Genomic DNA, 112,703 nt, shown 5'->3' on the forward strand with positions numbered 1-112,703 from the left:
CCGTCACGGCGGTCCAGGCATTGATCTGCGGGTTAACGCGCGCAATTGCCTCCAGCGTCTGGCGGGCTATCTCCTGGGCACTCAGCTCGCCCGCGCCCAGCGCATGCTGGATCGCGCTGATACTCATCTCGTGTAGCCTCATGCTTTGTACACTCCTGCGATCTCCAGACGGTCGTCGAGCGGCAGCTCCATCAGAGGGGCGGCCATGCTTGCAATGCGGCTGAACTGCACCTGTAGCTCGGCGCGGCGGGCATCGTCCAGCGTCACGTCGAGCACGGACTCCATTTGCGCCAGATACGCCTGCCAGTCGGGTTGTTGTGTCGTCATTGTTTTCTCCTCAGAATCCGGCGGCCGCGCCGTTGCTGCGCGGGTCAAATGCCCCTTCGAACAGCCCGTTGGGGTGGCGGACAATCGCGCCCGCGTGGCCCATCGCTTCGCTGAAGTCAGGGAAGATTTCCACCTCGTGTCCGAGCGCCTGAAGCCGTGAGACCGTCTCAGCGGTAAAGCGTCCTTCCAGCTTTAACGTGTCCGAGGTTTGTCCCCAGGTGCGCCCCAGCAGCCAGCGCGGGCGGGTGATGCTCTCCTGCAGGGGGACGCCNGCCGCGCCGTTGCTGCGCGGGTCAAATGCCCCTTCGAACAGCCCGTTGGGGTGGCGGACAATCGCGCCCGCGTGGCCCATCGCTTCGCTGAAGTCAGGGAAGATTTCCACCTCGTGTCCGAGCGCCTGAAGCCGTGAGACCGTCTCAGCGGTAAAGCGTCCTTCCAGCTTTAACGTGTCCGAGGTTTGTCCCCAGGTGCGCCCCAGCAGCCAGCGCGGGCGGGTGATGCTCTCCTGCAGGGGGACGCCCTGGACAACGTAGCGGGTAAAGAGCGCGGCCTGGGTTTGCGGCTGTCCGTCGCCGCCCATCGATCCGTACACCATCACGCGACCGTCCTTCAGACGCGCCGCCGCCGGGTTCAGGGTGTGGAAAGGCTGTTTGCCCGGCGCGAGGGCCAGAAGATGGGTGGGATCGAGGCTGAAGGATGCGCCGCGGTTCTGCCAGACGATGCCGGTATCGGGCAGCACCACGCCGCTGCCGAACTCGTGATAGATACTCTGGATAAACGACACGGCAAGCCCGCTGCTGTCCATCACCCCCATCCACACCGTATCGCCGGGGCCTTTTCCGGTGCCCCACGGCGCGGCGCGGCCGTCGTCAACCCTGTCGGCAAGCGCCTGCAGGGCGGCGGGATCCAGCAGACCCTGAATATCGGTTTTCAGCTCGCGCGGGTCGGTGATGTGGGCATCGCGCAGGCCAAAGGCCAGCTTGGTGGCTTCAACGATGCGGTGAATGGTGTCGGCGTCGTCGGCCTCCGCCATATTCAGGCGGTCGGTGATGCCGAGTATCGCCAGCGAGACCAGCCCCTGCGTCGGCGGGGCGTGGTTAAAAATCTCCCCCTGCTGATGCTGCAGCCTCAGCGGCGCGGTGCGCCGGGCAGCGTGCGCGTTAAGATCGGCCAGCGTCACGGGCAGGCCCAGCGTCTCCATACCGTGCGCCAGCACGTCCGCCAGCGGGCCGCGGTAAAAGCTGTCCAGACCGTCTTCCACCAGGCGCGTCAACGTCGTGGCCATGGCGGGCTGGTAAAAACGGCTCCCGACCTGCGGCGGCTTACCGTCGACCAGCCAGGTTTCCGCGAAGCCGGGCACGTCCTTCAGCTCGTCGAATTTGCTGGCCGTAGCATTGGCCTGTGAGGCCGTGACCGGCGTGCCGTTTTGCGCATAGTCAATGGCGTCGGCCAGCAGGCGGGCCAGCGGCAGCGCCTTGCCGGTCAACTCGCGCGAGACCTTCAGCGCCTCGTCCCAGCCGCTCACCGTGCCGGCGACGGTCAGCGCCGCGCGGGGCCCGCGATGAGGGATATGCGCCAGACCGTCGTAGGCGGCGAGCGTCGCGCGCGATCCCGCCGCGCCGCTGGCATCAATGGCGACAGGTTCGCCTTCCGGCGGCACGATAAGCCAGAAGCCATCGCCGCCCAGCCCGTTCATGTGCGGATAAACCACGGCAATGGTGGCCGCGGCCGCGACCATCGCTTCTATCGCGCTGCCGCCTTCGCGCAGCACCGCCAGCGCGCTCTGGCTGGCAAGATGGTGGGGCGCAACGGCCATGCCGTGCGTGGAGACATTACTTTGCATGAAGAGTCCTCGTAACCCTGAAAGTCACAAGGTGCTGCAAAAGCTGTTCCAGTTCTGAAAGAAAAGTTTCAGTAAACTGGCACGTATAATGAATACCTAGAATAAAAGGTACAATGTGATGAAACAAAAGTTACAGAGGCGCTATGGAACAACTGGATGAACGTCTGAAAGCACAGTATCCGTCGCTGTCGCCGCAGGAGCAGCGGGTGGCGGACTTTATTTTCGATCATTTTGACGATCTCATTAGCTACAACAGCGCCGAGCTGGCGCAGCTGAGCGGAGTGTCGAAAGCCACGGTCAGCCGCCTGTTTAAGCGGCTGGGCTATGAGAAATATAAGGACATGCGCGACGAGCTGCGCACCCTGCGCCAGAGCGGGATGCCGCTCACCGATAACCGCGACGCGGTGCAGGGCAACACGCTGCTGGCGCGCCACTACAAGCAGGAGATGGCGAACCTGACCCAGTGGGTCAATGCCCTCGACGCGCAGCAATTTGCCGACGCCATGGCCTGCATGGTGAAGGCGCGGCGGATCGTGATTATCGGCATGCGTAACGCCTATCCGGCGGCGCTGCACCTGCGCCAGCAGCTGCTGCAGGCGCGCGGTCAGGTGCTGGTCCTGCCGCAGCCGGGGCAGAGCCTGAGCGAAGAGCTGGTGGATTTAACGCCGGACGATCTGGTGGTCATGATGGCCTTTCGCCGCCGTCCGCGCATCATCCGCCCGCTGATGGAGCAGCTTCAGAGCAGCGGTATTCCGGTACTGCTGATGTGCGAGCCGCAGGCGCACAGCCTGTTCCCGCTGGCAAGCTGGCAGCTCTGCGCCCCGCTGGACAGCGTCTCGGCCTATGACAGCTACTCCTCGGTCAACAGTCTGATCAACCTGCTGGCGAACGCTTTCCTGCATGAGATTCTCGATAAAGGCCGTCCGCGCATTCACGAGATTGCCTCCCTCTACCAGCAGCTGGACGAACTCGAACAACGATAATGGGGCATCAGGCTGGTGCTTTGCATTGAAATGGTGCATGTGGTGGGTCGGGAAAACGCTCTTTTTTTCGACCCGCCCCCGTTTTATCAGGCTTCACAAGAAAATCTCCCGCTTCGCCTTATCTGGCACATTAGTTGCAAAATCACATTCAAAGAATCTTTTGTTTCATGTTAACGTTACGGGGAAGCACCATGAAAAAATTGTTGATTGCACTGGCCGGGGCCGCATGTCTCTTCACACAGCTGCCGGCAAAGGCTGACCAGCTTCAGGATATCGAGAAGCGCGGCACCATTCGCATTGCCGTTCCGCAGGATTTCCCGCCGTTTGGCTCGGTGGGGACCGATCTGCAGCCGCAGGGCTATGACATCGACATGGCGCGCTATCTGGCCAAGCAGATGAAGCTCAAGCTGCAGCTGGTGCCGGTGACCAGCGCCAACCGCGTGCCGTACCTGCAAACCGATAAGGTGGATCTGGTCATTTCCAGCCTCGGTAAAAACCCGGAGCGCGAGAAGGTGATCGATTTTAGCCGCGCCTACGCGCCGTTCTTCCTCGGCGTGTTTGGCCCGAAAGGCGCTGAGCTGAAGGACGCCGCCGCGCTGAGCGGAAAAACCATCGGCGTGACGCGAGGGGCGGTGGAGGACATGGTGCTGACCAGCCTGGCGCCGAAAGACGCGGACGTGAAGCGCTACGAAGATAACAACACCACGCTCTCCGCCTATCTCTCCGGACAGGTGCAGTACGTGGCAACCGGCAACCTCGTGGTGGCGGCCATTTCGCGCCAGAACGCGGATAAAGCCCCGGTGCCGAGCTTTATGCTGAAAGATTCGCCGTGCTTTATTGGCCTGAAGAAAAACGAACCGGCCCTGAAGGCAAAAGTGGATGCGCTGATTGAGCAGGGCATCAAGGACGGCACGCTGAACGGCCTGTCTGAACAGTGGCTGAAGGCCCCGCTGCCGGCCAACCTTGGCGCCTGAGCCGATGACTGAGCAACTTGATTTCTCCGCGCTCTGGCCGTACTGGCCGGAGCTGCTGGCGGGGCTGTGGATCACCGTTCAGCTGACGGTGATGGCCACCGTCGGCGGGCTGGCGATAGGGATCTTCGGGGCGGCGATCCGCAGCGGACGCACCACCTGGTTCAGTCGGATCTGGGGCGGCTACGTGGAAATTATCCGCAACACGCCGTTTGTGGTGCAGCTGTTTTTCATCGTCTTCGGCCTGCCGAATCTTGGGCTGAAGATGACGGCGGGGGAAGCGGCGCTGCTGGCCATGGTGGTAAACCTGGGCGCATACAGCACCGAGATTATCCGCGCGGGCATTCAGGTCACGCCGAAAGGGCAGTGGGAGGCCGGACGCGTGCTGGGGCTGACCCGCCTGCAGACCTTTATCCGCGTGGTGCTGCCGCCCGCGCTGCAGCGCATTTACCCGGCGCTGGTGAGCCAGTGCATCATCGTGATGCTCGGTTCGTCGGTGGTGTCGCAGGTCTCCTATGAAGAGCTGACCTTCGCCGCCAACCTGATCCAGTCCAGAACGTTTTTGAGCTTTGAGGTGTATCTGGTGACAACCGGCATTTACTTAGCGCTGTCGATAACCCTGCGCCAGCTGATGATGGCGGCGGGACGCAAATGGCTGGGGGTGCAGGCATGATGACCACCTTTACCGACTGGGACATTATTCGCAACCTGCTGCTGGCCGGACGCTGGACGGTGCTGCTGTCGCTGGTGGCGTTTGTCGGCGGGGCGGTGGTGACGCTGCCGCTCCTGCTGCTGCGCCTGACGGGCGGGCGCACGGTGAAGCGCATCATCCGCGGCTACATTGAGCTGTTTCAGGGCACGCCGCTGCTGATGCAGCTGTTCCTCGCCTTTTTCGGCGTGGCGCTGTTCGGCATCGACGTTTCGCCGTGGACCGCCGCCTCGCTGGCCCTGACGTTTTACACCAGCGCGTTTCTGCTCGATATCTGGTTTGGCAGCATTCGCGCCCTGCCGAAAGGGCAGTGGGAAGCGTCGCGCTGTCTGGGGCTGACCTTCGGCCAGACCCTGTTTCGCGTTGTCGCCCCGCAGGCGCTGCGCATTGGCATTGCGCCGACGGTCGGCTTTGCCGTGCAGGTGATTAAAGGCACCGCGCTGGCGTCGATTATCGGCTTTATCGAGCTGACCAAGGCCGGGACCATGCTGACCAACGTGACGTATCAGCCGTTTAAGGTCTTTGCGCTGGTGGCGCTCGGCTACTTTATTCTGTGTTATCCGCTGTCGCGCTACAGCCGCTATCTGGAGACGAAATTCAATGCCTCTCATCACCATTAATCAGGTGCAGAAGTACTACGGCGATAACCACGTGCTCAAGGGCGTCGATCTGGATATCGACATGGGCCAGGTAATCTCCATTATCGGGCGCAGCGGATCGGGCAAAAGCACGCTGCTGCGCTGCATTAACGGCCTGGAAGGCTATCAGGACGGCAGCATCAAGCTGGGCGGCATGACCATTACCGACCGGGATTCCCAGGCGCGTGAAATCAGCCGCTCGGTGGGGATGGTGTTCCAGAGCTTCAACCTGTTCCCGCACATGACGGCGCTGGAGAACGTGATGCTCGCCCCGCGTCGGGTGCTGAAGAAAAGCGCCGCCGAATGCCGCGAGCTGGCGCAGCGTATGCTGGAGAAAGTGGGTCTCGGCGATCGTCTGGATTACTACCCGTCGAGCCTCTCCGGCGGCCAGCAGCAGCGCGTGGCGATCGCCCGCGCGCTGGCGATGTCGCCTAAGGTTTTACTCTGTGACGAGATCACTTCCGCGCTGGACCCGGAGCTGGTGGGCGAAGTGCTCAAGGTGCTGGAGCAACTGGCGGCCGAGGGGATGACCCTGATTCTCGTGACACATGAAATGAATTTTGCCCGCGAAGTGGGCGACCGCGTGGTGTTTATGCACCAGGGGAAAGTCTGGGAGCAGGGCGACAGCAAAACGCTGTTCGCCAACCCGCAGACCACGGAACTAAAGCAGTTCATCTCCTCCGTGCGCGGCCTCAACTGATAAGGACTTAACAATGGATATCGCACGCTTTCCGCAAATCAACCCGCCCCAGCGCCTGCTGATGGGGCCGGGCCCGATCAACGCCGACCCGCGCGTGCTGCGCGCCATGTCGAGCCAGCTGATCGGCCAGTACGATCCGGCCATGACCCACTACATGAACGAGGTGATGGCGCTCTATCGCGGGGTGTTCCGCACCGAAAACCGCTGGACGATGCTGGTGGACGGCACCTCCCGCGCGGGGATTGAAGCGATACTGGTCTCCGCCATCCGCCCGGGAGATAAGGTGCTGGTACCGGTGTTTGGCCGCTTTGGTCATCTGCTGTGCGAAATTGCCCGCCGCTGCCGCGCCGAGGTGCATACCATCGAGGTACCTTGGGGCGAGGTGTTTACCCCGGACCAGGTCGAGGATGCGATTAAACGTATTCGTCCGCGCCTGCTGCTGACCGTACAGGGCGACACCTCCACCACCATGCTGCAGCCGCTCGCGGAGCTGGGTGCTATCTGCCGTCGCTACGACGTGCTGTTTTACACCGACGCCACCGCGTCGCTCGGCGGCAACGCGCTGGAGACCGACGCCTGGGGGCTGGATGCCGTCTCGGCCGGGATGCAGAAGTGCCTCGGCGGCCCGTCGGGCACCTCGCCGATCACCCTGAGCGCGCGCATGGAGGAGGCGATCCGCCGCCGCAAGTGCGTGGAGGAGGGCATTCGCACCGACGCCCACCGCGACGGCGACGAGGAGATGATCTACTCCAACTACTTCGATCTCGGCATGGTGATGGACTACTGGGGGCCGGAACGCCTGAACCACCATACCGAAGCCACGACCGCGCTGTTTGGCGCCCGCGAGTGCGCGCGGCTGATCCTGCAGGAAGGGCTGGATAACGGCATCGCGCGTCATAAGCTGCACGGCGAGGCGCTGCTGAAGGGCATTCAGGCGATGGGGCTGGAGACCTTTGGCGACCTGAAGCACAAGATGAACAACGTGCTGGGCGTGGCGATCCCGCAGGGCGTCAACGGCGACCAGGTGCGTAAGCTGATGCTGGAGGATTTCGGGATTGAAATCGGCACGTCGTTTGGCCCGCTGCACGGCAAAGTGTGGCGTATCGGCACGATGGGCTACAACGCGCGCAAGGACTGCGTGATGACCACCCTGAGCGCGCTGGAGTCGGTGCTGAACTACCTCAAATTCACCACCACGCAGGGGGCCGCCATGCAGGCCGCGTGGGACCATTATCGCCGCGAGACGCCGCAATGAGCCCGGCGGCAGAACGGGTGATGGCCCGTGCCGACGCGCTGGCCACCATCAGCGAAACCCCGGATGCGCTGACGAGGGTTTATCTTTCCACCCAGCATCTGCAGGCCAACCAGCTGGTGGGGCAGTGGATGAGCCAGGCGGGAATGACCGTCTGGCAGGACAGCGTGGGCAACATCTGTGGACGCTATGAGGGCGCGCAGGAAGGGGCGCAGGCGGTGCTGCTCGGCTCGCATCTCGATACCGTGCGCAATGCCGGGCGCTACGACGGCATGCTTGGGGTGCTCACCGCCATTGAGGTGGTGGACAGCCTGCACCAGCAGGGTGTGCATCTGGCGCAGGCCATCGAGATTGTCGGCTTTTGTGACGAAGAGGGGACCCGCTTCGGCATTACGCTGTTAGGCAGCCGGGGTATCACCGGCACCTGGCCGCAGGGCTGGCTGGAGAAAGCCGACGCCAGCGGAACCAGCGTGGCGCAGGCGATGACCCTGGTGGGGCTCGATCCTGCCCGCGTGCTCCATGCCGCGCGCCGTCAGGAGGATTTCAGCGCCTATCTGGAACTGCATATTGAGCAGGGGCCATGCCTTGAGCAGGAGGCGCTCGCCCTTGGCGTGGTGGAAGCCATTAACGGCGCGCGCCGCCTGAACTGCCGCTTTACCGGCGAGGCCGGGCACGCGGGAACCGTGCCGATGCACCACCGCAGGGACGCGCTGGCCGCCGCCGCCGAGTGGATGGTCATCGTTGAAAACGCGACCCGACAGCAGGGCGGTAACCTGGTGGCGACGGTTGGCGAGCTGCGCTGCCTACCGGGGGCGGTGAACGTGATCCCCGGCGAGGTTCAGCTCTCGCTGGATATTCGCGGGCCGCAGGATGCGCCGCTGGATCGGTTGCTTAACGACCTGCTGGAACATGCGCAGGCGATCGCCTCGCGCCGCGCTCTGGACTTCAGCGCCGAGGAGTTTTACCGCATTGCCGCCACGCCGTGCGATTTCCACCTGCAAAACGTGCTGGGGGAGGCGGTCACATCGGTACAGGGGCGTTCGCTTTCGCTGCCCAGCGGTGCGGGCCACGACGCGATTGCGATCGCGGAACGCTGGCCGGTCGGCATGCTGTTTGTGCGCTGCAAAGGAGGCGTCAGCCACCATCCGGCGGAATCGGTGATGGCTGAGGATGTCGCCCTGGCGATTGAGGCGTTTTCGCGTGCGGTGATTCAGCTGGCGGAGAGCGTTACTCCAGCCCCAGCGTATATTGCGCGATCTTGAAGTAGATAATCAGCCCGGTGCCGTCGATAAGCGTCGCGATAAACGGCGCGGAGACGACCGCCGGGTCAATGCCGCAGCGCTTGAGCACCATCGGAATGACGGACGACACGATCGCACTCCAGAGCGTAATGCACACCAGCGTCAGGCTGACGATAAGCGTGATTTCCAGCCCAATCCCCATCATCCAGGCGCGAATGCACCCAGCAAGACCCAGCGTGGCGGCAATCATCAGCGAGGTGGTCATCTCTTTGCGCAGCACGCGGCCAACGTCGCGCAGACGGACTTCCCCCAGCGCCATGGCGCGCACCAGCGTGGAGGTGATCTGCGTCCCGCTGTTGCCGCCCGTGCCGATCAGCAGCGGAATAAAGAACGCCAGCGCGATGGCGGACTCCAGCGCCTCTTCGAAATGCTGGATCACCGAGCTGGTGTAGGCCTCCGCAACAAACAGCAGCAGCAGCCAGACGGAGCGTTTCTTCCACAGGCTATACGGGCTGGTGTCCAGATAGGGCTTCTCCAGCGGCAGCGTCGCCCCCTGAAGCTGGGCGTCTTCGGTGACGTCATCTTCCAGCAGATGGGCGATTTCGCGCTCGGTCAGGCAGCCGACGAGCTTGCCGTGGGTGACCACGGGCACCACATCCGCGCCGCCGTGCGCCAGCAGTCCGGCAACGTCGGCACGTTCATCCTCCGGTTTGACCTGCAAAAACTGCGAAATCATCAGCGATTTCACCGGCTGGACCGTGTCGGCGGTCTGCAGCAATTTGCGCACGGCAATCATGCCCGCCAGGCGGCCATTGTCTTCAATAAAAATATGCGACGGAATATCGTCGTCTTTTAATTTTTCGAAGAACTGCTCGCGCGCCAGCGCCACGCATAATGCAATATCGAGGACAATAAAGTCGGTATTCATATATTGCGCGATGGCGCTGTCATTGAATGCCGGGTTTTGGTTGTGAATAGCGTAAGACATAGTGAATTCCCTTTGAATAATAACATCTCTCAGGGGCGAGCAAGACAGGGCATGTCGAAGAGGAGATCCCCACGTCCTGGGTTCAGCACTGTACACCGTATCCCGCGAGGGAAGTTATACTGACAAAGCCTTGATTCGACAGTGCCTGTTTTACCCTGTGTCGGTTCTCTCGAACCCACCAGAGCGATAACGTGTATTTGTACAGGAGCCTCGCCATAACGAGATCGTTGTAAAATCAGAGGAATAATACGCTTATTTAAATTTACCGCGCAGGAAATTAAATAATGTTTAAGAACGGTTTAGAAGATTTTTATTAATAAAATGTTGAGGGTTTATTTAAGTTAATTCATTTCTAATGGAGGATTAAATAATTAACGGAGGAGAGGATAATGGCGTGGTTTGATAATCTGCTGAATCATTTTGCGCTGTATCCGGCACATCTTTTCGCGCTGTTATTTGTGATGGCGCTGAGTAAATCGACGGTGCTTATCTCCTCCGTGCTGCCGCCCGCCTCGGTGATGCTGCTGGCGGGCATTACCGTCAGCCAGACGAGCATGCATCCTGCGCTGGCCTGGCTGGCCGTGGTGTTGGGCGCTGCTGCGGGTTCGGTGCTGAACTACCATATCGGCCAGCTGATGGGGCACGCGCGATGGATGACCCGCTTCACGGCTAAACACGCCGGTAAAATGTTGCGGGTGCAGCATCAGCTCCAGAAAAACGGGGTGCTGGTGCTGTTTACCGCGCGTTTCCTGGCGGTGCTACGCTACATCGTGCCGCTGGCGGCGGGGATGCTCAGGCTGAATGCAGTCAAGGTCTACGCCGTCAGCCTGCTTTCCGCCTGCGTCTGGGCGGCGCTGTATGTCGGTGTAGTCACCGGCATCAGCGCATTTAATCTTATCATTTAGCGTAGCGCGGTGCCGGTATGCCGGTGCGCGCGCTGTTGAACAGCTCAAGACGCGCCGCTTCGTAGCGATCCCACAGGCCGATGTCATGCATCGGCGGGATGGTGATCGGTTCACCCTGATCCAGACCCGCCAGCGATGCATCCACCATATCGTCGGTGGTCATCACCGATCCTTCCGGCAGATCGTTCACCGTGACGCCCGAATGGCTCCAGATTTCTGTCGCCGTGGCGGCGGGCAGCACGGCCTGAATGCGCACGTTGCTGTCGGCAAATTCTTCCTGTAACCCACGGGTAAAGCTCAACACCCACGCCTTGGTGGCGCTGTAGAGCGCGCTGCCCGCCCGGACGTGCAGGGCCAGCACGGACGCGATATTGATCAGCGTGCCGCGATTGTTCTGCGCCAGGCGCGGCAGGATGGCGTAGGTCAGACGCATCAGCGCCGTGGTGTTCAGGGTGTTAATGGCCTGATGCTGCGCCACATCGCCCGCGAGGAACGGCGCCATCTGCGCGGTGCCCGCGTTGTTAACGAGCGTATCAATGGCGGTATTGCTGCGCAGCTCCTCTTCCACGGCGCGGATCCCGGCTTCATCGGTAAGATCGGCCACCAGAATATCGACGGCCACGCCGTAGCGCGCGCGAAGGTCGGCGGCAAGGGTTTTCAGGCGATCCTCGCGACGGGCGACCAGCACCAGGTTAGCGCCGCGCGCGGCAAGACGGTCGGCATAAACGGCACCAATCCCCGAAGAGGCACCCGTAATCAGGGCGGTGGTAATTTGCGTAGTCATCGTGTGTTACCTCAAGGCAAAGTGGGTTATTTGGTTTCAAGATGAAACTGAATTAACTCTCTGCTATTTGGTTTTATAATGCAACCATATTTGCGAGCATTTTGTGCTTTTGCCGCCGGGAACTATCAGGAGGGGAGTTTAGCCACGATCTCTTCAGGCGTCAGTTCGCGCCCATCGTCGGCGATAAGCGCCAGTTTGCGCAGGGGTTTGCGCTGTTCGGCATCGACCAGCACGGTGCCGCATTCGTTTTCAGCAAACAAAAATTCATTGCCCCACTGGGAGAGGGCAACCAGCACGGTTTGCAGGGCGCGCCCTTTCTCGGTCAGGACATACTCCTGCCAGGCGCTGCCGTCGGACGCGGGCTGAAGCCGGAGGATGCCTTCGTCGACCAGCAGTTTCAGCCGCGTGGTCAGCATGTTTTTCGCGATGCCGAGGCTTTTCTGGAACTCGCCGAAGCGTTTAATCCCGCGCAGCGCGTCGCGCACGATCAGCAGCGACCACCAGTCGCCGATGATATCCAGCGAACGGGCGACGGGGCAGGTGCTTTCTTCGAGGCGGGTACGTTTCACGGTCAATTCTCCGGTGGGGTGTGGTTTTATTATAAAACTTATTGGTGCATACAGTAAGCACGTTAATCATCAGTTTGAGAAATGCTTCCCGGAAAATTGTCACCAATCTGTCACACTGAAGGCGACATTTTAAAACGATTGAGGAATTAGGGATGAGAAAAGCACTACTCGCGCTGGCAGTCGCCGGTTCCATTTCAGCAACGTTTGGCGTGCAGGCGCAAGAGACGCCGGAAGGGTATCAGCTGGAGCAAGTTTTAATCATGAGTCGTCACAACCTGCGCGCGCCGCTCGCCAATAACGGCAGCGTGCTGGAGCAGTCCACGCCGAAGCAGTGGCCGGAGTGGGAGGTGCCGGGCGGTCAGCTCACCACCAAGGGCGGCGTGCTGGAAGTCTATATGGGCCATTACATGCGCGAGTGGCTGGCGCAGCAGGGGATGGTGAAGACGGGAGAATGCCCGGCGGCGGATAGCGTTTATGCTTACGCCAACAGCCTGCAGCGTACCGTCGCCACCGCGCAGTTCTTCATCACCGGCGCGTTCCCGGGCTGCGACGTTCCCGTGCATCATCAGGAAAAAATGGGCACCATGGATCCCACCTTTAATCCGGTGATTACCGATAACTCGCCGGAATTCCGTGAAAAAGCGCTCAAGGCGATGGAGACCGAGCGGCAGAAAATGCAGCTTACCGAAAGCTATAAGCTGCTGGAGCAGATGACGAACTACGCCGATTCTCCGTCCTGCAAAGAGAAAAAGGTCTGCTCGCTGGCGGACGCGAAAGATACCTTCAGCGCCGACTATGAAAAAGAGCCTGGCGTATCCGGGCCGCTGAAGGTGGGCAACTCGCTGGTGGATGCGTTCACGCTGCAGTATTACGAAGGCTTCCCGGCCGACCAGGTGGCCTGGGGCGAAATCAAAACCGACCAGCAGTGGCGCGTGCTGTCTAAGCTGAAGAACGGCTATCAGGATTCGCTGTTTACCTCCACCGAAGTGGCGCAAAACGTGGCGAAACCTCTGGTGAAGTACATTGATAAAACCCTGGTCACCGAGCAGGCGAAAGCGCCTAAGATCACCCTGCTGGTGGGGCATGACTCGAACATTGCTTCCCTGCTGACGGCCCTGGATTTCAAACCCTATCAGCTGCACGACCAGCAGGAGCGCACCCCGATTGGCGGCAAGATTGTCTTCCAGCGCTGGCATGACAAAAACGCCAATCAGGAGCTGATGAAAATTGAGTATGTCTACCAGAGTTCAGAGCAGCTGCGTAACGCCAGCGTGCTGTCGCTGCAGTCGCCCGCACAGCGCGTGACGCTGGAGCTGAAAGGCTGCCCGGTGGATGCAAACGGCTTCTGTCCTGTCGATAAATTCAATGCGGTGATGAATAACGCGGCGAAGTAAAGAAGAACCCCCCGCTGCGGCGGGGGGAAAACGCTTAGACGTTTTTACGTTCGATGGTTTGCTCGCCCCAGAAGAGCGAGTCTTTATCCGTTTTTTCGAAGGCGCGCACCAGCACCTCATCGTTACCTTCCTCCCAAATCTGCTCGGCCAGCTTTTCATCGTACTTCGCGACTTCAAAGATAGCTTCGGCAATCTCCGGAGAGGTGTTGCGTAAACTTGCCCATTCGCCCACGTGGTGAGCTTTGGATTCTTGAGTTGGCATGCTTGTCCTCCTGTTGGGTGTTAGCCGTTCAGTTTTTTGGCCAGACCCGCGACGTATTCACCCTGATAGCGGGCGATAGACAGTTCTTCATTGCTTGGCTGGCGTGAGCCATCCCCACCGGCAATGGTGGTTGCGCCGTACGGCGTACCGCCGCGCACCTGGGAAATGTCAAACAGCTCCTGGGCGCCGTAGGTAGTCCAGGTTGAGGTAATCGTCTGCTCCTGACCGCCGCCGGTGCCGGTAGAGCTGAATACGCTGGCGAGTTTGCCGTAGAGCGCCCCGGATGCCCAAAGTCCGCCGGTTTGATCGAGGAAGGTGCGCATCTGGCCTGACATATTGCCGAAGCGGGTCGGGGTGCCGAAGATAATGGCGTCATAATCCGCCAGCTCCTGCGGGGTGGCGACCGGGGCGTTTTGCGTTTTCCCCCCGGCTTTCAGGAAGGCTTCCGCCTGCATGGTTTCCGGTACGCGTTTCACCACAACCTCAACGCCATCAACTCTGTTCGCACCTTCTGCGACCGCGTGAGCCATGGTTTCAATGTGTCCATACATGGAATAATAGAGCACCAGAACTTTTGCCATTTTGCATCACTCCTCGTTTGTATTATCTGACAGCGGATCGCTGCGCTCATTTAAAGATATGCCATCACGGCCAGACTGCAAAAATGAACGGCATTTCTTTGATTTATAACAATATGGTTACAAAAAGGCTTTGTAGCAAAATGAAACAACTTTTTGGCAGCAGTTTTTTGAAATGATAAGAAAGGGCTTATGAATCGCCGTCGCGTCATCTCACCCGAAAGGCTGAGTTCATGTTGCAGAATATTACCTGCGGCTTGCCGGATAGCGGCATTCCACTAAGCTTAGTTTCACGCGGCACAGATAAAGGCACTGTCCTTGTGTTGCGAGGTGAAAGATTCCTCTTTTACTGAATGCAATATGATGTCTAATGTTTCACATTCTGGAGGTTAGAGATGGCAAACCATCGTGGTGGTTCAGGTAATTTCGCAGAAGACCGTGAAAGAGCATCAGAAGCAGGCCGTAAAGGTGGCCAGCATAGCGGGGGCAACTTCAAGAATGACCCGCAACGCGCATCTGAAGCTGGCAAGAAAGGGGGTAAAAACAGCCACGGCAGCAGTAAGTAACACGCCGGGTTGAACCCCTGCCGCCGGGATCTCCCGGCGGTTTTTTTTATTTCTGCAACATTGAACTGTAACCAAAGGCAACGCACACTACAGAATTGTTTTCTCTTTCTGGTGCCGCATGTCTGTCTCACGCTTCAAATTTTCCGTTAAACCGCAGGAAGCCATCCTCATTCTCATCACCATGTTCTGGGGTGGGACGTTTCTGGCCGTTCAGTACGCGGTGACCCTCAGCGATCCGTTCTTTTTTGTTGGCCTGCGCTTTGCGACGGCGGCGCTTGCCGTGGGGCTGATTTCGCTTAAAACGCTGAGGGGGCTGACGCTGAAAGAGCTTAAGGCCGGCGTGGCGATTGGGGTGGCGATAGCGATGGGCTACAGGCCTGCAGACGTGGGGATTGCAGACCATCTCCAGCAGCAAATCCGCGTTTATCACCGCCATGTATGTGCCCCTGGTGCCGCTACTGCAGTGGTTGTGCCTGGGGCGGCTGCCGGGGCTGATGTCCTGTATTGGCATCGTGCTGGCGTTTATCGGCCTGATATTACTGGCCGGGCCGGAAAACAACCTGCTGGCGCTGGGGCAGGGCGAAATCATCACCCTGATTGGGGCGATTGCCATTGCGGCGGAAATTATTCTGATTAGCGCCTGGGCAGGCAAGGTCGACGTCAAACGGGTGACGGTGGTGCAGCTTGCCACGGCGTCGCTGGTGGCGTTTGCGACTATGGTGCCGGCAGGGGAATCCGTACCGCCGATGTCCACCGGCCTGGTGGTGGTCGCACTGGGGCTGGGGATTTTCAGCGCCATTATTCAGGTCACCATGAACTGGGCGCAGCGCAGCGTATCGCCAACCCGCGCGACGGTGATTTATACCGGCGAACCGGTCTGGGCGGGAATTTTCGGACGCATTGCAGGTGAGCGTTTGCCGCTTCTGGCGCTGGTGGGCGCGGCATTTATTGTCGCCGGGGTGCTGGTGAGCGAGTTAAAGCTCAAACGGAAGAAAAACGCGCTGCCAGAAAATGACAGCGCGACGTTAAATCACGAATCCTGATGCACTACGGCGCCCTGCGGCGCGGCGGCCATCCGGCGGCTCAGCAGGGCGTTAAGCAGGATCGCGCCGAAGGTCGCCGTGCCAATCCCGCCAATCGTAAACCCGCCCAGCGTCAGGGCAAAATCGCCTGCGCCCAGCACCAGCGTAACGGCAACCATAATCAGGTTGCCATTCTGGCTGAGATCGACCCGATGCTGCACCCAGATGCGCGCGCCGGCTACGGCGATCAGCCCAAACACCACAATCGATGCCCCGCCGATGACCGGGGACGGAATGGTGTGGATCAGCGCGCCGAACTTCGGCGAAAAGCCGAGCAGCATCGCCATCACCGCCGCCGCAACAAAGACCAGCGTTGAGTAGACTTTGGTCACCGCCATTACGCCGATGTTCTCAGCATAGGTGGTGACGCCGCTGCCGCCCACGGAACCGGAGAGCATGGTCGCCAGACCGTCGCCGACGAACGCCCGGCCCATGTACGGGTCCATACTGCGCCCGGTCATTCCCGCCACGGCCTTCAGGTGGCCCAGGTTCTCTGCCACCAGAATCACCGCCACCGGTGCGATAAGCATCATCGCCTGGGTGTTAAAGGTGGGCGAGGTCACCTTCGGCAGGCCGAACCAGGCGGCCTGATGGAGCAGCGTAAAGTCAACCGGCTTGCCCAGACCGAAAACGTTGGCCAGCAGGGCGTAGACCAGACAGGCGACAATCAGCCCAACCAGGATCAGCAGACGCTGGATCATGCCGCGCGTGAACACCGCCACCAGGCCGATGCACAGCACCGTGATCACCGCCATCCAGCTTTCAAACGGCGAGGCGGAGACGCTCCTGACCGCAATTGGCGCGAGGTTGAGGCCAATCGCCATCACCACGGCGCCCGTCACGACGGGAGGCATCATTCGCTCGATCCAGCGCGTGCCGATTTTCATCACCACCAGACCAATCAGGGTGTACACCAGACCGCAGGCGATGATGCCGCCAAGGGCCACGCTCAGGTTGGGGTTGATCCCCTGGCCGTTAAACCCGGTGGTAGCGATGACCACCCCGACAAAGGCGGCGCTGGAGCCGAGATAGCTGGGCACGCGCCCGCCGGTGACGAAAAAGAACAGCAGCGTGCCGATTCCCGACATCAGAATAGACAGGTTGGGATCGAGTCCCATCAGCATCGGCATCAGCACCGTGGCGCCAAACATCGCGACCGCGTGCTGGACGCCCATCACCATCGTCTGCCCGAGCGGGAGACGTTCATCCGGCGCGACCACGCCTGTTTCTGTGGAGGTCGATTTCAACTGCCAGTGGGGAAATCCGAACATGGTCTGTCTCCTTAGGGCGGGTTAACAGGCGGGTCGCATAAGCGCGTGGTAGGCGCGGTCAAACCACACCAGCCCTTGCGGCGCGGGGTGGCGAATAATCGAAACAATGTCGCAAAACAGAATGTCGTGGGTGCCGACGCTCACCACCTGGCTGATGCGGCAGTCAAACGAGGCCAGCGCATCTTCCAGGCGCGGGCAGCCCGTGTCGCCCGTCTGCCAGCGTGCGGCGGCAAAGCGTTCCTCCATCGGCGTTTTCCCGCCAAACAGGTTAGATAAAGGCTCCTGTCCGGCGCTCAGGGTATTCACGCACAGCGTGCGGTTTTCGCTGAACGTCGGCCAGACGGACGCGCCGCGGTTCAGACACACCAGCAGGGTAGGCGGTGAATCCGTGACGCTGCACACCGCGCTGGCGGTGAAGCCTGCCAGCCCCGCCGGGCCGTCGGTGGTGATGATATTGACCGCCGCGCCAACGCAGGCCATGGCGTCGCGAAAGGTTTGTTTATCCGGTGTCGTCATGATGGCTCCTTACGCCAGCCCGCAGGCATCTTCGAAGGTCAGGCGCGGCAGACGCCCGTACAGTTTGCGAGGGTCGCCGTAGCCAATGTTGATCAGCAGATTGCTTTTAAGCGTCGTGCCGGTGAAAAAGGCCTCGTCGACCTTTTGGCGGTCAAAGCCCGACATCGGACCGGTGTCCAGCCCCAGCGCGCGACAGGCGAAGATCAGGTATGCAGCCTGCAGCGAGCTGTTGCGAAAGGCGGTCTCTTCCGCCAGCGCAGGGCTGGAGGTAAACCAGCTTCTGGCATCGCCATGCGGGAACAGTTCAGGCAGGCGCTCATAAAACTCGCTGTCCCAGGCCACAATCGCCGTGACCGGAGCCGTGAGCGTTTTCTCAAGGTTGCCGCTGGAGAGCGCCGGGCGCAGCTTCTCTTTTCCCTCCGCGCTTCGCACAAACACAATCCGCGCCGGGGAGCAGTTGGCGGACGTTGGGCCCCATTTCATCAGGTCGTAGATTTCGCGCAGCGTTTCGTCGCTGACGGACATATCCTGCCAGCCGTTATGGGTGCGGGCGCCGGTGAACAGCGTTTCCAGCGCGGCGGGGGTAATGGCTTCGCTCATTAAAGCTCCTTATAAAGCGGGTTCCGGGCTGTTCAGCAGGCTAGCAAGCCCGTTCAGCAGCAGGGTGTTAAAGGTATCCGGCTCGGTGACGTTGCAGGCGTGCCCGCCCTGGCGCATCACCACGCTGTGGCTGTGCGGAATTGCCGCCTGCAGTTCAGACGAACAAACAGCGGGCACCAGCATGTCATCGGCGGAACAGATGATCTGGACCGGGCAGCGAATGCGCGCCGCATGGCGGCTGAAGTCGGCCTTTTTCAGGGCGCTGAGCCTCTGCAGCAGGTTGGCTTTTCCCTGGAAATGGGCCAGCGCCAGCGCTTCTTCGGCCTCGAGACGGGGCGCGCGGGCGGCCATCCAGTCCGCCGGGTAGAGAAACAGCGGCTGCGCCTCGACCCACGCCTGTGCGCCACCGTAATGCAGCAGGCGCTCGCGGATCTGAAAGCAGCGGCGGGTGTGGGCGTTGAGGGTCAACCAGCCGTTGACGCACACCAGCGCTGTGAGGGCGTCGGGCCTGTCGAGGGCCAGCTGCAGGCCGACCAGCGCCCCCAGCGCGTGACCCACGACGCTGTAGCGGACAATCCCGGCTTCAGCCAGCGCCTGAGCCAGTTCGTTCGCCATCTCTGCAAGGCTATACCCTTCCGGCAGGGTAGCGTGGTTATTGCCCGTTCCCCGCTGGTCATAGCACACCACCTGATACTCCGGCTCCAGCGCGGCCAGCTGGGGCAGCCAGTAGCTGCCGCTGCCGCCGAGACCGGAAATAAAGACCACCACGGGCGCGCCTTCATACGGGGGCGGCGAGACGGAAAGTTTCATACCTGCCTCACTTCGCGATGTGCGCAACGGTGGCGATTTCAACCAGCGCCTCTGGCTTCACCAGCCCGCACTGAATGCAGAACCGCGCCGGCTTATCGCCGGGGAAGAACTCGGCGTAGATCTCGTTAATCGCGGCGTAGTTTTTCCAGTCGGTGATAAAGATGCTGTTGAAGGTCACATCCTCCATCGTGCCACCCGCCGTTTCGATCACGGTTTTGATCGTCTCCAGCACGTGGCGGGTTTGCGCCTTTGGGTCGTTGATAAACACCACGTTGTTGTCTTTATCAAACGGCAGCGTGCCGGAGACATACACCACTCCATCGGCGAGGGTGCCGGGAACGAACGGGGCAATCGGCGTGCTGGTACCGGGCGGGATGATTACGGATTTCGGCATCAGGTGTCTCCTCAGGCGATACGGGCGAGCGGGGGATTCAGGGCGTCGCAGAAATCATTGACGTTACTGACCCAGCCAAAAAAGGTTTCAATATTGAACAGGGCCGCCTTCTGGGCGAATTCCGGCCCGGCCTGGTGGGTCGCGTCTTCCAGCACCACGCCAAAATACTCGAGGAAAAAGCCGTCGCGCAGGGTCGACTCCACGCAGACGTTGGTGGCGATGCCGGTGAATACCAGATGGCGAATGCCCCGGCTGCGCAGCAGGCTGTCGAGCGGCGTGTTGAAAAAGCCGCTGTAGCGCGGTTTGGGCAGGACAATATCGCCCGCCTGCGGGACCAGCTCATCCACCAGCTGATAGTCCCAGCCGCCTTTCGCCAGCAGCTTGCCCTGCAGTTCGGGCCGTTTACGCATGGTTTTCAGGGCGTTCGACTTGTGGAAGTTGGGCGAGCCGGGGCCGCCTGCCTCAACATACTGGTCATCCCAGCCGTTCTGGAACCAGATGATGAGCATGCCCGCGGCGCGCGCGGCGGCGACGGCGGTTTTAATGTTATCGATCACCGGCCGGGTGGCGGAGACGTCGAACCCCGCCAGATCCAGATAACCGCCCTGGCTGGCGTAGGCGTTTTGCATGTCCACCACGATCAGCGCGCTCTGCTCCGGCGCGAAGGTGATGGCTTCCGGGCGTGCGTTAAGGGTCGTCATTACGCCACCTCCTTCGTGACGGCAGGGATGTGGGCGCGGCACTGCATCAGCGGCTGGATGCGCTCGCCGAAGGTCTCCACGCCGGTGAGGAAATCGTCGAAGGTCAGCAGGACGCCTTCCGCACCGGGAACGGCCGCCACTTCGTCAAGCATTCTGGCGACGCTGGCGTACGAGCCCACCAGCGTGCCCATGTTGATATTGACGGCGGAGGTCGGGTCGGCCATCTGGCGAACGTTGGTATCCGCCCCGGAGCGGGTATCTTTCTGGCTCTGCTCGGTCAGCCAGCTCAGGGCCTCCTCGTCGGCGCCGTCCTTATAGCGCTCCCATTTGGCGCGCGCGGCGTCGTCGGTTTCGTCGGCGATCACCATAAACAGCACGTAGGAGCCCACGTCGCGCCCGGTTTTGTCGGCGGCCTCTTTCATGCGCGCAGCGGTCGGGGCGAAGGCGGCAGGCGTGTTAACGCCTTTACCGAAGCAGAAGTTGAAGTCGGCGTATTTGGCGGAGAATTCCATTCCCGCGTCGCTCTGCCCGGCGCAAATCACCTTCATCGGCACCGACGGCTGCGGGCTGACGCGGCAGTCGTTCATGGTGAAGAAATCACCTTTGAAATCGCTTTTGCCGGTCCCCCACAGGTCTCGCAGAACCTGTACGTATTCGGTCAGGTAGTCGTAGCGACGCGAGAAGTAATCGTCACCCGGCCAGAGCCCCATCTGCTCGTACTCAGGTTTTTGCCAGCCGGTGACCAGGTTGACGCCAAAGCGCCCGCCGGAGATGGAGTCGATGGTGGAGGCCATGCGCGCCACGATCGCCGGGGGCAGGGTGAGGGTGGCAGCGGTGGCGTAGATCTGGATGCGCGAGGTGACCGCGGCCAGCCCGGCCATCAGGGTAAAGGACTCCAGGTTGTGGTCCCAGAATTCGGTTTTGCCGCCAAAGCCGCGCAGCTTGATCATCGAAAGCGCAAAGTCGAAATGGTAGTGCTCCGCTTTCTGCACGATGGCTTTATTGAGCTCAAAGGTCGGCTTGTATTGCGGTGCAGTGGTCGAGATAAGCCAGCCGTTGTTGCCGATGGGTACAAATACGCCAATTTTCATCACGAACCTCTCTTCATAACGTCGCAGGTGTAACGGTGTTTTTGCAAAGGCAGTGCCAGTTTTGAAAATGGCTGTGTTATTAATGTGTTAATCAGAAGTTGGTGGATTGATGCGGCTAAATGTGGACTAACTGGTCAAAAACATTGCACAGAAAACAGGCATTCATGCGCGATGGGAGTGCAGAATCTCGTGGCGAGTCGGGGGTTTTGCTATGCTGAGGGCAACGCAGAATAAGGAGAGCGGGAATGACACAAGGCGCAGTGAAAACACCAGGTAAACGTTCGCAGGCGGTGAGCGCCAAGAAGCAGGCGATCCTCAGCGCGGCGCTGGAGACTTTTTCGCAGTTTGGTATTCACGGCACGCGCCTGGAGCAGGTGGCGGAGCAGTCCGGAGTATCCAAAACCAATCTGCTTTACTACTACCCGTCGAAAGAGGCGCTCTATGTGGCGGTGATGCAGCAGATCCTCGATATCTGGCTGGCGCCCCTCAAAGCGTTCCGCGCAGAGCTGGCCCCGCTGGTGGCGATCAAAGAGTACATTCGCCTGAAGCTGGAGGTGTCGCGCGATTACCCGCAGGCATCAAGGCTGTTTTGTCTTGAGATGCTGCAGGGCGCGCCGCTGCTGCAGGCGGAATTAACCGGCGATCTTAAACAGCTGGTGGACGATAAGTCGGCAATTATTGCCGGATGGGTCGCCAGCGGAAAGCTGGCCCCGGTCGACCCGCATCATCTGATCTTTATGATTTGGGCCTCCACCCAGCATTACGCTGACTTTGCGGCCCAGGTTGAGGCGGTGACCGGTAAAACGCTCCAGGACGAGGCGTTTTTCCACAGCACTCTGGAAAACGTGCAGCGGATGATTATCGAAGGGATCCGCCTGCGCTAGTTTCCCGGCGGGAGAGGGCAGCTTAAGTCGCCCTCTTCACACTGCATCAGCGAGGCCAGAAACGCTTCGCGCTCCACGGTTTTTTCCGCCAGGCACTGGTTAACAATCATTGTCTGGACGCTCCCGCCTTCTGTCCCCGAACCGATAAACGCGCAGTCCGCATCGCGCAGGGTAATCCACGCCTGCTGCGCTTTTTTCAGCAGGTCGCGCTGGGGTGCCGCTGCGCGCTTAACGGCGGCCTGATACGTCTGATTAAGCTTTTTATCGGCAGCCTGGTACTGCTGCGCGCTACAGGTATTCAGTTCAAGCTGGGTGGTCGCGTTGTCGCACTCGTCGGCCAGCGCGCTGGCGCTCAGCAGCAGTGCCGCACTGGCGATAAGATATCGTTTCATATACTCCCCAATAAAATAAGGCTCCGTCTCCGGAGCCTTATTAGCACAGCGTTAGCCTATTGTCATCAGGCTGGCGTTACCGCCTGCCGCCGCGGTGTTGACGCTGAGCGAGCGCTCCACGTACAGACGCTCAAGCAGCAGGTTGGTTTCTCCGCGCGCAAAGCCCTGCACCGAAACAATCGCCCCGCTGCGGACCGCAACCTGCTCGCACAGTTCGCGCAGCTGATCGGAATCACCGTGGTAGATCACCGCATCAAACGGCTGGGTCAGCAGGCTATCGGCTTTCGCAAAGCGAATGCGGGCCGAGACCGCTTTCGGCAGCTGTTTGGCGAGATCGCGATGCAGGGCATCTTCCGGCCAGAGCACTTCACAGCCGGTTGCCATCGCGGCAGCCAGCTGCACCAGCGCGTCCTGCTCATTATCGGCCACGCACAGCACGCGCTCGCGCGGCATCAGCGTCCAGGTGTTGCGCTCGCCGGTTGGACCCGGCAGCAGACGCTGGGTACCGGCCTGCGCCAGCTCGCCGTACTGCTTCGCGACGGCACGCAGTTCAGGACGTTTTTCTGCCCATGTAATGAGTGCCTCCAGCGGCTGGGTCAGTACGGTTTTCAACTGCGCATCCACCGGATAGTCCGCATCCTGGCGTGCCAGGGTGACGCCCAGCGCGTTCTCCGGACGGTTCGCCAGCAGACGGTACAGGTAGAGCGGACCGCCCGCTTTCGGACCGGTGCCGGAAAGGCCTTCACCGCCGAACGGCTGTACGCCCACGACCGCGCCAACCATGTTGCGGTTAACGTACAGGTTGCCCACTTTGGCGCTGCCGGTCACCTGCGCGATGGTCTCGTCGATGCGGGTATGTACGCCGAGCGTCAGGCCATAGCCGGAGGCGTTGATCTGCTCAACCAGCTCGTTGAGGTTGTTACGGTTGTAGCGCACCACGTGCAGCACGGGGCCGAAGACCTCTTTTTTCAGCTCGTCGAAGCTTGCCAGCTCAATCAGCGTTGGCGGCACAAAGGTGCCGGTCCGCCATTCGCGGGTATCTTCGCTGTTCTCGCGCACCGCCTGGAACACCGGACGGCCTTTCGCGCGCATGGTCTGAATGTGGTTTTCGATGTTGGCTTTGGCTTCCGCGTCAATCACCGGCCCGATGTCGGTGGTGAGACGGCCCGGGTTGCCCATGCGGCATTCGGCCATCGCGCCGCGCAGCATCTTCAGCGTGTGGTCCGCCACGTCGTCCTGCAGGCACAGCACGCGCAGGGCGGAGCAGCGCTGACCGGCGCTGTCGAACGCAGAGGCCAGCACGTCAACCACCACCTGTTCGGTGAGCGCGGAGGAGTCGACGATCATGGCGTTCATGCCCCCGGTTTCAGCGATGAGCGGCGTAGGGCGACCCTGCGCATCCAGACGGGTGGCAATATTGCGCTGCAGCAGCGACGCCACTTCGGTCGAACCGGTAAACATCACGCCGCGCACGCGGTTATCGGAGGTCAGTTTGGCGCCCACGGTTTCACCGCGGCCCGGCAGCAGCTGAACCACGCCCGCCGGCACGCCGGCTTCCAGAAGAATGTTGATGCCCTGCGCGGCAATCAGTGGGGTCTGCTCTGCCGGTTTTGCCAGCACGCTGTTGCCTGCGGCCAGGGCGGCGGCAATCTGGCCGGTGAAGATCGCCAGCGGGAAGTTCCACGGGCTGATACAGACGACCGGACCCAGCGGACGGTGGGTTTCGTTATCGAAATCATCGCGCACCTGACCGGCGTAGTAGTGCAGGAAGTCGACGGCCTCGCGTACTTCGGCGATGGCGTTGCTGAAGGTTTTACCCGCCTCGCGCACCAGAATGCCGATGAGCGACTGCATCTGATCTTCCATCAGCACCGCGGCGCGTTCCAGAATGGCGGCACGCTCCTGCGGCGGCGTGGCGAACCAGATTGGCGCGTTGTTCACCGCGCTCTCCAGCGCCTGGTCCACTTCCGCTTCGGTCGCTTCACACGCGTAGCCGACGATATCCTTCGGCTCGGCCGGGTTGATCACCGGCTGCATTTCGCCGTCAGCAACTGGCTGCTCCAGCATCGGTTTCGCCTGCCACTTCTGCAGCGCGCTGTTGAGCAGGGCAGAGGAGAGGGACGCCAGACGGTGTTCGTTGGCGAGATCCAGACCCGCCGAGTTGACGCGACCTTTGCCGTACAGCTCGCGCGGCAGGGCAATCTTCGGATGAGGCAGGCCAACCTGGCCTTCCTGAGCCGCCATCTTCTCAACGGCCTGCACCGGGTCGGCCACCAGCTCGTCCAGCGGCAGCGTGGTGTCGGCGATGCGGTTAACGAAGGAGGTGTTCGCGCCGTTTTCCAGCAGACGACGCACCAGGTACGCCAGCAGGGTTTCGTGCGTTCCCACCGGAGCATAGATACGGCACGGGCGGTTCAGCTTGCCGTCCGCTACTTTTCCGGTCACCTGCTCGTACAGCGGTTCACCCATGCCGTGCAGGCACTGGAACTCGTACTGGCCCGGATAGTAGTTTTGCCCGGCCAGGCTGTAGATCGCCGCCAGGGTGTGGGCGTTGTGGGTAGCGAACTGCGGATAGATCAGATTCGGCACGCCGAGCAGCTTTTTCGCACAGGCGAGGTAAGAGACGTCGGTGTAAACCTTGCGGGTATAGACCGGATAGCCTTCCAGCCCTTCCATCTGGGCGCGTTTGATTTCGCTGTCCCAGTAGGCGCCTTTCACCAGACGGATCATCAGGCGACGGCGGCTGCGGCTTGCCAGGTCAATCAGGTAATCAATGACGAACGGGCAGCGCTTCTGGTAGGCCTGAATCACGAAGCCAATGCCGTTCCAGCCTGCCAGCTCCGGCTCGAAGCACAGTTTTTCCAGCAGATCGAGGGAGATCTCCAGACGGTCGGCCTCTTCGGCGTCAATGTTGATGCCGATGTCATACTGGCGCGCCAGCAGGGTTAGCGACTTCAGGCGCGGATAGAGTTCTTCCATCACGCGGTCGTACTGCGCGCGGCTGTAGCGCGGGTGCAGGGCAGAGAGCTTGATAGAGATGCCCGGGCCTTCATAAATACCGCGACCGTTGGACGCTTTACCGATGGCGTGGATCGCCTGCTGGTAAGAGACCATGTAGGCCTGCGCGTCGGCGGCGGTCAGGGCCGCTTCTCCAAGCATGTCGTACGAATAGCGGAAACCTTTATCTTCCAGCTTGCGGGCGTTCGCCAGCGCTTCGGCAATGGTTTCTCCGGTCACAAACTGTTCGCCCATCAGGCGCATCGCCATGTCCACGCCTTTGCGGATCAGCGGCTCGCCGCTCTTGCCGATGATGCGGTTCAGGGAGCGGGAGAGGTTGGCTTCGTTATGGGTCGAGACCAGCTTGCCGGTAAACAGCAGGCCCCAGGTGGCGGCGTTAACGAACAGCGACGGGCTGCGGCCAATGTGGGAATGCCAGTTGCCGTTGCTGATCTTGTCGCGGATCAGCGCGTCGCGGGTGGCTTTATCCGGAATACGCAGCAGCGCTTCCGCGAGGCACATCAGCGCCACGCCTTCCTGTGAAGAGAGGGAAAACTCCTGCAGCAGGCCCTGAACCATCCCGGCGCGGCCGGTGGCGGTTTTCTGGTTGCGCAGCTTGTCGGCTAACTGATACGCCAGACTGTGCGCCTGCGCGGCAATGGCTTCCGGCAGGCGGGCCTGCTCCAGCAGCATCGGCACGGCGTCGGTTTCGGCACGGCGCCAGGCGCCGGTAATGGCGGCACGGCTGACGGACTGCGGCAGGATCTGCTCGGCGAATTCAAGGAACGGCTGATGGTTCTCGTCGCCAGCGGCCGGGGCTTCTTCACTTTCGTTCGCCGCGCCGGCCAGCAGGGCAGGCAGCTCCGGCAGGCCCTCATCGCTCTCGAGTCTTTCGAGATAGTTAAAAATCGCCTGCTTAATTAACCAGTGCGGCGTGCGGTCAATGCGGGTTGCTGCGGTCTTAATCCGTTCGCGGGTTGCGTCATCCAGCTTAACCCCCATGGTGGTCATACCCATGCCAAAGCTCCTGTTGTTCTGTAATAGCGTTCTGTTGATAGCGTGAAATATCCCCCATGTTGCAACTTTGTGCAACCGTGTTAAATGTGAACTGGTTTGCAACCCGGAAAATGAATGGATTGTTAACGAATGGTTAGCTGGAAAAACGCGCTGGCTTTTGCGCGGGAAGCCTGGTTTTATGCGGTAGTTAACACTTTTCAAAGGTGCAACCCGTAAAAGCGTGAGCGAGTGCAACCTATAGGAAACTCGTATCAAACCGGGGATGAAATTGATGTAAATGCAGTGTTAAATCGTTTGTCAGCGGAAGGCGCATACGGCAGGATAGCGCGCCCAACCGAAACACAAGATACATTCACCTCGTTCCGGTGATCATATAACAAGGCAGCCCGGATGGTTGTCGCTCGACATTTTGGAGAATTTGAATGGCTATTAGCACACCGATGCTGGTGACATTTCTCGTTTATATTTTTGGCATGATCCTGATAGGGTTTTTGGCGTGGCGTTCTACAAAGAACTTTGACGACTACATTCTGGGCGGACGCAGTTTAGGCCCGATGGTGACCGCACTCTCTGCGGGCGCCTCCGACATGAGCGGCTGGCTGCTGATGGGGCTGCCCGGCGCGATTTTCATCTCCGGTATCTCTGAAAGCTGGATCGCCATCGGTCTGACCGTGGGCGCGTGGATCAACTGGAAGCTGGTGGCAGGCCGTCTGCGCGTGCATACCGAGGCCAACAACAACGCCCTGACGCTGCCGGATTACTTCACCGGACGCTTTGAAGATAACAGCCGCGTTCTGCGCATTATCTCTGCGGTGGTTATCCTGCTGTTCTTCACCATCTACTGCGCCTCCGGCATCGTGGCCGGCGCGCGTCTGTTCGAAAGCACCTTCGGCATGAGCTACGAAACCGCCCTGTGGGCCGGTGCGGCGGCGACCATCCTCTATACCTTCGTGGGCGGATTCCTGGCCGTGAGCTGGACCGACACCGTGCAGGCGAGCCTGATGATTTTCGCCCTGATCCTGACCCCGGTGATTGTGATTTTCACCGTTGGCGGCTTTGGCGAATCGCTGGAAGTGATCAAGCAGAAGAGCATCGAAAACGTCGACATGCTGAAAGGGCTGAACTTCGTGGCCATCGTCTCCCTGATGGGCTGGGGTCTGGGCTACTTCGGTCAGCCGCATATCCTGGCGCGCTTTATGGCGGCGGATTCCCACCACACCATCGTTCATGCCCGTCGCATCAGCATGACGTGGATGATCCTGTGTCTGGCGGGGGCGTGTGCGGTCGGCTTCTTCGGCATCGCGTACTTCAACAACAACCCGGCGCAGGCGGGCGCGGTGAACCAGAACGCCGAGCGCGTGTTCATCGAGCTGGCGCAAATTCTGTTTAACCCGTGGATTGCCGGTATTCTGCTCTCCGCAATCCTGGCGGCGGTGATGTCTACCCTGAGCTGCCAGCTGCTGGTTTGCTCCAGTGCGATCACCGAAGACCTCTACAAAGCCTTCCTGCGTAAAAACGCGAGCCAGAAAGAGCTGGTGTGGGTAGGGCGCTTTATGGTGCTGGTGGTGGCGCTGGTAGCCATTGCGCTGGCGGCCAACCCGGATAACCGCGTGCTGGGCCTCGTGAGCTACGCGTGGGCGGGCTTTGGTGCGGCGTTTGGTCCGGTAGTGCTGTTCTCCGTCATGTGGTCACGTATGACCCGTAACGGCGCGCTGGCGGGGATGATTATCGGTGCGGTGACCGTTATCGTCTGGAAACAGTTCGCATGGCTGGGCCTGTACGAAATCATTCCGGGCTTCATCTTCGGCAGCATCGGCATCGTGGTGTTCAGCCTGCTGGGTAAAGCCCCGTCTGCCTCCATGCAGAAACGCTTTGCTGAGGCCGACGCGCATTACCATACTGCGCCGCCGTCTAAGCTCCAGGCAGAATAATTATTCTCGCTGCACAACGCAGGCCGGGTGAGCGCAAGCGCACCCGGCTTTTTTCTTGCCAAAATCCGTAATTTCCTGTGATATCCATGTGCTTATAACAATGAGGATAGCGAAGCATGACAATCAAAACAGGGGTAATGGCAGCGGCATTCTTGATGCTCGCTGGCTGCACGGCGCCATCACAGCACGCGGCGGTGGAGACCTGCAAAGCGGATAACCAGATGCAGCAAACCACGCTCTATTTCGGCTTAAATCGTCCTGCCGGGGCGCAGATCACCAGCAACGAGTGGCAGCAGTTTGTCGATCAGGACGTGACGCCGCGTTTCCGCGATGGCTTAACGGTGTTTGACGCGCGCGGGCAGTGGCTGGGGAACGACGGGAAAGTGGCGCGAGAACCCAGCAAAGCGCTGATGCTGATCCACGGTAAAGATGCGCAGAGCGAGAAGAACATCGAAGCGTTACGCGGGATTTACAAGTCACGCTTCGCGCAGGAGTCGGTGATGCGGGTCGATCAGCCGGTGTGCGTGCAGTTCTGATAAAAACGGCGGGATAACCCGCCGTTCTCACTTACAGCACCAGACCCGCAAAGCTCGCCGACAGCAGGCTCACCAGCGTCGCGCCGTACACCAGACGCAAACCGAAACGCGATACCACGTTCCCCTGCTGTTCGTTCAGGCCCTTAATCGCCCCGGCCACGATGCCGATGGACGCGAAGTTCGCGAAGGATACCAGGAAAACGGATAAAATCCCCAGCCCGCGCGGGGACATCTGATGCGCGATTTTTTGCAGCTCAATCATCGCCACAAATTCATTCGCCACCAGCTTGGTTGCCATAATACTCCCCGCGTTTAAGGCATCGCTCAGCGGAATCCCCACCAGCCACGCCAGGGGATAAAATACGTAACCCAGGATCTGCTGGAAGCTCATGCCAAATACGCTGGAGAAGAGGGCGTTAACGGCGCTAATAAGCGCGATAAAGCCAATCAGCATCGCCAGAATAATCATCGCCACCTTAAAACCGGCCAGAATATACTCGCCGAGCATCTCGAAGAAGCTCTGCGATTCGTGCAGTTTTTCCAGCTTGATATCCGGCTCCGCTTCCGGGCGCGCCGGGTTGATGACGGAGAGAATAATAAAGGTGCTGAACATGTTCAGAATCAACGCCGCGACGACAAATTTGGCATCGAGCATGGTCATATAGGCGCCGACAATCGACAGTGAAACCGTCGACATGGCCGTGGCCGCCATGGTGAAGAGACGACGAGAGGAGAGATCCTCCAGCACGCCTTTGTAGGCAATGAAGTTTTCCGACTGGCCAAGGATCAGCGAACTCACCGCGTTAAAGGATTCCAGCTTGCCCATACCGTTCAGTTTCGACAGCAGCGTACCGATGACCCGAATAAAAATCGGCAGGATCCGCCAGTGCTGAAGAATACCAATCAGTGCGGAAATAAAAATAATCGGGCAAAGCACGCCGAGGAAAATGAACGCCAGACCTTTTTCTCCCATACCGCCAAAGACGAAATTGGTACCTTCGCCGGCAAATTTGAGCAGTGACTCAAAGAATCCGGAGACGTATTTAATCAGGAATAACCCACTTTCGGCGTGCAGGAAAAAGAACGCCAGCGCAATTTCAATAATAATCAGCTGTAAAACATAACGAATGCGAATTTTTCGGCGGTCGAAACTTACCAGCCAGGCAAGCGCGAGAATAATGACCAGCGCCAGCAGGAAATGGACAATTTTAAACATAATTAATTTTCACCAGGTTTTTGAGGCGGATATTTAGCCACAGCGCTGGTTAACCGTAAATGGGCAATTTTATTATAACTTATAAACTTAACGGTAACGTCGGCAACTATTAACAGGCTTTGCGTTTACAACTCGTCATCAAAACACCACACATTTCGCTTGTGTTTCTTTTCGCCGTAATGATAATCACTATCACAAGAATTTACCTTTCTTTGCATCAGTTGACCGCGATAAACATTTAAGGTGTCGGCATGTTTGTTCCATTTCTCATTATGTTACGTGAAGGGCTCGAAGCTGCCCTTATCGTGAGCCTCATCGCCAGTTATCTGAAGCGAACCCAGCGCGGACGCTGGATTGGCGTCATGTGGGTCGGGGTATTCCTTGCCGCGACGCTCTGTCTGGGCCTCGGTATCCTCATCAATGAAACCACCGGGGAGTTCCCGCAGAAAGAGCAGGAGCTGTTTGAGGGGATAGTCGCCGTAATTGCGGTGGTGATCCTCACCTGGATGGTGTTCTGGATGCGTAAAGTCTCCCGTAACGTGAAGGTGCAGCTGGAGCAGGCGGTGGATAACGCCCTGCAAAAGGGGAACAACCACGGCTGGGCGCTCATTATGATGGTCTTTTTCGCCGTCGCGCGTGAAGGCCTTGAGTCCGTTTTCTTCCTGCTGGCGGCGTTTCAGCAGGATGTGGGGATCTGGCCGCCGCTGGGGGCCATGCTTGGTCTCGCCACGGCCGTGGTGCTCGGTTTCCTGATCTACTGGGGCGGTATCCGCCTGAACCTGGGCGCGTTCTTCAAGTGGACCAGCCTGTTTATTCTGCTGGTGGCTGCGGGGCTGGCGGCGGGGGCGATACGCGCCTTCCACGAGGCGGGCCTGTGGAACCATTTCCAGGACGTGGCGTTTGACCTTAGCAACGTGCTCTCCACCCATTCACTGACCGGCACCCTGCTCGAAGGTATCTTCGGCTATCAGGAAACGCCGAGCGTCAGCGAAGTGGCGATGTACTTTATTTATCTGGTTCCGGCGCTGGTGCTGTTCGCTATGCCGCCGCGTACCGGCAAGCAGGCGTCGCGCGTGACGCCGTAATCTTTGATTTAGTTACAACATACTTATAAAGGGAAGAGTCATGGCAATTCAGTTCCGTCGTAGTGCGTTATGCGCAGGCATTGCCGCGCTGTTCGCTTCTGCATTCTCCGCCTGGGGCGCGGATGTTCCTCAGGTTAAAGTGACCGTCAACGACAAGCAGTGTGAGCCGATGACCCTCACGGTCAACAGCGGCAAAACCCAGTTTATCATCCAGAACCATAGCCAGAAGGCGCTGGAGTGGGAGATCCTCAAAGGCGTAATGGTGGTGGAAGAGCGCGAAAACATCGCCCCTGGCTTCAGCCAGAAGATGACCGCCAACCTGCAGCCGGGGGAGTATGAGATGACCTGCGGCCTGCTGACTAATCCGAAAGGCAAGCTGATCGTCAAGGGCAACGCCACGAAGGATGCCGCGAAGGGCGAAGCGCTGCTGAGCCTGGGCGAGGCCATCACCGCCTATAAAGCCTACGTCACTAAAGAGACTGCAGATCTGGTCGCGGGCACCAAAGCCTTTACCGATGCGGTGAAAGCGGGCGATATCGAAAAGGCGAAATCCCTGTATGCGCCAACCCGTCAGCACTACGAGCGTATTGAGCCAATTGCGGAGCTGTTCTCCGATCTTGATGGCAGCATTGATGCCCGCGAAGACGATTACGAGCAGAAAGCCGCCGATCCAAAATTCACCGGTTTCCACCGTCTGGAGAAAGCCCTGTTTGGCGACAACTCTACCAAAGGGATGGAGAAATACGCCGAGCAGCTGAACGGCGACGTGCTGGAGCTGCAAAAGCGCATCAGCGAGCTGGCTTTCCCGCCGTCAAAAGTGGTGGGTGGCGCGGCCGGTCTGATTGAAGAAGTGGCCGCGAGCAAAATCAGCGGCGAAGAAGATCGCTACAGCCATACCGATCTGTGGGACTTCCAGGCCAACGTAGACGGCGCGCAGAAAATTGTTAACCTTCTGCGCCCTCAGCTGCAGAAAGAGAACAGCGAACTGCTGGCCAAAGTGGATGCCAACTTCAAAAAAGTCGATACCATTCTGGCGAAGTACCGTACCAAAGACGGGTTTGAAACCTACGACAAGCTGACCGATGCCGACCGTAACGCGCTGAAAGGCCCGATTACCGCCCTGGCGGAAGATCTCTCTCTGCTGCGCGGCGTACTGGGTCTGGACTAAGCACGATGAACAAGCATGACGAATACGACGTGGCAGAACCTTCACGTCGTCGATTGTTAAAAGGGGTGGGGGCGCTGGGGGGCGCTCTTGCTCTGGCCGGTGGCTGTCCGGTAGCGCATGCGGCGAAACCGCAAAGCGCGCCAGGTACGCTGTCACCCAATGCCCGCATGGAAACGCAGCCGTTTTATGGCGAACATCAGTCGGGCATCCTGACGCCGCAGCAGGCCTCCATGATGCTGGTGGCCTTTGATTCACTGGCGAGCGATAAAGCCGATCTTGAGCGCCTGTTCCGCCTGCTGACGACGCGCATCGCGTTTCTCACTGCCGGCGGACCGGCGCCCGATACGCCGAACCCGCGTCTGCCGCCAATGGATTCCGGTATTCTGGGACCGTTTATCGCCCCGGATAACCTGACCATTACCGTTTCGCTCGGTGAAACGCTGTTTGATGCGCGCTACGGGCTGGCAAAACAGAAACCGAAATCGCTGCAGAAAATGACGCGTTTCCCGAATGACTCCCTGGACGCGGCGCTGTGTCATGGCGACCTGCTCCTGCAGATTTGTGCCAATACCCAGGACACGGTGATCCACGCCCTGCGCGATATTATCAAGCACACGCCGGATCTGCTGAGCGTGCGCTGGAAGCGGGAAGGGTTTATCTCTGACCACGCCGCCCGCAGCAAAGGCAAAGAGACGCCGGTTAACCTGCTGGGCTTCAAGGACGGCACGGCCAACCCGGACAGCAGCGATGCGGCGTTGATGAAAGACGTGGTATGGGTGACGGCAGATCAGGGCGAACCGGCGTGGGCGGTGGGCGGCAGCTATCAGGCGGTGCGCATTATCCAGTTCCACGTGGAGTTCTGGGACCGCACGCCGCTCAAGGAGCAGCAGACGATCTTTGGTCGCGATAAGCAAAGCGGCGCGCCGCTTGGCATGAAGAACGAGCATGATGTGCCTGACTACGCGAGCGATCCGAATGGCGACGTCATCGCGCTCGACAGCCATATCCGCCTTGCTAACCCGCGCACTAAAGAAACGCAATCCAGCCTGATGATGCGTCGTGGCTACAGCTATTCGCTCGGCGTGACTAACGCCGGCCAGCTCGATATGGGGCTGCTTTTCGTTTGCTATCAGCACGATCTGGAGAAAGGCTTCCTGACCGTGCAGAAGCGGCTCAACGGCGAAGCGCTGGAAGAGTACATTAAGCCCATCGGCGGCGGCTATTTCTTTGCTCTGCCGGGCGTGCGCGAAAGCAACGCGTATCTCGCTCAGGGTCTTATTGAAGCCTGATAATTGTCCCCGCAACCGTTCGCGGGGACATTATTTTTTCATTTGACTATCTTGTTGTTATATTTCTGTAATATTCATATATGAGACTGATTCCGCTGCAGGAGCAGTCTTAAAAGTTGCGCCCAGGTAAAATAAATGTTGCATTTATGATAACTCCTGATGTACTTAAGATAAGACAGCGGTAGTTCCCGGCAGTGATGCTGAATCACTATGGAGATCGCGAATGGTTGCGTCCTGTACTGGACAAGGTAAACATAAAAACCGCAGCACCCGGCGCGGAGGCTCAGACTCCGGCAGCGATTTCCTCACCACTAAATTTTCCCCACTCCCTCAAGAATCTGATTCGACCGACGTGCAGAACGGTGCGCGTAGCTGTTCCGTATCGTTATCCGATAAAGCAAGCAATGGCTTACAAGGAAGCCAACCCTCTGATGTTCGTGCGCATAATCGTGCCGAAGCTGGCGCGTGTGATGAATACCAACAACTCAAGGTGCTATCCATGGGAAGACAAAAAGCAGTGATCAAAGCTCGTCGCGAAGCAAAACGTGTGCTGAGACGGGATTCACGTAGCCATAAACAGCGTGAAGAAGAATCGGTCACCTCGCTTGTGCAGATGAGTGGCGTAGAAGCAATTGGCATGGCCCGTGACAGCCGTGATAATTCTCCAATTGTGGCGCGCAATGAGGCTCAGGCGCACTACCTGAATGCTATCGAGAGTAAACAGCTCATCTTTGCAACCGGTGAAGCCGGATGCGGGAAAACCTGGATCAGTGCGGCCAAAGCGGCGGAAGCGCTGATCCATAAGGACGTGGAGAGAATTATTGTTACCCGTCCTGTACTGCAGGCTGATGAAGATCTCGGCTTCCTGCCCGGGGATATTTCGGAGAAGTTTGCTCCGTACTTCAGGCCCGTCTATGACGTGCTGGTGAAGCGGCTGGGTGCATCCTTTATGCAGTACTGCCTGCGGCCAGAGATTGGCAAGGTGGAAATCGCGCCGTTCGCCTATATGCGCGGACGTACATTTGAAAATGCGGTCGTCATTCTTGACGAGGCTCAGAACGTGACCGCTGCGCAAATGAAGATGTTTTTAACGCGCCTCGGGGAGAACGTGACGGTTATCGTTAATGGCGATATTACCCAGTGTGACCTGCCATCCGGCGTTAAATCCGGGCTGAGCGACGCCATGTCACGTTTTGAGGAAGATGAGATGATTGGGGTGGTACGCTTCACTAAAGAGGACTGTGTGCGTTCAGCGCTCTGTCAGCGCACGCTGCAAGTCTATTCCGACTAAAGATAAAGCATTATCGTTTTGCCTCTTTCCTGTAATGTCTTCCCGGCGTAATGCCGGGAAGCGTCGTTTATACTCCGCAGAAATTCCCCTTATTTAAGCACTGTATTGCTGGAAGAATAATTTCGATTATTAAGTGGGTGGGCGTTTTTATTCTTTTTTGCAGAAGTGTGATATGAAGTGATAATACCCACAAAATACCTGTGAATATAATGAGTGCGCTAATTGTTAGTTAAAAATTAAACGTGAATGTTGTCACAGAACATGATTACGAAGTAAAAATTAAGTTGGTGTCTTCAGGTGAGTTATCTATGTTTCGTACTTGTTCGAACAAAATTCTAAGAAGAAACACAACAGGGGAGCCTTTTCCCTGAAACATCACGCTGAGGGTCATACATGAACGAACTGGTCGGTGCTATTAATGGTGTAATCTGGAGCCCTGCGTTAATATTCTTATGTCTGGGTGTCGGCCTCTATTTCTCGCTGCGTAGTCGCTTCCTGCAATTACGCCATATCAAACATATGATTACCCTGATGTTCCAGGGGCGTCCTACCGATGCAGGCGTATCGTCATTTCAGGCGCTGACGATGACGCTGGCAGGCCGCGTGGGGACAGGGAATATCGCCGGCGTGGCCACGGCAATTACCTTTGGCGGTCCGGGCGCGCTTTTCTGGATGTGGATAGTCGCTTTTTTAGGTGCCAGCTCCGCATTTGTCGAATCCACCCTGGGACAAGTTTATAAAGAAAAAATTAACGGCGAATATCGCGGTGGTCCTGCCTTTTATATTGAAAAAGGTTTAGGCGTGAAGTGGTACGCATGGTTATTTGCTATTGTGACAATTTTCGCCTGCGGATTATTACTTCCGGGCGTGCAGGCAAACTCGATTGGGGCGAGCCTGGATATTGCGTTTGGCCTGAGTCCGAACGTTACGGCGGCATTACTTGCGGTACTGTTAAGTTTTATTATATTCGGCGGTGTGAAAAGGATCGCCAGCTTTAGCAGTATGGTCGTTCCATTTATGGCGCTGGGGTATATTATTGTCGCCTGCGTGATTATCGCCATTAATATTAACCAGCTTCCTTCGGTTATTCTGCTGATCTGGAAAAGTGCGTTCGGCCTTGAAGCAGGTTTCGGTGCCATCCTGGGTCAGGCCATCATGTGGGGCGTTAAGCGCGGCGTCTATTCCAACGAGGCCGCGCAGGGGACAGGGCCGCATGCATCATCTGCGGCGGCAGTAAGCCATCCGGTGAAGCAGGGGCTGGTTCAGGCATTCTCGGTCTACATTGACACGCTGTTTGTCTGCTCCGCGACCGGGTTTATGCTGCTGATCACCGGGCTGTATAACGTCCAGGGCGTCGACGGCGCAGCGCTTTATACCGGGATTACAGGCGTTGCCGCGGGTCCTGGCTATGTGCAGACGGCGATGGAAAGTATGATGCCAGGCTTTGGTAATTACTTTGTTGCCATTGCGTTGTTCTTCTTTGCCTTCACAACGATTATTGCCTACTACTATATTGCCGAAACCAATATCGCCTTCATTAACCGTAAAATTCACCGTCCATGGCTGACATTTCTGCTCAAGCTATGTCTGATGGCCTCCACGGTATATGGCACGGTTCGCACCGCGGATCTGGCATGGGGACTGGGGGATATCGGGGTAGGGCTGATGGCGTGGCTCAACATTATTGCCATTGTTCTGTTGCATAAAAAAGCGTTTGCCAGCCTTAAGGATTATGAAATCCAGAATGCGCAGGGGCTGGATCCACAGTTTGACCCGGTTCGCCTGGGGATTAAAAATGCGGATTACTGGCTTGATGGGCGTAAGGATGAGGATGGTGCTCAGCCTGAGCAGGTTTCATCGCTTGAAAGAAAGCAGCCGTCAGCAAAGTTGAATAGCTGAGGAATCGAATAAAAAAGCCCGGGCATTAGTTCGGGCTTTTTATATAGCTGAGGCGGCTCAGTCCGCACCGGGGGGGATTGACTCGCTTCGCTCGCCCTACGGGCAGCCTGTTCGCTGCGCTCTCAGTCTGTCCAACTGGCTGCCGCCAGTTGTCGAACCCCGGTCGGGGGTTCTCATCCCCCCCTTTACGGAGAATATAAAAGAAAAAAGCCCGTACTTTCGTACGAGCTCTCATCTTAAATATGGCGGTGAGGGGGGGATTGACTCGCTTCGCTCGCCCTGCGGGCAGCCTGTTCGCTGCGCTCTCAGTCTGTCCAACTGGCTGTCGCCAGTTGTCGAACCCCGGTCGGGGGTTCTCATCCCCCCCTTTACAGAGAATATAAAAGAAAAAAGCCCGTACTTTCGTACGAGCTCTCATCTCGAATATGGCGGTGAGGGGGGGATTCGAACCCCCGATACGTTGCCGTATACACACTTTCCAGGCGTGCTCCTTCAGCCACTCGGACACCTCACCATATTGTTTTGCTGCCTGACCGCTTGGGGGGCAACGGGGCGCTACTATAGGGAGTTGCGCTAACACGGTCAAGCAGATTTTCAGCTTTAGTGCCTGTTCGGTTAAGCATTAATCAGCTCCACGGTTTTTACGTCGTGGCACAGGGGACTAACGCTGTGAATCGAGCACTTCGCTGTTTATAACCACTTCCTGGGCTTTGCCGTAGCTTTCGATCAGCAGCCGGTAAGCCGGGAAGATGTGGGTGTACACCTCAGCCCACTGAGCCGCGTCCTCACGGTTCCAGTTCTCTGGATCTCGGAGGCCACCGCCGCCGTATCCATGGGCTGGGGCCAACGCAGGCTTTGTTCAAAAAACGCTCCCGGCGTTTTTGTGCGGGCAGCCTGTTCGCTGCGCTCTCAGTCTGTCCAACTGGCTGTCGCCAGTTGTCGAACCCCGGTCGGGGGTTCTCATCCCCCGCAGGCGTGCAACATGCGAAAAAAAAGCCCGCATTTTTATGCGAGCTCTTCTTTAAATATGGCGGTGAGGGGGGGATTGACTCGCTTCGCTCGCCCTGCGGGCAGCCTGTTCGCTGCGCTCTCAGTCTGTCCAACTGGCTGTCGCCAGTTGTCGAACCCGGTCGGGGGTTCTCATCCCCCCCTTTACGGAGAATATAAAAGAAAAAAGCCCGTACTTTCGTACGAGCTCTCATCTCGAATATGGCGGTGAGGGGGGGATTCGAACCCCCGATACGTTGCCGTATACACACTTTCCAGGCGTGCTCCTTCAGCCACTCGGACACCTCACCATATTGTCATCCCATTGTTGCCGGGACGGGCGCTAATGTAAGGAAAAGCCGAACTGCCGTCAACTCACTTTTCCAGTAATTTAGCGCGTTTAGACAAACTTCAGGCAACATGATTCTTAAATGTGCTGAAAGCGTCTTTTTTATCAGCAACACAGTTGCGCTATAAATTTGTTATGCTGACCGTCCAGTGAAAAAACAAACTAAATCAGCGCAATAAAAGGCAGGAATGACTATGGATATACTTTTCTATCACCCCACTTTTGATACGGCATACTGGATCAAGGCGCTTTCGGCGGCGTTACCCGGCGCACGCGTTCGCGAGTGGAAGCGTGGCGATAATGAACATGCTGACTATGCGCTGGTCTGGCATCCTCCGGTAGAAATGCTCCAGGGCCGCAAGCTGAAGGCCGTTTTTGCCCTGGGAGCCGGCGTGGATTCCATTCTGAGCAAACTGAAGGCACACCCTGAAATGCTGCCGGAGGAGATCCCACTCTTCCGCCTGGAAGATACCGGAATGGGGCAGCAGATGCAGGAGTATGCCGTGAGCCAGGTACTGCACTGGTTCCGCCGCTTCGATGACTATCAGGCCTTTAAACAGCGAGCCCACTGGGAGCCGCTGCCGGAGTACCATCGCGAAGACTTTACCATCGGCATCCTCGGTGCGGGCGTGCTGGGCTCAAAAGTGGCCGAAGCGCTTGCCCCGTGGGGATTCCCGCTGCGCTGCTGGAGCCGCAGCCGCAAGAATTATCCGGGCGTAGAGAGCTTTGCCGGAACGGATGAGCTTCCGGCCTTTCTGAAAGGCACGCGTGTGCTCATAAACCTGCTGCCAAACACGGCGGAAACGGTGGGGATCATCAATGCAGCCCTGCTCAATCAGCTCCTCGACCAGAGCTACCTGATGAACCTCGCGCGTGGGGTACATGTCGTGGAAGGCGATCTGCTGAAGGCGCTGGACAGCGGAAAGCTCAAAGGCGCCATGCTGGATGTCTATAGCCGTGAGCCGCTGCCCGCGGAAAGCCCGCTGTGGGCGCATCCGCGCGTCGCGATGACGCCGCACGTGGCTGCCGTGACGCGTCCGGCAGAAGCGGTGGCGTATATATCCCATACCATCAGCGAAATTGAAAAGGGTAACGCGGTCACCGGACAGGTCGACAGACAGCGCGGTTACTAAGAGAAACCCGGCGTTCGCCGGGTTTTTGCTAATATTCGCCGCTGATAACTGCTATCCTTTGGAAAAACCGCAGAGGAGAGAGAGATGTATCCCGTTGACCTGCATATGCACACCGTCGCCAGTACCCACGCGTATAGCAACCTCCATGATTATATCGCCCAGGCGAAGCTTAAGAACATCAAGCTGTTCGCGATCACCGATCATGGCCCGGACATGGCGGATGCGCCGCACTACTGGCATTTTGTGAATATGCGGATCTGGCCACGTCTGGTGGACGGCATTGGGATACTGCGCGGCATTGAAGCGAATATTAAAAATACCGACGGTGAGATCGACTGCACCGGCCCGATGCTAACGTCTCTGGACCTTATCCTTGCCGGTTTCCATGAGCCGGTTTTCCCACCCCAGGATAAAGACACCAACACCGCGGCGATGATTGCTACCATTGCCAGCGGCAATGTGCATATCATCAGCCATCCCGGTAACCCAAAGTATCCAATTGATATTCAGGCTGTCGCGCAGGCGGCAGCGAAGCACCGCGTGGCGCTGGAGATTAATAACTCCTCCTTTGTGCACTCGCGTAAGGGCAGTGAAGCCAACTGTCGCGAAGTGGCTGCCGCCGTGCGTGACGCAGGTGGCATGGTGGCGCTGGGCTCAGATTCTCATACCGCGTTTACGCTGGGTGATTTCAGCGAGTGCCTGAAAGTGCTGAATGATGTTAACTTCCCGGAAGCGCAAATCCTGAACGTGACCCCACGCCGCATGCTCGATTTCCTCGAGTCGCGCGGCATGGAGCCGATTGCCGAATTTGACGATCTTTAATTGTGTAATGGAATCATAAAAATGAACGAGTTTTCCATCCTCTGCCGCGTGCTGGGTACGCTCTATTATCGCCAGCCGCAAGACCCGCTGTTGGTTCCGCTCTTTACGTTAATTCGTGAAGGCAAACTGGCGCAGAACTGGCCGCTGGAACAGGATGATTTACTGGAACGTCTGCAAAAAAGCTGCGACATGCAGCAGATTGCGACGGACTACAATGCGCTGTTCGTCGGCGATGAGTGCCGCGTTTCGCCATACCGTTCAGCCTGGCAGGAAGGGGCAACGGAAGCGGAAGTCCGCGCGTTCCTCTCCACGCGCGGTATGCCGCTGAGCGATACGCCCGCCGATCATATCGGTACGCTGCTGCTGGCGGCATCCTGGATCGAAGATAACGCTGGTGATGATGAGAACGAAGCCATCGAAACCCTGTTCGAAACGTACCTGCTGCCGTGGGTTGGGACATTCCTGGGTAAAGTCGAAGCGCATGCCACCTCGCCGTTCTGGAGAACGCTGGCGCCGCTGACCCGCGACGCTATCGCGGCAATGTGGGACGAGCTGGAAGAAGAGAATGAAGAGTGATTTAGTTCACATAAATTCTGCAACTCAACATTCTAACTTGCACGTAATGTGCTTCTGATCTCATTTCTATGATGCGCATCTGCTAAGATGCGCGCCATGAACATATTACTTTGTATCGCACTAACGACAGGTATTCTCTCCGGGCTCTGGGGATGGGTGGCCGTGTCTCTTGGTCTGCTCAGTTGGGCCGGGTTCCTCGGCTGCACCGCCTATTTCGCCTGTCCGCAGGGGGGCGTCAAAGGGCTCTTTATCTCTGGCTGCACGCTGATGAGCGGTGTTCTCTGGGCGCTGGTGATCGTTAAAGGCAGCGCGCTGGCGCCGCATCTGGAGCTGCTGGGATACGTCATGACGGGTGTCGTTGCCTTTTTAATGTGCATCCAGGCTAAGCATCTGCTGCTTTCATTTGTGCCGGGGACCTTTATGGGGGCGTGCGCGACCTTTGCTGGGCAGGGGGACTGGAAGCTGGTGGTTCCCTCCCTGGCGCTGGGGTTGCTGTTTGGCTATGCCATGAAAAACAGCGGTCTGTGGCTGGCGTCGCGGCGGGAAAAAGCGCAAAACATCACGGCGGTGAGCGAATAAAAAAAGGCGAGATAATCATCTCGCCTTTTTTATGCGCTTCCTGTCAGGATTCCGGAGGGACTGACATATCGCGGTATTTCACCAGGATCGGGTTCTGCACGTCTGCTTTGTTTTGCAGATCCCACAGCCCGCGGTCGATACCGTCGTTGATTAAGAAGATCACGCCGGTTTCAATGGCTGACATCAGGCACATCATGACCGGCTCGTTAGAGGTGTAGCCAATTTCACCCTCCAGCAAACGCTGGTAATCGATGAAGCGGAATACCCCAGCCTGAACTTCATAAGACAGAATGGTTTTGCTGGTGTTCACCGAAGAGAGCACTTCGCCTGTACTGACGTTAACCACACGCAGGTTAACGGCGATTTGGTCAAGCTGATACTGGGTATCGGCACCGATACCGAAGTAACGTGCTCCCGCACCACCCGATTTAACGTTACTTTCGTAGCCAATAATCGATCCTTCAATCATCACGTTCGCTGCCGCCAGAGATTGCAGAGGCATGCGGTTATTGTCCGCGACGGTGCCATTTTCCTGGGCGGCACGAATGATTTTTCGTTCATTCAACAGGTTCTGGAGCCCCTGGCGTTCCAGAGGAATAAACCAGTGCGAATCCTTGAGCGCGGTAACCAGCATGGCGGTGGCACTTTGCGGCACGGCCGTGGAGAAGTTACTTGCCGGGTAAGGTTTAAATTGCCCGGTTTCATCCTGAATGTTGTATACGGAGACAAATATTTTCCCCGTAGGTGAAGGTAAATGCGTTAAATCACGATAACTCTGGGCCCGAGGCATTAATGTAGGTTTTGCAGCTTCTTTAGGTGGAGCAGTTAAACAACCGCTCAATAAGCACACTGCAACAAATATCAGGAAGCGCTGCATGATCGTTGTCCTTATTTAGCTATTGTTTAAAAGTCAGTTGAATTACTTTGTAGACCGGAAACCTGAATGGTAGAGATTCTTCCGGTTTTACGATCGGTCACGTTCAACTGAAGCTGTCCGTCGGTATTGGCGATATCAACGATAAAGTCGTTGGTCACCATCCGGCCGGGTTTACCGGTATTAATGTTGGTCAGTAACCCACCTAAAATCTGCGACTGAATAGCCTGAGTGAAGTTGTCCAGTGCGGACGGGGTATCAACGCTAAAATCCTTTAAGCTGGGATCCTTATAGGAGTTTTGCGCCTGAGCTTCATTCAGCAGGAACGCGCCATTGTTAGGGTTACCGCCAAAGTTAGGGTTACGGAACTGAAACGTCATGTTTCCGGCCCAGCTTATGGGTGTTATCAGCATTATCGAAACAACTGCATATGCAATACGCATGACAGCCTCCGCATATCGGTTCGCTAGAACTCGTCTTTTGCTAAATCGCTGGTGCTTAATAGGGCTTTATCTATTTGCAGGCGATTAATAGCGTCTTCTGATTGTGCCAGTGCTAAGGCTACGTTTTTATCGAAGTCTATTTTTGTGGGGAATAAAAACGTTTGATAAATAACGTACTGATTAGCCGTTATTGTTATCCAACTTCCCCATCGTGCACTGGGCCGCTCGTTGATTGTTATATTTCCGGTATAAGTACTGTCCCATTTATCACTAAAGGCTCGGTAAAAACTGTGCCCGACCGATGAGACAGTGTGGTCTGTTAACAATCCGGGAACTTCGACCTCGACGGCCTTCAGATTCCCGGCAGCGAGCAGGAAACTCGCTGCGGCGATCCAACTCAACGTGCGCTTCATGTGATTAACGCCTGAGGTTATCGTTTGCCCACGAAACAGCCTGAGTTCGGTTTTTCACAGCTATCTTCTTGAAAAGATTATAAAGGTGCGTCTTTACCGTATTTTCGCTGATAAATAACGAACGGGCGATTTCAATATTTGAAGCACCAATACGTAACTTGTTCAGGATCTCTTTCTCACGGTGCGTGAGCAGTGCGGACTCTGAACTGTTATAGCGATAATTTCCGGAGTGCGTGATGAGATAGCTGGCAAGCTTTTGCGAAAAATAACACTCTCCGCGCAATATACCTTGCAGGCCCTCTACTACCCGGTCTTCTTCTTCCGTGACGTAGAATACGCCATTGATATGCGGCCAGCTTTCAATATCTCTGAAAGGATATTCATCAGGCGTATTCAACAATAGCACGCGGATATTATTGTTTTTCCTGCTTAAAATATCTTGCCAGTAATGGATAAGCTTTTTATCAGCTTCCATCATATCGAAAAGAATGATGCTGCCAGGTGCAATATCATCAAAAGAACGTTGAATATTATGCAATTTCCCGTTCAGTGATAAAGATTGCTTTAAATGTTGTAATAAAGCTGTCGCTTGCAAAGAAGGTTTTGTGATCAACAGTAATGTATGACCATGTAAACTATGGACTTCATTATACATGATGAAACCCCACTTTTTTTAGGCACCTGGCAGCTGTCCTCCTGTTTATAAGAGGACACCAGAAGTACTGACAGATGTTGCACTGCTGTGTGTAGAATCAGACCATAACCCCCACAGGGAGGAAAATATAAAACCAATTTCTTACATCTAATTTCAATCTAGCTTTTACGAAGTTTAAAGCAAGTGTTAAACGTGTAACAGAATGTAAAAATCAATATTAATTTGTGAAAAATGCTTATTGTTAATGGTAATAATTGATGAAAAAGTTGTACATATAAATAGACGTGCACAGATTTTAAAAATCATACAAATATTTTTATGTAATTGATTTTTAATCTTATTTGTTATTTTTACGTCGCACTAATTAAGTATGAGTTTCAGATTATTTCTAAGCCAGTGAATGGGCTGCTGCCTGGCTTAAGAAAACAGGCGTCGTGTCACGCACTGAGAAAAATGATCTCCAGCCGTTACGTTTAAACAACGCGGGATGACGCCTGGACAGCCTTCATCCCGTTGTACAACCCGATCGCAAGACCTGCTTAATAAAAAATATAAGCTGACCTAATTAAAGTGATTTTTGATGTAAATTACGACTTTGTGATGAGCCGATAAATAAAAATAAGTCGCGCGGGTGAGATATTTAAAATGTTTCAGCGGACATACTCTTCACCGTAACGACGCGTTAACACAATACGAGTCGTTTTAACAAGTAGCATTGGTAAAGGTTTATGGCGTGATTAAATAGCCAGGTCCAGGGTGACAACATGAAAAACACATCGTTAATTATGATGTTTACATTACTGGGTGCGCCTGGATTTGTGACCGCAGCGAATTCAGATTTGGCAAATGCTGAATATAACTTTGCGGTTAACGAATTAAGTCTTTCATCACTCAATCAGGCAGCCATTATTGGTCAGCGGGGCGTTTTCAATAACGCTGAGGTTAGCCAGGACGGTTCAAGACTCTTAGCCATTGTATCTCAGGATGGGGCGGGTAACAGAGCGAGAGTTGATCAATCAGGGAGTTACAATTTAGCCTGGGTCGATCAAAGCGGTAACGGGAATGATGCAGGTATTACGCAAGATGGATACGGTAATAGCGCGAAAATTATCCAGAAAGGGTCGGGTAATAGAGCAAATATTACGCAGTACGGTACGCAGAAAACCGCAGTTGTAGTGCAGAAACAGTCGCAAATGGCGATTAACGTTATTCAACATTAGCGCTTTCGCGACGACTTTAATCAATCCGATGGGGGTTTACCATGAAATTTATCAAAGTGGCAGCACTTGCAGCAATCGTAGTTTCTGGTAGTGCTATGGCGGGTTCTATCAATCAGGGTGGATGGGGTCATGGCCATGGTCACGGTGGATACAGTGGCCCAAATTCAACGCTGAATATTTACCAGAACGGTGGCGGTAACTCCGCGGTTGCACTGCAGACTGACGCCAGAAATTCCGTTCTGAATATTAGCCAGACCGGTGGCTTTAACGGTGCTGACGTAGGTCAGGGTTCCGATGACAGTAAAATCAACCTGACCCAGAAAGGTTTTGGCAACAGTGCAACACTTGATCAGTGGAACAGTAAAAAATCTGTTATGAACGTTAGTCAGTCCGGCGGCTTTAACGGTGCCCTCGTAGACCAGACTGCGTCTAACTCTACTGTCAACGTTACCCAAATCGGCTTTGGTAACCACGCGACAGCTCATCAGTACTGATACTGAAATCTGTGCTACAAAAAAACAGGGCTGATGCCCTGTTTTTTTTCGGGAGTTCATCATGAATACCTTAATTCTACTCGCCGCGCTTTCCAGCCAGATAACCTTCAAAACGTCGCAGCAGGAAAATATGACCACCATTATCCCGCAGGTCACTCTGGCGCAGCCGTGTGATTGTCAGGTTCAGATTGTTTCTCTGCGAGAAGGGCAAGGGGGACAAAGTTCGTCCAGGCAGCAAAACACACTTTTTATACCCGCTAATCAGACGATTGATTTGATGCGCCTGAGTTTAAATATAAGCGCGGGAGACACGGTAAAAATCGTTGTCACCGTTTCAGATGGAAAATCGCTTCATTTATCAAAACAGTGGTCGCCAGCGGGAAGTTCGATCTAAATATTCATGAAATCAATGTATTGCGAATATGACGGGTCTTCGCCGTTGAGCTATGCTGATATCACGGACCAGGTCGTTATGTTCCGTAACGTGAAACTTCGTTTGTCATAATAAATGAAGCGCGTTTACCCCTCATGGACGATTTTCATTGAGGAGTACCTATAATGAACAACTATTTTGCTCGACTCGTGGCAGGTCTGGGTCTGGTCGTTTCAGCTTTGAGTATCCCGGCTTATTCGGCCACGGTTGTTGACGGTGGCGTCATTCATTTTCGCGGTGCCATTGTTGCCGACCCCTGTGAAGTCGCCCCCCAGAAGCAACAGATTGCAATGTCATGTCCAAATAATAACCGTATGCAAACGCGTATGATCAGCTATAAAGAGGCGCTTAACGGGAAAGTGAGCGATTCAAACCTGGCAACGCTCAATATGAAATACCTTAATCCTGAAAAAACGCTCGCGGTTGTCGAAATCCAGTATCGCTAGTGCGCGTTCTCGCGCCCTGCGGTGAAAGAGGATTTTTTCTGATAGTTTTTTCTCCCGGTCTCCTCTGCGATACACTTAAGAAAATGGCGGGTTGCAGAGGGGCTTTATGAAACCGCAAATTGAAATTATTCATGGCGATATTACGACAGTGCACGTCGACGTCATCGTCAATGCGGCCAATCCATCCCTGATGGGGGGAGGCGGCGTGGATGGGGCTATCCATCGGGCTGCCGGACCGCAGCTGCTGGAAGCCTGTAAAACCGTGCGCCAACAGCAGGGCGAATGTCCTCCCGGTCACGCGGTGATTACGCTGGCGGGCAATCTGCCTGCGAGAGCGGTAATTCACGCCGTAGGGCCTGTATGGCATGGCGGGGATCAGCACGAAGCGAGTATTCTGGAAGAGGCTTACCGGAACTGTTTGCGACTGGCCGCCGACAACGGTTATAAAACGATGGCGTTTCCAGCCATCAGCACCGGCGTGTATGGTTACCCTAAGGCCGCTGCCGCAACGATCGCCGTAGAAACGGTTTACCGCTATTTGTCGTTAAAACCGCTGCCAGAGAAGGTGATTTTTGTCTGTTTCGACGACGACACCACGCATCTTTATCAGCGGCTTCTTACCCAGCGCAGACAAGAGCTGGAGAGCTGAAGTAAACGCGGCGCATCGGGTGCGCCGCGTGATTTATGAGGCTTTTGCCTGTGGTTTTCCTGAAAAGAGGAAGCGCAGGAGCGGGATCCGCAGATGGATTTCGTAGAGTACGATTGCCACCCCTACAACAAACACCAGCCCGGTAAAGAAGCCCAGCGTGTTGGAAGCGATGTGCGGTGTGATGTAAGCCCCGAAGAAAAGCGTCAACGGATGATGCACCAGATAGATAAACAGTGACGCATTAACGAAGTAGGTCACGCGGCTCGACTTAAAGTTCAGCAAGCGGTGGCCCAGCGCGAATACGACGTTCACCATCCACAGGCCCAGCAGCATAGTGATCACGCTTTCCGTTTCATACATCCAGGCGTCGCCGCTGCCGTAGCGCTGATTCAGCAGATAGGCCGCGAACGCGAGGCTTGCCCCCAGAGCGCACCACGGTGACGGGGTGACAAACAGCGATTTAAGCTTCGGATGAATAAAAGCCAGCGCGCCGATTAAAAAGAACGGAATGTAGAACAGGGACTGCATCACTACAAAATTAAATAACCCGTCGCTCAAAATCGGCGGATAGACGATGAGCAGCGTCCGTCGCACGGCGGCATAGGCAATCCCCAACAGCAAGAAGAGCACTGACAGTTTGCCCATCGTAACGTTGGCGAAGAAGGTGTCGGCTTTTGTACTCAGATGATGGCGCAGTCGGCTGAAAATCAACAGGCTCACCGTTGTGAGCACCACCAGGACCAGCAGGAACCACAGGTGAGACACCAGCTCCCAGACCAGCGTATTGTACTTTTCATACAGCGACAGATTCGGCCAGTTCTCCGCTTTGCCCTTCACGTACTGCAACATAATGAACTGAGGCAGCGTCAGCAGGGGAATGGCGGTCAGCATGGGGATCCCCACGCGCTCTACGCGCACTTTCCACCAGCGCTTGAGCGGATATCGCAGAAATAACATGTAAGAAAAATAGCCGGATATGACGAAGAACACCTGCATACGGAAGGCGTGAATAAAGTCATTAAACAGCGTCAGCCACCAGGAGGGCATCTGGCTATTCACATGCCAGGTGTGGCTGGAGTAAATCAATGAAATGTGAAAGGGGATCCCCAATAGCATCAGCCAGGCCCTGATCGAGTCGAGGAAATATTCACGTTCTGTTAGTGTTGTGCTCATATAACGTTGTGCATTCTCAGACTTTTCGTCTTATCCCTAAGACTCATAATGGTTACATTCGAAGCCAACCCTACACCAAGACCGACACCCTGTCTCCAGGATAAGCACGCAAAGTGAATAGCGGGTTCTTTCATTTGCTTATTCCATGAGCCAGCAGCTGAACAAAGCAGTGATAATGTTGTCGGATTGCCTGAGTTTCCATTAAAATGGATCGGATCGATATAAGCACACAAAGGGGGAAGTGCTTACTTATTATGAAACATAAACCACAGATGATGAAAATGCGTTGGTTGGGTGCTGCAGTGGTGTTATCACTGTATACCTCATCGGCACTGGCCTTTAACATCGACGATGTCGCAAAACAGGCAAAATCGATGGCAGGCAAGAGCTACGAAGCGCCGAAAAGTAACTTGCCCTCCGTTTTCCGCGATATGAAGTATGCGGACTATCAGCAGATCCAGTTCAATCACGACAAAGCGTACTGGAGCAATATTAAAACCCCGTTCAAGCTTGAATTTTATCATCAGGGTATGTATTTCGACACGCCTGTTGCCATCAATGAAGTGACGGCAACCGCGGTACGTAAGATCAAGTACAGCCCGGATTACTTCAATTTTGGCAATGTGCAACACGACAAAGATACGGTGAAAGACCTGGGCTTCGCAGGCTTTAAGGTGCTTTACCCGATCAACAGCAAAGATAAAAACGACGAAATCGTCAGCATGCTTGGAGCCAGCTATTTCCGCGTTATCGGCGCGGGGCAGGTGTACGGGCTTTCTGCGCGTGGTCTGGCAATTGATACCGCGCTGCCATCAGGTGAAGAGTTCCCACGTTTCCGTGAGTTCTGGATTGAACGTCCAAAACCAACGGATAAGCGTCTGACCATTTATGCGCTGCTGGATTCCCCGCGTGCAACCGGTGCCTATCGCTTTGTGATTATGCCGGGTCGTGACACGGTGGTTGACGTGCAGTCCAAGGTTTACCTGCGTGATAAAGTGGGCAAGCTGGGCGTTGCGCCGTTGACCAGTATGTTCCTGTTTGGGCCGAACCAGCCGTCACCGGCAACCAATTTCCGTCCGGAACTGCACGACTCCAACGGTCTGTCTATTCATGCCGGCAACGGTGAGTGGATCTGGCGTCCGCTGAATAACCCGAAACATCTGGCAGTAAGCAGCTTTGCAATGGAAAACCCGCAAGGCTTTGGCCTGCTGCAGCGTGGACGTCAGTTCTCCCGCTTTGAAGATTTGGACGATCGCTATGACCAGCGTCCAAGCGCCTGGGTCACGCCAAACGGTGACTGGGGTAAAGGCAAGGTCGAGCTGGTAGAAATTCCAACCAACGACGAAACCAACGATAACATAGTCGCTTACTGGACGCCGGATCAGCTGCCGGAAGCCGGTAAAGAGATGAACTTCAAGTACACCATTACCTTCAGCCGCGACGAAGATAAGCTGCATGCACCGGATAACGCGTATGTGATGCAGACTCGCCGCTCAACGGGTGATGTGAAGCAGTCTAATCTTATCCGTCAGCCTGACGGTACCGTGGCGTTTGTCGTGGACTTCACAGGCCAGGATATGAAGAAACTGTCGCCGGATACCGCCGTTGCCGCTCAGGCCAGCATCGGTGATAACGGTGAAATCGTTGAGAATACCGTGCGTTACAACCCGGTAACCAAAGGCTGGCGTCTGACCCTGCGCGTGAAAGTGAAAGATCCGAAACAGACCACTGAAATGCGTGCTGCGCTGGTCAGTAACGATCAGCCGCTGAGTGAAACCTGGAGCTATCAGCTACCTGCTAATGAATAATACATCTGAATATATTGATGCCATGCCGCTAACGGATATCGAAAAAGCGGCACTGCCAAAGAGCGACATCCGCGCGGTTCACACCGCGCTGGATGGTGAACATCATACGTTTTCCCGTGATGATGATACGCCGCTCGGGTCAGTCAAGGCACGTCTGGAGCAGGCCTGGCCGGACTCGCTGGCGGAAGGGCAGTTGATTAAAGACGATGAAGGACGCGCTCAGCTTCAGGCGATGCCGAAGGCTACGCGTTCCTCTATGTTCCCCGATCCATGGCGCACCAACCCGGTGGGCCGCTTCTGGGATCGCCTGCGCGGGCGTGATGTGACGCCGCGCTATCTGTCACGCCTGACGAAAGAAGAGCAGGCGTCCGAACAGAAATGGCGTACCGTGGGGACAATCCGTCGCTATATCCTGCTGCTTCTGACGCTGGCGCAGACCGTCGTCGCGACCTGGTACATGAAAACTATCCTGCCTTACCAGGGCTGGGCGTTTATCAATCCGACGGACATGATGGGTCAGGATCTCTGGGTCTCCTTCATGCAGCTGCTGCCGTATATCCTGCAGAGCGGCATTCTCCTGCTGTTCGCGGTCCTCTTCTGCTGGGTCTCGGCCGGTTTCTGGACTGCGCTGATGGGCTTCCTGCAATTGCTCATGGGGCGTGACAAATACAGCATTTCAGCGTCAACGGTCGGGGATGAACCCCTCAATCCTGAGCACCGTACCGCGCTGATTATGCCTATCTGTAACGAAGACGTTGACCGCGTATTTGCGGGCCTGCGTGCGACCTGGGAGTCCGTGAAGGCGACCGGCAACGCGGAGCATTTCGACGTTTACATCCTGAGCGACAGCTACAACCCGGATATCTGCGTGGCGGAACAAAAAGCGTGGATGGAGCTGATTGCAGAAGTGCAGGGCGAAGGCCAGATCTTCTACCGCCGCCGCCGTCGTCGCGTGAAGCGTAAAAGCGGTAACATCGATGACTTCTGCCGTCGCTGGGGTAACCAGTACAGCTACATGGTGGTGCTGGACGCTGACTCCGTCATGAGCGGCGACTGCCTGAGCGGTCTGGTGCGTCTGATGGAAGCCAACCCTAACGCGGGTATCATTCAGTCTTCGCCGAAAGCGTCCGGTATGGATACGCTGTATGCGCGCTGCCAGCAGTTCGCCACCCGTGTTTACGGGCCGCTGTTTACGGCGGGTCTGCACTTCTGGCAGCTGGGTGAGTCGCACTACTGGGGCCACAACGCCATTATTCGCGTGAAGCCGTTCATCGAACACTGTGCGCTGGCGCCGCTGCCGGGTGAGGGGTCGTTTGCCGGTTCTATCCTGTCGCATGACTTCGTGGAAGCGGCGCTGATGCGTCGTGCTGGCTGGGGCGTCTGGATTGCCTACGACCTGCCGGGATCGTACGAAGAGCTGCCGCCGAACCTGCTGGACGAGCTCAAGCGTGACCGCCGCTGGTGTCACGGTAACCTGATGAACTTCCGCCTGTTCCTTGTTAAAGGGATGCACCCGGTACACCGCGCGGTGTTCCTGACGGGCGTGATGTCTTATCTTTCCGCGCCGCTGTGGTTTATGTTCCTCGCGCTCTCCACTGCGCTGCAGGTCGTCCATGCCCTGACGGAGCCGCAATACTTCCTGCAACCGCGCCAGCTGTTCCCGGTGTGGCCGCAGTGGCGTCCGGAGCTGGCGATTGCGCTGTTTGCCTCCACCATGGTGCTGCTGTTCCTGCCTAAGCTGCTCAGCATCATCCTGATCTGGTGCAAAGGCTCGAAAGAGTACGGCGGTTTCTTCCGCGTGACCCTTTCACTGCTGCTGGAAGTGCTGTTCTCCGTCCTGCTGGCGCCGGTACGTATGCTGTTCCACACCGTGTTTGTGGTCAGTGCGTTCCTGGGCTGGGAAGTGGTCTGGAACTCACCGCAGCGTGATGACGACTCCACGCCGTGGGGTGAAGCCTTTATGCGCCACGGTTCTCAGCTGCTGCTGGGTCTGGTATGGGCGGCCGGGATGGCGTGGCTGGATCTGCGCTTCCTGTTCTGGCTGGCGCCGATTGTCTTCTCGCTGATCCTGTCGCCGTTTGTGTCCGTGATTTCCAGCCGTTCAACGGTGGGGCTGCGTACTAAACGCTGGAAACTGTTCCTGATCCCGGAAGAGTATTCCCCGCCGCAGGTGCTGGTGGATACCGATCGTTACCTGGAACAGAACCGCAGTCGCTCGCTGGATGACGGCTTCATGCACGCCGTGTTTAACCCGTCATTCAACGCCCTGGCGACGGCAATGGCGACCGCGCGTCACCGCGCCAGCCAGGTGCTGGAGATTGCCCGCGATCGTCACGTTGAGCAGGCGCTTAACGAGACACCAGAAAAACTCAACCGCGACCGTCGTCTGGTGCTGTTGAGCGACCCGGTGACAATGGCGCGTCTTCACTACCGCGTGTGGTCCGCTCCGGAGAAATACTCTTCGTGGGTGAACTACTATAAGGACGTGAAGCTGAATCCGCTTGCGCTGAAGTCGAAGTAAGCCTTCTCCGTAATAAACAAAATACCGGCTGTGAGGCCGGTATTTTTTTAGAGGTTAGAGATGAGAATCATCATCATCATCATGATGGCATGCCTGCTCAGCGGCTGCGGCAGTATCATCAGTCGCACCATTCCAGGGCAAGGCCACGGAAATCAGTATTACCCGGGCGTGAAATGGGATCTTCGTGATTCCGCGTGGCGCTACCTGACCGTGCTCGATCTGCCGTTTTCGCTGATTTTCGACACGCTGTTGCTGCCGATCGATGCCAGCCACGGCCCTTACGAATAGCGTAAATTAACGCTCGTCCCATTCGTCGGCTGCGGTTTGACCTTCTTCCGTATCCAGCGGCGGCTCGAGCTGAAACTCACCCTCATCCCACTCGTGCAGGGTGTTCTCTTCCAGCCATTCCTGCCGAAGTTCGATTTCGTCATAGTCGCCATCAAAGACGGCCTGCGCACCTTCACCACTTAATATCGGCAAACATTCCCCTTCTTCACCTTCATCGGCAAAGAATTCGGCCTGCCACATAATATCCCCATCCTGCAGAACGTATTTTTGGATATTAAGCTGTTGCACGTCAGCATCTTCTTCTTCAACGCCGGGGTTGTCGGCGAGGAACTCTTCACGAGCGGCATCAATAGCTTCTTCCAGCGTGGCGTACATGGTCATTGGTGTCTCCCTGTTTTCCAGAAGGTTTCAGGGAAAGAATAGCTGAATATAAGATTCTGCAAGTATGAATGCGAAAATAAGCTGTCAGGCGTTCGTCTTATTCCGTCACGGGCCGCAGCGCGCGGGATAAACTGAACCATGAATAAATGGCATTGAACAACACGACGCCCGCCGTCACGATAAAGACGGCGCGAAAACCGAAGCTGGCGGAGATCCCGGCCCCGAGCAGCGGTCCGGTGACGTTACCGATATCGCGGAATGACTGGTTATAGCTGAAAATACGCCCGGCAATCTGGTTCGTGGAGTTGTAGACCAGCAGAGTCTGTACGGCGGGCAGCAACGCGCCGTCGGCGGCACCCAGCAAAAAGCGAAGTAAGCCCAGCTGCCACGGAGACTGCACCATCGACATGGGGATAAGCAGCAGGACGGAGATTGCCAGCGCGCAGATCAGGATTTTCTCCGGACCAACGCGGTCCCCCAGTTTTCCCAGTCTCGGGGCGCTCAACAGCGCCGCCACGCCGGGTACGGAGGCAATCAGCCCGCTGATGAACGCAATACTGCTGACGTTACCTGCCAGGTCGCGAACGTACAGCGTCAGAATAGGGGCAATCGACCCGGTAGCCACCTGGATAATCATTGTCGTCACGAACAGGCTCAGCACCAGTCTGGGATTTTTGAGCGAGGTCAGCACCTCCCTGGCGTGGAGCATCTCTTTTTTGGCGACAGGCGTGAAGTTTTCCCGGATACAGACCAGGGTGACGATAAAGCACAGGAACAACACGCTGGCGGTGATAAAGAACACCGGGCGTAGGCCGTAGTTATCCGCCAGTAATCCCCCGGCCAGCGGTCCCAGCAGAGCACCGCTCACGCCGCCGGTAGAGAGCGTCCCGAGCGCCCAGCCGCTCTTATGGCGGGGAATTTGCGTGGCAATCAGCGCATTCGCGTTGGGAATGAATCCCCCCAGCAGGCCCAGCAGCGCGCGCAGGATCAGAAACTGCCAGACGTTCTGCGCCACGCCCATCAGCGCCATGATAATGGCCATCCCCAGCGCCGAACGCAGCAGCATGATTTTACGTCCCTTGCGGTCGGCAAGGCCGCCCCAGAAGGGCGAGGCCATCGCGGAAAAGAGAAACGTGATGCTGAATACCAGACCGGACCACATATTGAGCGCGCTGTGGCCCGTCACGCCAAGCTGTTCGACGTAGAGCGGTAGGAAGGGCATGACCAGGCTAAACGCAGCGCCGGTAAGAAAACAGCCAAGCCACGCAACCGTGAGGTTACGCTTCCAGTTTATGGGGGCGTCTGAGGGTGACATAACTATCCGCATAATGAGGTGCAGAGCACCTGAAGCATAAAGTAATAAGCCTGCTAATTATGCGCCTGGGTTATGATTGCCGCAATGACGAGGAGCTTTTAAAGCTAAAACGGCATGCGGCCCTGAGGACCGCATGAGGATTAATAGCGTGACGGCGTGCCTTGTGGCCGCGTTTTAAAACGGCGGTGCAGCCACATATACTGCTCGGGCGCCAGCATGATGCACTTCTCCACAACGCTGTTCATCCAGCGCGCGGTGGTTTCCGCATCGTCAAGCGGTGGCGCAAGCTCCGGTTCCAGCATCATTAGCTCGTAGCCTGAACCATCCTGCTTACGGCGAGGGACGAAAGGCACGATGGCGGCTTTAGACATCCGCGCCAGCATCCAGGTACCGGTCGTTGTGGCGGCCTCTTCAACGGCGAAGAAGGGAACAAATACGCTGGCCTGTGGGCCATAGTCGTGGTCGGGGGCGTACCAGACCACTTCACCGGATTTCAGCGCGCGGATCATCCCCTTCAGATCTTTACGGTCGATCATGCTTTTGTTGGAACGCATGCGGCCGTTGGTCTGGATTAAATCAATGACCGGGTTATCGTTAGGACGATAAACGCCAATGCCCGGCGCCTGCATGCCGAACATGCGTGCCCCGATTTCCAGCGTCAGGAAATGGACGCCGATCAGCAAAACGCCCGTCTGGTTGGCCTGAAGCGTATGCACAGGCTCCATGCCGGTTCCCGTTACCTCGCTCCAGCGGGCCATGCGTTTGTCCGGCCAGAACCACGCCATGCCGGTCTCCATGAGCCCCATCCCGACGGATTCGAAATTCTTCGCGACCATATCGTGACGCTCTGACTCGCTCATCTGCGGAAAACACAGCTCAAGATTGCGGTACGCGATTCTGGCGCGACGCTTCATAAACAGCTGTGCGAAACGGCCCAGAAATTTACCCAACCGAAAAATAACAGGGTAGGGAAGCTGTACCAGAAGCCATAAAAAGCCGATGCCAAGCCAGGTCAACCAATAGCGGGGATGCAAAAGGGCGGCAGTAAATTTTGGTAACTGGGTCATGTCTTTCCTGTGTTCAAACGTCCTGTTTTGCTAGTGTCTCATTTTTTGAGACATAGCCAAAATATCTGCTTTCGAAGCGTACACGAATACAGCAATTGTTAAGCCTGATTAATCAGGGTGTGTGAAATGTAGCGTAAATTGTGGGGATGTAAATTGGTTTTGTTTGCTATATGATGCCGACCGATTTTTCATTCTCTCTAACGATTCCAGGACTGTACACCATGCCAGTGTTACACAACCGCGTGTCGAATGAGATGTTGAAAGCGCGTATGTTGGCTGAAACCGAACCGCGCACAACCATCTCTTTCTATAAATACTTCACGATCGACGATCCGCAGGCGACCCGCGATGCGCTTTATCAGGCGTTCACGGCGCTGAACGTCTTCGGACGCGTCTACCTTGCCCGTGAAGGCATCAACGCGCAGATTAGCGTACCGGAAAGTAAAGTCAGCGCCTTCCGTGACGTACTTTATCAATTTGACCCTGCCCTTAACGGCTTGCGCCTGAACATTGCCCTGGATGATGACGGGAAATCCTTCTGGGTGCTGCGCATGAAGGTGCGTGAACGCATCGTGGCGGACGGTATCGACGATCCCGAGTTTAACGCGGCGGATGTCGGTGAATATCTCAAGGCTGCGGAAGTGAATGCGATGCTGGACGATCCGGATGCCGTGTTCATTGATATGCGTAACCACTATGAGTACGAAGTGGGGCATTTCGAGAATGCGATGGAAATCCCGGCCGACACCTTCCGCGAGCAGCTGCCCAAAGCGGTTGAGATGATGCAGGAACATAAAGATAAAAAGATCGTTATGTACTGCACCGGCGGTATCCGCTGTGAGAAAGCCAGCGCGTGGATGAAGCACAACGGCTTTAATAAGGTCTGGCATATTGAAGGCGGCATTATCGAGTACGCCCGCCGTGCCCGCGAGCAGGGTTTACCGGTGCGCTTTATCGGGAAAAACTTTGTTTTTGACGAGCGTATGGGTGAGCGTATCTCGGAAGACGTTATTGCCCAGTGCCACCAGTGCGGCGCACCGTGTGATACCCACACCAACTGCAAAAACGACGGGTGTCATCTGCTATTTATTCAGTGCCCGGCCTGTGCCGAGAAGTTTAACGGCTGCTGTAGCGAACTGTGCAGCGAAGAGAGCATCCTGCCGGAAGAAGAGCAGCGTCGCCGTCGCGCAGGACGTGAAAACGGCAACAAGATTTTTAATAAATCACGCGGCCGTCTGAACACCAAACTGGGTATCCCTGATCCGGAATGATAATAACGCCCGGCACGGCGAAAGCCTGCCGGGCGAATCTATTATGATTTCTGCTGTATACCTTCAACGGATATAATCAGCTCAACGTCCTGAGACGCCGGGCCTAAATCCGTTGTGATATTAAAATCTTTCAGGTGAATTTTACCCACCGCTTCAAAACCTGCGCGTTTACCGCCCCACGGATCGTCACCCTGACCCAGTAATTTAGCATCAAGCGTGACCGGTTTGGTTACGCCATTAAGCGTCAGATTGCCGGTAATATTTAGCTTATCACCGTCTTTCTTCACCTCAGTTGAAGTGAAGGTCGCCTGCGGGAATTTCGCGACGTTGAGGAACTCCCCACTGCGCAGGTGTTTATCGCGCTCTGCGTGGTTCGTTGTCGACGCTGTTCGTATTAATCGTCACATTGACTTTATCGGCCGCGGGATTTTTTTCGTCAAAGGTGAACGAGCCGTCAAAATCCTTAAAGGTGCCGTACAGCCAGCTGTATCCCAGGTGCTGAATACGGAAATTGACGAAAGCGTGCTGACCTTCTTTATCAATTTTATAATCAGCCGCCACGGCGGAACCGGCGGTGAATAACAGAGAACCCAGGGCGATACCCAGCAGGTGTTTTTTCATTTTATGCTCCAGAGTCAACTGACGAGCGGCCAAGCATGCGCTTTAGCGTATCGTCTTTATCAATAAAATGGTGTTTGAGGGCGGCAAGCCCGTGCAGCACGGACAGGATCACCACGCTCCAGGCAAGCCAGAGGTGAATGACCCCCGCCGTGTCGGCCTGCGCCCCGGCATCGCTAAATGTTGCCGGAACCTCGAACAGGCCAAAGACGTTAATCGGCTTACCGTCAGCCGTCGAAATGAGATAGCCGCTAATCAGGATGCCAAACAGCAGTGCATAGAGGGCAATATGCGCGGCGACTGCACTGACGCGGGTAAATTTGCTGTGGGTCTTTGGCGCGGCGGGCGGCGGGGAAACATGTCGCCAGATCACGCGGAAGACCAGCCCCAACATCAGGAGAACGCCAATGCTTTTATGTAACTCCGGTGCCTGGTGATACCAGCCGTCATAATAGCTGAGCGTGACCATCCAGAGGCCAAGGCCAAACATACCGTAGACGGCAAGAGCAAATATCCAGTGCAAACCTATGGATATTATTCCGTAGCGCCGGGAGGAGTTACGCAGTTGCATCAGAATGTCCATTTTCAAATTAACCGAAGGGTAAAAATGAACGGGAAGATGTGATATTGCAACTGAAAAAATTGTCTATTGATTTTTATTTTATTTATTTCAGCGCTTTTGAACAGGATTGATAAAGGTAATTCAATGTCTTCGTGCAAGATGGAATTGAGAGTTTCAGTAAAGCTAAATAAATGTCAATTATTGTCAATCGGGGCTTTCAGTAAAATACAATGTAAACAAAATCAATAATGGCCAGCAGCGCCCACAGTAAGATATAGAGCATAAAATGCTCGCGAATATTATTCATCAGAAAGCTAACGATCCTGCGCATAATGACCCGTAATGCAGTGTGAGTGAAATGGGCTCCGGTACCTCCGGAGCCCGTGGCGGATTATCCGTTAAAACGCGAGAGGGAGAAGGGCGTCAGATCAAACTGCGGCGTGATGCCCTGGGCAAACTGCGCGGCGATTTCACCTAGCACGGAAGCAAATTTAAAGCCGTGGCCGCTTAGCCCGGTGATCAGCAGAACGTTGTCATGCCCCGGCAGCGTATCAATGATAAAGTCTTCATCCGGCGTGTTGTCGTAGGTACAGGCCGCGCCATACAGCAAGCCGCCAACGCCTGGAAGAATATTGCGCAGAAACGAGAAGGCTTCTGAACCATCCTGTGGCCAGGCACCGAAGGGTTTACGCTCTTCAGGGGAGGAGATAACCTGGCCCCCGTTGTGTTTACCGATTTTCAGCGCGTCTTTCTCGGAAGGGAAACCGTAGAACTGATCGCCATTCGGCAATTCGCCGGTGAAGGCCGGGAATTTATTCTGCGCGCTGTAGCGCCCATCCGACTGGAACCAGGAGAAGACCTTACGTACCGGCTGGATTGGCAGTTCCGGCAGCAGGCGAGTAACCCAGGTTCCTGCGCTGACGAGCAGGCGGGACGCTGAATAGTCACCGTCAAGGGTCGTTACCGTGACGCCATTCACGTCATGGGTGACAGCCTCTACCGGGCAGTTAAACAGCTGCGCACAGCCAGCTTTCGCGGCAAGATCGATCCAGGTTTTGATCGCCGTTTCACAATGCAGCACGCCAGAGTGGGCTTCAAAGAGGCCGATGTAATCATCCGGGACGGTAATTTCAGGCCAGCGCGCGGTAATGCCCGTCGCGTCCAGCTTCTCGACATCAAGATTATAGGCTTTTGCGCTGCGCTCGACGCTGGCGAGAAAATCAGAATGGGCAGGGCCAAGGTTGATGACGCCGGTACGCTCAAAAATACGCTCTTCGGTCTGCTTCGCCAGCTCGTCCCACAGCGTCTGGGCGCGAAGCACCAGCGGTACATAGCGCTCGCCTTCTCCATACGCATGACGCATGAGGCGGGTATCGCCATGATGGCTACCCTCCGCATGAGGAGGGAGGTGGGCATCGATCATCAGGACCTTCAGACCTGCCTGCGTTGCGTAATAACCGGCAGCGGAACCCACGGAGCCGCTACCAATAATGATTAAGTCGTATCTCATATGCATCTCGTAAACTGATGTTTTGTTAGCAGAGTAATTAACAACGCGGGGTTAGACAAGGGAGAAATAAATAAGGCACCGCGAGGGTGCCTGTAGAGAGAAAAGTGGGCATAAGCTTAGTGCCGTTTATACTCATTTTCCTGATAGTCGCCAGATTCTATTTTTGCAATACCTGCCTCTAAAATAGAAATAAACTGACGGGCGACGTCTGTTGTTAGCCACAGCGTCTGTCCAACTTCCGCTTCTTCACGGTTGAGTTGATTCGGGGTCTGGTAGTGCAAACGCAGCATCAGCGCATCGTAGCTATCTACGGTACTGATATCCCAGCCAACCAGTGGATGGGTCTGGATCACTTCACTATTCTTTTCCATTATAACCCCCTTAATGCGTGTTAGAAGACAACGGCTTTGAGGTTCAATGCATGTTTTTCTGAAAGCAACTTCAGTATACCAAGTAATAAGGGTTCCAACGGGAAAAATAAACAGGTGGCAACACATTTTTCTGCTTTTTAGGATTGTTCGAACAATAAAACACCATCTCGTTCACGATTTTTAAAGAAGATGCCGAATTAATTTGAACTTGCAGGATTTTTAGACAAAAAAAAGCCGGGGCGACCCGGCAAAAAAACACAATGAGGGAGCAGTGTTAATCTGTGATAAACCAGTCGTCTGCGCTTTCCCACGTTTCCTGCAGGATTTCGCTGATGCGATCTTTATCTTCTTTCGCAGCACCAATGACGGAGAGGTTGTTCGCCGCGGCGTAACGCACCGTTACGGCACCCGCGTTGTCGGGAAAGGTGTTGTTAATACGGCGGGATAATTCGCCTGCCAGTGCATCAAGCGCGCCGGCAGGCAGAACGGTTGTTTTGGCTATGGTGACTTCAATACGCATAAATGCCCCCTGTGTAATATACTGTTTATTTATACAGGTATATTATCGGTTTGACAACAAGGGGCATTGATTTTTTAACGTTTTACCGTCCAGTTAACGGTTTCGCCCGCCAGGAACGGGATCAGCGTGTCATCCGTCAGCGCAATGGACTCCTTAACGTGGCTCGCTTTACGCTCCAGTTCGATGAAAGTGTCGTTGACCGGCAGGCCGTAGAAGCGCGGGCCGTTAAGGGAGCAGAAGGCTTCAAAATGTTCGAGCGCGTTCATCTCTTCAAAGACGGTCGCGTAGCTGGCCAGTGCCGTTGGGGCGTTGAAGCAGCCTGCACAGCCGCAGCTTGCCTCTTTGCGGTGGCGGGCGTGAGGTGCGGAATCGGTGCCAAGGAACGCGCGGGTGAATCCGCTGGCGACCAGCTCGCGCAGCGCCTGCTGGTGGATGTTGCGCTTGAGAATCGGCAGACAGTACAGGTGAGGACGCACCCCACCCACCAGCATGTGGTTACGGTTAAACATCAGGTGCTGTGGCGTAATGGTAGCGGCGATGAGATCGTTGCCGTCGCGCACGTACTCTGCCGCGTCTTTGGTGGTGATATGCTCAAAGACCACTTTAAGCGCGGGCAGGCGCTGGCGCAGAGGCTCCATTACGGTCTCGATAAAGCGGGCTTCACGGTCGAAGATGTCAATCTCGGCATGCGTGACTTCACCATGGACCAGCAGCGGCATGCCCAGTTTCTGCATGCGTTCCAGAACCGGCATGATGGCATCAATGCTGGTGACGCCGTGGCTGGAGTTGGTGGTGGCATTCGCCGGGTAGAGTTTCGCCGCCGTAAATACGCCTTCGTTAAACCCGCGCTCCACTTCGTTCGGGTCCAGCGAGTCGGTAAGATAGCAGGTCATCAACGGGGTAAAATCGTGTCCCGCAGGAACGGCATCCAGGATGCGCTGGCGATAGGCCTTCGCGGCATCGACGGTGGTGACTGGTGGAACCAGGTTAGGCATGACAATCGCGCGGCCATAAATTTCGCTGGTATAAGGCACGACGGTTTTCAGCATATCGCCATCGCGCAGATGGATATGCCAGTCGTCAGGGCGGCGGATTTTAAGAACCTGGGGTTGTGCAGTCATGGAAGCTCCGGCTTGTCAGGAATCAGTCATAAGGATGGCTGTTTTTGCCGGACACAAATCATAAGCGGAAACGTTTTCGTTTGCACACTTTTCCGTAAAAAAAAGGGCGCCGCAGCGCCCTTCAGGTTAATCGGTGAAAGGAATGATAATTTCTCCCGGTTTCACCTCTATGCCTTTTGCGTATTTTTTCGCCAGAGCTTCACCCTTGCTTTTGTCTTCGCTTAAGACGTACGCGGGCTGCTGGTTAAAGTAATTACGCAGCGACTGGTTGAGATAGGGCATCAGGGTTTGCAGAACCGGCGCCATCTTGTCCGGCGACACCTGCGCATCGACGACTTCCATCTCCTGCAGGAAAATTGCCCCTTTCTCTTTGTTGAAAACAGGGAGCGCCTTCAGCTTGAGCTTGATGTTGGCCTTCTGATTGCCAAAGAGGGATGACATATCGAGATCCGCATCACCGGCCAGGGTGACTTTGTTTGGCTCTTCACGTCCAATCTGGCTGGTCAGGTTTGTGAGCACGATATGGGCGTCCGCCAGCCCCGGTACGCCAATGTCTTTCGAGAAATTGTTATGTTTTTCCAGCGCCTGATTAATTTCCTGTTCACTGACGGTATATTGCGTGAGCTGGTTACAGCCAACCAGCAGACCGCTGACAACTAATGCCGCGGCTAAGACAATTTTCTTCATAGTGTTCCTCAACGAAAAATCGGCGCTTCTGTCCTGTTGCGCCAGTATGTCAGCGTGAATGGGCAGAAACCAGCAGAAAAAACTGAGAAGTGGGGCGGGAGGAGCTCCCGCCCGAGGGAAAGGCTACGCGCCTGGCTCGAGCATGCCGCTCGCGCTGCGTTTCGGGCTGAACTGCCACCACAGGGCAAGGAGCGTCATAAAGCCCACCGCGCCGAGCATCATCCACGGAAGTTCGGGCTGGTTAAACGCTTTGCCGGCATCAAACAACCAGCCGCCACCGGCGTAACCTAATGCGCCGCCAAGCGCCAGCCCCAGCCGGCTGAAACCCATATAGCTGCCGCGCGCACGCGCATCCGCAAGCGAGGCGCTCAGCGTTTCACGGGCAGGCTCGGCGATGATCGACCCTATATAGAACGTGCAAATCAGCGTAAACAGCTGCTGGAGAGAATTCACCAGGCCGATCGGCATCATGCTCAGCGTCATCAGGAACAGCCCGGCCATCAGGCGATGCTCCAGACGAAAACGCCGCTCGCTCCAGCGGGCAATCGGATAGAGCAGCGTTAACGACAGGCAGGCTTCGATGGCGTACATCCATTTAACGGCTGCAGGCGTGCCTGCAATGTCGTTAACCATGATCGGTAGCATCAGCATGACCTGCACGGCCAGCATGTAATATCCCGTCAGGGTCAATACATAGGTGACAAAACGTTTGTCGCGCAGGACGCGGCCAAGCCCTTCCCGGACCGGCGCTTTGACCGTCGACAGTTTCCAGGCGGGCAGGAACAGGCCATTAAACAGCGCGCACAGAATAAAGAGCACCGCACCGGCGGCGCAGACCAGACGGAAGTCATACTGCAGCAGCCAGCTTCCCAGCAGGGCGCCGACAACCGCCCCGGCACTGTCCTGCATCATCAGAATCGAGAAGAAACGGCCGCGGTGCTGAGGGCGAATAAGCTTCACCACCAGCGCGGTGCGCGGCGGATCGAACAGCGTGCCCCCGATACCGGAGAGGAAACAGGAGAACCAGAGCAGCCAGGGCTCCTGGGCGACCGCCATCGTGGCAAAGCCTGCCGCGCGCAGCAGCATGCCGGTAACGATCATTGGTTTAGCGCCAAAGCGGTCGGCAATGGCCCCGCCAAAGACGCCCAGCCCCTGCTGGACAAACTGGCGTAACCCCAGCGCAATACCGACCACTAATGCCGCCCAGCCCATTTGATCGACGAAGCGAATCGAGATGAGAGGGAACACGACAAAAAAGCCCAGCACGACCAGCATGTTATCGACGAGCAGGAAATATTTACCCAGGCTCCTGGCCTGTGATACGCGGGACATTTTCCCTCCAGGGAAAATAAGAAGGTGAGCACGCTAACATTCTGCGGTGTTGCCGCGTTTTTTCCCACCCCCGGAGGTGACAATATTTTTTTATCAAAAGGGTGCTTTGATAGAGAGTTCTCATCGAAAAATGTGAAAAGAGGTGAAAATGGTATGTCACTGTTTTCACAGACGGCAAAGGCGCAGGTATAGTAAAGCTAATGGGTAAGCAGAAGTGACGGGAAGGAGTGGTATCGATGTTTGGCTATCGCAGTAATGTGCCAAAAGTGCGTCTGACAACGGACCGGCTGGTCGTTCGTCTGGTGCATGAGCGTGATGCCTGGCGTCTGGCGGATTATTACGCCGAGAATCGCCAGTTTTTAAAACCCTGGGAACCCGTTCGGGATGAGAGCCATTGTTACCCTTCCGGCTGGCAGGCGCGCCTCAGCATGATTACGGAATTTCACAAGCAGGGCAGCGCGTTTTATTTCGCGCTGCTGGATCCTGAAGAGAAAGAGATTATCGGGATCGCCAATTTTTCAAACGTGGTGCGTGGGTCTTTTCACGCCTGCTACCTTGGCTACTCCATCGGCCAGAAATGGCAGGGGCAGGGGCTGATGTACGAGGCGTTAACGGTGGCGATCCGCTATATGCAACGCACGCAGCATATCCATCGCATCATGGCGAACTATATGCCGCACAATCAGCGCAGCGGCAATTTGCTGGCGCGCTTAGGGTTCGAGAAAGAGGGTTACGCCAAAGACTATCTGCTGATAGACGGAGAGTGGCGCGACCACGTTCTGACGGCGTTAACCACCCGGGACTGGACCGCAGGTCGTTAAGGAGAAAAGATGAAGTATCAGCTAAACGGTACCGAAGCGCGCGTAATTGGGTGCTTACTCGAAAAACAGGTCACCACGCCGGAGCAGTATCCGCTCTCCGTTAACGCCGTAACCATGGCCTGCAACCAGAAGACCAACCGCGAGCCGGTGATGAACCTCAGCGAGCATGAGGTTCAGGACGTGCTGGATGCGCTGGTAAAACGCCACTATCTGCGCACCGTCAGCGGCTTCGGCAACCGCGTGACCAAATACGAACAGCGCTTTTGTAACTCCGAATTTGGCGACCTGAAGCTGAGCAGTGCGGAAGTGGCGGTCATCACTACGCTGTTGCTGCGCGGAGCGCAGACGCCGGGAGAACTGCGCACGCGCGCTTCTCGCATGCATGAGTTCAGCGATATGCAGGAGGTCGAGCAGACCCTGGAAGGGCTGGCCTCACGCGAAGACGGCCCATACGTGGTGCGTCTGGCGCGCGAGCCGGGCAAGCGTGAAAGCCGCTATATGCACCTGTTCAGCGGCGACGTCGATGTCGCAACCGTGGAGAGCGACGCGGGATCCTCAGCAAGCAATGACACTCTTGCCGCGCGCGTAGAGGCGCTGGAAGAAGAGGTCGCCGGGCTAAAACAGCGTCTGGACGCATTGCTGGCACATCTGGGAGACTGACGGTGAAAAAATTACGCGTAGGCGTGGTGGGGCTCGGCGGCATCGCGCAAAAAGCCTGGCTACCTGTGTTAGGTGCGGCGACGGACTGGACCCTGCAAGGGGCATGGTCACCCACCCGAGAAAAGGCAGAACGTATCTGCGAAACCTGGCGCATTCCGTATGCCGCTTCACTGCAGGATCTGGCCCGCGAGTGTGATGCGGTTTTTGTGCATACCTCAACGGCAACCCACTATCAGGTGGTGAGCGAACTGCTCAATGCGGGGGTTCACGTCTGCGTGGATAAGCCGCTGGCGGAAAATGTTCAGGATGCCGAACGGCTGATTGAGCTGGCGGCGCGCAAAAAACTGACGCTGATGGTGGGCTTCAACCGCCGCTTCGCACCGCTTTACCAGCAGCTGAAGGCGCAGTCGGGGACGCTTGCCTCGCTGCGGATGGATAAGCACCGCACCGACAGCATTGGGCCAAACGATCTGCGCTTCACCCTTCTGGATGATTATCTGCACGTTGTGGATACGGCGCTGTGGCTGAGCAACGGCGAAGCGCTGCTGAAAAGCGGCACCCTGCTAACAAACGATCAGGGGCAGATGGTCTACGCGGAACACCACTTCGCCGTTGAGCATCTTCAGATTACCACCAGCATGCACCGTCGTGCGGGAAGTCAGCGTGAATCCGTGCAGGCGGTGACCGACGGCGCGCTGTACGACATTACGGACATGCGCGAGTGGCGGGAAGAGAAGGGCAACGGCGTGGTGACGCTCCCGGCGCCAGGCTGGCAGAGCACCCTCGAGCAGCGCGGTTTCGCAGGATGCGCCCGTCACTTTATCACCTGCGTGCAAAATCAGACGGTTCCTGAAACGTCCGGCGAGCAGGCCATTATGGCGCAGCGCATTGTGGAAAGGCTCTGGCGCGAGGCCATGAGCGAATAACTCGCTGTAACATCTGCGGATAGTAATTCGTTGAAATCCGGGTAGACTAAGCGCCGCTTGTAGGCTTTGCCGGGTGGCGCTTACGCTTGCCCGTCCTGGAAATCCGTATGGTTCTGGAAATTCACGTTAATGAACTTATTAAAATCGCTGGCGGCCGTCAGCTCGATGACCATGTTTTCCCGCGTGCTGGGTTTCGCGCGCGACGCCATTGTGGCAAGGGTATTTGGTGCAGGGATGGCCACGGACGCCTTTTTCGTCGCGTTCAAACTGCCGAACCTGCTGCGTCGTATTTTTGCTGAAGGGGCGTTTTCCCAGGCATTCGTGCCCATTCTGGCGGAATATAAAAGCAAGCAGGGTGAAGACGCGACGCGCGTCTTTGTTTCTTATGTCTCCGGGCTGCTGACGCTGGCTTTGGCGGTGGTGACCGTCCTCGGGATGCTTGCCGCGCCCTGGGTGATTATGGTGACCGCGCCCGGATTTGCCGATACGGCCGACAAGTTTGCCCTGACCTCGCAGCTGCTGCGCATTACTTTCCCCTATATTCTGCTGATCTCGCTGGCCTCGCTGGTGGGGGCGATCCTCAACACCTGGAACCGCTTCTCTGTACCGGCGTTTGCGCCGACGTTTCTTAACGTCAGCATGATCGGCTTTGCCCTGTTCGCCGCGCCGCACTTCAATCCGCCGGTGCTGGCGCTGGCCTGGGCGGTCACCGTCGGCGGCGTGCTGCAGCTGGCCTACCAGCTGCCGCACCTTAAAAAAATCGGCATGCTGGTGCTGCCGCGCATCAACCTCAAAGATGCCGGGGCGATGCGCGTGATCAGGCAGATGGGGCCCGCCATTCTCGGCGTCTCCGTCAGCCAGATCTCGCTTATCATCAACACCATTTTTGCCTCTTTCCTCGTCTCCGGCTCGGTTTCCTGGATGTACTACGCCGACCGTCTGATGGAGTTCCCGTCCGGGGTGCTGGGCGTGGCGCTGGGGACCATCCTGTTGCCGTCGCTGTCGAAAAGCTTTGCCAGCGGCAATCACGATGAGTATTGCCGCCTGATGGACTGGGGGTTACGTCTCTGCTTCCTGCTGGCCCTGCCAAGCGCGGTGGCGCTGGGTATTCTGGCTAAACCGCTGACGGTGTCGCTCTTCCAGTACGGGAAATTCACCGCCTTTGATGCCGCCATGACCCAGCGCGCGCTGATTGCCTACTCGGTCGGATTGATGGGGCTGATCGTCGTCAAGGTGCTGGCACCCGGGTTCTACTCGCGTCAGGACATCAAAACGCCGGTGAAAATCGCCATTGTGACGCTGATTATGACCCAGCTGATGAACCTGGCGTTTATTGGTCCGCTGAAGCATGCCGGCCTGTCATTATCGATTGGTCTGGCGGCCTGTCTGAATGCCGGGCTGTTGTACTGGCAGCTGCGCAAGCAGGATATCTTTACGCCGCAGCCGGGGTGGGGAAGTTTCCTGGTACGTCTGATCGTTGCGGTACTGGTGATGTCAGCCGCGCTGCTCGGCATGATGTACGTGATGCCGGAGTGGTCCCTCGGCACCATGCCTTATCGTCTGATGCGGCTGATGGCCGTGGTAGGCGTCGGAGTGGTGGCTTATTTTGCCACGCTGGCGGTGCTGGGGTTCAAAGTGAAAGAGTTTGCCCGCCGTACGGCATAAACGCCAAAAGGGGAGTCCACCTTATGGTGCTCCCCGCTGCATGATTTGTCGCCCAGGCGTCAAATCGAAATCTTTTTAACTCCCGCAATACGCGCAGTCGCTGTTTGACCATCCGCACCGTACAGTCCGGTTTCTTTATGCGGTTTCAATACCTCAAGCGCCTGCTGATTACGCTCAATCTGACCTTCCAGTAGCCAGCCGTTGTGCTGGTTAAGGTCGCGCAGGTGCTGGGTTTTTTCGGTAATGGTTTGCCAGCGCTCAATAATATCGTCATTGGCGCTACGCTTAGGATCCTGCTCAGCGCGGCGCTGCTGCTCCAGATAATCCAGCGTCGCCAGTAGCGAACTCTTATCTTCAGTAATACGCTGCAGCGCGCTGCCGTTGATGTGACCGGAAGAGAGATGCTGCTGTTCAGCGTCCATTACCGTTTTGAGGTCGTTAAGAACAACCGTCATTTGATCCAGTATTTCTGACAGTCGACTCATACGGTTAGTTACTCTGTAAGAAACTCTGTGCTTCCTGAATCAGGGCGTCAGCGATTTTGCTGGTGTCCATTTTCAGCTCACCGTTACGAATAGCCGTTTTCAGCGCTTCAACACGTTCCATATTGATATCGTTGCTGCCTGGCTGCATCAGTTTTGCCTGCGCGTCGCTCAGGGTCACGCTGGTGCTGTTGGACGTTGACGGTTTTTCCAGACGCGTTTTCTGCGCAGGAGCGTCATTCGTTTCGCGAGGTTGTACAGTGCTTACCGGCTTCAGGGCTGATGTACGATCAATGCTCATAGTGTTGTCCTCATCGAGGGTTCGCGGCGTTTGCGCCTGACATCATCATTAGTGAAATATTTATCGGCACGCGCCGCGAAATCTTTAAAAAGATTACAGGTTAATCAGAATATTCCCATCAGCATCGACGGTTCCGCTCACCACCTGGCCTGAGGACATTCTGACGCGGGCGTTTTGCGCCACCGCGGCATTGTTTAACGCTTTCCCTTCACTGTTGATGCTAAAGCCATCTCCGTTGGCCACCACCATCACCTGTTGGCCCGCTTTTACCCGCCACGACTGACGCAGCATTGAGAGCTGTATCGGCTGGCCGGGGGCGACATCACGCAGGCTGACGGCGTCCTGTGCCTGGTTTAATTCCAGCATGGTGCGTGGAGGCAGCTGATCCAGACGGCCGCGTTTTAACGTCACGCTGTTCGTCTGCAGCACGCTGCCGCGCGCAATGGGCACGGCGGCGACAACATAATTGCCCGTCGCCTGAACTGCAACCTGTAAATAGCGTTTTTCGTTGGCGCAGCGGGCCAGCACGTTCACGTTCCCCCACAGCCGGGTGGTTCCCGTCACGCTGAATGACGGTTGGTCACAGGTCGGGTACAGATTCGGTGGGGTGCGTACGGTAACGGTAACGTCATCGCTAAAGCCCACCAGCTTTTCAGCAAAAAAAGCCGTCAGCCGCTCCTGTAAGCCTTCAGCCTGCACCAGAGGGCTAAACAGCAAGAAAGTTGCCATCAGGGCACGTTTTAACGTTTGCATCGCAAGTTCCACCGTTTCCAGAGTTGAATGAATTCTACCTGCAGTGGTTTTGCATCAACGCAATAAATAGCGACGCATTTTGCGCTTATTCCGTCGATAGGGGAGACCGGGTGAGATTTAAGCTGTGAACTGAAATTTTGCCATCAGCGGAGGAGACATGCTCGATAAACTCGACGCCGCGTTACGTTTTCAGCAGGAAGCGCTCAATTTACGCGCCCAGCGGCAGGAGATTTTAGCCGCCAACATCGCTAACGCCGATACCCCAGGGTTTCAGGCGCGCGATATTGATTTTTCCAGTGAGCTCAAAAAGGTGATGGAGCGTGGACGTGCCGAAGGAACGGGTGTTGCACTTGCCATGACATCCTCTCGCCATATTCCTGCTCAGGCGATGACCGCGCCAGCGACCGATTTACTTTACCGTATTCCCGATCAGCCCTCACTCGACGGTAACACCGTGGATATGGACCGGGAGCGTACCCAGTTTGCCGATAACAGCCTGAAATACCAGACGGGCCTGACCGTACTCGGCGGACAAATCAAAGGCATGATGAACGTCCTGCAGGGGGGGAACTGATAGATGGCCTTGTTGAATATTTTTGATATTGCCGGTTCGGCGTTAACCGCGCAGTCCAAACGCCTGAACGTGGCTGCCAGTAACCTGGCGAACGCCGACAGCGTAACCGGACCCGACGGCCAGCCTTATCGTGCCAAACAGGTTGTCTTTCAGGTCGATGCTGCGCCGGGCGCGGCAACGGGCGGCGTGAAGGTGTCTGATGTGGTAGAGAGCCAGGCGCCGGACAGGCTGGTGTATGAGCCGGGTAACCCGCTCGCGGATGCCAGCGGATACGTGAAGATGCCAAACGTGGATGTGGTGGGTGAGATGGTGAACTCCATGTCGGCATCCCGTAGCTACCAGGCCAACGTTGAAGTGCTGAATACCGTGAAGAGCATGATGCTCAAAACGCTCACTCTCGGCCAGTAAAGGAGACATGCATGTCCATCGCCGTAAATGTGAATGATCCTACGAACTCGGGTGTTAATAACACGAAGAGTACAACGGGTTCTAACTCCCTCACCGGGAGCAATGCCGCCGATCTTCAGGGCAGCTTTCTGACGCTGCTGGTGGCGCAGCTTAAGAACCAGGATCCCACCAACCCAATGCAGAACAACGAACTGACCACGCAGCTTGCGCAGATCAGCACCGTGAGCGGCATTGAGAAACTTAACACCACCCTCGGCTCCGTCTCCGGGCAGATTAACAGCGCCCAGTCTCTGCAGGCGGCAAGCCTGATTGGCCACGGGGTGATGATCCCGGGAACCACGATTCTGGCAGGCTCCAGCACCACCGAAGGCAACACCACAACGACCACCACGCCGTTTGGCGTTGAACTCCAGCAGGCAGCGGAAAAAGTTACTGCCACGATCACGGATTCCACCGGCGCGGTAGTGCGCACCATTGATATCGGCGAGCTGAAGGCGGGCGTTCACACCTTTACGTGGGATGGCAGCCTGACCGACGGCACGAAAGCACCAAACGGTTCCTACAAAGTGGCGATCAGCGCCAGCAACGGGACGACCCAGCTGGTGGCGCAGCCGCTGCAGTTCGCGCTGGTCCAGGGCGTGATTAAAGGAAGCGACGGCAACAAACTGGATTTGGGAACCTCTGGTTCCACCACACTCGACGAAGTTCGGCAGATTATCTAAGCCTTAACACTTATCAGGAGTAAGTCATGGCCTTTTCTCAAGCGGTCAGCGGCCTGAATGCTGCGGCCACCAACCTGGACGTCATTGGCAACAACATCGCCAACTCCGCGACCTATGGTTTTAAATCCGGTTCTGCTTCCTTTGCAGACATGTTTGCCGGTTCCAAAGTCGGCCTGGGCGTGAAAGTTGCGGGCATCACGCAGGACTTTAGCGACGGCACCACCACCAACACCGGTCGTGGTCTGGACGTTGCCATCAGCCAGAACGGTTTCTTCCGTATGGTCGACTCCAACGGCTCTGTGTTCTACAGCCGTAACGGCCAGTTCAAGCTGGATGAAAACCGTACGCTGGTTAACATGCAGGGCATGCAGCTGACGGGCTACCCGGCAGCAGGAACGCCTCCAACCGTTCAGACCGGCGCGAACCCTCAGGCGATTACTATTCCGAATACACTGATGGCGGCGAAATCAACCACCACCGCGACGCAGCAGATCAACCTGAACTCAACCGATCCTGTTCAAACTGCCCCGTTCGATGCCACCAACCCGGATACCTATAACAAAAAAGGGACCGTAACCGTATTCGACAGTCAGGGGAACGCCCATAACATGTACGTCTACTACGTGAAGACGGCCAACAATAAATGGGATCTCTACACTCAGGACGGCAGCGCTGCGGGTTCTGTCGCCACGAAAGCGGCGCAGATGAACTTTGATGCGAACGGTAACCTGGCGGGTGTTTATAACTACGACGCTGCGGGTGTACTGAGCGGAACGGCAAACCCTACGCCGGCCATTAACATCACCACGGGGTCCGTCAGCGGTGCGACGGCGGCGACCTTCTCCCTGAGCTTCCTGAACTCCATGCAGCAGAACACAGGCGCGAACAGCGTTGTGGCAACCACTCAGAACGGCTACAAGCCTGGCGATCTGGTGAGCTACCAGATCAACGACGATGGCACCGTGGTGGGAAGCTACTCTAACGAACAGTCTCAGGTTCTGGGCCAGATTGTGCTGGCAAACTTCGCGAACAACGAAGGTCTGAAATCTGAAGGCGACAACGTCTGGTCTGCCACTCAGTCCTCCGGCGTGGCGCTGCTGGGTACCGCAGGCACCGGTAACTTCGGCAAGCTGACCAACGGCGCGCTGGAAGCCTCCAACGTGGATATGAGTAAAGAACTGGTGAACATGATCGTCGCGCAGCGTAACTATCAGTCGAACGCGCAGACCATCAAAACCCAGGATCAGATCCTCAACACGCTGGTTAACCTGCGTTAAGCGGCTAACAGGAAGGCGCAATGGATCACGCAATATATACCGCGATGGGCGCGGCAAGTCAGACGCTCAATCAGCAGGCCGTTACTGCCAGCAACCTGGCAAACGCCTCTACGCCGGGCTTTCGCGCTCAGCTTAATGCGCTGCGCGCGGTACCGGTAGAAGGGTTGTCCCTGCCGACCCGTACGCTGGTGACGGCATCAACCCCTGGCGCCGATATGACGCCTGGGCAGATGGACTACACCTCACGCCCGCTGGACGTTGCTCTGCAGCAGGACGGCTGGCTGGCGGTGCAAACGGCGGACGGCAGCGAAGGCTATACCCGTAACGGGAACATCCAGGTGAGCGCGACGGGCCAGCTGACGATTCAGGGGCATCCGGTGATGGGGGAAGCGGGTCCGCTGACCGTGCCGGAAGGCTCTGAGCTGACTATCGCCGCGGACGGCACCATTTCGGCGCTGAATCCGGGCGACCCGGCCAACACCGTTGCGCCCGTCGGACGTCTGAAGCTGGTTAAGGCGGAAGCCAAAGAGGTGCAGCGCGGCGACGACGGCATGTTCCGTCTGACCCAGGCGGCGCAGGCGACGCGTGGCGCCACGTTACAGGCCGATCCGAGCATCCGCGTAATGTCCGGCGTTCTGGAAGGCAGCAACGTCAAGCCGGTCGAAGCCATGACCGACATGATCGCCAGCGCCCGTCGTTTTGAAATGCAGATGAAGATCATCAGTAGCGTGGACGAAAACGCGGGCAAGGCTAACCAACTTCTGGCTATGAGTTAACAGGACTCCTTATGATCAGTTCTTTATGGATCGCGAAAACTGGCCTGGACGCCCAGCAAACCAATATGGACGTGATTGCCAACAACCTGGCAAACGTGAGCACCAATGGTTTCAAGCGTCAGCGTGCCGTTTTCGAAGATTTGCTTTATCAAACCATCCGCCAGCCGGGCGCGCAGTCTTCTGAACAGACAACGCTGCCATCGGGCCTGCAGATTGGTACCGGCGTTCGTCCGGTGGCCACCGAGCGTCTGCACAGCCAGGGCAACCTGTCTCAGACCAACAACAGCAAAGACGTGGCAATCAAAGGCCAGGGCTTCTTCCAGGTGCAGCTGCCTGACGGGACCTCGGCCTATACCCGCGACGGTTCGTTCCAGGTCGATCAGAACGGCCAGCTGGTGACGGCAGGCGGTTTCCAGGTTCAGCCTGCGATTACTATCCCGGCGAATGCCCTGAGCATTACCATCGGACGTGACGGTGTGGTCAGCGTGACCCAGCAGGGACAGGCCGCGCCGGTTCAGGTTGGGCAGCTCAACCTGACCACCTTCATGAACGATACCGGTCTGGAAAGCATTGGTGAGAACCTCTACACCGAAACGCAATCCTCCGGTACGCCGAATGAGAGCACTCCGGGCCTGAACGGTGCGGGTCTGCTGTACCAGGGTTATGTTGAAACGTCCAACGTGAACGTGGCGGAAGAGCTGGTGAATATGATCCAGGTCCAGCGCGCGTATGAAATTAACAGTAAAGCAGTGTCGACGACCGACCAGATGCTGCAGAAGCTGACGCAACTCTAAGGTGTAGCCCGGTGCGGTAAACGCCGCACCGGCTCCCTGTTTTCGAAGATGAAGGCAATGCAAAAAAACGCGGCGTTTCGTTATCCGATACTGACTGTTCTGGCTGTCACCCTCAGCGGGTGTGCTTTGATCCCGTCTAAACCATTGGTCCAGGGTGCGACGACTGCCCAACCCGTTCCAGGCCCCGCGCCAGTGGTAAACGGCTCCATTTTCCAGACCGCGCAGCCGATTAATTACGGCTATCAGCCGCTGTTTGAAGATCGCCGCCCGCGTAACGTCGGCGATACATTGACCATTGTGCTGCAGGAAAACGTCAGCGCGAGCAAGAGCTCGTCGGCGAACGCCAGCCGCGACGGCAAAACCAATTTTGGCTTCGATACCGTTCCGCGCTACCTGCAGGGACTGTTCGGCAATGCCCGTGCGGATGTTGAGGCGTCCGGCGGCAATACCTTTAACGGTAAAGGCGGCGCGAACGCCAGCAACACCTTCAGCGGTACGCTGACGGTCACGGTTGACCAGGTACTGGTTAACGGCAACTTGCACGTTGTGGGTGAAAAGCAGATCGCCATCAACCAGGGCACTGAATTCATTCGCTTCTCGGGCGTGGTTAACCCTCGCACCATCAGCGGCACCAACACCGTTCCGTCCACCCAGGTGGCGGATGCGCGCATTGAGTACGTCGGGAACGGCTATATCAATGAAGCGCAAAATATGGGTTGGCTGCAGCGCTTCTTCCTTAATTTATCGCCGATGTAAGCGAGGTGACCCATGTTTAAATCGATCTTCGCCGTGGCGCTCGCGCTGGTGGCAACGTTTGCCCAGGCTGACCGTATTCGCGACCTCACCAGCGTTCAGGGTGTGCGTGAAAACTCACTGATTGGCTACGGCCTGGTGGTTGGTCTGGATGGTACCGGTGACCAGACGACCCAGACGCCGTTCACCACCCAAAGCCTGAACAACATGCTTTCCCAGCTCGGCATTACCGTGCCGGCGGGAACCAACATGCAGCTGAAAAACGTGGCCGCGGTAATGGTCACCGCGTCCTACCCGGCGTTTGCGCGTCAGGGGCAGACCATTGATGTGGTGGTCTCCTCAATGGGTAACGCCAAAAGCCTGCGCGGCGGTACGCTGCTGATGACCCCGCTGAAAGGCGTTGACAGTCAGGTCTATGCGCTGGCGCAGGGAAACATTCTGGTTGGCGGTGCGGGCGCATCCGCAGGCGGAAGCAGCGTGCAGGTGAACCAGCTGAACGGTGGACGTATCACCAACGGTGCGATCATTGAGCGTGAACTGCCGACCCAGTTTGGTGCGGGCAACACCATCAACCTGCAGCTCAATAATGAAGATTTCACCATGGCGCAGCAAATTGCCGATACCATCAACCGCAGCCGCGGCTACGGTAACGCAACGGCACTCGACGCGCGCACCGTGCAGATCCGCACCTCCACCGGCAGCAGCAACCAGGTGCGCATGCTGGCGGATATCCAGAATATGGAAGTGAACGTTCCGATCCAGGATGCGAAAGTGATCATCAACTCCCGCACCGGCTCGGTGGTGATGAACCGGGAAGTGTCGCTCGACAGCTGTGCCGTGGCGCAGGGCAACCTCTCCGTGACGGTAAACCGCTCCGCGAACGTGAGCCAGCCGAATACGCCATTTGGTGGCGGTCAGACGGTGGTGACGCCGCAAACGCAGATTGATATGCGTCAGAGCGGCGGGTCGCTGCAGAGCGTTCGCTCCAGCGCCAACCTGAACAGCGTGGTGCGTGCCCTGAACGCCCTGGGGGCAACGCCGATGGATCTGATGTCCATCCTGCAATCGATGCAAAGCGCGGGCTGCCTGCGCGCCAAACTGGAAATCATCTAATGCTGACCGATAGCAAACTGTTGTCCAGTGCAGCCTGGGACGCCCAGTCGCTCAACGAACTGAAAACCAAAGCAGGCAAAGACCCGGCGGCGAACATCCGCCCGGTCGCCCGCCAGGTGGAAGGGATGTTTGTACAGATGATGCTGAAAAGCATGCGCGAAACCCTGCCGAAAGACGGGATGTTCAGCAGTGATTCAACGCGTCTCTACACCAGCATGTATGACCAGCAGATTGCGCAGCAGATGACCGCCGGAAAAGGCCTCGGTCTGGCTGACATGATTGTGAAACAGACCGAAGCCGCGCAGGGCATTCAGCCTCAGGATCAGACGCAGCAGGTGCCGATGAAGTTCGACCTGGAAACGGTGACCAGTTATCAGAATCAGGCTCTGACGCAAATGGTGCGTAAAGCGATGCCAAAAGCCACGGGCAGCGGCGATGAGCCGCTCTCCGGTGACAGTAAAGACTTCCTGGCGCAGCTTTCTCTGCCCGCGCGCCTTGCCAGCGAACAGAGCGGCGTGCCGCATCACCTGATTCTGGCGCAGGCCGCGCTGGAGTCGGGCTGGGGTCAGCGTCAGATCCGCAAGGAAAACGGCGATCCGAGCTTCAACATCTTCGGCGTGAAGGCCTCCTCCAGCTGGAAGGGGCCGACGACGGAGATCACGACCACCGAATACGAGAACGGTGCGGCGGTGAAGGTCAAAGCCAAATTCCGCGTCTACAGCTCGTATCTGGAAGCCTTGTCCGACTACGTTGGCCTGCTGAGCCGAAATCCGCGCTATACCGCCGTAACGCAGGCGGCGACGGCGGAGCAGGGCGCTCAGGCCTTGCAAAACGCGGGCTACGCTACTGACCCTAACTATGCGCGCAAGCTCACCAGCATGATCCAGCAGCTGAAATCCATGGGCGAGAAGGTCAGCAAAGCCTATAGCACAGATATTGAAAATCTGTTCTGAAAGTTCTCAAGTCCCGGTGGAGGTTGCCGATAACCTTCATCAGGACTCGTGTCTGAACGTATAAAAGGAACCCCCATGTCCAGTTTGATTAACAGCGCCATGAGTGGCCTCAGTGCCGCGCAGTCGGCACTCAATACCGTCAGTAATAATATTTCAAGCTATAACGTGGCAGGCTATACCCGCCAGACCACGGTGCTGGGCGCATCTAACAGCACGCTGACCGGCGGCGGCTGGGTGGGTAACGGGGTGTATGTCTCCGGTGTCCAGCGTGAGTATGATGCCTTCATCACCAACCAGCTGCGCGCCGCGCAGACGCAGAGCAGCGGTCTGACGACGCGCTATCAGCAGATGTCAAAAATTGACGATGTGCTCTCCGATACCACCAACTCGCTCTCCACCACCCTGCAGGACTTCTTTAAAAGCCTGCAAACCCTGGTGAGCAATGCGGAAGACCCGGCAGCACGTCAGACGGTGCTGGGTAAAGCCGGTGGCCTGGTGAATCAGTTTAAAACCAACGATCAGTATCTCCGCGATCAGGATACTCAGGTCAATACCGCAATTTCGACCAGCGTTGCGCAGATCAACAACTATGCCAAACAGATTGCCAATCTGAACGATCAGATTTCTCGTCTGACCGGCGTCGGTGCGGGTGCTTCGCCTAACGAACTGCTTGACCAGCGCGATCAGCTTGTCAGCGAGCTGAACAAAATCGTGGGTGTGGAAGTGTCTGTTCAGGATAGCGGTACGTTTAACATCTCTTTCGGCAACGGTTACAGCCTGGTCCAGGGTAGCAAAGCCAACCAGCTGGCTGCCGTTAAGTCCAGCGCCGATCCTACTCGTACTACCGTGGCCTATGTCGACGACGTGGCAGGTAATGTTGAGATCCCGGAAAAGATGATCACCACCGGTTCTTTGGGCGGTTTGCTGACCTTCCGCGCTGAAGATTTGGATAAAGCCCGTAACAGCCTGAATCAGATGGCGCTGGCCTTTGCCGATGCGATGAACACGCAGCATGAAGCCGGTTTTGACGCTAACGGTGACGCTGGCGGTAAGCTGTTTAACTTTGGTTCTCCGGCTGTCTTGTCCAACAGCAAGAACGGTGGTTCTGCCGTTGTCACGGCGTCTGTGGCGGACAGTAAACAGGTCCAGGCGACAGACTATAAGCTGCAGTTTAATGGTACCGACTGGACAATCACCCGTACGTCAGACAAAACCAGCTTCACGATGAGCCCGGACGCCAGCGGTAATCTGTCGTTTGATGGTCTTAACGTCAACGTGAGCGGCACGGCAAATACCAAAGACAGCTTTACCGTGAAGCCGGTTTCCAACGTCATCATGAACATGGATCTGGCGATCAGCGACGAGTCCAAACTGGCGATGGCGTCGGTGCAGACCGGCGGTGAGAGCGACAACCGCAATGGCCAGAAAATGCTCGAACTGCAAAACAGCAAAGTGGTAGGCGGGAACAAAAGCTTCAACGATGCGTATGCCTCGCTGGTAAGTACCGTGGGTAGCTCAACGGCTTCACTGAAGGTGAGCAGCCAGACGAAAGCCAACGTGGAAACCCAGTTAATCAAGCAGCAGCAGACCATCTCTGGGGTAAACCTCGACGAAGAGTATGGCAATTTGCAGCGTTATCAGCAGTATTACCTGGCGAACGCCCAGGTTCTCCAGACTGCCAGTACGCTCTTCGATGCAATTATCAACATTCGTTAAGGTTGAGGTGAACAATGCGTATTAGCACCCAGATGATGTACGAGCAGAACATGCGTGGGATCACCGACTCCCAGAGCAGATGGCTGAACTACGGTGAGCAGATGTCCACCGGCAAGCGCGTCAATCGTCCTTCGGACGATCCTATCGCCGCATCGCAGGCCATCGTTCTGTCACAGTCACAGTCGCAAAACAGCCAGTTTGCGCTCGCGCGTACCTTTGCAACGCAGAAGGTCTCGCTGGAAGATAACGTGTTAACCCAGGTGAACACCGCCATCTCAAGCGTGCGGGAGAAACTGGTCTACGCGTCAAACGGCACATTAAACGATGACGATCGTCTTGCTCTGGCGACCGATATTCAGGGGATCCGCGATCAGCTTATGAACCTGGCCAACACGACGGATGGTAATGGTCGCTTTATCTTTGCCGGATACAAAACCGAGAGCGCACCGTTTGATTCCGTAACCGGCGACTACAGGGGCGGCGCTGAAGCCATCACCCAGCAGGTAGATACGGCGCGAAATATGGCGATTAGTCATACCGGCAAGCAGATTTTCGAGAGCATTACCAGTAATGCGGAGCAATTGCCGGGTGGTGGCTATGGCGAGACAAACATGTTCAAAATCCTTGATTCTGCCGTCGCTGCGCTGAAGACGCCGATTGAGAACGATCCGGCTGCAGCTGCAGTCCAGAACCAGGTGATTGCCAATGCGCAGATCGGTATTCAGAACACTGAGAACAATATTCTGACGGTCGTCGCGGATGTGGGAACCAAGATGAACGAGCTGGAAAAACTCGATACGCTGGGCGATGACCGCGCGCTGGGTCAGACCAAGCAGATGAGTGATCTGGTGGATGTTGACTGGAACGAAGCGATTTCCTCTTACACCATGCAGCAGGCGGCCTTGCAGGCGTCTTATAAAGCGTTTAGCGATATGCAGGGCATGTCTCTGTTCCAGCTGAACAAATAACATCTTGACCTCTTGGAACATGTCTTGAAACTGGGCATGTTTTACTGCCCAATCCGTCTGGATTGGGCATTTTTTTATGCAATTTCCGCCAGTGCGGAGGCGACTCGTGCGCTTTCTATCAGACGGATTGCCAGCGCAATGACGCCACAGACTGTCGCCAGCGCGACCACGCCCGTCCAGCCGGCCAGCGAGTAGATATTGCTGCCTAACGCGGAACCCAGCGCCATCCCGATAAAGACCACCGTAAAGAGCAGGGCGTTGAGACGACCCCGAGCCTGTGGTTCAAGGCTGTACACCAGGTTCTGGTGAGCGACCAGGCTGGACTGCAGTCCCAGGTCGAACCCGACGGCGGAGATGGCGATCAGAATCAGCTGTCCATGAACGCCCAGCGCGGGCATCAGGAACATCAGGGCGAATGAGACGGTCACAAGAACGGCACCAAGCTGCGTCACTTTTCCAGCCCCCAGTTTGTCCGCCAGACCACCCGCCAGCGGGGCAGCTAAGGCACCGGCGGCACCTGCAATACCAAAACCACCCGCTACGGCACTCCCCAGGTGATAGCGTTCCAGCAGCATGACCGCAAGCGTAGACCAGAAGGCGCTAAAGGCAACCGACAGGAAACCCTGAGCCAGCGCCGCACGGCGCAGCGCCGGGTAACGACGCCACAGATGCTCCATTGAGCGCATCAGCGCGGGGTAGCTCAGCGTGGAGTGAATGGCAAAACGCGGAAGCACAAACCACATCATCACCCCGATGAACGCAATGCTCGCCGCCGCCAGCTGGTACATGACGCGCCAGCCAAACGCTTCGCCCACCACGCCGCTCACGGTTCGGGATAATAAGATACCCATCAGCAGCCCGGTCATTACCGTGCCCACAGTTTTCCCCTGTTTACCTTCCGGCGCAAGGATGGCCGCGGCAGGGACGATATCCTGTGCCATGGTGGCGGCCATGCCGATGAGCAGGCTTGCCAGCAGCAGAGAATGGATCTGCCCGGTCAGGCTACAGCCGAGAAGAAACAGCGCCAGCGCCGCGCTTTTGATCAAAATTAACGTCCTGCGGTCATGGCGATCGCCGAGCGGTAGCAGGAACAGGATCCCCAGGGCATATCCCGTCTGGGTGAGCGTCGGGACCAGGCCCATTCCTTCGATACTCAGGTGAAGGTCTGCGCCCATCAGCGGCAGCAGAGGCTGGGCATAATAGATAGATGCCACGCTGAAACCTGCACCGATCGCCAGCATTAAGATTACCCAGCGGCTCACGGCATGGGCGGCGGTTGTTGTGTTCATAAGATGTTCCTCATTCGTCGTGTGAGGCTATTTTTTATCAGTACGCCTTGCGACGGTAGCGGGCCCGGTGGTAAAACGCTTATACGTTGAACGTATAAGTGAAAATGCGGTGAAGAGAGCTGAGCGTATAGACAGGGTGGAGTTAATGCGGACGTTTGTTCGCATCGTGGAGGCGGGCTCCCTCTCAGCGGCGGCACGGCAACTGGCCACCACACAGGCCACGGTGAGCAGACGGTTACAGTCGCTGGAGACCATGCTGGGCGTGCGCCTGATATTGCGCACCACCCACACGACGCGGCTGACGGATGACGGCGAGCGCTGCTATCAGCACGCCCGTCGGGTGATCGACAGCTGGCTGGCGCTGGAAGATGAGGTGGGGCAGACGGAAGATGAGCCCGTAGGCGTGCTGCGGGTGCGAGCTCCCCACGCGTTTGGTCAGGACCAGCTTCTGAAACCCGTAACCGAATTTTTGCAACGCTATCCCCAGCTTTCGATTGAGTGGATGCTCAACGATCGGTCGGCAGATTTTCTCGGCGACAATCTTGACTGCGCTATTCGGGTGGGTGTGGAGGTCGATCCGGCGACCGTATCCGTGCTGCTGGCGGAAGTGCCTCGCTCGGTGGTGGCCGCGCCAGCGCTGCTGGCCCGCTTCCCGGCGGTGAATACGCCGGAGGATTTGCAGCAGTTTCCCTGGATAGCCATCAGCTCTTTCTACCAGCGCCACGTGGAGCTTTTTCACGATGCCTCGCCTGCTACCGCGCGGATTGCTATTACGCCACGCCTAAGCACCGACAGCCTGTATGTCGCACGCAATACGGCGCTCACCGGCCTTGGCGTGGCGGTGGTCTCCAGCTGGACGGTACAGGATGATATTCGGGAAGGGCGGCTGGTGCATTTGCTGCCGGAGTGGCAGCCAGCGGCGTTACCGGTGCATCTTGTTTACCCCTGGTCCCGTTATTATCCGGCACGCTTGCGGCGTTTTCTGGAGCTGATGCGGCAGGTCATGCCGGAAGTCACCGGAATGAGAAAGCCCGTGCAGCAGCCATAAAAAAAGCCGACCCGAAGGTCGGCTTTTTACTTTCAGCGTCGTTATTCGACAGACTGCGGACGCGTTGCCGGTGCAGTCGCCTGATGCGTTGCACTATGGCCGCCTGCAGCGCCTTTACCTTCGAAGTTGAATTCCGGGCGTACCCAGTCGCTGTGACGCGGGGCTTCAGGCACGTAATCCGGCGCCGGGGCGCGCGTCATTGGTGCTGTCGCCACGTGGGCTGCGGCTGGTGCAGAAACAACCGGCTCAGGTTTCACCTCAGGCGCTTTCGGTTCTTCAACAACCGGTTCAACCTCAATCTCAACGTCCTGAACGACTTCTTCAGTGGTGGTTTCAACCAGGGTTTCAGCGGTGTCTTCCACTGCGGCTACAGGTTCAGCCACTTCAGCGATTTCCTCAGCCACCACGGCATCTTCTTCAGCAATAAGCTGCGGTGCGGCATCAACCGGCGCGGCAATCACTTCCGGATGAGTGGTTTCGACTTCAACTGCCTGAGGTGCTTCCGTTTCAACAATCTGAGGTTCAACCACGGTTGCCGCTTCAGTCACAACGTCTTCTACCGCTGCCACAGGTGCAATCACCTCTTCGGTTACAGGCTGTTCTTCAACAACCTGCTCCGGGCGAGCAACCGGGTAGCGGATCCAGACTTTGCCGGACGCCATTTCTGGCGAAGCACAGGCAATGGTCAGCGGCATTGGCGACTGAGTCGGGTAACGCTCGTCACGATAGCGACGACGGCGCTGGCCGCTGACGCGCAGATGACGTGGAGAACGGCGTGAACGGCGCGGCATACCGGCGTTATCACGGTTTTCGCCGTTATCATCCTGCTCAACGTTGTTTTCAACGACCGCTGGCAGATCAACTTTCGCCAACTGCGTACCGGTTGTGCTCTCGCTGGTTTCAACTGCGACAACGGCTGACTCTTCTGTTACTTCTGAGGCGAAGCGAACTTTCTGAGAAAGCTGGCGCTGCTTACGACGCGGCATTACCTGAGTGCGCTCTTCCTGCTCGCCGTCCTGCTGTTCAACAGGCTCTTCGCGGTTCAGGTTTTTGACTTCCTGCTGTGCCTGACGCTTCTCGTCGTTACGGCGACGGCTGCGTTCACGGCGCGGCTGCTGGTCGTCACGCTGTTTGCTCTTCTCAGTCTCATCGCCCGCCTGCTGGCGAATTTCACGATCTTCAACATTCGACTGCTGTTTCTCGCGACGGTTGCGACGGTTGTCTTCGCGTTGCTCACGGCCTTCGCTATTCTCAGAGCGGTTGTCACGGTTGTCACGACGCTCGCTACGGTCATTACGGTCATTACGGTCGTTGCGGTCATTACGATCGCGGCGGTTGTTCTGACGCTTGCGGCGGTCTTGCTGCCGCTCTGGCTTGGCTGCTTTAGGCTCTTCTTTCGGCTGCTCTGGCTGAACTTCTTCTTCAGCAAACATCTTCTTCAGCGCGCCAAAGAAGCGGCTCAGCAGACCCGGCTGTGCCGGCTGGGCTTTCGCTACCGCGGCTTCTGGTTTCTGCGCTGCAGGTTTGGCCGCAGGTTTTTCCAGGGCTGCTTCCGGTGGTGCTTCAGGCATGATGAAGGTCGCTAACGCAGGCTGCTCTGGCAGTTTGCGCTCGGCTGGCTCTTCATCGGAAGGCAGGGACATCTCTTCTTCATGCAGCTTCGGCAGCAGGTAGCTGAGGGTGGTCGTCTCTTCGCCCTTACGCACGCGCAGTACGTGATAGTGCGGGGTCTGCATCTGGTCGTTTGGCACGATGATGCAGCGAACGCCGCCCTGACGCGCTTCAATTGCACTTACCGCTGCACGTTTTTCGTTAAGCAGGTAAGAGGCAACGGGAACCGGCACAATGGCGTGAACCTCTTTGGTGTTCTCTTTCAGCGCTTCTTCTTCAATCAGACGCAGAATGGAGAGAGACAGAGATTCGTTATCACGTACGGTACCGGTGCCGGAGCAGCGCGGACAAACGTGATGGCTGGACTCGCCGAGAGACGGGCTCAGACGCTGACGGGACATCTCCAGCAGGCCAAAGCGTGAGATATGGCTAATCTGGATACGCGCCCTGTCCTGACGCACCGCTTCGCGCAGACGGTTTTCAACCGCACGCTGGTGGCGAACAGGGGTCATGTCGATGAAGTCGATAACGATCAGACCACCCAGGTCGCGCAGGCGGAGCTGGCGGGCGATTTCATCAGCGGCTTCGAGGTTCGTGTTATAGGCGGTCTCTTCGATATCGCCACCGCGCGTTGCACGCGCGGAGTTGATGTCGATAGCGGTCAGCGCTTCAGTGGTATCGATAACGATAGAACCGCCGGATGGCAGACGCACTTCACGCTGGAAGGCGGACTCAATCTGGGATTCAATCTGATAGTGGCTGAACAGCGGGATTTCACCGGTGTACAGTTTAATTTTGCTGGTGAAATCCGGACGACCCAGCGCGGCGATGTGCTGGCGGGCCAGCTCAAGCACTTTCGGGTTATCGATCAGAATCTCACCGATGTCCTGACGCAGGTAGTCACGGAAGGCACGCACGATAACGTTGCTTTCCTGGTGGATCAGGAACGGAGCAGGGCGGCTTTCCGCTGCTTTCTGTATGGCTTCCCAGTGCTTCAGACGGAAGCTCAGGTCCCACTGCAGCGCTTCGGCTGATTTGCCCACACCTGCGGTACGCACGATAAGCCCCATGCCATCAGGCAGTTCGAGGCTTGCCAGCGCTTCTTTCAGCTCGGTACGGTCATCACCTTCGATACGGCGAGAGATGCCACCCGCACGCGGGTTGTTAGGCATCAGAACCAGATAGCTCCCTGCGAGGCTGATAAAGGTGGTCAGTGCGGCACCTTTGTTGCCGCGCTCTTCTTTATCAATCTGAACGATAACTTCCTGGCCTTCACGCAGAACATCTTTGATGTTTGGGCGGCCATGGGCGTTGTAGTTTGCGGGGAAATATTCGCGGGCGATTTCTTTCAGAGGGAGGAAACCATGACGCTCAGCACCGTAATCGACAAATGCAGCTTCAAGGCTTGGTTCAATGCGGGTGATTTTACCTTTGTAAATGTTCGCTTTTTTCTGTTCGTGTCCAGGACTTTCGATATCCAGATCGTACAGGCGCTGCCCATCCACAAGGGCGACACGCAACTCTTCTTGCTGAGTTGCGTTGATTAACATTCTTTTCATCGTAACTTACTCGTTATTCTTACATTGACGACAAAGCTGCGGGCAAGGTGACGCTTTCCGGGGTATGAACCGATGGCCTCGTGTCTGTTCACGTCGCCAACCTCACGGTTGTCGCTCGCTTAAGAGGCGCAGAGTGTCGGTTGCCTGTGTTTCATACGGAAACACAGCGCAATTATCAGGGGAATTGCCTGGGTAGAACTCTCCAGAGAACAATCCTTATACCGGGAAGTACTGCAACCCGCAGCCCGCTAACTGCCTGAAAGATCAATACGTCTTACGCCATTGCTGCGTGGATGATCGGTCAGACAAAATTGGTCATTCCGTCAACATCCTTACTTAACCAGGATTTAACACGGAAAACAGCCTCATTATTCCACTGCTCGCCGGGTTATAGCAAGATGACTTTTACCAATTATCACCCGGTTACTCACAGTTTCTTCACTTCTGAATGGCGATTGGTTTAATAACCACCAAATCGGTTGCGCGAAACGGGGGACAGGCCGGATAAAAGTAAATATAAGCATAGAAAAATGAGTGGCGCTAATGGCTGTCGATATTTAGAATCGCCAACCATGAAAACAGAGACTCCAGCCGTAAAAATGGTTGCCATCGCCGAAGATGACGCGGGGCAACGTATCGATAACTTTTTGCGTACCCAGCTCAAAGGGGTGCCAAAGAGCATGATTTACCGCATCCTGCGTAAGGGCGAGGTGCGGGTTAACAAAAAACGCGTGAAGCCTGAGTACAAACTCGAGGCGGGCGATGAAGTGCGTATTCCGCCGGTGCGCGTTGCAGAACGTGAAGAAGAGACCGTTTCACCGAAGCTACAGAAAGTGGCGGCCCTGAGCGATGTCATCCTTTATGAAGACGACCATATTCTGGTGCTGAATAAACCGTCAGGGACGGCTGTTCATGGCGGTAGCGGTCTGAGCTTCGGCGTGATTGAAGGGTTGCGAGCCCTGCGCCCGGAAGCGCGCTTCCTTGAACTCGTGCACCGTCTTGACCGCGATACCTCTGGCGTACTGCTGGTGGCGAAAAAGCGTTCTGCGCTGCGTTCTCTGCATGAGCAGCTGCGTGAAAAAGGGATGCAGAAAGACTATCTGGCGCTGGTTCGTGGTCAATGGCAGTCCCATGTAAAAGTAGTGCAGGCGCCGCTGCTGAAGAACATTCTGCAAAGCGGCGAACGTATTGTCCGCGTAAGCCAGGAAGGGAAACCGTCTGAAACGCGCTTTAAAGTTGAAGAGCGCTATGAGTTTGCGACGCTGGTGCGCTGCAGTCCTGTCACCGGTCGTACCCACCAGATCCGCGTGCATACGCAGTTTGCAGGGCATCCAATTGCCTTTGATGACCGCTATGGCGACCGCGAGTTTGATAAGCAGCTGGCTGGGACGGGGCTGTCGCGTCTGTTCCTGCATGCGGCAGCGCTGAAGTTTACCCATCCTAATACGGGTGAAGTCATCCGTATTGAAGCGCCGCTGGATGAGCAGCTGAAACGCTGTCTTAAGGTTCTGCGCGGCTGAGTTTGCTTTCCTCCCTCTCCCTGTGGGAGAGGGCCGGAGTGAGGGCATCAGGCCGCAACGTTTCAGTCACATGGTCAGCGGATTATACTCTTCTCGTCTTAACATCTGACACAAAGCAATCAGCGGTAACCCCACCAGCGTGTTGGGATCGCGACCATCCAGCTTGTCGAACAGCGCAATCCCCAATCCTTCACTCTTAAAGCTTCCCGCACAGTTCAGCGGACGTTCCCGCCGCACATAATCCACGATCTCTTGCTCGCTGAGATGACGGAAGTGTACGTCGAACGGCTCGCACTCCGTTTGCAGATGACCGGAGGCGGAGTTATAGAGCGCCAGGCCGGTATAAAAGGTCACGATCGTGCCTCGCGCACGCAGAAGCTGCTGGCAGGCGTTCTCCTCCGTATGGGGCTTGCCGGTTATTTCCCCGTCCAGCACGCAAACCTGATCGGAGCCTATAATCAAATGTGCGGGGTAACGTGCGGCCAGCGACTGCGCTTTCTCCTTAGCAAGACGCATCACCAGATGACGCGGTGATTCGCCCGGCTGTGGCGTCTCATCAACCTCTGGCGCGGCGCATTCAAATGGGATCCCGAGCTTTTCCAGCAGCATTCGGCGGTAGGGAGATGTGGAAGCAAGGACGAGATTTGGCATATTTTTATCACCAGATATAGCGTATCGATGCCAGCCATTTTAAACTACAGGCCGCAATGTGTGCGAATAATTGGCAAAAGGCAGCTCTGGTTGCCTTTTTCTTTGACTCTATGACGTTACAAAGTTAATATGCGCGCCCTATGCAAAAGGTAAAATTACCCCTGACTCTTGATCCGGTTCGTACGGCTCAAAAACGCCTCGATTACGAAGGTATCTATACTTCCGATCAGGCTGAGCGTATTGCCGAATCCGTAGTCAGTGTGGACAGTGATGTAGAATGCTCCATGTCGTTCGCTATCGACAACCAGCGTCTCGCCGTTTTAACCGGTGATGCAAAGGTGACGGTAACGCTCGAGTGTCAGCGTTGCGGGAAACCGTTTGTACAGCATGTTCACACAACGTATTGTTTCAGTCCGGTTCGTTCTGACGAACAGGCTGAAGCACTCCCGGAAGCGTATGAGCCGATTGAGGTTAACGAATTCGGTGAAATCGATCTTCTGGCTCTGGTTGAAGATGAAATCATCCTCACCTTGCCAGTAGTTCCGGTGCATGATTCTGAACACTGTGAAGTGTCCGAGGCGGACATGGTCTTTGGGGAACTGCCTGATGAAGCGCAAAAACCAAACCCATTTGCCGTATTAGCCAGCTTAAAGCGTAAGTAATTGAGGAGTAAGGTCCATGGCCGTACAACAGAATAAACCAACCCGTTCCAAACGTGGCATGCGTCGTTCCCATGACGCGCTGACTGCAGTTACCAGCCTGTCTGTAGACAAGACTTCTGGTGAGAAACACCTGCGTCACCACATCACCGCTGACGGTTTCTACCGCGGCCGCAAGGTTATCACTAAGTAATCACGCGCAAGCGTGATTAGGCTTAGTGAGGATTTCCCCGTGCAAACGGGGAATTTACCGAACCAGGCTGCGACGATACCTTGACACGTCTAACCCTGGCGTTAGATGTCATGGGGGGAGATTTTGGCCCTTCCGTGACAGTGCCTGCAGCATTGCAGGCACTGAATTCTAATTCGCAACTCACACTTCTTTTAGTCGGCAATCCCGACACAATCACGCCATTACTCGCAAAAGCTGACTTTGAACAACGTTCACGTCTGCAGATTATTCCTGCGCAGTCAGTTATTGCCAGTGATGCCCGACCCTCGCAGGCCATTCGCAATAGTCGTGGCAGCTCTATGCGGATAGCGCTGGAGCTGGTGAAAGAAGGGCGAGCTCAGGCTTGCGTCAGCGCGGGAAATACCGGCGCGCTGATGGGCCTGTCGAAATTGCTGCTCAGACCTATTGAAGGTATTGAGCGCCCGGCGCTGGTGACGGTATTACCGCATCAGCAGAAGGGCAAGACGGTAGTGCTCGATTTAGGCGCTAACGTCGACTGTGATAGTACTATGCTGGCTCAGTTTGCCGTGATGGGATCGGTGCTGGCAGAAGAAGTTGTCGGGATCAACACTCCCCGTGTTGCGTTACTGAACATTGGTGAAGAAGAGACCAAAGGCCTGGACAGCATTCGCGAAGCGGCTGAATTGCTCAAACAGGTTCCCTCCATCAACTATATTGGTTATCTCGAAGCCAATGAGTTGTTGACGGGTAAAACGGATGTTCTGGTGTGCGATGGCTTCACCGGAAACGTCACGTTGAAGACCATGGAAGGGGTCGTACGCATGTTTCTTTCTCTGCTGAAATCTCAGGGAGAAGGCAAAAAAAGCGCCTGGTGGCTGATTTTATTGAAGCGTTGGTTACAAAAGAGCCTGACGCGGCGATTCAGTCACCTCAACCCCGACCAGTATAATGGCGCCTGTCTGTTAGGATTGCGCGGCATCGTGATTAAGAGTCATGGCGCCGCCAATCAGCGAGCATTTGCTGTCGCGATTGAACAGGCAGTGCAGGCGGTGCAGCGACAAGTCCCTCAGCGGATTGCCGCTCGCCTGGAATCTGTATTAGCTAAAAGTGACTGAGCGTACATGTATACGAAGATTTTAGGTACCGGCAGCTACCTGCCAAAACAAGTGCGAACCAACGCCGATCTGGAAAAAATGGTAGATACGTCTGACGAGTGGATTGTCACGCGCACAGGTATCCGTGAACGTCGTATTGCCGCGCCAGACGAAACCGTATCGACCATGGGTTACGAAGCCGCACAGCGTGCTATCGAAATGGCGGGCATTGATAAAGAACAGATTGGTTTGATCGTGGTCGCCACGACGTCTGCCACGCATGCTTTCCCAAGCGCAGCGTGCCAGGTGCAAAACATGCTCGGCATTAAAGGCTGTCCGGCGTTTGACGTCGCTGCCGCGTGCGCAGGCTTCACCTATGCGCTGAGCGTCGCCGATCAATACGTGAAATCCGGTGCCGTTAAATATGCGCTGGTGATTGGTGCTGACGTGCTGGCGCGTACCTGCGATCCAACCGATCGTGGAACGATCATTATTTTTGGTGATGGTGCGGGCGCGGTGCTGCTGGGGCAGTCCGAAGAGCCGGGTATCATCTCCACGCATCTGCATGCTGATGGCAGCTACGGCGAACTGTTGACTCTGCCTAACGCCGATCGCGTTAATCCGGACAACTCGATTTACCTGACCATGGCAGGGAACGAGGTGTTCAAGGTGGCGGTAACCGAGCTTGCACACATCGTTGATGAAACGCTGGAAGCGAATAACCTTGAGCGTTCCGCCCTCGACTGGCTGGTGCCGCATCAGGCGAACCTGCGTATCATCAGCGCTACCGCGAAAAAGCTGGGCATGTCGATGGATAACGTTGTAGTGACGCTGGATCGTCATGGCAACACCTCTGCGGCGTCGGTACCGTGCGCATTTGATGAAGCGGTACGCGATGGACGAATCAAACGGGGCCAGTTGGTCTTGCTTGAAGCCTTCGGTGGCGGGTTCACCTGGGGTTCCGCGCTGGTTCGTTTCTAGTATAAGGAATAAAAAATGACGCAATTTGCTTTTGTGTTCCCGGGCCAGGGCTCTCAAACCGTTGGGATGTTGTCTGAAATGGCAGCAGCCTATCCGGTTATTGAAGAGACTTTCCGTGAAGCTTCTGATGCACTGGGTTATGATTTATGGGCGCTGACCCAGCAGGGTCCGGCTGAAGAACTGAACAAAACCTGGCAGACCCAGCCAGCGCTGCTGACCGCGTCCGTTGCGCTGTGGCGCGTCTGGCAGCAGCAGGGCGGTAAAGCTCCAGCGCTGCTCGCGGGTCATAGCCTGGGTGAATACTCTGCGCTGGTGTGTGCTGGCGTGATCGCGTTTGCTGACGCGGTACGTCTGGTTGAACTGCGCGGTAAATTCATGCAGGAAGCGGTGCCTGAAGGCACGGGCGGCATGTCTGCCATCATCGGTCTGGATGACGCTGCAATTGCAAAAGCGTGTGAAGAATCTGCTGAAGGCCAGGTTGTCTCTCCGGTAAACTTCAACTCGCCGGGCCAGGTAGTTATTGCCGGTCATAAAGAAGCGGTTGAACGCGCGGGTGCGGCCTGTAAAGCAGCGGGTGCTAAGCGTGCGCTGCCGCTGCCGGTCAGCGTGCCGTCTCACTGTGCGTTGATGAAGCCTGCTGCTGAGAAACTGGCGGTTGAGCTGGAAAAAATTACGTTTAACGCACCGACGATTTCCGTTGTGAATAACGTCGATGTGAAATGCGAAACCACGCCGGAAGCTATCCGTGACGCACTGGTTCGCCAGCTCTATAGCCCGGTGCAGTGGACCAAAACCGTTGAGTTTATGGCAGCGGAGGGCGTTGAGCATCTGTATGAAGTCGGCCCAGGTAAAGTCCTCACCGGTCTGACAAAACGTATTGTTGACACCCTGACAGCCTCGGCGATTAACGAGCCGGAAGCGATGTCAGCGGCACTCTCGCAATAAAAGAGGAATACCATGAGTTTTGAAGGAAAAATCGCCCTGGTCACTGGCGCAAGCCGCGGTATCGGGCGTGCAATTGCTGAAACACTGGTTGCGCGCGGCGCGAAGGTGATTGGTACAGCAACCAGCGAGAATGGCGCTCAGGCCATCAGCGAGTATCTGGGTGCAAACGGTAAAGGTCTGGTACTGAATGTGACCGAACCTGCATCTATCGAATCTGTTCTGGAAAATATTCGCGCAGAGTTTGGCGAAGTGGATATTCTGGTAAACAATGCCGGGATCACTCGCGATAACCTGTTAATGCGAATGAAAGACGACGAGTGGAACGATATCATCGAAACCAACCTGTCATCTGTATTCCGTCTGTCAAAAGCGGTAATGCGCGCTATGATGAAAAAGCGTCATGGACGTATTATCACTGTCGGTTCTGTGGTTGGTACCATGGGAAATGCTGGTCAGGCTAACTACGCTGCGGCGAAAGCAGGTCTGATTGGTTTCAGTAAGTCGCTGGCGCGTGAAGTCGCGTCCCGCGGTATTACGGTAAACGTTGTTGCTCCGGGCTTTATTGAAACGGACATGACGCGTGCGCTGACTGATGAGCAGCGTGCGGGTACGCTGGCGGCAGTTCCGGCGGGTCGTCTTGGCGACCCTAAAGAAATCGCCAGTGCGGTTGCATTTTTAGCCTCTGACGAAGCGGGTTACATCACTGGTGAGACCCTCCACGTCAACGGCGGGATGTATATGGTTTAACCACGATGAAAAATATTTGCGTTATTAGGGCGAATGGCCTCAAAATAACGTAAAATCGTGGTAAGAACTGCCGGGATTTAGTTGCAAATTTTTCAACATTTTATACACTACGAAAACCATCGCGAAAGCGAGTTTTGATAGGAAATTTAAGAGTATGAGCACTATCGAAGAACGCGTTAAGAAAATTATCGGCGAACAGCTGGGCGTTAAGCAGGAAGAAGTTGTGAACTCCGCTTCCTTCGTTGAAGACCTGGGCGCAGATTCTCTTGACACCGTTGAGCTGGTAATGGCTCTGGAAGAAGAGTTTGATACTGAGATTCCGGACGAAGAAGCTGAGAAGATCACCACCGTTCAGGCTGCCATTGATTACATCAACGGTCACCAGGCGTAAGTGAACATCTCCAGGCGGTCATTCGACCGCCTGAGTTTTATCTTTTTTAGTCCCACGAATCTCTTTTTTTATCCCTCCCTGGAGGACAAACGTGTCTAAGCGTCGTGTAGTTGTGACCGGACTTGGCATGTTGTCTCCTGTCGGCAATACCGTAGAGTCCACCTGGAAAGCTCTCCTTGCCGGTCAGAGCGGCATCAGCCTAATCGACCATTTCGATACTAGCGCCTATGCAACGAAATTTGCTGGCTTAGTAAAGGATTTTAACTGTGAAGAGATCATCTCGCGCAAAGAACAGCGCAAGATGGATGCCTTCATTCAATATGGAATTGTCGCTGGCGTTCAGGCCATGCAGGATTCTGGCCTTGAGATTACGGAAGAGAACGCAACCCGTATCGGCGCCGCTATCGGCTCCGGGATTGGCGGTCTTGGCCTGATCGAGGAAAACCATACATCTCTGATGAATGGCGGCCCGCGTAAAATCAGCCCGTTCTTCGTTCCGTCCACGATTGTTAACATGGTGGCGGGTCACCTGACCATCATGTTTGGCCTGCGTGGGCCAAGCATTTCAATCGCGACCGCCTGTACGTCTGGCGTACATAACATCGGCCAGGCCGCGCGCATTATTGCGTACGGCGATGCAGATGCTATGGTTGCGGGCGGTGCTGAAAAAGCCAGTACCCCGCTGGGTGTCGGCGGCTTTGGTGCGGCGCGTGCGCTGTCTACCCGCAATGATAACCCGCAGGCAGCGAGCCGTCCGTGGGATAAAGACCGTGACGGCTTCGTGCTGGGCGACGGGGCGGGCATGATCGTACTGGAAGAGTACGAACACGCGAAAAAACGCGGTGCGAAAATTTATGCTGAAATCGTTGGTTTCGGCATGAGCAGCGATGCTTACCACATGACGTCTCCTCCTGAGAACGGCGCGGGTGCTGCGCTGGCGATGGAAAACGCGATTCGTGATGCGGGTATTACCCCAGCACAAATTGGCTACGTGAACGCGCACGGTACTTCTACACCTGCAGGCGATAAAGCTGAAGCTCAGGCGGTTAAGTCTATCTTCGGCGAATCTGCCAGCCGCGTAATGGTGAGCTCCACCAAGTCCATGACCGGTCACCTGTTGGGTGCGGCGGGTGCGGTAGAGTCAATCTACTCCATCCTTGCGCTGCGCGATCAGGCTGTTCCGCCAACCATCAACCTGGATAACCCGGATGAAGGTTGCGATCTGGATTTCGTTCCTCACGAAGCGCGTCAGGTTAGCGGTATGGAGTACACCCTGTGTAACTCCTTCGGCTTCGGCGGCACCAACGGTTCTCTGATCTTCAAAAAGATCTGATCCTGACGTCCCGATAGCATTTAAAAAGGTCCGCTTGCCGGGCCTTTTTTATTAAGCCTAATCTTCTTGTCGGCTGCATGACATCCTGCCAGACTAAATGCCCACGCATAAGGAGCCACCATGTTTTTAATCAATGGCCTTGAGCAGGACACGCTGCCTGCCAGCGACAGGGCGATACAGTTCGGTGATGGTTGCTTTACGACAGCGCGTATTCTGGACGGCGATGTCTGCTTGCTGGAGGCGCACATTCGACGTCTGCAGCATGGCTGTGAAAAGCTCATGATCCCCTTTACGCACTGGGACACGTTGCGTCAGGAAATGTGCCAACTGGCTACGGGGAAGGACAGCGGCGTACTCAAAGTGATCATCAGCCGCGGCAGTGGTGGCCGGGGTTACAGCGCCGCATCGTGTATTAACCCTACGCGTATTCTCTCCGTTTCTGCTTATCCCGCGCATTACACTCGCTGGCGAGAAGACGGCGTCACGCTGACGCTGAGCCCGGTACGGCTGGGACGAAACCCGATGCTGGCCGGGCTTAAGCATCTCAACCGCCTTGAGCAGGTGCTCATTCGTACTCATCTTGAACAGACGGACGCCGATGAGGCGCTGGTTCTTGACAGCGAAGGGTTCATTACGGAATGCTGTGCGGCTAATTTACTCTGGCGGCAGGGGGAAGAGGTGTTCACTCCGTCGCTGGAACACGCTGGCGTAAATGGGTTAATGCGCCAGTTTTGTCTGGAACAGCTGGCACGCTCTGGCTTTCGCGTTGTCGAAGTTAGCGCAGGAGAAACCGCGCTACAGACCGCAGATGAAGTCATCATCTGCAATGCGCTGATGCCTGTTGTACCCGTCCGTGCGTATGGCCAACAACGCTGGTCTTCGCGCGAACTGTTTCAGTTTTTAGCCCCGATATGTGAGCAAACCAGATAGTCATGAAAAAAATGTTGCGCTTTGTCCTTATCCTCATCGTTGCGCTGGGCGTCGCTGGCGGAGCTGGCGTATGGAAAGTTCGCCAGCTGGCGAACAGCAAGATCCTGGTTAAAGACGAAACGATCTTTACCCTGAAAGCGGGAACCGGCCGTCAGGCGCTTGGGGAACAGCTCTATGGCGACAAGATTATTAATCGTCCAAGGGTATTCCAGTGGCTATTGCGCGTGGAGCCTGAGTTGTCACATTTTAAAGCCGGCACCTATCGCTTTACGCCGGGAATGACCGTCAGAGAGATGCTGCAGCTGTTGGAAAGCGGCAAAGAAGCCCAGTTCCCCCTGCGGTTTGTGGAAGGGATGCGCCTTAGCGATTACCTCAAACAGCTGCGTGACGCGCCGTATATCAAACATACCTTAAAAGACGATAGCTATCAGACGGTGGCTGAAGCGCTGAAGCTGGAACATCCGGAATGGGTGGAAGGCTGGTTCTGGCCAGACACCTGGATGTACACGGCAGGCACGACCGATGTGGCTATCCTGAAGCGGGCGCATAAAAAAATGGTCGCCGCCGTAGATGCCGCCTGGGAAGGGCGAATGGAAGGATTGCCTTACAGCGATCCGAACCAGTTCGTCACCATGGCCTCGATCGTTGAGAAAGAGACGGCCGTCGCTGCTGAGCGCGATCGGGTAGCGTCGGTATTTATCAACCGTCTGCGCATCGGCATGCGTCTGCAAACCGACCCTACGGTTATCTACGGCATGGGCGAGAGCTACAGTGGCAAGATCTCACGAAAAGATCTGGAGACGCCAACGGCGTATAATACCTACGTGATTAGCGGTTTACCGCCAGGCCCGATTGCCACGCCGAGCGAGGCGTCGCTCAAAGCCGCCGCGCATCCGGCTAAAACACCGTATCTCTATTTTGTGGCTGATGGAAAAGGGGGGCATACCTTTAACACCAACCTTGCCAGCCACAATCGCTCTGTTCAGGACTATCTGAAGGCACTTAAGGAAAAAAATGCGCAGTAAATACATTGTCATTGAGGGACTCGAAGGGGCGGGTAAAACCACTGCCCGCAACGTGGTGGTGGATACGCTCAAAACGCTTGGCGTGGCGGACATGGTATTTACCCGCGAGCCGGGCGGTACGCAGCTGGCTGAAAAGCTGCGCAGCCTGGTGCTGGATATTAAATCCGTCGGCGACGAAGTTATCACTGACAAAGCCGAAGTGCTGGTGTTCTACGCGGCACGCGTTCAGTTGGTTGAGACGGTGATCAAACCCGCCCTGGCCGAGGGCAAGTGGGTGATTGGCGACCGTCACGATCTGTCGACTCAGGCGTATCAGGGTGGAGGACGCGGCATCGACCAGACAATGCTCGCCACGCTGAGTAATGCTGTACTGGGGGATTTTCGCCCCGACCTGACGCTCTATCTGGATGTGACCCCGGAAGTGGGTCTCAAGCGTGCCCGCGCGCGCGGCGAGCTGGACCGCATTGAACAAGAGTCGTTTGATTTCTTTAACCGCACCCGTGCGCGCTATCTTGAACTGGCCGCACAGGACAGCTCAATTTGTACCATCGATGCGACGCAGTCCCTGGACGACGTCACGCGCGACATTCAGCACACCATTACGCAGTGGGTGCAGGAGCAGCAGGCATGAAATGGTATCCATGGTTGCGCCCACACTTTGAACAGCTGATCGGCAGCTATCAGGCGGGTCGGGGGCATCATGCGTTACTGATTCAGGCATTGCCAGGAATGGGTGATGATGCGTTGATTTATGCCATCACCCGTTTTCTGATGTGTCAGCAGCCGGAAGGGCACAAGAGCTGTGGTAAATGTCGTGGCTGCCAGCTGATGCAGGCGGGCACGCACCCTGACTACTACACCCTTGAGCCTGAGAAGGGCAAAAGCGCGCTCGGTATTGATGCCGTGCGTGAAGTCAGTGAAAAATTGTATGAACATGCGCGACTGGGCGGCGCAAAAGTGGTCTGGCTTAAAGACGCCACGCTGCTCACCGAAGCGGCGGCTAACGCCCTGCTAAAAACCCTGGAAGAGCCGCCGGTTAAAACGTGGTTTTTCCTCTCATGCCGTGACCCGGGACGATTACTGGCGACGTTGCGCAGCCGTTGTCGTCTTCATCACCTTGCAGTACCTCAGGAATCGTGGGCGCTGAGCTGGCTGGAACGAGAGGTGACAACGTCACCTGAAAGCGCGCTGTCCGCCTTGCGCCTTAGCAGCGGCGCGCCCGCGGCGGCGCTGGCATTACTGCAGCCTGACGTCTGGTCAGAGCGAGAAACGCTCTGCCGGGCCGTAGATGCGTCGCTGAACAGTCAGGACTGGCTAAGTTTACTGCCTGCGCTTAACAGCGATCGGGCCGTTGAGCGTCTGCACTGGCTGGCCTCCCTACTGCTGGATGCGCTCAAAATCCAGCAAGGGGCTACGCTTCTGACCAACCCGGACGCGTTGCCGCTGGTGAATACGCTGGCGAACCGCCTCTCAGGGAAGATTCTTCACGCGATGCTCCATGATATCTGCCAGAGCCGTGAACAGCTTTTAACCGTGACGGGTCTTAATCGCGAGCTTTTACTGACCGACCAGTTACTGCGTATCGAACATTACCTGCAACCCGGCGTCACACCGCCAGTTTCCCATCTCTGAGAGAGACATTATGTTTTTAGTCGACTCACACTGCCATCTTGATGGCCTGGATTATCAATCCCTGCATAAGAACGTGGATGACGTGCTGGCAAAAGCCGCTGCCCGCGATGTGAAATTCTGTCTTGCGGTGGCGACGACGCTGCCGGGCTATCGCTCCATGCGTGAGCTGGTGGGCGTTCGCGATAACGTGGTGTTCTCCTGCGGCGTACATCCGTTGAATCAGGACGAGGCCTACGACGTTGAGGATCTGCGCCGACTGGCAGCCGAAGAGGGCGTGGTGGCGATGGGCGAGACCGGGCTGGACTATTTTTACACGCCGGAAACCAAACCGCGCCAGCAGGAGTCCTTCCGCAACCATATTCGCATTGGCCGGGAACTGAACAAGCCGGTTATCGTCCACACCCGCGATGCGCGTGCGGATACCCTGGCTATTCTCCAGGAAGAAAACGTGACGGATTGCGGTGGCGTACTACACTGTTTCACAGAAGACAGAGAAACGGCGGGTAAGCTGCTTGATTTAGGGTTTTATATCTCGTTTTCGGGGATCGTGACGTTCCGTAACGCTGAGCAGCTGCGTGATGCTGCACGTTATGTTCCGCTCGATCGCATTCTGGTGGAGACGGATTCTCCGTACCTGGCACCGGTACCGCATCGCGGTAAAGAGAACCAGCCCGCTATGACGAGAGATGTGGCTGAGTACATGGCCGTACTGAAGGGCGTCAGCATCGACGAGCTGGCCCGCGTGACGACGGAAAACTTCTCCACGCTGTTCCATATCGACCCCGCCCGCCTGCAATATGTTTGATACACCTGTTTTTTTTAGGCTCGTAATTAATAAGTAAAGCGAGTAAAGTTCACCGCCTCATTTGGGGCGGTGAGGGTGTTTTTAGACACATCCGGACATGCTTTTTGTAAATAACTGAAAGTTTTTCGACCGCCTTAAGCTGAAACGTGATAGCCGTCAAACAAACTCAGAGGGAATTATTTTACTCTGTGTAATAAATAAAGGGCGCTTAGATGTCCTGTCCACGGCACGGTACTCCCCCCGGGCCAATGCGTGAAAGCGTAAAAAAAAGCACAAATACTCAGGAGCACTCTCAATTATGTTTAAGAATGCATTTGCTAACCTGCAAAAGGTCGGTAAATCGCTGATGCTGCCAGTATCCGTACTGCCTATCGCAGGTATCCTGCTGGGTGTCGGTTCTGCTAACTTCAGCTGGCTGCCAGCCGTAGTGTCCCACGTGATGGCCGAAGCAGGCGGTTCTGTCTTTGCTAACATGCCACTGATCTTCGCGATCGGTGTGGCTCTGGGCTTCACCAATAACGACGGCGTTTCTGCGCTGGCTGCAGTGGTTGCCTACGGCATCATGGTGAAAACCATGGCTGTGGTTGCGCCGCTGGTTCTGCATTTACCGGCAGAAGAGATCGCCGCGAAACACCTGGCGGACACCGGTGTTCTGGGCGGTATCATCTCCGGTGCGATTGCAGCGTATATGTTTAACCGCTTCTATCGCATCAAGCTGCCTGAGTACCTGGGCTTCTTCGCGGGCAAGCGTTTCGTTCCGATCATCTCTGGTCTGGCAGCGATTTTCACTGGCGTGATCCTGTCCTTCATCTGGCCACCAATCGGCTCTGCTATCCAGACCTTCTCTCAGTGGGCTGCTTACCAGAACCCGGTTGTGGCGTTTGGTATCTACGGCTTCATCGAGCGTTGCCTGGTGCCATTTGGTCTGCACCATATCTGGAACGTTCCATTCCAGATGCAGATTGGTGAATTCACCAACGCAGCAGGTCAGGTGTTCCACGGCGATATCCCACGTTACATGGCGGGCGACCCAACTGCAGGTAAACTGTCTGGTGGCTTCCTGTTCAAAATGTACGGTCTGCCAGCAGCGGCGATTGCTATCTGGCACTCTGCTAAGCCAGAGAACCGTGCAAAAGTGGGCGGTATCATGATCTCCGCAGCGCTGACCTCGTTCCTGACCGGTATCACCGAGCCGATCGAGTTCTCCTTCATGTTCGTTGCGCCGATCCTGTACATTATCCACGCGATTCTGGCGGGCCTGGCGTTCCCAATCTGTATCCTGCTGGGTATGCGTGACGGTACGTCCTTCTCTCACGGTCTGATCGACTTCATCGTTCTGTCCGGTAACAGCAGCAAACTGTGGCTGTTCCCAATCGTGGGCGCGTGCTATGCCGTTGTTTACTACACTATCTTCCGCGTGCTGATTAAAGCACTGGACCTGAAAACTCCGGGTCGTGAAGATGCGACAGAAGACAGCAAAGCTGGCGCTACCAGCGAAATGGCTCCGGCACTGGTCGCAGCGTTCGGCGGTAAAGAGAACATCACTAACCTGGACGCGTGCATCACTCGTCTGCGTGTGAGCGTTGCCGACGTGGCGAAAGTAGACCAGCCGGGTCTGAAAAAACTGGGCGCAGCGGGCGTAGTTGTTGCAGGTTCTGGTGTACAGGCAATTTTCGGTACCAAATCCGATAACCTGAAAACCGAAATGGATGAGTACATCCGCAGCAACTAAGTTGTGACCTGGGGAGACTAAGGCAGCCGAATGGCTGCCTTTTTTATTTGTGTGGTGTGTAGTGCCGATACTCAGAAATCGTAGCTCGCGCTTACCGAGACGTTCAGCGGTGCGCCATAAACCACATAAGAGCCGACATAATCGTAATACTCTTTGTCGAACAGGTTGTTGACGTTCGCCTGAACAGCAAAATCTTTGGTGACCTGATAACGGCTGAACAGGTTAACCAGCCCGTAGCTGCCTTGCTCCGCGCGGGAACGTCCTGCCGGGCCGCCTTCCACGTCCGTCCACACTTTGTTCTGCCAGTTTACGCCACCGCCCACGGTCAGTTCCGGCAGCTTTGGCAGTTGATAACGGGTGAACAGCTTCATGGTTGTGCGCGGCTGATCGGAGCTTACGGCGTTGCCATTCTTATCTTCAGCAATGTAGCGGGTCGCGCCGAAGGTCAGCTGCCAGTTATCGGTCAGGGCACCGTTGAGTTCGAACTCAATACCTTTGCTCACTACGCCGTCCAGCGATTGATAAATCGACTCACCGCTCGGCATGTAGGTATACGTATTGCTTGCTACGTTATCCTGCTCAATGCGGAAAATCGCCAGCGAGGTGGTAAGACGGGTATTGAACCAGTCTGCTTTCACACCGGCTTCGTAGCTTTTGCCCGTAGTGGGGTCGAGATAGCGTCCGCTGGCGTCCCGCTTGTCCTGGGGCTGGAAAATGGAGGTATAGCTGACGTAGGTCGACCAGTCTTCATTGATGTCGTAGACCAGGCCCGCGTAGGGCGTCACGTCATCTTTGGTGCTTTCCAGACGGGTGTCCGGGGAGCCCGCCGGGTTATAGCGAATGTTGTAGTTGGTATAACGCGCGCCGAGGATCAGATGCAGCGGATCGGCCAGCGAGAAGCGGGCGGAGGTATACGCTGAGGACTGGCGAATGTCGTCCTGGCTGTAGAGTTTCCACGGCGTCCACTGCGGGTCGGCAATGTTACCGTTCCAGTTCTTAAAGTTACCCACATCAACCATGCCGTAAACCGCGTCAGGCATTGAGTTGTCGTAATGGTTACGCTGGCGGCTGAAGCTGCCGCCGAACATCATTTCGTGCTGACGGCCTAAGAGATCGAAATCGCCGCGCAGGAAAGCGTCTACGGCATCCTGTTTACGTTCGCCACGGTTCCAGCCGCCGTAGCCTACCATGCCCGCACCAGTCTCTTTATCCGGATAGCCGGACATATACATCAGCTTAGAATCGAAGTTGGTTTCAGCATGCATGCCGTTAATATGCGCTTCCCAGCCATTATCGAAACGCTGCGTCAGGTTAGCGAAGATGCGGGTGCTGTCCTTGTCCGAGTAGGCCCAGTCAGGCGCGACGGTCTGGCTACGATTGTAATCGGTTTTGCTCCCGTCGCTGTACCAGGTCGGCAGCCCGCCCCAGGTTGGGTCGGCGGTGTTACTTTCCTGATACTCATACCCCACAGAGAGGGTAGTGCTGTCGGTGACGTCCGCATCCATCACGCCATAGAGGAATTTCTTCCGGTAGTGATAGTTATCCATGAAGCTGTCATTGTCCTGATAACCCGTGATCAGACGGCCCCGTACCTTGCCTGACTCCACCAGCGGCGCCTGAAGATCCAGCACGTAGCGCTGTTTATCCCAGCTGCCGTAGCTGGCCGAGACGTTACCTTTGAATTCATTGCTGTCCGCATGTTTGCGCACCATATTGACGTACGCCGCCGGGTTGCCCGTTCCGGACATCAGGCCGGTGGCACCGCGGACCACTTCGATGCGGTCATAAATCGCCGTATCGGCGGCGGTATCACCAAAGTTCCATACCTCGCTGATGGAGGTTGGCAGGTCGTCATAGGCATAGTTGCTGACGAAGAACCCGCGTGAGTAAAACACGGTACGGTCACTGTCTTGCACCTGCGCCGTTACGCCCGTGGTGTTGGTTAATACCTGACCGATGGACTGCAGGTTCTGATCGACCATGCGCTGCTGGCTAATCACGCTGACGGACTGTGGGATATCACGGGGAACCAGCAACAGCTTCGTACCGGTGGTGGTGGTTTTTACGCTGTAATCCCGTTCCTGACTTGCTGAAGGATCCTGCGTTTGCTCAAAACCGCCGTCAACAACGACGGTATCTTCGGCTGTTGATGCAGCGAATGCGGCGGCTGGCGTCAATGCCATAGTAATGCATACTGCCAGCAACGAAGGCGTTGCGACAGGCTGACGTTTCCCATCCCGGGTGTGATGAATGAAAGACATGATTAAACCCTTATGAATGATGAAGAGGGTATGCGTCAGTCCCGCGGACACGGGCTGGCGTCGTTTTCTATGTTAAAAATGCGCATGAAAATGCAAATGCGAAATATACGCATTGCTATTAATGCTGTAAACAGATGTGTCGACCGGCACTGAAATAATGTTTCAGCCCGTTAAAGCCTGCGAGCGGTCACTCTTCAGTCAGCTGATGAACATTCAGGAAAGAAATCGGGGGAGGAGGTTGAAAGGACAGGAGAAACTCGCTCATACTCTTGAATTGTGTCACACACCGATCCCGGGAGTGTGTTTACAGCGGACGCATTGCGCCAGATTAAATAAAAAAGGAAAAGGTCATGGCTGAAGAAACGATTTTCAGTAAAATTATCCGTCGCGAAATTCCGTCGGATATCGTCTATCAGGATGAACTGGTGACGGCTTTCCGGGACATTTCCCCTCAGGCCCCGACGCACATCCTTATCATTCCCAATATTCTGATTCCGACTGTAAACGACGTAAAAACCGAGCATGAAGTGGCGTTAGGTCGTATGCTGACGGTGGCTGCCAAAATCGCTGAACAGGAAGGGATTGCAGAAGACGGTTACCGTCTGATCATGAACTGCAACCGTCATGGTGGCCAGGAAGTTTATCATATTCACATGCATCTGCTGGGTGGACGTCCTCTGGGGCCGATGCTAGCACATAAAGGTCTTTGACATGCTTAAAGGGCGTATTGCAGCGCTGGTAATGGCGATGATGATTGTGGGGTGCAGCTCGCGTCCGGCGATCCCCGTGAACGATGAGCAGACGCTGGTCATGGAGTCCTCCGTGCTTGCCGCGGGGATCACGGCGCAACAGCCCGCGTTGACCATCAGTGAAATCAACTCATCTGCCTCCTCTACGCTCTTTAATGAAAGACATGAGCCAGTGACGGTCCACTACCGTTTTTTCTGGTATGACGTAAGAGGTCTTGAAATGCATCCGCTGGAGGCGCCGCGCAGCGTCACCATTCCGGCCAGGTCGTCGGTAACGCTCTATGGCAGCGCCAACTATCTGGGTGCACATAAGGTGAGACTTTATCTTTATCTCTGAGGGGTGAACCTTGATTAAAAATTTGAGCCGCTATGCGCTCGTGACAGCTTTCGCTCTGTTTCTTGCAGGGTGTGTGACCCGAACTGAACAGCCTGCACCTGTGGAAGAGGCTAAACCGGGTACTGAACAGCCGACACCGCCAACGCAGCAGCAGCCAACCGTGCCGTCTGTGCCGTCTATTCCGTCACAGCCGGGCCCGATTGAACATCCGGACCAGACGTCACAGCCCACGCCGCGCGTGCGCCATTACGACTGGAACGGGGCAATGCAGCCGATGGTCGGCAAAATGCTGCAGGCGCAGGGCGTGACGGCGGGCAGCGTGTTGCTGGTCGACAGCGTGAACAACCGCACCAACGGTTCGCTGAACGCGGGTGAAGCCACGGAAACCCTGCGCAATGCTCTGGCTAACAACGGCAAGTTTACGCTGGTCTCGGCTCAGCAGCTCGCCGTCGCCAAACAGCAGCTGGGCCTGTCGCCGCAGGATAGCCTCGGTACCCGCAGCAAGGCGATAGGCATTGCCCGTAACGTTGGCGCACAGTATGTGCTTTACTCTAACGCTACCGGTAACGTGAATACCCCAGCCCTGCAGATGCAGCTGATGCTGGTTCAGACAGGCGAAATTATCTGGTCAGGTAAAGGTGCGGTTACGCAACAATGACGGCACGCGTGAAGAGATTCTGACGCGCTATTTTCCTCAGTACCGCCTTATCGCGCCGCAGGCCCACTCCGGGCTTGGCGGCGCGAGTTGCATTATAGAGCAGGGCGAACGACGTCTGGTTTTGCGGCAAAATCACGACCCCGACGCGCCTGCCTCCCATTTCCGTCGTCAGTTTCGCGCTCTGAAACGTCTTCCGTCAGATCTCGTGCCTGCCCCTCGTTTTTTCAGACAGGGCTGGATGGCCGTCGACTATCTGGAAGGTGACGTTAAAAGCGCGCTGCCGGACACGCCTGTGCTTGCGGCGATGCTGTATCATCTGCACCGGCAGCCACGTCTGGGATGGCGAATTACGTTATTCCCGCTGCTTGAGCATTACTGGCAGCAAGCCCTGCCTGACAGGCGCACTCCAGTGTGGCTGGCACATCTCAAGCGGTTGCGTATAGCGGGTGAGCCGCAGCCGATTCGGCTTACGCCGTTGCATATGGATGTTCATGCCGGGAATATTGTTCATACGCCAGCGGGCATCAGGCTTATCGACTGGGAGTATGCGGGAGATGGCGATGTGGCGCTGGAGCTGGCGGCCGTCTGGACAGAGAGTGAAGCCGCGCGGCAGGCGCTTATCAGGGACTACGCCGAGTCGGCACACATTGACGTCGACGCGCTGAGGCGGCAGGTCAAACGCTGGCGACCCTGGGTCATCATGTTAATGGCTGGCTGGTTTGAAATGCGCTATCGGCAGTCCAGAGACAAACAATTTATTGCGCTGGCAGACGATGCCTGGCGTCAGTTACAAACTAAAGGATAAGAGAGGTGGATGTGGGTCCAGTCATGTTGGATGTAGAAGGGTTTGAGCTGGATGCGGAGGAGCGTGAAATTCTGGCGCATCCGCTGGTGGGTGGCCTGATCCTGTTTACCCGCAACTATCACGATCCGGCGCAGCTGCGTGAGCTGGTGCGTCAGATCCGCGCCGCGTCGCGCAATCATCTGGTGGTGGCCGTCGATCAGGAAGGCGGACGCGTGCAGCGTTTCCGCGACGGTTTTACCCGCCTGCCCGCAGCCCAGTCTTTTGCCGCGCTGCTCGGCACGGAAGAGGGTGGAAAACTGGCGCAGGAGGCCGGCTGGCTGATGGCCAGCGAAATGATTGCCATGGATATCGACATCAGCTTTGCCCCGGTGCTGGATGTAGGGCATATCAGCGCTGCCATTGGCGAGCGCTCATATCATGAAGACCCGCGTATTGCGCTGGCAATGGCGACCCGGTTCATCGACGGCATGCACGATGCAGGCATGAAAACCACCGGGAAACACTTCCCGGGGCACGGGGCGGTGACGGCGGATTCTCACAAAGAGACGCCGCGCGATCCGCGTCCGGAAGCGGAGATTCGCGCCAAAGATATGTCGGTTTTCCAGTCGCTTATCACCGATAACAAGCTGGATGCCATTATGCCCGCGCACGTGATTTACAGCGACGTCGACCCGCGTCCGGCCAGCGGATCTCCGCACTGGCTGAAAACCGTTCTGCGCCAGGAGCTGGGCTTCAACGGCGTGATTTTCTCTGACGATTTGTCGATGGAAGGGGCCGCGATCATGGGCAGCTACGCTGAACGCGGTCAGGCATCGCTGGATGCGGGTTGCGATATGATCCTGGTCTGCAATAATCGTAAAGGTGCCGTTAGCGTGCTGGATAACCTGTCGCCGATCAAAGCAGAGCGTGTTACACAATTGTATCATAAAGGTTCATTTAGCCGTCAGGAGCTGATGGATTCGGCGCGCTGGAAGACGGTCAACGCCCGGCTTGAAGACCTGAATGAGCGCTGGCAGGCACATAAAGCCAGCCTGTAAACCCTCCCGGAAGGCGTAGCGTGGTGAGAAGACGATGATCATCTATTTACACGGTTTTGACTCAAACAGTCCTGGTAATCATGAGAAGGTGCTGCAGCTGCAGTTTATCGATCCGGATGTACGGTTGATCAGCTACAGCACGCGCCATCCGAAGCATGATATGCAGCATCTGCTCAAAGAGGTGGACAAGATGTTGCAGCTCAACGTCGACGATCGCCCGTTGATTTGCGGCGTGGGGCTGGGCGGCTACTGGGCGGAGCGGATTGGCTTCCTGTGCGACATTCGCCAGGTGGTGTTCAATCCTAACCTGTTCCCGAACGAGAACATGGAAGGCAAAATTGACCGTCCGGAAGAGTATGTCGATATTGCGACCAAGTGCGTGAGCAATTTCCGTGAGAAAAACCGCGACCGCTGCCTGGCGATCCTTTCCCGTAATGATGAAGCGCTCAACAGCCATCGGGCAGCTGAATTGCTGCACCATTACTATGAGATCGTCTGGGACGAAGAACAGACCCACAAGTTCAAAAACATCTCCCCGCATCTGCAGCGAATCAAAGCGTTTAAAACGCTGGGTTAACCCTATTCCCGCAGGCATCAAAGCCCGGTCGCGAAAGCGTACCGGGCTTTCTTTTTGTCCAGAATTGTCTACTTTTAAGCCATCAAAACTTGATGCATATCAATTTTGGTATGACCAATGCGCCTGACGTGGTATTCTCAATGCACCTGAATGGTTTCAGTGCTGTAACCTGTTGTTAATTAAGGGTTATTTTATAACTTTTAATTAACAATTGGTTAATAATTTGAGGGGGTCACGTTGACTACGCCATTGAAAAAGATAGTGATTGTCGGCGGTGGTGCTGGCGGGCTGGAGCTGGCTACACAGCTGGGCAAGAAGCTGGGTCGCGGTAAAAAAGCCAAAATTACGCTGGTGGATCGTAACCACAGCCACCTGTGGAAACCGCTGCTGCACGAAGTGGCGACCGGTTCTCTGGATGAGGGCGTGGACGCGCTCAGCTATCTGGCGCACGCGCGCAACCATCATTTCCAGTTCCAACTGGGCTCGGTGGTCGACATCAACCGTGAAAGCAAAACCATCACCCTGGCAGAGCTGCGCGATGAAAAAGGGGAGCTGCTGGTTCCCGAGCGTAAACTGGCGTACGACACGCTGGTCATGGCGCTGGGCAGTACCTCCAACGACTTCAACACGCCGGGCGTGAAAGAGCACTGTATCTTCCTCGATAATCCGCACCAGGCGCGTCGTTTCCATCAGGAAATGCTGAACCTGTTCCTGAAGTACACCAATAACATGGGTGCGAACGGCAAGGTCAATATCGCGATTGTCGGCGGCGGCGCGACGGGCGTTGAGCTGTCTGCGGAGCTGCACAATGCGGTGAAGCAGCTGCACAGCTACGGTTACAAAGGGTTAACTAACGAAGCGCTGAACGTGACGCTGGTTGAAGCCGGTGAACGCATCCTGCCTGCGCTGCCTCCGCGTATTTCCGGTGCGGCGCACAATGAGCTCACCAAACTGGGCGTGCGGGTGCTGACGCAGACCATGGTGACCAGCGCCGACGAAGGCGGCCTGCACACCAAAGACGGCGAGTATATCAAAGCGGATCTGATGGTCTGGGCGGCTGGTATCAAAGCGCCTGACTTTATGAAAGAGATCGGCGGTCTGGAAACGAACCGCATTAACCAGCTGGTCACAGAGCCAACGCTGCAAACCACGCGTGACCCTGAAATCTTTGCTATCGGTGACTGTGCCTCCTGCGCGCGTCCTGAAGGTGGATTCGTGCCGCCGCGCGCGCAGGCCGCTCACCAGATGGCAAGCCTGGTGCTGCACAATATTCTGGCGCAGTACAAAGGCAAGCCAATGAAAGCCTATGTCTACAAAGACCATGGTTCACTGGTGTCACTTTCAAACTTCTCTACCGTCGGCAGCCTGATGGGCAACCTGATGCGCGGCTCAATGATGGTAGAGGGGCGTATTGCCCGCTTCGTGTATATCTCCCTGTACCGCATGCACCAGATTGCGCTGCACGGCTACTTCAAAACCGGACTGATGATGCTGGTGGGCAGAATCAACCGCGTGATCCGTCCGCGTCTGAAGCTGCACTAATCTTTCACTCCCTCCGGGCCCTCCGGAGGGATTTTTTAGCATATCATGCTGCGCATCACAGAATGAGTGCTTAAGAGTTCTCCTAAATACAATATATCTCCTCTCAACGCTCCTTTTTTGATCCTTTATCTGATTGGCGAAGTGCGGCCTCCATTGCAGAATTGTTACCAATAGCAACAAAGGAGGAAGTCCCGTGAATAAATCAATGTTGGCGGGTATAGGGATTGGCGTCGCGGCTGCGTTAGGTGTGGCTGCCGTTGCCAGTCTCAACGTATTAGATCGCGGCCCGCAGTATGCACAGGTGGTTTCTGCTACACCGATTAAAGAAACCGTGAAAACCCCTCGTCAGGAGTGCCGCAACGTCTCCGTGACGCACCGTCGTCCGGTGCAGGATGAAAACCGCATTGCCGGTTCTGTTCTGGGTGCGGTAGCGGGTGGCGTGATTGGTCACCAGTTTGGCGGCGGCCGGGGTAAAGACGTAGCGACCGTGGTCGGCGCGCTGGGTGGCGGCTATGCCGGTAACCAGGTGCAGGGCGCGATGCAGGATAATGATACCTACACCACGACTCAGCAACGCTGCAAAACCGTCTATGACAAGTCGGAAAAAATGCTGGGCTATGACGTGACGTACAAAATTGGCGATCAGCAGGGCAAAATCCGCATGGATAAAGACCCGGGCACGCAAATTCCACTGGATGGAAACGGCCAGCTGGTTCTGAATAACAAAGTGTAAAAAAGAAGTTCTCTGAATTTAGCTCCTCATGCGCTCAGGCTGAGGAGCTTTTTTTGCGTCAGATTTTCAGTAGCTCGGGCCACAGCCGCAGCGTGGTTTCGCTAATATTCTGCAGTTTTTCCAGCGTTGCCCCTTCACGGGCGCTGATTGACATCCCCTGCAAAATACAGCTCAGGTATTGCGCCAGAAGCTGAGGATTGCATTGCGCGGGGATTTCACCGCGCTGCTGGCGCTGAGCCAGAAATGCGCTGAGGGTCTCCTCCTGCATCGCATGCCGCGACTTCACCGTATTGGCAATCTCTTTGGAGGACGCCGCAAGGGTGGCAGAGGTGTTAATCATAAAGCAGCCCGCAGGCGTATCTTTACTGGTGAAGCAGGTCGCGACGGCGGTGAAATAGTCCCGAAGCGCCTGTTCAACGCTTTTCTCTTCGCAGAACAGCTGGGCTTCGTGTTTCGCCGCAAAGCGCGAAATGTATCTGTCCAGAACCGCCCTGAACAGCCCCTCTTTATTGGTAAATTCGGCATACAGCGTCGGCGCTTTGGCTCCGGTGGCTTCTACCAGATCGGAAAGCGAGGTTGCTTCATACCCATGTTGCCAGAAGAGAGTCATGGCCTTATCAAGCGCTGCATCCCTGTCAAACACTTTTGGTCGGCCACGGCTTTTCTTCGCACAACTCGTGACGTCGGTTGTCATTTGCCGTTGGTCCTCTGTTGGTTTGGTGAATGACCATTATAAAAATAAACGCAACCCACCACCAGTGCAGAATGCTTAAAAATAAATTAATCATATATGTATGAAAAATAACAATTTTAAAATTAAGTTAACGCTCGTTATAAAATTATGTTGACGTGTGACCTGTATCACATTTATGATTTACCTATCGATCGTTAACTAAATGATTAACGACCTCCAAATTCATCTGCTAAAGGTAAACATCATGAAAAACGTAAAAACTCTCATCGCTGCCGCTGTCCTGAGTTCACTCTCTTTCGCAAGCTTTGCTGCTGTACAGGTGCAATCCACCCCTGCTGACCAGCACAAAGTCGGGACAATCTCTGCCTCTGCCGGTACTAACCTGGGTTCCCTGGAAGATCAGCTGGCGCAAAAAGCGCAAGAGATGGGTGCAAAATCTTACCGCATCACCTCAGTGACCGGTCCTAACACCCTGCACGGCACTGCGGTCATCTACAAATAAGCCGCGCATAAACCCTCATTTATGCCACTGCAATAAAAAACGCCCTGCTGAGCAGGGCGTTTTTTATTTCTGATTTACATCGACTGCTGGACGACATCGTGATGCCGGGTGACATCGGTCGGCATACCTGACCGGACTTCCATCGCACGTTCCATCACCACGCTGTTGGTATTCGCATTCGTTTTGAAGCTTACCATCGAGGCATTTAGATTAATGGGCAGCGTCTGCGGATCGTCGCCAATGTTTTTCGATAACGGCTGATGAATCTCAACCAGCCGCACGCCGCCCGGCTCCTCAGAAACCTTAATCGGCGTATTGATAATATTCACTTTGGTACCCGGCGTAACGACGTTAAACAGCGTTTTGATATCGTCATCGCGCAGACGAATACAGCCGGAGCTGACGCGCATGCCGATGCCAAAGTCCGCATTCGTTCCGTGCAGCAGGTAGACGCCGCCATATGCTGCGAGGCGGATCGCGTGATGCCCCATCGGGTTATCCGGACCAGCCGGCACCACAGCAGGAAGATCGATCCCCTGAGCCTTATAGCGGGCGCGAATGTTGGCCGTCGGGGTCCACGTTGGATTCGCGCGTTTATCCGAGACGGTGGTGACCATCGTCGGCGTCAGGGTGTCGCCGCCCAGCTGACCAATACCGATAGGGTAGACGGTGACTTCATTTTTACCCGGCGGGTAATAGTACAGACGCAGTTCGGCCAGGTTTATCACCATCCCCTCGCGCGGGGCGTCCGGCAGGATGGTCTGTAACGGGATGGTCAGTACGCTCCCCGCGCGCGGGACATACGGATCGACGCCGGGGTTCGCCTGCAGCAGGGCCAGAAAACCGACGTTATATTTTTTGGCAATCGCTTCCAGTGAACCACCATTATTTTCAACGACATGAAAGCGGTTTTCACCCACCACCTTGCTGCCGGGAGGGGGAAGGGGCCAGGTATTTGCCCGGGCGGGAAGCGCAACCGCGACGGTGGCTGCCAGCGCAAACAGGGTCATCCAGCGAGTAAAACGCGAAGAGGTCATCATCACCATAATCCATATAAATGATAAGGTTATTGTTTTATAAGACGTTAAACATAATTATGGCGAATGGGTATGTCGGGAAGATCGGGTGAAGTGCAAAGAGTTTGTAAATTGTCCCCCCGTAGCGCTGGGCTAACGGGGGGAAGGGAGGTTATGCGATCGCGTTCTCTTCCAGCTGGCGCATAAAGTTACGCACCCAGTCCATACGGGTTTTGCGCTCCGTCAGCTCCTGGGTAAATTTCAGACGGGTTGGACCATCCAGACGGAAATGCTGCGGCTGTTTTTGCAGCAGGCCGATCAGCCACATCGGGTTGACGTGATTCTTCTCGGCGAATTCAATCACGCCGCCTTTTTCATTGCCTTCGAGCTTACGGATCCCCAGCTTTTGCGCCTGCTGGCGCAGCCTCGCGATATCCAGCAGATTTCGCGCCGCATCGGGCAGCAGGCCAAAGCGGTCGATCAGCTCCACCTTAATCTCTTCCAGCTCATTCTCCTTCTTCGCGCTGGCGATGCGCTTGTAGAACGACAGTCGGGTATTCACGTCCGGAATAAAATCGTCCGGCAGCAGGGAAGGCATACGCAGCTCAACCTCGGTCTGCTGGCTGGTGAGATCTTCCAGCGACGGCTCGCGTCCGGCCTTCAGGGCATCAACCGCGTTTTCCAGCAGCTCCATATAGAGCGAGAAGCCAATGGTCTCCATGGAGCCGCTCTGGTCTTCACCCAGCAGCTCGCCGGCACCGCGGATCTCGAGATCGTGCGTGGCCAGCGCAAAGCCTGCGCCGAGGTCTTCCAGCGAGGCGATGGCTTCCAGACGCTTTTGCGCGTCGGTGGTCATCGCTTTCGGATGCGGCGTCAGCAGCCAGGCGTATGCCTGATGGTGCGAACGCCCGACGCGGCCGCGCAGCTGGTGAAGCTGCGCCAGACCAAAGTGATCCGCACGCTCAATGATGATGGTGTTCGCCGTCGGAATGTCGATCCCGGTTTCAATGATGGTGGTACACACCAGCACGTTAAAGCGCTGGTGGTGGAAGTCGTTCATCACTCGTTCCAGCTCGCGCTCGCGCATCTGCCCGTGACCGATAGCAATGCGCGCTTCCGGCACCAGCTCCGCCAGCCTGTCCGCCGCCTTCTGGATGTTTTCCACGTCATTGTAGAGATAGTAGACCTGACCTCCGCGCAGCACTTCACGCAGAATAGCTTCCCGCACCACCAGATTATCGTACTCGCGGACGAAGGTTTTCACCGCCAGACGGCGCGCCGGCGGCGTGGCGATAATCGACAGATCGCGCATGCCGCTCATCGCCATGTTCAGGGTTCGCGGGATCGGCGTCGCGGTCAGGGTGAGGATATCGACGTCGGCGCGCATCGCTTTGATGCGCTCTTTATGACGCACCCCGAAGCGGTGCTCTTCGTCGACGATCAGCAGCCCCAGATCTTTCCACTTCACGTCGCTTTGCAGCAGCTTGTGGGTGCCGATCAGAATATCGATTTTGCCTTCGCTTGCCTGTTCGAGGATCTGCGTCTGTTCTTTGGTGCTGCGAAAACGCGACAGCATCTCGATGCGTACCGGCCAGTTGGCAAATCGGTCGCGGAAGTTGTCGAAGTGCTGCTGTGCGAGCAGGGTGGTCGGCACCAGCACCGCCACCTGCTTGTTGTTTTCCACCGCAAGGAAGGCGGCGCGCATCGCCACCTCGGTTTTGCCGAAGCCGACGTCCCCGCAGACTAAGCGGTCCATTGCCAGCGGCTGGCACATGTCGCTCAGCACGGCGTTGATGGCCTGAGCCTGATCCGGCGTGGTTTCAAACGGGAAGCTGTCGCAAAACAGCTGGTACTGTTCTTTATCGTGCTTAAAGGCGAAGCCCTGTTTGGCCGCGCGCTGGGCGTAGATATCCAGCAGCTCGGCCGCCACGTCGCGCACTTTTTCCGCAGCCTTCTGGCGCGCGCGCGCCCAGGCATCGCCGCCCAGCTTGTGCAGCGGCGCATTCTCTTCGGCACCGCCCGCGTAGCGGCTGATCAGATGCAGGGAGGACACCGGAACATACAGTTTGGCGTCGTTGGCGTAGGTCAGCATCAGGTATTCACCTTTAATGCCGCCCGCTTCCAGGGTGGTCATCCCCTGATAGCGCCCAACGCCGTGTTCCAGGTGAACAATCGGCTGGCCCGGATGCAGCTCGGCCAGGTTACGGATCAGCGTGTCCGGGTTGATGGTCCGACGGCTGTCCTGACGGCGACGCGCGACGCGCTCGCCCAGCAGGTCGCTTTCGCAAATCAGCGCCAGGTTGTTGAGCGTGTCGATGAACCCGTGCTCGGCGGCGCCAATCATCAGGTAACGACCGTTTCCGGTCGCTTCGCTCAGACGCAGGATGCGCTTCGGCGCCACCTTAATGCGTCCCAGCAGCTCACCTAAAGCTTCGCGGCGGCCTTCACTCTCAACGGAGAACACCACCGGGCCGGTGAAGGACTCCA

115 protein-coding genes, 2 tRNA genes, 2 other RNA genes, 4 pseudogenes and 1 riboswitch (1 of these 124 running past the window's edge) are annotated in these 112,703 nt (G+C 56.2%); of the genes and pseudogenes, 73 read left to right on the forward strand and 50 right to left on the reverse strand.

The window, feature by feature from the left end; translation table 11 throughout:
- The 3 genes and pseudogenes from LA04_RS24325 to LA04_RS05690 form a co-directional block, all read right to left on the reverse strand.
- Positions 1-142 (reverse strand): annotated as a pseudogene (locus LA04_RS24325) (AtzE family amidohydrolase); the annotation flags it as partial.
- Positions 139-327, reverse strand: a complete 189-nt coding sequence (hpxX, locus tag LA04_RS05685) for an oxalurate catabolism protein HpxX (RefSeq protein ID WP_047650813.1) — start codon at positions 325-327, stop codon at positions 139-141. The gene hpxX and the pseudogene LA04_RS24325, both read right to left, overlap by 4 nt.
- 10 nt (positions 328-337) lie before the next feature.
- Positions 338-2,170: a gamma-glutamyltransferase family protein gene (locus tag LA04_RS05690; RefSeq protein WP_072015508.1), complete on the reverse strand. Its 1,833-nt coding sequence runs from the start codon at positions 2,168-2,170 to the stop codon at positions 338-340.
- A 143-nt stretch (positions 2,171-2,313) separates the two neighbouring features.
- On the opposite strand from LA04_RS05690, the gene hpxU reads away from it, so the two are divergent.
- From hpxU to hpxK, 7 genes are all read left to right on the forward strand, one after another.
- On the forward strand, positions 2,314-3,153 hold the full coding sequence (gene hpxU / locus LA04_RS05695; RefSeq protein ID WP_047650814.1) for a MurR/RpiR family transcriptional regulator HpxU: 840 nt from the start codon (positions 2,314-2,316) through the stop codon (positions 3,151-3,153).
- 191 nt (positions 3,154-3,344) lie between these two features.
- Positions 3,345-4,127 (forward strand): transporter substrate-binding domain-containing protein, encoded by a 783-nt coding sequence (locus tag LA04_RS05700; RefSeq protein ID WP_047650815.1) that lies wholly within the window; start codon positions 3,345-3,347, stop codon positions 4,125-4,127.
- 4 nt (positions 4,128-4,131) lie between these two features.
- Positions 4,132-4,797 (forward strand): amino acid ABC transporter permease, encoded by a 666-nt coding sequence (locus LA04_RS05705; protein ID WP_047650816.1) that lies wholly within the window; start codon positions 4,132-4,134, stop codon positions 4,795-4,797.
- A complete protein-coding gene (locus LA04_RS05710) occupies positions 4,797-5,453 on the forward strand; it encodes an amino acid ABC transporter permease (RefSeq protein WP_049008460.1) in 657 nt (218 codons plus the stop codon). Before LA04_RS05705 ends, LA04_RS05710 begins: the two co-directional genes overlap by 1 nt.
- Entirely contained in the window at positions 5,434-6,171 is a 738-nt protein-coding gene (locus LA04_RS05715) for an amino acid ABC transporter ATP-binding protein (protein WP_008499843.1), read from the forward strand. The genes LA04_RS05710 and LA04_RS05715 overlap by 20 nt, the downstream gene beginning before the upstream one ends.
- 13 nt (positions 6,172-6,184) lie before the next feature.
- The gene (locus tag LA04_RS05720) at positions 6,185-7,426 is read left to right on the forward strand and encodes a pyridoxal-phosphate-dependent aminotransferase family protein (protein WP_047650817.1); all 1,242 of its coding nucleotides are present in this window, start codon (positions 6,185-6,187) and stop codon (positions 7,424-7,426) included.
- Complete coding sequence (gene hpxK / locus LA04_RS05725) at positions 7,423-8,685, forward strand: allantoate amidohydrolase (protein ID WP_052119530.1); 1,263 nt, start codon at positions 7,423-7,425, stop codon at positions 8,683-8,685. The genes LA04_RS05720 and hpxK overlap by 4 nt, the downstream gene beginning before the upstream one ends.
- Here the strand turns inward: hpxK and LA04_RS05730 are convergent.
- Positions 8,651-9,652 carry a magnesium transporter gene (locus LA04_RS05730; protein ID WP_047650818.1) on the reverse strand — a complete coding sequence of 334 codons (1,002 nt, stop codon included), beginning with the start codon at positions 9,650-9,652 and terminating at the stop codon, positions 8,651-8,653. The two genes, hpxK and LA04_RS05730, sit on opposite strands and share 35 nt — an antisense overlap.
- 60 nt (positions 9,653-9,712) lie before the next feature.
- Positions 9,713-9,882: riboswitch (M-box (ykoK) riboswitch) on the reverse strand.
- Positions 9,883-10,041: 159 nt separating this feature from the next.
- On the opposite strand from LA04_RS05730, the gene LA04_RS05735 reads away from it, so the two are divergent.
- Positions 10,042-10,557 carry a DedA family protein gene (locus LA04_RS05735; RefSeq protein ID WP_047650819.1) on the forward strand — a complete coding sequence of 172 codons (516 nt, stop codon included), beginning with the start codon at positions 10,042-10,044 and terminating at the stop codon, positions 10,555-10,557.
- On the opposite strand, the gene LA04_RS05740 is transcribed toward LA04_RS05735, so the two are convergent.
- Positions 10,550-11,341 carry an SDR family NAD(P)-dependent oxidoreductase gene (locus LA04_RS05740; protein WP_047650820.1) on the reverse strand — a complete coding sequence of 264 codons (792 nt, stop codon included), beginning with the start codon at positions 11,339-11,341 and terminating at the stop codon, positions 10,550-10,552. The genes LA04_RS05735 and LA04_RS05740 overlap by 8 nt on opposite strands.
- Before the next feature lie 125 nt (positions 11,342-11,466).
- Positions 11,467-11,910 carry a winged helix-turn-helix transcriptional regulator gene (locus LA04_RS05745; RefSeq protein ID WP_047650821.1) on the reverse strand — a complete coding sequence of 148 codons (444 nt, stop codon included), beginning with the start codon at positions 11,908-11,910 and terminating at the stop codon, positions 11,467-11,469.
- Between the two features lie 152 nt (positions 11,911-12,062).
- On the opposite strand from LA04_RS05745, the gene agp reads away from it, so the two are divergent.
- Positions 12,063-13,304, forward strand: a complete 1,242-nt coding sequence (agp, locus tag LA04_RS05750) for a bifunctional glucose-1-phosphatase/inositol phosphatase (RefSeq protein WP_039261681.1) — start codon at positions 12,063-12,065, stop codon at positions 13,302-13,304.
- Positions 13,305-13,338: 34 nt separating this feature from the next.
- Here the strand turns inward: agp and LA04_RS05755 are convergent, their stop codons facing one another.
- Complete coding sequence (locus LA04_RS05755) at positions 13,339-13,566, reverse strand: YccJ family protein (RefSeq protein ID WP_008499832.1); 228 nt, start codon at positions 13,564-13,566, stop codon at positions 13,339-13,341.
- Between the two features lie 20 nt (positions 13,567-13,586).
- Positions 13,587-14,147, reverse strand: a complete 561-nt coding sequence (wrbA, locus tag LA04_RS05760) for an NAD(P)H:quinone oxidoreductase (RefSeq protein WP_047650822.1) — start codon at positions 14,145-14,147, stop codon at positions 13,587-13,589.
- 392 nt (positions 14,148-14,539) lie between these two features.
- On the opposite strand from wrbA, the gene LA04_RS05765 reads away from it, so the two are divergent.
- Complete coding sequence (locus LA04_RS05765; RefSeq protein ID WP_023311077.1) at positions 14,540-14,710, forward strand: general stress protein; 171 nt, start codon at positions 14,540-14,542, stop codon at positions 14,708-14,710.
- Positions 14,711-14,828: 118 nt separating this feature from the next.
- A pseudogene (locus LA04_RS05770) lies at positions 14,829-15,753 on the forward strand (DMT family transporter).
- On the opposite strand, the gene rutG reads toward LA04_RS05770, so the two are convergent.
- From rutG to rutA, 7 genes are read right to left on the reverse strand one after another with little or no spacing between them, the layout of a single operon-like run.
- Positions 15,741-17,063, reverse strand: coding sequence for a pyrimidine utilization transport protein G (gene rutG, locus LA04_RS05775; protein ID WP_047061541.1), 1,323 nt, complete (start codon positions 17,061-17,063; stop codon positions 15,741-15,743). The pseudogene LA04_RS05770 and the gene rutG sit on opposite strands and share 13 nt — an antisense overlap.
- 21 nt (positions 17,064-17,084) lie before the next feature.
- Entirely contained in the window at positions 17,085-17,579 is a 495-nt protein-coding gene (gene rutF, locus LA04_RS05780; RefSeq protein WP_047650823.1) for an NADH-dependent FMN reductase RutF, read from the reverse strand.
- Between the two features lie 9 nt (positions 17,580-17,588).
- On the reverse strand, positions 17,589-18,179 hold the full coding sequence (locus tag LA04_RS05785) for a malonic semialdehyde reductase (RefSeq protein ID WP_047650824.1): 591 nt from the start codon (positions 18,177-18,179) through the stop codon (positions 17,589-17,591).
- Between the two features lie 9 nt (positions 18,180-18,188).
- Positions 18,189-18,989: a pyrimidine utilization protein D gene (rutD, locus tag LA04_RS05790; protein WP_047650825.1), complete on the reverse strand. Its 801-nt coding sequence runs from the start codon at positions 18,987-18,989 to the stop codon at positions 18,189-18,191.
- A gap of 7 nt (positions 18,990-18,996) precedes the next feature.
- Positions 18,997-19,383 (reverse strand): pyrimidine utilization protein C, encoded by a 387-nt coding sequence (gene rutC, locus LA04_RS05795; RefSeq protein WP_010429508.1) that lies wholly within the window; start codon positions 19,381-19,383, stop codon positions 18,997-18,999.
- A gap of 11 nt (positions 19,384-19,394) precedes the next feature.
- Positions 19,395-20,084 carry a pyrimidine utilization protein B gene (gene rutB, locus LA04_RS05800; RefSeq protein WP_047650826.1) on the reverse strand — a complete coding sequence of 230 codons (690 nt, stop codon included), beginning with the start codon at positions 20,082-20,084 and terminating at the stop codon, positions 19,395-19,397.
- Positions 20,084-21,175, reverse strand: coding sequence for a pyrimidine utilization protein A (rutA, locus tag LA04_RS05805; protein WP_023311086.1), 1,092 nt, complete (start codon positions 21,173-21,175; stop codon positions 20,084-20,086). Before rutA ends, rutB begins: the two co-directional genes overlap by 1 nt.
- Before the next feature lie 245 nt (positions 21,176-21,420).
- Between rutA and rutR the strand changes: the two genes are divergently transcribed.
- Positions 21,421-22,059, forward strand: a complete 639-nt coding sequence (gene rutR, locus LA04_RS05810; RefSeq protein WP_023311087.1) for an HTH-type transcriptional regulator RutR — start codon at positions 21,421-21,423, stop codon at positions 22,057-22,059.
- On the opposite strand, the gene LA04_RS05815 is transcribed toward rutR, so the two are convergent.
- Positions 22,056-22,451, reverse strand: coding sequence for a lysozyme inhibitor LprI family protein (locus LA04_RS05815; protein WP_047650827.1), 396 nt, complete (start codon positions 22,449-22,451; stop codon positions 22,056-22,058). The genes rutR and LA04_RS05815 overlap by 4 nt on opposite strands.
- Before the next feature lie 51 nt (positions 22,452-22,502).
- The gene (gene putA / locus LA04_RS05820) at positions 22,503-26,465 is read right to left on the reverse strand and encodes a trifunctional transcriptional regulator/proline dehydrogenase/L-glutamate gamma-semialdehyde dehydrogenase (RefSeq protein WP_047650828.1); all 3,963 of its coding nucleotides are present in this window, start codon (positions 26,463-26,465) and stop codon (positions 22,503-22,505) included.
- A 422-nt stretch (positions 26,466-26,887) separates the two neighbouring features.
- Between putA and putP the strand changes: the two genes are divergently transcribed.
- Positions 26,888-28,396: a sodium/proline symporter PutP gene (putP, locus tag LA04_RS05825; RefSeq protein ID WP_047650829.1), complete on the forward strand. Its 1,509-nt coding sequence runs from the start codon at positions 26,888-26,890 to the stop codon at positions 28,394-28,396.
- Between the two features lie 116 nt (positions 28,397-28,512).
- Positions 28,513-28,932, forward strand: coding sequence for a DUF3574 domain-containing protein (locus LA04_RS05830; protein WP_047650830.1), 420 nt, complete (start codon positions 28,513-28,515; stop codon positions 28,930-28,932).
- Positions 28,933-28,963: 31 nt separating this feature from the next.
- On the opposite strand, the gene LA04_RS05835 is transcribed toward LA04_RS05830, so the two are convergent.
- On the reverse strand, positions 28,964-30,148 hold the full coding sequence (locus LA04_RS05835; RefSeq protein WP_047650831.1) for a NupC/NupG family nucleoside CNT transporter: 1,185 nt from the start codon (positions 30,146-30,148) through the stop codon (positions 28,964-28,966).
- Between the two features lie 251 nt (positions 30,149-30,399).
- On the opposite strand from LA04_RS05835, the gene efeU reads away from it, so the two are divergent.
- The 6 genes from efeU (at position 30,400) to LA04_RS05860 (ending at position 36,880) form a co-directional block, all read left to right on the forward strand.
- Positions 30,400-31,233: an iron uptake transporter permease EfeU gene (gene efeU / locus LA04_RS05840; RefSeq protein WP_047650832.1), complete on the forward strand. Its 834-nt coding sequence runs from the start codon at positions 30,400-30,402 to the stop codon at positions 31,231-31,233.
- Positions 31,234-31,273: 40 nt separating this feature from the next.
- Positions 31,274-32,401 (forward strand): iron uptake system protein EfeO, encoded by a 1,128-nt coding sequence (efeO, locus tag LA04_RS05845; RefSeq protein WP_047650833.1) that lies wholly within the window; start codon positions 31,274-31,276, stop codon positions 32,399-32,401.
- Positions 32,402-32,406: 5 nt separating this feature from the next.
- Positions 32,407-33,690, forward strand: coding sequence for an iron uptake transporter deferrochelatase/peroxidase subunit (gene efeB, locus LA04_RS05850; RefSeq protein ID WP_047650834.1), 1,284 nt, complete (start codon positions 32,407-32,409; stop codon positions 33,688-33,690).
- A 197-nt stretch (positions 33,691-33,887) separates the two neighbouring features.
- Positions 33,888-34,211 (forward strand): hypothetical protein, encoded by a 324-nt coding sequence (locus LA04_RS24715; RefSeq protein ID WP_200882519.1) that lies wholly within the window; start codon positions 33,888-33,890, stop codon positions 34,209-34,211.
- Positions 34,190-34,981, forward strand: a complete 792-nt coding sequence (gene phoH / locus LA04_RS05855) for a phosphate starvation-inducible protein PhoH (protein WP_029740192.1) — start codon at positions 34,190-34,192, stop codon at positions 34,979-34,981. The genes LA04_RS24715 and phoH overlap by 22 nt, the downstream gene beginning before the upstream one ends.
- 393 nt (positions 34,982-35,374) lie before the next feature.
- Complete coding sequence (locus LA04_RS05860) at positions 35,375-36,880, forward strand: alanine/glycine:cation symporter family protein (protein WP_047650835.1); 1,506 nt, start codon at positions 35,375-35,377, stop codon at positions 36,878-36,880.
- 243 nt (positions 36,881-37,123) lie between these two features.
- On the opposite strand, the gene LA04_RS23365 is transcribed toward LA04_RS05860, so the two are convergent.
- From LA04_RS23365 to LA04_RS05870, 5 genes and pseudogenes are all read right to left on the reverse strand, one after another.
- Positions 37,124-37,261, reverse strand: a non-coding RNA gene (locus LA04_RS23365) — RtT sRNA.
- 45 nt (positions 37,262-37,306) lie between these two features.
- A tRNA-Ser gene (locus LA04_RS05865) sits at positions 37,307-37,394 on the reverse strand.
- 147 nt (positions 37,395-37,541) lie between these two features.
- A pseudogene (locus LA04_RS23370) lies at positions 37,542-37,717 on the reverse strand (hydrolase); the annotation flags it as partial.
- A gap of 191 nt (positions 37,718-37,908) precedes the next feature.
- A non-coding RNA gene (locus LA04_RS23375) (RtT sRNA) lies at positions 37,909-38,045 on the reverse strand.
- 45 nt (positions 38,046-38,090) lie between these two features.
- Positions 38,091-38,178: transfer RNA gene (locus tag LA04_RS05870), tRNA-Ser, on the reverse strand.
- A 232-nt stretch (positions 38,179-38,410) separates the two neighbouring features.
- Between LA04_RS05870 and ghrA the strand changes: the two genes are divergently transcribed.
- The 4 genes from ghrA to LA04_RS05890 all read left to right on the forward strand — a co-directional run bounded on the left by ghrA (position 38,411) and on the right by LA04_RS05890 (position 41,326).
- Positions 38,411-39,349 (forward strand): glyoxylate/hydroxypyruvate reductase GhrA, encoded by a 939-nt coding sequence (gene ghrA / locus LA04_RS05875; protein WP_047650836.1) that lies wholly within the window; start codon positions 38,411-38,413, stop codon positions 39,347-39,349.
- An 84-nt stretch (positions 39,350-39,433) separates the two neighbouring features.
- On the forward strand, positions 39,434-40,171 hold the full coding sequence (locus tag LA04_RS05880; RefSeq protein WP_047650837.1) for a phosphatase: 738 nt from the start codon (positions 39,434-39,436) through the stop codon (positions 40,169-40,171).
- 21 nt (positions 40,172-40,192) lie between these two features.
- Complete coding sequence (locus LA04_RS05885; RefSeq protein ID WP_029740002.1) at positions 40,193-40,747, forward strand: TorD/DmsD family molecular chaperone; 555 nt, start codon at positions 40,193-40,195, stop codon at positions 40,745-40,747.
- A 96-nt stretch (positions 40,748-40,843) separates the two neighbouring features.
- A complete protein-coding gene (locus LA04_RS05890; RefSeq protein WP_152594351.1) occupies positions 40,844-41,326 on the forward strand; it encodes a DUF1097 domain-containing protein in 483 nt (160 codons plus the stop codon).
- Between the two features lie 43 nt (positions 41,327-41,369).
- Here the strand turns inward: LA04_RS05890 and csgG are convergent, their stop codons facing one another.
- The 4 genes from csgG to csgD are packed head-to-tail and all read right to left on the reverse strand — an operon-like array spanning position 41,370 to position 43,711.
- Positions 41,370-42,203 (reverse strand): curli production assembly/transport protein CsgG, encoded by an 834-nt coding sequence (gene csgG / locus LA04_RS05895; RefSeq protein ID WP_025755858.1) that lies wholly within the window; start codon positions 42,201-42,203, stop codon positions 41,370-41,372.
- Between the two features lie 26 nt (positions 42,204-42,229).
- The gene (gene csgF / locus LA04_RS05900) at positions 42,230-42,643 is read right to left on the reverse strand and encodes a curli production assembly/transport protein CsgF (protein WP_008500846.1); all 414 of its coding nucleotides are present in this window, start codon (positions 42,641-42,643) and stop codon (positions 42,230-42,232) included.
- Positions 42,644-42,666: 23 nt separating this feature from the next.
- Positions 42,667-43,056 carry a curli production assembly/transport protein CsgE gene (csgE, locus tag LA04_RS05905; RefSeq protein WP_033145182.1) on the reverse strand — a complete coding sequence of 130 codons (390 nt, stop codon included), beginning with the start codon at positions 43,054-43,056 and terminating at the stop codon, positions 42,667-42,669.
- Between the two features lie 4 nt (positions 43,057-43,060).
- Positions 43,061-43,711 carry a biofilm master transcriptional regulator CsgD gene (csgD, locus tag LA04_RS05910; protein WP_021240790.1) on the reverse strand — a complete coding sequence of 217 codons (651 nt, stop codon included), beginning with the start codon at positions 43,709-43,711 and terminating at the stop codon, positions 43,061-43,063.
- A 764-nt stretch (positions 43,712-44,475) separates the two neighbouring features.
- On the opposite strand from csgD, the gene csgB reads away from it, so the two are divergent.
- The 5 genes from csgB (at position 44,476) to ymdB (ending at position 46,953) form a co-directional block, all read left to right on the forward strand.
- Positions 44,476-44,931 (forward strand): curli minor subunit CsgB, encoded by a 456-nt coding sequence (csgB, locus tag LA04_RS05915; protein WP_047650839.1) that lies wholly within the window; start codon positions 44,476-44,478, stop codon positions 44,929-44,931.
- 41 nt (positions 44,932-44,972) lie between these two features.
- On the forward strand, positions 44,973-45,425 hold the full coding sequence (gene csgA, locus LA04_RS05920) for a curli major subunit CsgA (RefSeq protein WP_047650840.1): 453 nt from the start codon (positions 44,973-44,975) through the stop codon (positions 45,423-45,425).
- A 61-nt stretch (positions 45,426-45,486) separates the two neighbouring features.
- Positions 45,487-45,819: a curli assembly chaperone CsgC gene (gene csgC, locus LA04_RS05925; protein ID WP_047650841.1), complete on the forward strand. Its 333-nt coding sequence runs from the start codon at positions 45,487-45,489 to the stop codon at positions 45,817-45,819.
- 164 nt (positions 45,820-45,983) lie between these two features.
- Positions 45,984-46,304: a hypothetical protein gene (locus tag LA04_RS05930; RefSeq protein WP_047650842.1), complete on the forward strand. Its 321-nt coding sequence runs from the start codon at positions 45,984-45,986 to the stop codon at positions 46,302-46,304.
- A 106-nt stretch (positions 46,305-46,410) separates the two neighbouring features.
- On the forward strand, positions 46,411-46,953 hold the full coding sequence (gene ymdB / locus LA04_RS05935) for an O-acetyl-ADP-ribose deacetylase (protein WP_023311113.1): 543 nt from the start codon (positions 46,411-46,413) through the stop codon (positions 46,951-46,953).
- 33 nt (positions 46,954-46,986) lie between these two features.
- Here ymdB and mdoC read toward each other — a convergent pair whose 3' ends face one another.
- The gene (mdoC, locus tag LA04_RS05940; protein WP_047650843.1) at positions 46,987-48,126 is read right to left on the reverse strand and encodes a glucans biosynthesis protein MdoC; all 1,140 of its coding nucleotides are present in this window, start codon (positions 48,124-48,126) and stop codon (positions 46,987-46,989) included.
- A 254-nt stretch (positions 48,127-48,380) separates the two neighbouring features.
- Here mdoC and mdoG point away from each other — a divergent pair, with 254 nt between their 5' ends.
- From mdoG to LA04_RS05955, 3 genes are read left to right on the forward strand one after another with little or no spacing between them, the layout of a single operon-like run.
- The gene (gene mdoG, locus LA04_RS05945) at positions 48,381-49,934 is read left to right on the forward strand and encodes a glucans biosynthesis protein MdoG (RefSeq protein ID WP_021240787.1); all 1,554 of its coding nucleotides are present in this window, start codon (positions 48,381-48,383) and stop codon (positions 49,932-49,934) included.
- Positions 49,927-52,455, forward strand: a complete 2,529-nt coding sequence (mdoH, locus tag LA04_RS05950) for a glucans biosynthesis glucosyltransferase MdoH (RefSeq protein WP_047650844.1) — start codon at positions 49,927-49,929, stop codon at positions 52,453-52,455. Before mdoG ends, mdoH begins: the two co-directional genes overlap by 8 nt.
- Before the next feature lie 60 nt (positions 52,456-52,515).
- Positions 52,516-52,743 (forward strand): YceK/YidQ family lipoprotein, encoded by a 228-nt coding sequence (locus LA04_RS05955; RefSeq protein WP_047650845.1) that lies wholly within the window; start codon positions 52,516-52,518, stop codon positions 52,741-52,743.
- A 6-nt stretch (positions 52,744-52,749) separates the two neighbouring features.
- Here LA04_RS05955 and LA04_RS05960 read toward each other — a convergent pair whose 3' ends face one another.
- The 3 genes from LA04_RS05960 to LA04_RS05970 all read right to left on the reverse strand — a co-directional run bounded on the left by LA04_RS05960 (position 52,750) and on the right by LA04_RS05970 (position 55,506).
- The gene (locus tag LA04_RS05960) at positions 52,750-53,124 is read right to left on the reverse strand and encodes a MysB family protein (RefSeq protein WP_023311118.1); all 375 of its coding nucleotides are present in this window, start codon (positions 53,122-53,124) and stop codon (positions 52,750-52,752) included.
- Between the two features lie 97 nt (positions 53,125-53,221).
- Entirely contained in the window at positions 53,222-54,439 is a 1,218-nt protein-coding gene (gene mdtG, locus LA04_RS05965) for a multidrug efflux MFS transporter MdtG (protein ID WP_047650846.1), read from the reverse strand.
- Positions 54,440-54,579: 140 nt separating this feature from the next.
- Positions 54,580-55,506: a Kdo(2)-lipid IV(A) acyltransferase gene (locus LA04_RS05970; protein ID WP_047650847.1), complete on the reverse strand. Its 927-nt coding sequence runs from the start codon at positions 55,504-55,506 to the stop codon at positions 54,580-54,582.
- A gap of 221 nt (positions 55,507-55,727) precedes the next feature.
- Here LA04_RS05970 and trhO point away from each other — a divergent pair, with 221 nt between their 5' ends.
- Positions 55,728-56,777 (forward strand): oxygen-dependent tRNA uridine(34) hydroxylase TrhO, encoded by a 1,050-nt coding sequence (gene trhO / locus LA04_RS05975; protein WP_047650848.1) that lies wholly within the window; start codon positions 55,728-55,730, stop codon positions 56,775-56,777.
- A 41-nt stretch (positions 56,778-56,818) separates the two neighbouring features.
- On the opposite strand, the pseudogene LA04_RS05980 reads toward trhO, so the two are convergent.
- The 9 genes and pseudogenes from LA04_RS05980 to mdtH all read right to left on the reverse strand — a co-directional run bounded on the left by LA04_RS05980 (position 56,819) and on the right by mdtH (position 63,498).
- Positions 56,819-57,398 (reverse strand): annotated as a pseudogene (locus LA04_RS05980) (YceI family protein).
- A gap of 1 nt (position 57,399) precedes the next feature.
- Positions 57,400-57,966: a cytochrome b gene (locus LA04_RS05985; RefSeq protein ID WP_047650849.1), complete on the reverse strand. Its 567-nt coding sequence runs from the start codon at positions 57,964-57,966 to the stop codon at positions 57,400-57,402.
- A gap of 208 nt (positions 57,967-58,174) precedes the next feature.
- The gene (locus LA04_RS05995; protein WP_032638658.1) at positions 58,175-58,288 is read right to left on the reverse strand and encodes a YceO family protein; all 114 of its coding nucleotides are present in this window, start codon (positions 58,286-58,288) and stop codon (positions 58,175-58,177) included.
- A gap of 60 nt (positions 58,289-58,348) precedes the next feature.
- Positions 58,349-59,467: an N-methyl-L-tryptophan oxidase gene (solA, locus tag LA04_RS06000; protein ID WP_047650887.1), complete on the reverse strand. Its 1,119-nt coding sequence runs from the start codon at positions 59,465-59,467 to the stop codon at positions 58,349-58,351.
- Between the two features lie 116 nt (positions 59,468-59,583).
- Positions 59,584-59,838: a biofilm formation regulator BssS gene (gene bssS / locus LA04_RS06005; RefSeq protein WP_008500827.1), complete on the reverse strand. Its 255-nt coding sequence runs from the start codon at positions 59,836-59,838 to the stop codon at positions 59,584-59,586.
- A gap of 274 nt (positions 59,839-60,112) precedes the next feature.
- The gene (gene dinI / locus LA04_RS06010; RefSeq protein WP_008500826.1) at positions 60,113-60,358 is read right to left on the reverse strand and encodes a DNA damage-inducible protein I; all 246 of its coding nucleotides are present in this window, start codon (positions 60,356-60,358) and stop codon (positions 60,113-60,115) included.
- A gap of 74 nt (positions 60,359-60,432) precedes the next feature.
- On the reverse strand, positions 60,433-61,479 hold the full coding sequence (gene pyrC / locus LA04_RS06015) for a dihydroorotase (protein ID WP_047650851.1): 1,047 nt from the start codon (positions 61,477-61,479) through the stop codon (positions 60,433-60,435).
- A gap of 126 nt (positions 61,480-61,605) precedes the next feature.
- Positions 61,606-62,166: a lipoprotein gene (locus LA04_RS06020; RefSeq protein ID WP_045910186.1), complete on the reverse strand. Its 561-nt coding sequence runs from the start codon at positions 62,164-62,166 to the stop codon at positions 61,606-61,608.
- A gap of 123 nt (positions 62,167-62,289) precedes the next feature.
- The gene (mdtH, locus tag LA04_RS06025) at positions 62,290-63,498 is read right to left on the reverse strand and encodes a multidrug efflux MFS transporter MdtH (RefSeq protein ID WP_047650852.1); all 1,209 of its coding nucleotides are present in this window, start codon (positions 63,496-63,498) and stop codon (positions 62,290-62,292) included.
- Between the two features lie 236 nt (positions 63,499-63,734).
- On the opposite strand from mdtH, the gene rimJ reads away from it, so the two are divergent.
- From rimJ to murJ, 4 genes are all read left to right on the forward strand, one after another.
- Complete coding sequence (gene rimJ, locus LA04_RS06030; RefSeq protein ID WP_008500822.1) at positions 63,735-64,319, forward strand: ribosomal protein S5-alanine N-acetyltransferase; 585 nt, start codon at positions 63,735-63,737, stop codon at positions 64,317-64,319.
- Positions 64,320-64,328: 9 nt separating this feature from the next.
- Positions 64,329-64,979 (forward strand): YceH family protein, encoded by a 651-nt coding sequence (locus tag LA04_RS06035; protein WP_047650853.1) that lies wholly within the window; start codon positions 64,329-64,331, stop codon positions 64,977-64,979.
- Positions 64,980-64,981: 2 nt separating this feature from the next.
- Positions 64,982-65,905 (forward strand): Gfo/Idh/MocA family protein, encoded by a 924-nt coding sequence (locus LA04_RS06040; protein ID WP_047650854.1) that lies wholly within the window; start codon positions 64,982-64,984, stop codon positions 65,903-65,905.
- 129 nt (positions 65,906-66,034) lie between these two features.
- Positions 66,035-67,570 (forward strand): murein biosynthesis integral membrane protein MurJ, encoded by a 1,536-nt coding sequence (gene murJ, locus LA04_RS06045; RefSeq protein ID WP_045357088.1) that lies wholly within the window; start codon positions 66,035-66,037, stop codon positions 67,568-67,570.
- Positions 67,571-67,629: 59 nt separating this feature from the next.
- Here the strand turns inward: murJ and flgN are convergent, their stop codons facing one another.
- The 3 genes from flgN to flgA form a co-directional block, all read right to left on the reverse strand.
- A complete protein-coding gene (gene flgN / locus LA04_RS06050; protein WP_008500818.1) occupies positions 67,630-68,055 on the reverse strand; it encodes a flagella biosynthesis chaperone FlgN in 426 nt (141 codons plus the stop codon).
- A 4-nt stretch (positions 68,056-68,059) separates the two neighbouring features.
- Complete coding sequence (gene flgM / locus LA04_RS06055; protein WP_047650855.1) at positions 68,060-68,353, reverse strand: flagellar biosynthesis anti-sigma factor FlgM; 294 nt, start codon at positions 68,351-68,353, stop codon at positions 68,060-68,062.
- A gap of 93 nt (positions 68,354-68,446) precedes the next feature.
- Complete coding sequence (gene flgA, locus LA04_RS06060) at positions 68,447-69,106, reverse strand: flagellar basal body P-ring formation chaperone FlgA (RefSeq protein ID WP_047650856.1); 660 nt, start codon at positions 69,104-69,106, stop codon at positions 68,447-68,449.
- Between the two features lie 157 nt (positions 69,107-69,263).
- Between flgA and flgB the strand changes: the two genes are divergently transcribed.
- The 11 genes from flgB to flgL all read left to right on the forward strand — a co-directional run bounded on the left by flgB (position 69,264) and on the right by flgL (position 79,160).
- The gene (gene flgB / locus LA04_RS06065) at positions 69,264-69,680 is read left to right on the forward strand and encodes a flagellar basal body rod protein FlgB (RefSeq protein ID WP_023311135.1); all 417 of its coding nucleotides are present in this window, start codon (positions 69,264-69,266) and stop codon (positions 69,678-69,680) included.
- A gap of 3 nt (positions 69,681-69,683) precedes the next feature.
- The gene (gene flgC, locus LA04_RS06070; protein WP_008500814.1) at positions 69,684-70,088 is read left to right on the forward strand and encodes a flagellar basal body rod protein FlgC; all 405 of its coding nucleotides are present in this window, start codon (positions 69,684-69,686) and stop codon (positions 70,086-70,088) included.
- An 11-nt stretch (positions 70,089-70,099) separates the two neighbouring features.
- Positions 70,100-70,810 (forward strand): flagellar hook assembly protein FlgD, encoded by a 711-nt coding sequence (gene flgD / locus LA04_RS06075; protein WP_047650857.1) that lies wholly within the window; start codon positions 70,100-70,102, stop codon positions 70,808-70,810.
- A gap of 26 nt (positions 70,811-70,836) precedes the next feature.
- A complete protein-coding gene (gene flgE, locus LA04_RS06080) occupies positions 70,837-72,087 on the forward strand; it encodes a flagellar hook protein FlgE (RefSeq protein ID WP_047650858.1) in 1,251 nt (416 codons plus the stop codon).
- Between the two features lie 20 nt (positions 72,088-72,107).
- On the forward strand, positions 72,108-72,863 hold the full coding sequence (locus LA04_RS06085; protein ID WP_047650859.1) for a flagellar basal body rod protein FlgF: 756 nt from the start codon (positions 72,108-72,110) through the stop codon (positions 72,861-72,863).
- Between the two features lie 11 nt (positions 72,864-72,874).
- Positions 72,875-73,657, forward strand: a complete 783-nt coding sequence (flgG, locus tag LA04_RS06090) for a flagellar basal-body rod protein FlgG (protein WP_008500810.1) — start codon at positions 72,875-72,877, stop codon at positions 73,655-73,657.
- A 57-nt stretch (positions 73,658-73,714) separates the two neighbouring features.
- Positions 73,715-74,413: a flagellar basal body L-ring protein FlgH gene (gene flgH / locus LA04_RS06095; protein WP_023311139.1), complete on the forward strand. Its 699-nt coding sequence runs from the start codon at positions 73,715-73,717 to the stop codon at positions 74,411-74,413.
- A gap of 12 nt (positions 74,414-74,425) precedes the next feature.
- On the forward strand, positions 74,426-75,523 hold the full coding sequence (locus LA04_RS06100; protein WP_047650860.1) for a flagellar basal body P-ring protein FlgI: 1,098 nt from the start codon (positions 74,426-74,428) through the stop codon (positions 75,521-75,523).
- Positions 75,523-76,476: a flagellar assembly peptidoglycan hydrolase FlgJ gene (gene flgJ, locus LA04_RS06105; RefSeq protein ID WP_047650861.1), complete on the forward strand. Its 954-nt coding sequence runs from the start codon at positions 75,523-75,525 to the stop codon at positions 76,474-76,476. The genes LA04_RS06100 and flgJ overlap by 1 nt, the downstream gene beginning before the upstream one ends.
- Before the next feature lie 75 nt (positions 76,477-76,551).
- Entirely contained in the window at positions 76,552-78,192 is a 1,641-nt protein-coding gene (flgK, locus tag LA04_RS06110; RefSeq protein WP_047650862.1) for a flagellar hook-associated protein FlgK, read from the forward strand.
- A gap of 14 nt (positions 78,193-78,206) precedes the next feature.
- Positions 78,207-79,160, forward strand: a complete 954-nt coding sequence (flgL, locus tag LA04_RS06115) for a flagellar hook-associated protein FlgL (protein WP_047650863.1) — start codon at positions 78,207-78,209, stop codon at positions 79,158-79,160.
- Positions 79,161-79,234: 74 nt separating this feature from the next.
- On the opposite strand, the gene LA04_RS06120 is transcribed toward flgL, so the two are convergent.
- Positions 79,235-80,449 (reverse strand): MFS transporter, encoded by a 1,215-nt coding sequence (locus tag LA04_RS06120; RefSeq protein WP_047650864.1) that lies wholly within the window; start codon positions 80,447-80,449, stop codon positions 79,235-79,237.
- Between the two features lie 145 nt (positions 80,450-80,594).
- Here LA04_RS06120 and LA04_RS06125 point away from each other — a divergent pair, with 145 nt between their 5' ends.
- On the forward strand, positions 80,595-81,497 hold the full coding sequence (locus tag LA04_RS06125; RefSeq protein WP_052119531.1) for a LysR family transcriptional regulator: 903 nt from the start codon (positions 80,595-80,597) through the stop codon (positions 81,495-81,497).
- A gap of 41 nt (positions 81,498-81,538) precedes the next feature.
- Here the strand turns inward: LA04_RS06125 and rne are convergent, their stop codons facing one another.
- The gene (gene rne / locus LA04_RS06130) at positions 81,539-84,667 is read right to left on the reverse strand and encodes a ribonuclease E (RefSeq protein ID WP_047650865.1); all 3,129 of its coding nucleotides are present in this window, start codon (positions 84,665-84,667) and stop codon (positions 81,539-81,541) included.
- A 572-nt stretch (positions 84,668-85,239) separates the two neighbouring features.
- Between rne and rluC the strand changes: the two genes are divergently transcribed.
- On the forward strand, positions 85,240-86,187 hold the full coding sequence (gene rluC, locus LA04_RS06135; RefSeq protein WP_024909023.1) for a 23S rRNA pseudouridine(955/2504/2580) synthase RluC: 948 nt from the start codon (positions 85,240-85,242) through the stop codon (positions 86,185-86,187).
- Positions 86,188-86,253: 66 nt separating this feature from the next.
- Here the strand turns inward: rluC and LA04_RS06140 are convergent, their stop codons facing one another.
- Positions 86,254-86,838 (reverse strand): Maf family protein, encoded by a 585-nt coding sequence (locus tag LA04_RS06140; RefSeq protein ID WP_047650867.1) that lies wholly within the window; start codon positions 86,836-86,838, stop codon positions 86,254-86,256.
- 140 nt (positions 86,839-86,978) lie between these two features.
- Between LA04_RS06140 and yceD the strand changes: the two genes are divergently transcribed.
- The 14 genes from yceD to ptsG all read left to right on the forward strand — a co-directional run bounded on the left by yceD (position 86,979) and on the right by ptsG (position 99,305).
- A complete protein-coding gene (gene yceD, locus LA04_RS06145) occupies positions 86,979-87,500 on the forward strand; it encodes a 23S rRNA accumulation protein YceD (protein WP_014883375.1) in 522 nt (173 codons plus the stop codon).
- A 16-nt stretch (positions 87,501-87,516) separates the two neighbouring features.
- On the forward strand, positions 87,517-87,690 hold the full coding sequence (rpmF, locus tag LA04_RS06150) for a 50S ribosomal protein L32 (protein WP_003857964.1): 174 nt from the start codon (positions 87,517-87,519) through the stop codon (positions 87,688-87,690).
- Positions 87,691-87,770: 80 nt separating this feature from the next.
- On the forward strand, positions 87,771-88,805 hold the full coding sequence (gene plsX, locus LA04_RS06155) for a phosphate acyltransferase PlsX (RefSeq protein WP_072015510.1): 1,035 nt from the start codon (positions 87,771-87,773) through the stop codon (positions 88,803-88,805).
- 6 nt (positions 88,806-88,811) lie between these two features.
- Positions 88,812-89,765, forward strand: coding sequence for a beta-ketoacyl-ACP synthase III (locus tag LA04_RS06160; protein ID WP_008500797.1), 954 nt, complete (start codon positions 88,812-88,814; stop codon positions 89,763-89,765).
- A gap of 15 nt (positions 89,766-89,780) precedes the next feature.
- The gene (gene fabD / locus LA04_RS06165) at positions 89,781-90,710 is read left to right on the forward strand and encodes an ACP S-malonyltransferase (RefSeq protein WP_047650869.1); all 930 of its coding nucleotides are present in this window, start codon (positions 89,781-89,783) and stop codon (positions 90,708-90,710) included.
- A gap of 12 nt (positions 90,711-90,722) precedes the next feature.
- A complete protein-coding gene (fabG, locus tag LA04_RS06170; RefSeq protein ID WP_008500795.1) occupies positions 90,723-91,457 on the forward strand; it encodes a 3-oxoacyl-ACP reductase FabG in 735 nt (244 codons plus the stop codon).
- A 154-nt stretch (positions 91,458-91,611) separates the two neighbouring features.
- The gene (gene acpP, locus LA04_RS06175) at positions 91,612-91,848 is read left to right on the forward strand and encodes an acyl carrier protein (protein ID WP_003857954.1); all 237 of its coding nucleotides are present in this window, start codon (positions 91,612-91,614) and stop codon (positions 91,846-91,848) included.
- Positions 91,849-91,939: 91 nt separating this feature from the next.
- The gene (gene fabF, locus LA04_RS06180; RefSeq protein WP_023335279.1) at positions 91,940-93,181 is read left to right on the forward strand and encodes a beta-ketoacyl-ACP synthase II; all 1,242 of its coding nucleotides are present in this window, start codon (positions 91,940-91,942) and stop codon (positions 93,179-93,181) included.
- 120 nt (positions 93,182-93,301) lie between these two features.
- Complete coding sequence (gene pabC / locus LA04_RS06185; RefSeq protein WP_047650870.1) at positions 93,302-94,111, forward strand: aminodeoxychorismate lyase; 810 nt, start codon at positions 93,302-93,304, stop codon at positions 94,109-94,111.
- A gap of 2 nt (positions 94,112-94,113) precedes the next feature.
- Entirely contained in the window at positions 94,114-95,136 is a 1,023-nt protein-coding gene (gene yceG / locus LA04_RS06190) for a cell division protein YceG (RefSeq protein ID WP_047650871.1), read from the forward strand.
- Positions 95,126-95,767, forward strand: coding sequence for a dTMP kinase (gene tmk, locus LA04_RS06195; RefSeq protein WP_047650873.1), 642 nt, complete (start codon positions 95,126-95,128; stop codon positions 95,765-95,767). Before yceG ends, tmk begins: the two co-directional genes overlap by 11 nt.
- Positions 95,764-96,768 carry a DNA polymerase III subunit delta' gene (gene holB / locus LA04_RS06200; RefSeq protein ID WP_047650874.1) on the forward strand — a complete coding sequence of 335 codons (1,005 nt, stop codon included), beginning with the start codon at positions 95,764-95,766 and terminating at the stop codon, positions 96,766-96,768. The genes tmk and holB overlap by 4 nt, the downstream gene beginning before the upstream one ends.
- Before the next feature lie 10 nt (positions 96,769-96,778).
- A complete protein-coding gene (locus LA04_RS06205) occupies positions 96,779-97,573 on the forward strand; it encodes a metal-dependent hydrolase (protein ID WP_047650875.1) in 795 nt (264 codons plus the stop codon).
- Positions 97,574-97,871: 298 nt separating this feature from the next.
- The gene (gene ptsG, locus LA04_RS06210) at positions 97,872-99,305 is read left to right on the forward strand and encodes a PTS glucose transporter subunit IIBC (RefSeq protein WP_047650876.1); all 1,434 of its coding nucleotides are present in this window, start codon (positions 97,872-97,874) and stop codon (positions 99,303-99,305) included.
- A gap of 71 nt (positions 99,306-99,376) precedes the next feature.
- On the opposite strand, the gene fhuE is transcribed toward ptsG, so the two are convergent.
- Complete coding sequence (fhuE, locus tag LA04_RS06215) at positions 99,377-101,566, reverse strand: ferric-rhodotorulic acid/ferric-coprogen receptor FhuE (protein WP_047650877.1); 2,190 nt, start codon at positions 101,564-101,566, stop codon at positions 99,377-99,379.
- A gap of 350 nt (positions 101,567-101,916) precedes the next feature.
- Between fhuE and hinT the strand changes: the two genes are divergently transcribed.
- The 8 genes from hinT to LA04_RS06255 all read left to right on the forward strand — a co-directional run bounded on the left by hinT (position 101,917) and on the right by LA04_RS06255 (position 108,004).
- Positions 101,917-102,276, forward strand: coding sequence for a purine nucleoside phosphoramidase (gene hinT / locus LA04_RS06220; protein ID WP_006809243.1), 360 nt, complete (start codon positions 101,917-101,919; stop codon positions 102,274-102,276).
- 1 nt (position 102,277) lies between these two features.
- Entirely contained in the window at positions 102,278-102,652 is a 375-nt protein-coding gene (locus tag LA04_RS06225; protein WP_023311159.1) for a YcfL family protein, read from the forward strand.
- 13 nt (positions 102,653-102,665) lie between these two features.
- Complete coding sequence (gene lpoB / locus LA04_RS06230) at positions 102,666-103,310, forward strand: penicillin-binding protein activator LpoB (protein WP_197737691.1); 645 nt, start codon at positions 102,666-102,668, stop codon at positions 103,308-103,310.
- A complete protein-coding gene (gene thiK / locus LA04_RS06235; RefSeq protein WP_047650879.1) occupies positions 103,291-104,115 on the forward strand; it encodes a thiamine kinase in 825 nt (274 codons plus the stop codon). The genes lpoB and thiK overlap by 20 nt, the downstream gene beginning before the upstream one ends.
- Before the next feature lie 11 nt (positions 104,116-104,126).
- The gene (nagZ, locus tag LA04_RS06240) at positions 104,127-105,152 is read left to right on the forward strand and encodes a beta-N-acetylhexosaminidase (protein WP_047650889.1); all 1,026 of its coding nucleotides are present in this window, start codon (positions 104,127-104,129) and stop codon (positions 105,150-105,152) included.
- A 34-nt stretch (positions 105,153-105,186) separates the two neighbouring features.
- On the forward strand, positions 105,187-105,729 hold the full coding sequence (gene ycfP, locus LA04_RS06245) for an alpha/beta hydrolase YcfP (protein ID WP_047650880.1): 543 nt from the start codon (positions 105,187-105,189) through the stop codon (positions 105,727-105,729).
- A 237-nt stretch (positions 105,730-105,966) separates the two neighbouring features.
- Positions 105,967-107,271, forward strand: a complete 1,305-nt coding sequence (locus LA04_RS06250) for an NAD(P)/FAD-dependent oxidoreductase (protein WP_047650881.1) — start codon at positions 105,967-105,969, stop codon at positions 107,269-107,271.
- A 193-nt stretch (positions 107,272-107,464) separates the two neighbouring features.
- The gene (locus LA04_RS06255; protein ID WP_008500779.1) at positions 107,465-108,004 is read left to right on the forward strand and encodes a glycine zipper 2TM domain-containing protein; all 540 of its coding nucleotides are present in this window, start codon (positions 107,465-107,467) and stop codon (positions 108,002-108,004) included.
- 58 nt (positions 108,005-108,062) lie between these two features.
- Here the strand turns inward: LA04_RS06255 and comR are convergent, their stop codons facing one another.
- Positions 108,063-108,698, reverse strand: coding sequence for a TetR family copper-responsive transcriptional repressor ComR (gene comR / locus LA04_RS06260; protein WP_028015740.1), 636 nt, complete (start codon positions 108,696-108,698; stop codon positions 108,063-108,065).
- Between the two features lie 244 nt (positions 108,699-108,942).
- Here comR and bhsA point away from each other — a divergent pair, with 244 nt between their 5' ends.
- Positions 108,943-109,200, forward strand: coding sequence for a multiple stress resistance protein BhsA (bhsA, locus tag LA04_RS06265; RefSeq protein WP_023616599.1), 258 nt, complete (start codon positions 108,943-108,945; stop codon positions 109,198-109,200).
- A 74-nt stretch (positions 109,201-109,274) separates the two neighbouring features.
- On the opposite strand, the gene ldtC is transcribed toward bhsA, so the two are convergent.
- Positions 109,275-110,240 carry a L,D-transpeptidase LdtC gene (ldtC, locus tag LA04_RS06270; protein WP_047650882.1) on the reverse strand — a complete coding sequence of 322 codons (966 nt, stop codon included), beginning with the start codon at positions 110,238-110,240 and terminating at the stop codon, positions 109,275-109,277.
- Between the two features lie 148 nt (positions 110,241-110,388).
- Positions 110,389-112,703 carry the 3' portion of a transcription-repair coupling factor gene (mfd, locus tag LA04_RS06275; RefSeq protein WP_047650883.1) on the reverse strand. Its footprint extends 1,132 nt past the window's final position, so only the last 2,315 of its 3,447 coding nucleotides appear in the window; its start codon lies beyond the right edge, outside the window — the gene reads right to left on this strand; it ends in the stop codon at positions 110,389-110,391.

The organism is Enterobacter sp. UCD-UG_FMILLET (genome assembly GCF_000762975.1).
In the GTDB taxonomy this organism is placed as follows: Bacteria; Pseudomonadota; Gammaproteobacteria; order Enterobacterales; family Enterobacteriaceae; genus Enterobacter; species Enterobacter dykesii.

Bases quoted from the DNA above. Each gene is read 5' to 3' on its own strand.
- hpxX (WP_047650813.1), bottom strand. From the start codon at position 327: ATGACGACACAACAACCCGACTGGCAGGCGTATCTGGCGCAAATGGAG.
- hpxU (WP_047650814.1), top strand. From the start codon at position 2,314: ATGGAACAACTGGATGAACGTCTGAAAGCACAGTATCCGTCGCTGTCG.
- LA04_RS05700 (WP_047650815.1), top strand. From the start codon at position 3,345: ATGAAAAAATTGTTGATTGCACTGGCCGGGGCCGCATGTCTCTTCACA.
- LA04_RS05705 (WP_047650816.1), top strand. From the start codon at position 4,132: ATGACTGAGCAACTTGATTTCTCCGCGCTCTGGCCGTACTGGCCGGAG.
- LA04_RS05710 (WP_049008460.1), top strand. From the start codon at position 4,797: ATGACCACCTTTACCGACTGGGACATTATTCGCAACCTGCTGCTGGCC.
- LA04_RS05715 (WP_008499843.1), top strand. From the start codon at position 5,434: ATGCCTCTCATCACCATTAATCAGGTGCAGAAGTACTACGGCGATAAC.
- LA04_RS05720 (WP_047650817.1), top strand. From the start codon at position 6,185: ATGGATATCGCACGCTTTCCGCAAATCAACCCGCCCCAGCGCCTGCTG.
- hpxK (WP_052119530.1), top strand. From the start codon at position 7,423: ATGAGCCCGGCGGCAGAACGGGTGATGGCCCGTGCCGACGCGCTGGCC.
- LA04_RS05730 (WP_047650818.1), bottom strand. From the start codon at position 9,652: ATGTCTTACGCTATTCACAACCAAAACCCGGCATTCAATGACAGCGCC.
- LA04_RS05735 (WP_047650819.1), top strand. From the start codon at position 10,042: ATGGCGTGGTTTGATAATCTGCTGAATCATTTTGCGCTGTATCCGGCA.
- LA04_RS05740 (WP_047650820.1), bottom strand. From the start codon at position 11,341: ATGACTACGCAAATTACCACCGCCCTGATTACGGGTGCCTCTTCGGGG.
- agp (WP_039261681.1), top strand. From the start codon at position 12,063: ATGAGAAAAGCACTACTCGCGCTGGCAGTCGCCGGTTCCATTTCAGCA.
- LA04_RS05755 (WP_008499832.1), bottom strand. From the start codon at position 13,566: ATGCCAACTCAAGAATCCAAAGCTCACCACGTGGGCGAATGGGCAAGT.
- wrbA (WP_047650822.1), bottom strand. From the start codon at position 14,147: ATGGCAAAAGTTCTGGTGCTCTATTATTCCATGTATGGACACATTGAA.
- LA04_RS05765 (WP_023311077.1), top strand. From the start codon at position 14,540: ATGGCAAACCATCGTGGTGGTTCAGGTAATTTCGCAGAAGACCGTGAA.
- rutG (WP_047061541.1), bottom strand. From the start codon at position 17,063: ATGTTCGGATTTCCCCACTGGCAGTTGAAATCGACCTCCACAGAAACA.
- rutF (WP_047650823.1), bottom strand. From the start codon at position 17,579: ATGACGACACCGGATAAACAAACCTTTCGCGACGCCATGGCCTGCGTT.
- LA04_RS05785 (WP_047650824.1), bottom strand. From the start codon at position 18,179: ATGAGCGAAGCCATTACCCCCGCCGCGCTGGAAACGCTGTTCACCGGC.
- rutD (WP_047650825.1), bottom strand. From the start codon at position 18,989: ATGAAACTTTCCGTCTCGCCGCCCCCGTATGAAGGCGCGCCCGTGGTG.
- rutC (WP_010429508.1), bottom strand. From the start codon at position 19,383: ATGCCGAAATCCGTAATCATCCCGCCCGGTACCAGCACGCCGATTGCC.
- rutB (WP_047650826.1), bottom strand. From the start codon at position 20,084: ATGACGACCCTTAACGCACGCCCGGAAGCCATCACCTTCGCGCCGGAG.
- rutA (WP_023311086.1), bottom strand. From the start codon at position 21,175: ATGAAAATTGGCGTATTTGTACCCATCGGCAACAACGGCTGGCTTATC.
- rutR (WP_023311087.1), top strand. From the start codon at position 21,421: ATGACACAAGGCGCAGTGAAAACACCAGGTAAACGTTCGCAGGCGGTG.
- LA04_RS05815 (WP_047650827.1), bottom strand. From the start codon at position 22,451: ATGAAACGATATCTTATCGCCAGTGCGGCACTGCTGCTGAGCGCCAGC.
- putA (WP_047650828.1), bottom strand. From the start codon at position 26,465: ATGGGTATGACCACCATGGGGGTTAAGCTGGATGACGCAACCCGCGAA.
- putP (WP_047650829.1), top strand. From the start codon at position 26,888: ATGGCTATTAGCACACCGATGCTGGTGACATTTCTCGTTTATATTTTT.
- LA04_RS05830 (WP_047650830.1), top strand. From the start codon at position 28,513: ATGACAATCAAAACAGGGGTAATGGCAGCGGCATTCTTGATGCTCGCT.
- LA04_RS05835 (WP_047650831.1), bottom strand. From the start codon at position 30,148: ATGTTTAAAATTGTCCATTTCCTGCTGGCGCTGGTCATTATTCTCGCG.
- efeU (WP_047650832.1), top strand. From the start codon at position 30,400: ATGTTTGTTCCATTTCTCATTATGTTACGTGAAGGGCTCGAAGCTGCC.
- efeO (WP_047650833.1), top strand. From the start codon at position 31,274: ATGGCAATTCAGTTCCGTCGTAGTGCGTTATGCGCAGGCATTGCCGCG.
- efeB (WP_047650834.1), top strand. From the start codon at position 32,407: ATGAACAAGCATGACGAATACGACGTGGCAGAACCTTCACGTCGTCGA.
- LA04_RS24715 (WP_200882519.1), top strand. From the start codon at position 33,888: ATGCTGAATCACTATGGAGATCGCGAATGGTTGCGTCCTGTACTGGAC.
- phoH (WP_029740192.1), top strand. From the start codon at position 34,190: ATGGGAAGACAAAAAGCAGTGATCAAAGCTCGTCGCGAAGCAAAACGT.
- LA04_RS05860 (WP_047650835.1), top strand. From the start codon at position 35,375: ATGAACGAACTGGTCGGTGCTATTAATGGTGTAATCTGGAGCCCTGCG.
- ghrA (WP_047650836.1), top strand. From the start codon at position 38,411: ATGGATATACTTTTCTATCACCCCACTTTTGATACGGCATACTGGATC.
- LA04_RS05880 (WP_047650837.1), top strand. From the start codon at position 39,434: ATGTATCCCGTTGACCTGCATATGCACACCGTCGCCAGTACCCACGCG.
- LA04_RS05885 (WP_029740002.1), top strand. From the start codon at position 40,193: ATGAACGAGTTTTCCATCCTCTGCCGCGTGCTGGGTACGCTCTATTAT.
- LA04_RS05890 (WP_152594351.1), top strand. From the start codon at position 40,844: ATGAACATATTACTTTGTATCGCACTAACGACAGGTATTCTCTCCGGG.
- csgG (WP_025755858.1), bottom strand. From the start codon at position 42,203: ATGCAGCGCTTCCTGATATTTGTTGCAGTGTGCTTATTGAGCGGTTGT.
- csgF (WP_008500846.1), bottom strand. From the start codon at position 42,643: ATGCGTATTGCATATGCAGTTGTTTCGATAATGCTGATAACACCCATA.
- csgE (WP_033145182.1), bottom strand. From the start codon at position 43,056: ATGAAGCGCACGTTGAGTTGGATCGCCGCAGCGAGTTTCCTGCTCGCT.
- csgD (WP_021240790.1), bottom strand. From the start codon at position 43,711: ATGTATAATGAAGTCCATAGTTTACATGGTCATACATTACTGTTGATC.
- csgB (WP_047650839.1), top strand. From the start codon at position 44,476: ATGAAAAACACATCGTTAATTATGATGTTTACATTACTGGGTGCGCCT.
- csgA (WP_047650840.1), top strand. From the start codon at position 44,973: ATGAAATTTATCAAAGTGGCAGCACTTGCAGCAATCGTAGTTTCTGGT.
- csgC (WP_047650841.1), top strand. From the start codon at position 45,487: ATGAATACCTTAATTCTACTCGCCGCGCTTTCCAGCCAGATAACCTTC.
- LA04_RS05930 (WP_047650842.1), top strand. From the start codon at position 45,984: ATGAACAACTATTTTGCTCGACTCGTGGCAGGTCTGGGTCTGGTCGTT.
- ymdB (WP_023311113.1), top strand. From the start codon at position 46,411: ATGAAACCGCAAATTGAAATTATTCATGGCGATATTACGACAGTGCAC.
- mdoC (WP_047650843.1), bottom strand. From the start codon at position 48,126: ATGAGCACAACACTAACAGAACGTGAATATTTCCTCGACTCGATCAGG.
- mdoG (WP_021240787.1), top strand. From the start codon at position 48,381: ATGAAACATAAACCACAGATGATGAAAATGCGTTGGTTGGGTGCTGCA.
- mdoH (WP_047650844.1), top strand. From the start codon at position 49,927: ATGAATAATACATCTGAATATATTGATGCCATGCCGCTAACGGATATC.
- LA04_RS05955 (WP_047650845.1), top strand. From the start codon at position 52,516: ATGAGAATCATCATCATCATCATGATGGCATGCCTGCTCAGCGGCTGC.
- LA04_RS05960 (WP_023311118.1), bottom strand. From the start codon at position 53,124: ATGACCATGTACGCCACGCTGGAAGAAGCTATTGATGCCGCTCGTGAA.
- mdtG (WP_047650846.1), bottom strand. From the start codon at position 54,439: ATGTCACCCTCAGACGCCCCCATAAACTGGAAGCGTAACCTCACGGTT.
- LA04_RS05970 (WP_047650847.1), bottom strand. From the start codon at position 55,506: ATGACCCAGTTACCAAAATTTACTGCCGCCCTTTTGCATCCCCGCTAT.
- trhO (WP_047650848.1), top strand. From the start codon at position 55,728: ATGCCAGTGTTACACAACCGCGTGTCGAATGAGATGTTGAAAGCGCGT.
- LA04_RS05985 (WP_047650849.1), bottom strand. From the start codon at position 57,966: ATGCAACTGCGTAACTCCTCCCGGCGCTACGGAATAATATCCATAGGT.
- LA04_RS05995 (WP_032638658.1), bottom strand. From the start codon at position 58,288: ATGCGCAGGATCGTTAGCTTTCTGATGAATAATATTCGCGAGCATTTT.
- solA (WP_047650887.1), bottom strand. From the start codon at position 59,467: ATGAGATACGACTTAATCATTATTGGTAGCGGCTCCGTGGGTTCCGCT.
- bssS (WP_008500827.1), bottom strand. From the start codon at position 59,838: ATGGAAAAGAATAGTGAAGTGATCCAGACCCATCCACTGGTTGGCTGG.
- dinI (WP_008500826.1), bottom strand. From the start codon at position 60,358: ATGCGTATTGAAGTCACCATAGCCAAAACAACCGTTCTGCCTGCCGGC.
- pyrC (WP_047650851.1), bottom strand. From the start codon at position 61,479: ATGACTGCACAACCCCAGGTTCTTAAAATCCGCCGCCCTGACGACTGG.
- LA04_RS06020 (WP_045910186.1), bottom strand. From the start codon at position 62,166: ATGAAGAAAATTGTCTTAGCCGCGGCATTAGTTGTCAGCGGTCTGCTG.
- mdtH (WP_047650852.1), bottom strand. From the start codon at position 63,498: ATGTCCCGCGTATCACAGGCCAGGAGCCTGGGTAAATATTTCCTGCTC.
- rimJ (WP_008500822.1), top strand. From the start codon at position 63,735: ATGTTTGGCTATCGCAGTAATGTGCCAAAAGTGCGTCTGACAACGGAC.
- LA04_RS06035 (WP_047650853.1), top strand. From the start codon at position 64,329: ATGAAGTATCAGCTAAACGGTACCGAAGCGCGCGTAATTGGGTGCTTA.
- murJ (WP_045357088.1), top strand. From the start codon at position 66,035: ATGAACTTATTAAAATCGCTGGCGGCCGTCAGCTCGATGACCATGTTT.
- flgN (WP_008500818.1), bottom strand. From the start codon at position 68,055: ATGAGTCGACTGTCAGAAATACTGGATCAAATGACGGTTGTTCTTAAC.
- flgM (WP_047650855.1), bottom strand. From the start codon at position 68,353: ATGAGCATTGATCGTACATCAGCCCTGAAGCCGGTAAGCACTGTACAA.
- flgA (WP_047650856.1), bottom strand. From the start codon at position 69,106: ATGCAAACGTTAAAACGTGCCCTGATGGCAACTTTCTTGCTGTTTAGC.
- flgB (WP_023311135.1), top strand. From the start codon at position 69,264: ATGCTCGATAAACTCGACGCCGCGTTACGTTTTCAGCAGGAAGCGCTC.
- flgC (WP_008500814.1), top strand. From the start codon at position 69,684: ATGGCCTTGTTGAATATTTTTGATATTGCCGGTTCGGCGTTAACCGCG.
- flgD (WP_047650857.1), top strand. From the start codon at position 70,100: ATGTCCATCGCCGTAAATGTGAATGATCCTACGAACTCGGGTGTTAAT.
- flgE (WP_047650858.1), top strand. From the start codon at position 70,837: ATGGCCTTTTCTCAAGCGGTCAGCGGCCTGAATGCTGCGGCCACCAAC.
- LA04_RS06085 (WP_047650859.1), top strand. From the start codon at position 72,108: ATGGATCACGCAATATATACCGCGATGGGCGCGGCAAGTCAGACGCTC.
- flgG (WP_008500810.1), top strand. From the start codon at position 72,875: ATGATCAGTTCTTTATGGATCGCGAAAACTGGCCTGGACGCCCAGCAA.
- flgH (WP_023311139.1), top strand. From the start codon at position 73,715: ATGCAAAAAAACGCGGCGTTTCGTTATCCGATACTGACTGTTCTGGCT.
- LA04_RS06100 (WP_047650860.1), top strand. From the start codon at position 74,426: ATGTTTAAATCGATCTTCGCCGTGGCGCTCGCGCTGGTGGCAACGTTT.
- flgJ (WP_047650861.1), top strand. From the start codon at position 75,523: ATGCTGACCGATAGCAAACTGTTGTCCAGTGCAGCCTGGGACGCCCAG.
- flgK (WP_047650862.1), top strand. From the start codon at position 76,552: ATGTCCAGTTTGATTAACAGCGCCATGAGTGGCCTCAGTGCCGCGCAG.
- flgL (WP_047650863.1), top strand. From the start codon at position 78,207: ATGCGTATTAGCACCCAGATGATGTACGAGCAGAACATGCGTGGGATC.
- LA04_RS06120 (WP_047650864.1), bottom strand. From the start codon at position 80,449: ATGAACACAACAACCGCCGCCCATGCCGTGAGCCGCTGGGTAATCTTA.
- LA04_RS06125 (WP_052119531.1), top strand. From the start codon at position 80,595: ATGCGGACGTTTGTTCGCATCGTGGAGGCGGGCTCCCTCTCAGCGGCG.
- rne (WP_047650865.1), bottom strand. From the start codon at position 84,667: ATGAAAAGAATGTTAATCAACGCAACTCAGCAAGAAGAGTTGCGTGTC.
- rluC (WP_024909023.1), top strand. From the start codon at position 85,240: ATGAAAACAGAGACTCCAGCCGTAAAAATGGTTGCCATCGCCGAAGAT.
- LA04_RS06140 (WP_047650867.1), bottom strand. From the start codon at position 86,838: ATGCCAAATCTCGTCCTTGCTTCCACATCTCCCTACCGCCGAATGCTG.
- yceD (WP_014883375.1), top strand. From the start codon at position 86,979: ATGCAAAAGGTAAAATTACCCCTGACTCTTGATCCGGTTCGTACGGCT.
- rpmF (WP_003857964.1), top strand. From the start codon at position 87,517: ATGGCCGTACAACAGAATAAACCAACCCGTTCCAAACGTGGCATGCGT.
- LA04_RS06160 (WP_008500797.1), top strand. From the start codon at position 88,812: ATGTATACGAAGATTTTAGGTACCGGCAGCTACCTGCCAAAACAAGTG.
- fabD (WP_047650869.1), top strand. From the start codon at position 89,781: ATGACGCAATTTGCTTTTGTGTTCCCGGGCCAGGGCTCTCAAACCGTT.
- fabG (WP_008500795.1), top strand. From the start codon at position 90,723: ATGAGTTTTGAAGGAAAAATCGCCCTGGTCACTGGCGCAAGCCGCGGT.
- acpP (WP_003857954.1), top strand. From the start codon at position 91,612: ATGAGCACTATCGAAGAACGCGTTAAGAAAATTATCGGCGAACAGCTG.
- pabC (WP_047650870.1), top strand. From the start codon at position 93,302: ATGTTTTTAATCAATGGCCTTGAGCAGGACACGCTGCCTGCCAGCGAC.
- yceG (WP_047650871.1), top strand. From the start codon at position 94,114: ATGAAAAAAATGTTGCGCTTTGTCCTTATCCTCATCGTTGCGCTGGGC.
- tmk (WP_047650873.1), top strand. From the start codon at position 95,126: ATGCGCAGTAAATACATTGTCATTGAGGGACTCGAAGGGGCGGGTAAA.
- holB (WP_047650874.1), top strand. From the start codon at position 95,764: ATGAAATGGTATCCATGGTTGCGCCCACACTTTGAACAGCTGATCGGC.
- LA04_RS06205 (WP_047650875.1), top strand. From the start codon at position 96,779: ATGTTTTTAGTCGACTCACACTGCCATCTTGATGGCCTGGATTATCAA.
- ptsG (WP_047650876.1), top strand. From the start codon at position 97,872: ATGTTTAAGAATGCATTTGCTAACCTGCAAAAGGTCGGTAAATCGCTG.
- fhuE (WP_047650877.1), bottom strand. From the start codon at position 101,566: ATGTCTTTCATTCATCACACCCGGGATGGGAAACGTCAGCCTGTCGCA.
- hinT (WP_006809243.1), top strand. From the start codon at position 101,917: ATGGCTGAAGAAACGATTTTCAGTAAAATTATCCGTCGCGAAATTCCG.
- LA04_RS06225 (WP_023311159.1), top strand. From the start codon at position 102,278: ATGCTTAAAGGGCGTATTGCAGCGCTGGTAATGGCGATGATGATTGTG.
- ycfP (WP_047650880.1), top strand. From the start codon at position 105,187: ATGATCATCTATTTACACGGTTTTGACTCAAACAGTCCTGGTAATCAT.
- comR (WP_028015740.1), bottom strand. From the start codon at position 108,698: ATGACAACCGACGTCACGAGTTGTGCGAAGAAAAGCCGTGGCCGACCA.
- bhsA (WP_023616599.1), top strand. From the start codon at position 108,943: ATGAAAAACGTAAAAACTCTCATCGCTGCCGCTGTCCTGAGTTCACTC.
- ldtC (WP_047650882.1), bottom strand. From the start codon at position 110,240: ATGATGACCTCTTCGCGTTTTACTCGCTGGATGACCCTGTTTGCGCTG.